We start from the raw sequence: 102575 nt of genomic DNA on the forward strand, positions 1-102575 counted from the left end.
CGCAAGTCCTGACGCAAAGCCGAATCTAGAAAGAATGGCTGACCAATAGAGCCGGGATTGATAATCAGCTGGCCCTTAGTCCCGTAGCGGAGAAACTGCTGGTGAATATGACCATAAACAGCGACAGCGCAGTCGTTTCCCTCGAAAAGTCGGTCGAAATCACTCTGCTCGCCAATATGAATCAGCTCCCGCCCCCAATTCTTATCTGGCAGATGGTGGCTAACCGCAATCTTCAATCCCTCTACTTCTGTCAAGATATGCAGAGGAAGTTCCTGCATGCGGTCAATCTCTTCAGGACGGATTTCCTCTAGGACAAAATGGCAGAGCCGCGTCAGGTAGAGATGGCTGGGACGTGTCAAGTCTAACTTTTGGTGCAGGGCATGCCAGAGACTATCTTCCCAATTCCCTCTGACCTGGAGGCTGATGTGCAGCTGCTCCATCCTATCTAAGATATTTCTGCGACCAGTTCCTGGCAGGAGCAAATCCCCCAAAAACCAATAATCTGTCACCTGCTGGCTTTCCGCATCCGCCAGTACTGCTTCCAAGGCTGTGCTATTTCCATGCACATCAGATAATAAGGCAATTTTTCGTGTCATCGTGTGTCTTTCTCTTTCTTTACAAGGAATATTATACCAAAGTTCAAAAAAACTTCCACCCATCAAGTGAGTGAAAGTTTTGAAGTATTTTTTTATCAATCGACAGACTTAAGTGCTTCCAGCATATCTACTCTTCTGAGACGGTAGTTGACAAAGAAGCCAAGTAAGGTCAAAATAAGAGTCACTGCTGTTAGAGGAAACAGATAGACGGAGAGACTTACTTGAGTATTTAAGCTAATAATGCTAGGCGCAACCTTCTCAATCAAAAAACGATGCAAGAAGAAACCACCTAGAAGCCCAACTGCCATCCCAATCACTGAAAGAATAATGGTCTCTCGATAGATATAGAGAGTCACTTCCTTATTATGGAAGCCCAGAACCTTGATAGTGGACAGCTCGCGAATCCGCTCAGCCACATTGATATTGGTCAGATTGTAGAGAATGACAACTGCTAGAAGAACGGAGATCACCACCAAAATAAGCATCGTATTATTAAGAGAATCAGCTAGAACGTTGAACTGCTTCACCATGCTAGCATTTTGTGAAACACTCTTGACAGACTTGAGGCTCATAAATTTATTGGCCATATTGACAATATTTTTACTGGAAGAATCCTTGAGCTGCACTAGATAAGTATTTTTCTCAGGTTTTTCCCCATAAATCTTCTGATAGTCAGTCGCCTTCATAAAGGCAAAATGCCCAAAATGATTCTCATTGACTGCTGCGAGCTTGACAGGCTTGCCACCCAGCTCTATACTACCACCAGGGCTAACGCCAGCTATGCGAGCCAATTTATCCGAAACCACTGCACCGTCCTTGAGAGTCAGCTTTTGCTGCTTGTCGGGACTTTCTAGGAAGATGAAAGGTTCAAAATTTTCTTTGTCCGTGACCATCAAAGTGACTGTTTCTGTCTCTTTTCTTCCTTTGTATTTCTCTGTCAAGATTTCACTATAGATCTCCTGATAATCAGCAATCGAGCCATCTGACAGCATCTTTTTCAGCTTGTCCTGCTCAGCTTGATTCTCCCCAGGATTGACAGCGATAATCAAGTCGTATCGCAGAATCTCCTCAAACTGACGTTTTGGAATACCACCAATAGAAGATTGGAGCCCTAGACCGGCAAAGAGCAGGGCAACGGAACCCGCTACACCAAAGATGGTCATGAGCATTCGCTGCTTATAGCGAAAGATATTGCGAGCAGTGACCTTCTGAGTAAAGCTAAGACGTCGCCAGATAAGGGACAGTCTTTCCAAAAAGATCTTAGAGCCTTTGACCGGTGGCTTGGGCAAAAGCAAGTGGGCTGCTTCTTCTGTTAGCTCCCGGCTTGCCACTAAATAGGCAGGGAGAACACTGGATAGAAGGGAAAGTCCAAGGGCAAGTAAACTATAGGAAACATAAAAATATGCATGAGGGGCAGAAAGCACCATCCCTCTGGTAATAATAGAAGAAATCACACCTGACAAGAAATAATGCCCCAACAGAATTCCTATGAGGGTACCTAGACTCCCCGCCACCAAGCCGTAAAGAGCAAACTTGCGAATGATATCTCGGCTATGATAGCCTAGAGCCTTAAAGACACCTGCATTTGTTCGCTCCTCGTCGACAAAGCGCGTCATGGTGGTAAAGGTTACCATCGCTGCCACCAGATAGAGCACCACCGGGAAGATATTACCAATCGACGCAATACTATTCATGGAGTTTTTATACATATGATAGCCATTACCACCTGGCAGGGACTTGCGGTCATAGCTATGATAGGCAGGCTCTTTCAAACGACTCAGGTCTGCCTTAGCGTCAGCTAGCTTGTCCTTGCTAGCTGATAAGTCTTTCTCTGCCTGTGCGAGGTCTGCTTTTTTCTGATTGAGCTGGGACTCAGCTTCCTGAATCTGCTGCCGGCTCTGACTGAGCTGATCGGGAGCTAGGATAGAAGCGGATTGAGCTGCCGCTAGCTGGCTTTTTTGCTGGTCTAGCTGATTCTGAGCTTGCTCTAATTGTTTTTTACCTTGGGTCAGTTCACTCTCAGCCTGAGCAATCTTATCTTCACCCTTCTGAATGGTACTTTTGGCATCTGCCTCTAATCGCTTAAACCGGGCCGATCCATTATCCGCTAGGCTCTTGTCCAAAGCTGTCTGGTGCTCCTCCAAACGCTCCTGATAACTTGCAGAGAAGGGAGCCAGCTTTTCTAAATCATGATAGCGCAGGCGGGCAATACTGTAAACATCTGTATCAAAGGTCTTGGGGCTGACTACAGCATAGGCTGATAAAGCCCCGCTGCCACTAGTCGCATTGCCCAGATTTCTATCAGACCAGAGCTCTGCTGAGTTGACAAAACCCACAATCTTATAAGTCTTGTTTTTCAGAACTGACCGACTGCCTGCTTTCTCAGTCAGATCAATCTCCTGACCAAGCTTGTATTTTTTAGACCAAAAGCTAGCCAGGGCAATTTCTTGCGCATTCTTGGGAAGACGGCCAGAGGTCACTTGAAAGTTTGAAATATCCTTGGTATCTGAGAATACTCGGAGAGCCTCTTCGTCTACGGTGACATCTGTCAGATAGCCAAATTCGACATCAGCTCCCTTGATAGCTTCCAGCTCTTTCTGATCCGCCTTATCCAAACCATAGTCCGCCATAACAGCCAAGTCCATGGTTCGTTGCTCTTTCAAATAATCTGTTGCTGTTCTGCGCATATTGGGTGGAGCGACCTTGAGGCCCACGAGAGCTAAAGAGCCCAGCATCATGAGGATTAAAATAGATAGGAAACGTCCTTTAGAGCTAGTGAAGGAGCGCAGAATATCTTTCCAATAAATCTTTCTCTTCATATCAATACTCCAATGTACTTATATCCTGAGGCTCTTCATTGACTGTAACACTCTTAACTCTCGCATCGTGCATGCGGATAACCCGGTCAGCAATGGGAGCTAAGGCAGCATTGTGGGTTACGATAATAACAGTCGCTCCTTGATTGCGAGACATGTCCTGTAAGATTTGCAGCACTTGCTTGCCGGTATTGTAGTCCAGAGCTCCTGTCGGTTCGTCGCAGAGCAAAATTTTGGGATTTTTTGCCACCGCCCGAGCAATAGAGACCCGCTGCTGCTCACCTCCTGATAGCTGAGCTGGAAAGTTATTGAGGCGATTTTCCATACCAACCGCAGTTAGAACGGCCACTGGATCTTGAGCATCCTTGACAATCTCCGAAGCCAATTCGACATTTTCCTTGGCCGTCAGGTTGGGCACCAAATTGTAAAATTGAAAGACGAAGCCCACATCATTGCGACGATAGTCCGTCAGCTGGTGGGAATTGTAGTCAGCAATATTCTGGCCGTCTATCAGGATGTCTCCCTCATCATTGGTATCCATACCGCCGAGGATATTGAGCACCGTAGACTTACCGGCACCAGAAGCACCTAGGATAATAACCAGTTCCCCCTTTTCAATCTCAAAAGAAATATCGTGATTGGCGACTATTTCAGTATCCCCCATCTGATAACGTTTAAAGCTATGTTTCATTTCAATATAAGCCATATCGTTTCTCTCCTTTTCAAAGCTCGTTTCCTTAAATCAACAAACTGTTGATTCCAAATCACAGATATTATATAATGAGCTTAGATAAAAAGCAATAACCAAAATTCAACAAAGTGTTGATTTAAGCAAAAAGGGAAGAAAAAATGATCCAGAAACGAAAAACCAGCACTAAGGAAGACATCAAGGAAGCCCTGATTCAGCTGCTTTCAGAAGAAAAATTCGAGAACATCTCTATCAGTAAGCTCTGCAAGAGGGCTGGGATTAATCGCGGCACCTTCTACCTCCACTACCAAGATAAGTATCAGATGGTTGATAGTCTCAAAAGCGAAATTATTTCCCAACTTTCTAGTTATAGCATGTTTGAAGTGGAGAACGAATATCCCAAAAAGTTAATGATAGCAAAATTTCATATACTGCGCGCTAATGAACGTCTTATCAATGCCCTGACCAGAAGCCATTATATTGACTTTCGAGAGGCTATTCGGGAGTACATAACCACTATCATTCTGAGTGACAAGCAAGAGACTGCTACCCAGCGTTTTTTAGAGGAGAACTTTCAGATTCCTCCGAAATATGCACTGGAAATCTTCCTATCCAGTGTTGAGGGGATTATTTCTCTTTGGATAGCCGGTGGTGCTCAAGAGGAACCCGAAGAAATCACGGATATGATTTTAACTACTTATAACTATGATTATTTGAGATAAGGGCTCTAGCTTGAAGGTTGACCTAGACAAAAGTCGTTTTTTCCACTAAGAAAGGCCGAACATATTGCTCGGCCTTCTTTTTATTTTAGATTAGTTTTTCTTTGTTTTCTTCAAAAGGAAGAAGACTCCTGCTAGGATAATCAAGCCTGCAAGCCCCATGATGGTGACTTGCTCACCTGTTGATGGCAGGTCTTTTTTCTTGGCCTTGACGGACTGCTCATTTCGATACTGCACTTGGTAAACAGAGAAATGATTGGTCGTGAAGCTGATAGTCTGATTTTGATTAACCGTTACATCAAATTTCTCAACCTGCTTGCCATTTTCATCCAGAGCATAGACAGCATCCACTGGCAGATCTTTGCGGACTGGAATCGTCACAAGGGTTGGACTGACCTGATGTACCGGCTGACCATTCGGATCGATCAAGCGAATGTCATAGGTATCTGTCAGCTGATTCTTGCTTTCCAGTTTTTGCACTGACAGCTGAAGACCGGCCTTGACCAAGTCAGCATTTTTCAAGCGAATGCCAGTTGCAACATCCACCAAGCTGTCATCTTCTACATTGACTTCCGTCCGTGTATCAGAACTGCTAGAAGTTGCTGAAGAGGAAGAACTGGATGAGCTTTGAGATGAAGAAGAACTGCTAGAATCTTTGTTGGAGCTGGAAGGAGTAGTTTTTGCTGCTTCCTTGATTTTAGCTTCCATTTCAGCTTCTAGCTCTTTCATTTCCTTAAAGACTTGCGCTGCTCGAGCCTGTGTTTCTTCTGTAACTTTTGCTGAAGAGTCTGGCAGAGCTGCATTGGCTGCATCTAGAGCATTTTGTTCCTCAATAAAGCGAGCTTCCAAAGCCTTCCACTTGTCTTGGACAGAAGTACCAAAGAGGTCCTGATGCTTGGCTGCCATATCGTAGATATGAGATGCTACCCAGTACCAAGAGTCTGGACTGTAGCTAGTTGTGTTGACCTTATAAGCATCGTAAGTATCTGTGATATTACCATTATAAGGCAGGTAAGGTGAGAAGCGAGGGCTGCCTACCGCTAGCCACATAGTGCCTCCGCCCATATTGGCTGGAACGCCGTCTTTGAGCTGGAAGATATGAGCTTCCATGACATTCGGATTGCCCAGCGGATATTTGTAAACAGGGTCTGTCGTACCACGTTGTGGCAGCCCCTTACCATCTAGCTCCATTTGGTCCAGCGGTTTGAACTGAGTGCCCTCAAAGCGATTGCGCTGCATGGCCATGACATCTGCTACACTGATCTTTCTGTCTGTGGAGTGCATGAGATCAAAGTAAGAGTCGTTATAAGACACGGCCGCATTTGGATCCAGACTGGTGATACCTGCCCAGGCACGTGAACGATCTGCCTCTGCCATCGGTGGATTGTAGGACTGAGAAATATGGAATTTGCCGTCAATTTCTTTATAAGAGTTAGCCTGCTTGGCTACATCCTGAACACCCTTTGAGGCAATAACATTTTCTGTATCGTCAAAGTCAACACTGCCCAAGAAGAAAGTATTAGGAAAGACCGCATACTTGTCATCTGGGAATTTAATGGCAACATATTGGTGGCCAGATAGGATTTCCATATACCAGACACCAGTCTTATCAGCAATGGTTATAATATTGCCCTCTGCTGCTCCCTGCTCTCTGACAATCTGCGCCATCAGCTCCACTCCCTGACGGGCTGTCTGAACGTGGGGAAGAACAACAGTTGTCAGGATAGACTCTGCCAAGCCATTTTCTACATAAGGATCCACCTTTTGAATGGCATCATTAGCCTTGGCAGAAACAGTCGCAGAAATCGAAACACCGTACTCATTGAAGCCAACCTCGTCAAAAATACCTTGGGATGGGGTCACATCTGATACCGAGGTATACTTGTAGCTTTCTGCCGGCAGGGTCCATTCAAAGCCGTTGGTTTCATCGATCAGCTTGGCACCACTCGCATTGGTCTTTCTCGGATGAACCAGAAAGACCTTATTGTGATTGGGCTCCAAGTCCTCCGTCCGACCGTAAAGCGTCGTACCATCTGCAGTCAGGTCTTTCCCGACAATAAATCCTGTACAGGCTTCAACCACTTGGAAAGGAAAGAGAAAAATGGTCGAAAGAGCTAGCAAGGAACGAAACAATATTTTTTTCATAAAAATATCTCCTTTGTTTTTTGTAAAAAAATTACAAAATTAAATACTATATTCAGTATAGCCTTTTACTCCAGGTTTTGCAAGCGATTACAAAGCCTTATTTTATAAATATCCTCAAAATTATTTAAATTTCTAAATCTGTCTTTTTCTCCTTCAAAACGAGGCGGTAGACTTCTATAAAGGTAGCAACGAGAAAGGCAAATAAGAAACCGACAACGATGTTAATCCGATGCTCTGTTTCGAAGAAAGGAGAGTTCCAAATAAAGTGATTGGCAACTGTTGACACGACACACCAGAGACCAAAGCGACGGTATTTCTTGTAAGCCGTGGAGAAGAGAAGATAAACCCCAACGGTCACCACTGCTGTATAGAGAGTATGTGAAGCCAGTCCGCCAGCAATTCTGCCAACTGCTTCTAAGGAACCACTATATTGTCCTCCGAAAGTCACTCTGGATACATAGCCAATATCCTCTATGACTTGAAAGCCAAAGCCCGAACTCAGCCCAGCGATTAAGACTGACTGAATATCCTTGCGCCCCAAAATGTAGAGAGCAGCAAAGGCTGTCAGAGACTTGAAAAATTCCTCTGCAAAAGGAGCTGTCAGTGCATTGGTCCAATCATTGAAAACAGCTGGATCCTTGATAAAGTTAGAGTTAATAATATCAATCAAGCTATTGCCTGCAAAGCTGAGCCAACCAGAGATAAAGGCACCTCCAAAGAGGGCTGTTCCTAGAACGATCATCTCAACCGATAACTTTTTGGCGAGTTTTTTAATCAAGAAATAGAAAGGCAGGAAAAAGGCAGCTAAAACAGCTAAGTTCAGAACCAAGTCGCGGCCAGCTTCTAAGGTGACTTCCTTTTCCGCCATGGAGCCTAGCTCAAACTGCAAGCCGATACCGGCTAGGACCAAGTAGATATAGAGAGCAATTCTTCTTGTTTTATTCATGACTGTTTGCTCCTTTTCTATTTTTTCCTTTGACAAGATAAATGGCTATTCCAATGACAGTCAACACAAAGATGCCTCCTGCAATAGCAATATCGTAGTCAAAATCTTCCAGACGAATTGTCTCCTCTGTGTCAGAGTCCTCTGACTCCTCAATCTCTTCTAAAGCACTTGTACCATATTCAGCCACAACCTTATCTTCAGCAATCTTTTGAATTTCCTTAAGACGCTTAAAGACTGAATCCGCTCGCTCCATAGAATATTTTGTTGCTTTCAGACTGGCTTGTTCTGGCTGTTCAGACAGACTAATCTGCTCCTTGTCATGAGCTGGCTGTTCCTCCATCCATTGGCTTTCCATACGCTCAATTTCACTGCGAATAGAGCCATCTTCAAATAGTTCTGGGTATTTTGCAACCAAATCATTGATGCGGCTAACAATCCAATACCAGGAATTCTCATTGTAGGCTGTGCTCATCTCTTGATAAGGCTGAGAGGTATTGCTGATATTGCCATAGTAAGGGAGGTAGGGCGCATTGCGCGGACTTCCCATGGCTAGCCAAAGAATTCCTCCTCCAGTAGAGGCAGGTAAATTATCCTTGAGCTGGAAGATGTGCGCCTCCATGACATTTGGATTGGAGATAGGGTATTTATAAACCGGGTCTGCTTTTGTTTTATCAGGAATCCCTTTTCCGTCTAGCTCCATCTGATCTTGCGGTTTGAAGTCTGTTCCTTCCAAGCGATTGCGCTGCAAGTTCATGGCATCACGCAGACTAAGCTTGTCGCTGGTTGAGTGCATGAGTTCAAAGTATTCATCATCATATTGCACATCTGCATTGGGATCCAGCGCCTTGATACCAGACCAAACCCGAGAGCGGTCAGCTTCAGCCAGCGGCGGATTATAGGACTGAGCTACATGAAAGCTCCCATTGATTTCCTTATAAGTCCCCGCATCACGCGCTGTTTTCTCAAGATCAGCTGAAAGAATCGTGTTTTCACTATCATTTTTATCTACACTGCCTAGGAAAAATGTATTGGGAAAAACAGCGTATTTGTCATCCGGAAACTTGATGGCAGCGTATTGGTGGCCAGAAAGGATTTCCATATACCATACACCGGTCTTGTCAGCAATCGTCACAATATTGCCTTCGGCTGCACCTTTTTCTCTGACAATTTTGGCTAGTAGTTCTACCCCTTCTTTGGCTGTTTTCACATGAGGCAGGACTACAGAAGTTAAAGCAGATTCAGCGATACCGTCCTTAACATAAGGGTCTACTTTTTGAATATCATCATTAGCACTGGCTGAGACTGTCGCAGATATAGAAACGCCTTCCTCATTAAAACCGGCCTCATCGAAAACTCCCTGCTCTGGTGTCACATCCGGTACCGCCGTATACTTGTAGCTAACAGCTGGCAAATCAAAGCTAAAGCCATTGGTTTCATCTACGAATTGATCACCAGCCTTGTTATACTTGCGCTCCCGTACCACAAAATTCTTGTTGTGGTTGGGTTCCAGGTCCTCTGTTCGACCATAGAGAGTCGAACCATCCGTCGTCAAATCCTTCCCAATAATAAAGCCTGTACAGGCTGAGACAGCCTGAAAAGGGAAGAGTGTAAGCAGCATCAAGGCTGGAATAGCCCAACTGAAAAATTTCTTTTTCATCAGTTTCTCCTTTGTATATTAATTGATAAAATATTTATCGCATATTTAGTATACTATTCTCTTACTATGGTTGCAAGCGTTTCCAAGATCTCTTCTACTGCCTAAAATGAATAAATTCCCCTAGGAAAAAATTACTCTAGCTCTATACCTAGCAGCCCCACCAAGTCTCTTGTATAAATTTCCATAGATTTATATCAAGCTGTATAAAAATTTTTTTGTAAAAGAAAAAGCCAGATAAAATCTGACTTTAAAGACACGTGGCTGCGGAGGCACAACCCGCAGCCGCGCAAGTGTCGCAGGAAAGAATGGATAGGAGAAAAAGAACGAACTTCTCTCCTATTACCAAACTGGTTGTGCTTCATAGCTTAGATTATTTTACCGTCTTCTCTAGACAAGCAATCTCACCATACGCTGACCCGCTTATCTGGAGCCAGATACATGGCATCGCCTTCTTTGATTTCTGGATAAGTTTCATAGAAGGCCTCTACATTTTTAAGTTGCTGGTTGACCCGCAGCTCAGCAGGAGCATGGACATCTACCTTCAGGAGAAGTTGGTTAAATTGCAGACTGGCCTTGCTTCTCCAGATATTGGCATAGTTTTCAAAGTAATTCTTCAAGTCTGCATCTGGATATTTCTTTTTAACGACTTCTAGAGTAGCTGAAAGTCCACCCGCATCGGCTACATTTTCTGTTACCGTAAGCTTGCCATTGACCTTGCCGCCGTAGATTTCAATACCATCCCACTGCTTGGTAACAGCTTCAATTTTCTTGTCAAAAGCTTTCTTATCTGCTTCTGTCCACCAATTGTTCAAATTCCCCTCTTCATCAAAGTTTGCACCGTTTGAGTCGAAGGCGTGAGTAATCTCATGACCAATAACCATACCGATACCGCCGTAGTTCTTTTCCATCTCTTGCTTAACATCAAAGAATGGATTCTGCAGGATTGCGGCCGGGAAGTTGATACTGTTATTTTCCTGTGAGTAGTAAGCGTTGATATCATAGGAAGGCATCACCCACTCAGTCTTGTCTACTGGCTCAGAGAAGTGCTCAACATCATATTGATTTTTTGCCTGACTCAAAGCAATTGCATTTTCAAAGAAGGATTTCTTGTCGTCCACTTTCAAGGCCTTAGTCACTTCGCGAACTTTTTCAGGATAGCCGATATAGAGTTTCATGGTATCCAGCTTCTTGACTGCTTTCTGCTTGGTTTCTTCTGACAGCCATTCGTTTTTCAACATACGTTCCCGATAGACTTCCTTGATATCCTTGACCATTTGGGTCACTTCTTGCTTGGCTTCCTCACCGAAATATTTGCGTCCATAGTAAAGACTGAAGACATCTGAAAAAGTTCCTGTTGTCAGATCGTATGCTGCATCTTCTTTTGAAGTTGCTTCCTTAGTACCTTGCAAGGATTTTTGGTACTCTGCAAAAATCAGCCGATAGTCATCAGTTAGAAAACTAGATGCTGATGCTGCCTGCTTCACAAGCATCCAAGATTTGAGCTTGCCAAAGTTCTTGTCGTTGACTACCTTGGCAAAATTTTCATAATACTTAGGATTAGGAACATTGACATCACCCACTTCCTGGCCTAGATAGTCCTTGATAATATCGTGAAACTTAAAGGTATCAGAGTAGGCATTGATGTCTTCTGCCGTCTTAGGATGGTGAAGGTTTTTAATTTCCGAAGCTTCTTCATTGCTTTGGGCATACTTGGCCAATTCTCCATCAAATTCTAAAGCTTCTTTGACGATCTTTTCGCTGTCTTTTTCACTGTAGCCCAGCTTTTGAAAGGCTTCTTTGAATGCTTTTTCCAGCGGATCCATCATCCTTTTCTTAGCACCTTCATCTTCATAGTAGCTCTTATCCGGCAGCATAAGACTTGGACTGGACAAATTCACTTGTTTCTGATTGGTATTTTCCAGGTTAGAACTAATTTCAAGGGTAAACGGCAGTGCTAGACCACGCTTTTCCCAGTCAACAGCCTTGCTAGCCAGGTCCTTCAGGTCGGACAAATCTTCAATTTCCTTGAGATAGGACTTGAGAGGGGCTAGGCCATCCTTTTCCCGCTGCTTGAAGTCAGTAGCCTGCTGGTAGTATTTAATAAACTCGGGCATGCCTTCAATCGTTGACTCTTCTTTACCAGAGACTAGATTTTTGACATCTGCCTTCATCTTATCCTTGACCTGCTCGTTCAGCTCATAAAACACACCATTAGACGGCTGGTCGCTAGGGATCTCTGCCTTTTCCAGCCATTTTTTATTGATGGCTTGATAGTAATTGGTCCTCACTGTGGCATTCTTATCGACCGGTGTCTCTTGAGGGACAAAGGTCTTATAAGCCAAGTAGCCACCGGCAGCCAAGATTAGGCCGGTCACAGTCAAAGTAGAAGTTAGAATGATTTTCGTTCTTTTCTTCATGAGTTCCTCCTTATATATTAAGTAAAATATAATTGACTTTTTTATTTTACTCATTTACTTTAACATATTCTTTTTTCCTCGTCAACAAAAAACTGAAGGTCTGGAAAAATTTGCCGCAAGAGAAGAGAATAAGGTCTTTCAGTCTGCTTTTAAAAGTGATCTGGTCTAGAGTCACACTTAAAAAACTAAAGTTTTCTACCAGCTGTCCTGTTGCTTCCAGCACTTTTCTCTCCCCCTTGCACTTTCTAGTATAACGACCAAACTTCAGATATTTCTCAAGAAATTCTAAAATATTTCTAAAGTTTTTTACCAAAATAAAAAAGACTGGGACAAAAATGCCTCAGTCTAGCTTTATTATGTTCAAAAAATATTGAGGCTGAGACATTTTAAATTGTCTCCCAGACCTTTTAAACCAGAACCTCAAAATAAGTGAGCCAAGCTAAATTTCCAAAAATTAACTTCTATCCTACCACCATCTACTGAATCTTTTTAGCTAGCATAGTCGCAAAGCGCAGCTGAATTCGATTGCCATTTTCATCACGGCGATGGAGGTGCCCAGGATTTTCATTATACTTAACTAGCTCCCAGTCTTTATAATAGTCAGCAAGCTCGCCGTCCTTAAAAGCAAAAGGAAAAGGCACGGTGCAAGGAAAGTCCTCTGTATCCATAGCACAGACGATGAGATTATAGCCGCCAAGCGCTGTGTACTCTTGCATATTGCGGATAATATCCGGAATCCGCTCCGCCTGCAAGAACATCAGGACAACAGTGGAAATGATCAAATCATAAGTCTGAGTCAGATTAGCTGAGTTGATGTCGTAGCTACCCACTGGCAGATCTAAATCCTCCTGCTCCACAATGCCACGTAGGATCTCCAGTGCCAGCTCATTCTGATCTACGGCCGTTACTTCAAAGCCCTGCTTGGCCAGAAAGAGAGCATTACGGCCTTGACCACAGCCTAAATCAAGCGCCCGCCCTGGTCGGACTGTTTGCAGGGCTTCCAAAACCTCTGAGTGAACGGGATTGCTGCCGTATTTCTTAGGGAAATAATCCTCAGGTCGGCAGTAAAACTCCAAATACCACTCCAAATCATTCGTCAGAGCTTCGACCCGATGCCAAGCTTGGGGCTGGGCAAAAGGATTGTCCTGACCAGCTTCAAAGATGTGCTCAGCCAGCTCCTCACCTTCCTTTGACATCTCGATAAACTTAAGTCGTCCCTTAAGAACCGTGATTTTTCCCCAAGTGCCCTCTTTGGTATTGTGCTTTCTCTTTACTGTCTCTGGCATCGTCTCTGCCGTCCACAGCGGCATGCGTTTATAGGCTAGCAATTCTTCTGTCATAAAAAATCCTTTCTCTGAAAGCAAAGCTCCGAATAATCTAACTGTCTTTATCATACTCGAAAAGAACCGACTTGACAAGTGGCAAAGTGGCCAGAACTTTTTTGTTTGGTAATTTCGACAACGAACAATTTAAGATGGCTACTGTAGATGAGAATCACTAATATAAACCTAAAAAAGACCGGTCGCCCAGTCTTTCATCTTGTATTAAAGTTCTTCATTTGTCTTGCAATGTCGCGGTTTTGCTCGCGGCGTTTGATGGACTCGCGCTTGTCATAGTCGTGCTTCCCTTTGGCTAAGCCCAGTAGGAGCTTGGCATAGCCGTCCTTGAGATAGACCTTGAGCGGCACCAGTGTCATCCCAGTTCCCTTGGTCTCCTGCTCCAGCTTTTGGATCTGCTTCTTATGCAGCAGCAGCTTTCTGCGGCGCTCAGGCTCTTGATTCCAGATATTGCCCTCTTCATAAGGCGCGATATGGACATTGCTGAGCCAGGCCTCGCCGTTCTTGATCTGGGCAAAGCCGTCTTTGAGATTGATACGAGCAGCCCGGACGCTCTTGATTTCCGTCCCCGTCAGCACCATGCCCGCCTCGATGGTATCCACGATGGTATAGTCGTGTCTGGCCTTTTTATTTTGCGCGACGACCTTTCCTTCTCCCTTTGCCATGCTTGGCTCCTTTCTTGACTAGTTCCTTGTAAAATGCCTTCTGGCTCTTGCCTTTCTTGGACTTCTCATCTTTCTTATCTCTGTTGCCTTTTTCTTTGGAAGAATGGCTGCGCTTGTCATCTTCACGGCGTCTCTTTCTGCCTGACTTGCCTCTGCCAGTCTTACTGGTCTTTTCTACCAGGTCAAATTCACTAGGCAGGTATTCAAAGTCAATCTCCCCCGTAGCCTTATCCGCTCGGACCAGCTTGATGCGAATTTGCTGACCGACCTTGAAGACCACGCCTGACTTTTCGCCTTGCAGGGTCATCGTCCGCTCATTATAGCTGTAAAACTCTGGCAGGTTGGTGACATGAATCAAGCCTTCAACCGTATTGGGCAGTTCAACAAAGAGTCCGAATTTGACCACGCTTGAAACCACGCCGTCAAACTCTTCCCCGACAAATTCTTCCATGTACTCAGCCTTCTTCATGGCTTCGACTTCACGCTCGACCTCGATAGCCCGACGCTCTCGGCTGGAGGACTGACTAGCAATATCAGGAATCACTTGCTCAAAATGCTCAGCTATTTCTTTAGACTTGCCATAATCCCGCACCATTCGATGAACTAGAAGGTCCGGATAACGGCGAATCGGACTGGTGAAATGCGTATAAAACTCCGCTGCCAGACCATAATGGCCGTGATTGTGCTCAGAGTAGCGAGCCTGCTGCATGGAGCGCAGAAGCATCATGGATAGGACATCTTCGTAAGGTTGGTCTTTGACCGCCTCCATAATATCCTGCAAAGCCTGCTGACTCATAGAGCTAGCCGTTCCGTAAATCCGAATCCCAAAGCTAGAGGCGTAGTCGATAAACTTCTGCACCTTCTCAGCCTTAGGTTCCTCGTGAATCCGATAGATAAAGGGCAGATTTAGCTTAGCAAAATGCTCAGCCACCGTCTCATTGGCCACCAGCATAAAGGACTCAATCATGCGCTCAGCAATCCCACGCTGACGCAAGACAATGTCCACCGGCCGACCTTCTTTATTGACCATGATTTTGGCTTCATTGGTGTCAAAGTTGAGCGCACCTCGCTTGAAGCGCATGCTTTCCAGAATCTCATGCAGCTGGACCATGCAGTCAATGCTAGGTACAATAGCCTTGAACTGCTCAGCTTTTTCCTGATCTCCTGCGATGATGTCATTGACATCGCTGTAGGTCATGCGGAAGGTCGTCTTGATAACAGTCTGGGTGATGGTATGCTTGACCACGCGCCCCTTGGCATCTATCTCCATGATCACCGACTGGGTCAGCCGGTCCACATTGGGATTGAGAGAGCAGATACCGTTGGACAGGCGCTCCGGCAGCATAGGCACCACGCGGTCGGTCACATAGACAGAGGTCGCCCGATTGAGGGCTTCCTTGTCTAGCTCAGAGCCTTCTTTGACATAGTAGGATACATCTGCGATGTGTACGCCCAGCTCAAAGTTGCCATTTTTCAGGCGTTTGATATGGACCGCATCGTCCAAGTCCTTGGCATCTGCTCCATCAATGGTAAATGTAATCTCATCACGCAGGTCCAAACGTCTTTCCAAATCACTCTCTGTCGGTGTATCCGGAACTCGCTCGGCCTCTTCCAAGACCTTTTCTGGAAACTCAGAGACAATATCCATCGACTCCAGCACTTCCAATACATCAATACCAGGGTCGTTGACATGGCCGACCACATCGACCAGACTGGCCACAAAGAAATCGTGTTTCTTGGTAGGATATTTGTCAATAGCAACCTTGAGTACTTCTGTGCCATCTAGAACCAAGGCTGGTTTTTTGACATAAATAGGCTGGCTGATTTTCTGATTTTTCGAGCGGATGTAGCCGGCATACTTGGGCTTTTCCTCATCCAGAACCAGCTGCCCAACTGCCGACGTCAGGCTGTGCTCCAAAATATCGATAATCTTAGCCTCAGCTGATGTTCCCTTTATACGGTCTGCCACCTTGGTAATGACTACTTCCACTGTATCGCCATCAATGGCATGATTGACATCATTACGGCCGACAAAGAGGTCATCCTCTTCCTCATTCAGGGTGACAAAGCCAAAGCCATTCTTGTGGGCATGAAAAAACCCCTTAAGCGTCAGACGCTCCTGCTTTTTCTTCTCATAAAGCTCAATCCGCCCCTTATCATCAAAGCGAATCTGATGCTTCCTTTCCATCTGGGAGATGGTCTTGACCAAGCTACTAAAGTCCTTGGAAGACTCTTTCCCCAAAGCAGCCGCCAGCTCATCTACGCTAGCCTGCTGCCTGTCTTTTAAATATTCAATGATTTCTGATTTCATATTCCTCTTCTCTTGATGAGCATTTTCTTCATCCTTGCTAAATCTCTTTAAAACTTAAAAAATAGGCCAAGACGAAGTCAGAGCCCATTTTATTTACTAGATAATACTGCTAATACCAATGCAATCAGTAGCCAGAAGAAAATCATGATTCCCGTCATACGCTGCATCACAGCTTCAAAACCGCGTGCCTTAGGACGTTCAAACAAGTCGTTGGCACTGGCATCAAAGACGTTGCTGGACTGATTTTTGGTTGGCTGCATGAAAATTGCAATGACAATAATAGCTGATAAAATGACTAAAATGGTTAATAATAGGTTGTACATAAATAAAAACTCCTTAAAATCCTATCTATTTTATCATAAAATCTACTTGGATTCAAGATGTAAAGTAACTTTTCTTTCCTTAGGACAATACTTTAAGACCTCAATTTTTTCCGGATGCGTTTTCGTATTTTTACTGGTCAGATAATTCTGACTGCCGCAGCTGGAACATTTTAAATTTATTTTAACGCGCACTAGATATCCTTCTTTTTAAATAAATTTCGAAAACTAAAGAGATTGGCCAGCATACTGACGGCAACCAGCCCTGCTGTGGCATAGAAGACTGAATGATAGCCATAGGCTGCCGCAATGACCGATCCAGACATAGGGCCGACCACCCCGCCCAGATAAAAGAAAATCTGATTATAGCTGAAAATCCTAGAGATTCCAAACTTGGGTGTTATCTTACTTAGCAGAGCATTGACACCTGGTATCAACGCCCCTGTTCCTAGGCCAAATAAAAAGCGATAAAAGCCCAGCTGCATAGGGGAGCCAGCATTGGCACAGAGCAGATAAATCACGATTGAATAGAACTGAGCCAGCACTAGAAGCCGGTGATTGCCGATACGATCTCCCAAACGCCCCAGAATGCTGGAGCTCATCATGCTGGAAAGTCCCATGCTAGAAACGATGAGACCCGAAACAAAAATCAGATTGTCCTTTTGACCCAGTTCTCTGACATAGAGGGCAAGAATAGGGCTAATAGATTGAGCTGCAAACTGGATAACAAAGCTGGTCAGAAAGAGATTAATCAGCATCTTAGGATAGCTGAGTTGATGCAGCAATTCCCTAAAGCCTACCTCTTCTTGTTGGGTCACTGGCACAAAATCCTCCCGAATCAAATAAAAGGTCATTAAGGCTGATGCTAGAAAAAAGGCGCCAATCAGAAGAAAGACATTGCGAATGCCGAACATCTCCGCAATCAGACCACCAATAAATGGCCCCATAAGATTACCCGCAACGACACCAGTCGAGAGAGTTCCCAAAGCATAACCCGTTTTTTCCTTGGGAGCCTGACTGGCAATCAGAGCTGTACTATTGGGAACATAACCAGCGAAAACACCGTTTAGAAAGCGTAGGAGCAAGAGCCAGAAAATATTGGGTACAAAGGCAATACCTCCCATAGTGAAAACCATGGCAGTAGCTGCACGTATCATCATAGGCTTGCGGCCATACCGATCAGCCAGACTTCCCCAAACAGGAGAGAGCAGCGCCGCTGAGATTGCCGAGAGAGAAATCCCTAGCCCAGCGTAATACTCAACCTCATGACCTCTAGCCCCCAGCTGCTCTACGAAAAGTGGCATAAAAGGCGTCACCAGAGAAATGCTGGCACCTGTTAGGAAGTTCCCAAACCAAGCGACTTTCAGGTTATGTTTCCAATTTACTTGTGACGTGATAAATCATCTTCTTTCTAATTTCTGCAAAGCATCGCGAAGCTGCTGTCGAGTTTCCTCAAGCGAGCCATTATTATCAATCAGCACGTCTGACCTTTTTCGTTTTTCTTGTAAAGATAGCTGAGCTGCTATGCGTTTTTCTGCCTCTTCTTGACTAAGAGCGTTTCGAGTCATAAGGCGACTGAGCTGAGTTTTCTCCGTCACATCCACCAGCCAGATTTGGTCAAACCAGTCTTCATATTGTAACTCAAACAGCAAGGGAAGATCCATAAAAAAGATAGCTTCCGTCTCCGCCAGCAAATCTCGCCTGTGAGCCAGTTCCTCGCGGATAATCTGATTTTGTATTTGACTGGACTGCGCTAAGAGTTCGGGATCCCCAAAAATCATAGCTCCCAGATTGGGCCGGTTCAAGCGACCATCTTCCTGTAAGATAGCTGGACCAAAAGCAGACAAAAGAGCTTGATAAAGACGCCCCCTCGGCTCTTGCAGCTCATGCACTACCTGATCCGCATCAATGACCTGATAGCCCTGCTGCCTCAAAAACTCTGTCACTGTTGACTTACCCGAGGCAATGCCGCCAGTGATACCGATAATTCTTGCCATGACAGCTACCTCGCTTTCTGACAATGAGGACAGAGATGAGTACCGCGTCCACCTAGCTTAATTTTTTCAATCGGGCTGCCGCATCTAGCACAGGGTTGACCAGTCTTTCCATAGACCTGCAGAAAATCCTGCATCGTGCCATCTTCACCCAAAGCATTGCGGTAGGTCCGAATAGTCGATCCTCTCTTTTCAATCCCAAGCTGCAAAACTTCTATAATCTGCTCACGCAGCCGCTTCACTTCAGCAGGCTTTAAACTATCTGCTGGCCTGGCCGGATGAATCCGCGCCCGCCAAAGCGCCTCATCTACATAGATATTTCCTAGTCCAACGACTAAGGTCTGCTCCAGCAAATAGGGTTTGATGGGCTTCTTGGAACGACCCAAAGCTGCAGCAAAAGGCGGTAAAAGAAAGTCCGCCTCTGTCGGCTCTGGACCAAGCTTTCTGGCAGCAAAATAAGCCTCTAGCTGATCCTTTTTCAACAGCTCCATGGTCCCAAACTTGCGGACATCCTCATAAACAAGCGTCCCACCATCTGTCATCTCGAAAAAGACATGGGCATGCTTGCGCTCAGGCACCGCATCAGGATAAAAAAGATACTTACCTTCCATTCGCAGATGGGAAACCAGCACTCCACCCGTCAGGTAAAAGAGCAAATACTTGCCCCGACGGCCAATCCTTTCAATGGTCTGACCTGGCAAGTCATGGACAAAACTATCTACTCCCGTGCCAATCATCTTAGCATAACGGATCCGCACCTGTCCAATCGTCTTGCCAACAACCAGACGCTTCAAACCGCGCCGAACAGTTTCCACTTCAGGTAATTCAGGCATAAAGCTCCTTTCTTAATATTCTCAATATCAAAGCCCCATAGCAAAGCTGTCCGAAAAATACTCATCCAGCATCAGGCGGTGTTTATCCGATACATTTTCCAGCTCTGCTATTTCTTCTTTAGAAAAAAAGCCTAAACGCAGTGTTTCCTCATTGTGAAAATTGGAAATATCAACATTCTCCAATGCCTGCAATTCATACAGGAAGACAACCGTCTGAACTTTGTCACCATTAGGATAAGATTCATCAAAATTAGTATAAACATTCAGCAAGCGCTTGGCTTCAACAGAAATGCCTGTCTCTTCGTGAAATTCACGCACGGCTGCTTGCAGAGAAGTCTCCCCGAGTTCCATAGCTCCTCCAGGAATCGCCCATGTTTTCTTATCGCCTCGCAACTGCAGAAGCACACGACCGCCCTCGTCTGCCAGAATTCCACCAGCAAAATTCAGGATAACCTTATCATGCCCCACCTTGGAGCGAATATAGGAAATATAGTCCATATCAAAATCCTTTCATTTTCTCTGGGAAGGCAGCATTTTGAAAGAAATAGCGCAGCAGCTGAATATGCGTATCCACATCACTAAAAAGCCAAGCATGCCCTTTGTCAGGATAATAGGCGCATTCAGACCTAGCATTTTTCTGCGCCAACATGCGGTGCCAGTCATGAATGGTTTCAGCTTCTTTTCCACCTGAGACAAAGAAAGCAGGATTATCAAACTGCAAGTCAAGTCTCAACAGATTTGCCTGTGACATCGCACGGCGAAACGAACGCCGCGAAGCTCTTTGAAAATCTGCAAAAAAGCGCTGAACGTCTTGGACAGGTGCTCCGTCCTCTTGCATCATCTTTGTCAGGAGATTAGCTACAAATTTAGTATTTTTCAAGAAAGACATCAGATAGACAATGGCAATGATCTTGCGATAGCCCTTAATTGGCTGGGGGCTTGCCCCATCAACAATGACTTTATCTATAAGGCTAGAATGTTTTTCCAACAACTTAAGAATGAGTGAACCGCCTAATGAAAGCCCAACCAAGTGCGGCTTGCCATGTGCTTTGTTTTTAATGACAGCCACAATCATTTCCACGACATCATCAAAGTTTGTCCACTCAATATCACGACTCGCTCCGTGACCAGGTAAATCCACAAGGATGCAATGAAAATCTTGCTCAAGCGCAGCAACATGGTGTCGCCACATCTGACTGCTAGAGCCTGAAGCATGCAAAAAGATAATACTTTTTGGATTTTGCTGCCCTCTTTCGTCAATGAATAATGGCGGCATCTCCATCACCTCACTTACTAGCTTAGAAAACCTCAATACTCCTTCTTATTATACCCAAAATCCGCCAAGTCCAGCTTCTTGTCCCGCCAGTTTTTCTTGACCTTGACCCAGGTTTCTAGGAAGACCTTGTCCCCCAGCATAAGCTCAATATCGCGCCGAGCCATGGATCCGATTTTCTTCAGCATAGAGCCGCCTTTGCCGATGATAATGCCTTTTTGGCTGTCCCTCTCCACCATGATGGTCGCTCGGATATGGACCTTGTCCGTCTCCTCGTCTCGCTTCATACTGTCAACAACCACCGCGACTGAGTGGGGAATTTCCTCCCGTGTCAGCATCAAAACCTTCTCCCTAATCATTTCTGACACCAGAAAGCGCTCTGGATGGTCAGTAATCTGATCTTCTGGGAAATACTGGAAGCCTTCCTCCAAATTCTCGCTGAGGATGTCAACCAGACGGGAAACATTATTACCTTGCAGGGCTGAAATCGGTACGATTTCTTTGAAGTCCATCTGCTGACGGAAATCATCAATTTGCGCTAAAAGCTGATCCGGATGAACTTTATCAATCTTATTAACCACCAAAATAACTGGCACCTTAGCCGCTTTCAAGCGCTCGATAATCATATCGTCGCCCTTGCCACGCGGCTCATCAGCTGGCACCATGAAGAGGACAGTATCCACCTCACGCAGGGTGCTGTATGCTGCTTCCACCATGAAATCACCTAGAGCTGTCTTAGGCTTGTGGATTCCCGGCGTGTCGATAAAGACAATCTGCTCCTTATCCGTCGTGTAAATCCCCATAATTTTATTGCGTGTGGTCTGAGCCTTATCGCTCATGATGGCAATCTTTTGCCCCATAACATGATTCAAAAAGGTTGATTTCCCAACATTAGGACGTCCTAAAATAGCTACAAAACCTGATTTAAAAGTCATTATTTTACCTCTATTATTTCCATTAAAACAGCAGAAAATCGGCAGTCTCCCCCGATTTTCAAATCTTTAAAAAATCCAATCCCAAATCTTGGGAACAAAAATAATCAGTCCTGTCACAACGGCAAAGCCAGACACGACCAGAACAGCTCCCGCTGCCATATCCTTGGCATTCTTGGCCCGCATAGAAAAGTGGTAATCACTAGCCAGATCCACGACATTTTCAATGGCAGAATTGACAATCTCAAAGGCAATGACCAGAAAAATGCTTAAAAAGAGAAAGAGCCATTCTATTGCGGACAAGTCAAAAATCAGTCCCGCAACTATCACTGCCAAAGCCGAAAGGACATGCTTGCGCAGATTGCGCTCCTCTTTAAAGGCTGTAAAAATACCGGTTAAAGCAAATTCCAGACTCGAGACCACATCTCGATTTTTCCATTTGCGTTTGTTATTTCCTTGTGAGTCCATAAGCAGTTAAAATTTCTTCCTGTAATCCAAACATTTCTGCTTCTTCTTCCGGCGTATAGTGATCATAGCCATTGATATGCAGAAAACCATGCACTGCCAAAAAGCCCATCTCCCGCTCAAAGCTGTGGCCGTATTCTTCAGCCTGCTCACGCGCCTTGTCCACTGAAATGAACAGTTCGCCGATATAGGCATCAAAATCCTCCAGCATCTCAGCTAGCTCAGGATGGTCCAGCAAATCCTCCTCGTCAACAGCGATGTCCAGCTCAGGCTTGTACTCCAAGCTAATCACATCCGTCGGCCGATCCGTATCTCTATATTCTAAGTTGAGTTCATGACTGCGATCATTACTAACAAAAGTCACAGCCATTTCCTTCTTTTCCTTGCCCGTTTTCTGGGCCGCAAACTCCAAAATTTCCTGAGTCTGTTTAAGAATCTCTTCCGAAACCTGACCCGTTTCATCTACCATTTCGATATACATATCTTACCCGCTTTGCTAGTATTACCTTATTATATCATATTTTGACTCACTTTAGGGAGCCGAGGGCAGGGTTTTGGAAAATAGCAGAGCAGATTTGTCAACCTCTCACTGCAAAGACAAAAGCAGCTATTTTTATTTTTTTCCCCCTCCTAAAACTTTGCCTTTCACTACCAGCTATCATTGACAAAAAAAGGCTGGGAAAACCCAACCTTGTCCTACAAGATGCTAATTGCCGGGATCGAACCGGCGACCTCATCCTTACCATGGATGCGCTCTGCCAACTGAGCTAAATCAGCGTACCTATCTAATATATCATGTAGATAGGTGCTTGTCAATATCCTTTCTCATTTTTTTGCAAAATAATCTTCCCTAGTCAGATAGTAATGGACCCGCGTCACAATGCGACCTTTCTCATGCTTGTCTAGTGATGCGTAAGGCTCTTCGTGGGAATATTTCATACCAGACTTGACCATAACCCTGCCAGATGCTGGATTGTCCACATCGTACAGCGCCACAAGTTTGTTCATTCCGATTTGCTCAAAAGCCAGCTGGATTACTGCGCGATTGGCCTCTGTCGTGTAGCCCTGATTCCAGTATTTTTTATTGATTACATAGCCGATAGCCGCCGTTTTCAAGTCCAGCCTGATCTTATGCAGATCAATAGTCCCAATGAATTTGCCATTTTCTTTCGCTTCTATCCCCCAGCGCCCCAGAGGATTGGCCAGATAAAAGAGAGCGATATTATTGTGTGTTTCTTCCAGACTTTTATTTGTCTCAAAGGTATAGCGAGTATTTTCCTCATCCGAAGCATACTCAAACATCGCCGGGGCATCGTCCAAGGTCACTGGACGCAGAATCAGCCGTTCAATTTCCAGTCTGGAATGATGAGCCAGTTTGACATAGATATTTTCCATCAGGACCTCCTAGATTTTCTTAACAGAATAGCATAATTCACTGATGAAAGCAAACCGCTCCGATTTTTTCTTGATTTTTAAAGCGTTTTCATATACAATAAAAACATCTTAAAAAAGGAGCATATTTTTTATGTTAATCGGTATTCCAAAAGAAATCAAAAACAATGAAAATCGTGTCGCTCTGACACCAGCTGGTGTTCATAGTCTCGTTGGCAAAGGCCATGAAGTTCTGATTGAGACAAACGCAGGTCTGGGATCTGGCTTTGCCGATGCTGACTATGAAAAGCAAGGTGCAAAAATCGTCCCTACTGCTGCAGAAGCTTGGGCAGCTGAGCTGGTGGTCAAGGTCAAAGAACCTCTGGCAGCTGAATATGGCTTCCTCCGTGATGACCTCTTGCTCTTTACCTACCTGCATATGGCTGCCGCTCCTGAGCTAGCAGATGCTATGACTAGTGCTAAAACAACAGGTCTGGCCTACGAAACTGTTCGCGATCAAGATGGACAACTGCCACTCTTGGTACCTATGAGTGAGGTAGCTGGACGGATGGCGGTCCAAATCGGAGCCCACTTCCTGACTAAGCGTGAAGGTGGATCTGGCGTACTTCTCGGTGGTGTACCGGGTGTTCCGAAAGGGAAAGTTACCATCATCGGTGGCGGTGTCGTAGGAACTCATGCCGCTCGTATCGCTCTAGGATTGGGTGCTCAAGTGACTATTCTGGATATCAGCGCTAAGCGTCTGTCTGTCCTAGAAGATGTTTTCGGTCATCAAATCCAGACCCTCATGTCTAATCCTTTCAATATCGAAGCTAGCGTTCGAGAGGCAGATGTCGTGATTGGCGCTGTCCTCATTCCAGGTGCGAAGGCTCCAAAACTGGTAACAGACGATATGGTTAAGCAAATGCGTCCAGGCTCTGTCATTGTAGACGTAGCCGTTGACCAAGGCGGTGTCATTGAAACAGCCGACCGCGTGACGACCCACACCGAGCCTGTCTATGAAAAACACGGTGTCCTCCACTATGCAGTTGCTAATATCCCTGGTGCCGTAGCCCGCACTTCTACTATCGCCCTGACCAATGTCACCCTTCCTTATGTGGAGGCTTTGGCAGGGAAAGGCTTCAAACAAGCCATTGCAGATGACCAAGGCCTGCGCCAAGGTGTCACAACCTACCAAGGTCACATCACCAGTCAACCAGTTGCAGAAGGTCTCAACAAGGACTACACATCTATCGATGAACTCGTTTAGTTGATTTACTAGGTTATTAGCAAGCAACCGAGACTTGAAATTAATCATACGAAAAGAGCAGATTTCCCTCTGCTCTTTTTGTATGCTATTTTATTTCTTCTGGCTCAGTTGCAGTCTCTTTAACAGGAGCTGGTTCATAAGCCCGGATAATCTCTGCCACCACCGGATGACGGACTACATCCTTAGCTGAGAAATGCACAAAGTCGATCTGGGAGATGTTCTTCAATTTCTCTTGAGCGTCAATGAGCCCAGATTTGACATTGCGAGGCAGATCGACCTGACTGATGTCTCCATTGACAATCATCTTGGACTGGAAGCCCAGCCGCGTCAGAAACATCTTCATCTGCATGATGGTAGTATTCTGTGCCTCGTCCAGAATTACAAAGGCATCATCCAGCGTCCGCCCCCGCATATAGGCTAGGGGAGCAATCTCAATGATTTCTCGCTCCATAAGGCGCGTCGTCTGGTCCTTGCCCAAAATCTGATACAAGGCATCATAGACCGGACGCAGATATGGATCCACCTTTTCCTTAAGGTCACCAGGCAGAAAGCCCAGACTCTCACCAGCTTCCACAGCCGGCCTTGTCAGGATGATTCGCTTGACCTGCCCACGCTTAAGAGCAGTCACCGCCATGGTCACCGCCAGAAAGGTCTTCCCTGTTCCAGCTGGCCCGATACCAAAGACAATATCATGATTTTTAACACTGTCCACATAGATTTTTTGACCAAGTGTCTTGACGCGAATCGGCTTGCCATAGCTGTCTTTGATGATTTCTTCTTCGTAAAGAGCTACAAACTTATCAATTTCATCATTTTTGACCATGGTAATGGCTGTCACTACATCGGGCGTGCCAATGGTCATGCCACGATTGACCAAGACCAAGAGAGCTTGAATGACCTGGCGAGCCTCCTCACAGGAAGCCTCCGTACCTAAAATCTGCACAATCTCGGTCCGAGCATGGATGGTGACTTTCAATTCCTGCTCCATCAGACGCAGATGTCGTTCATTAGATCCAAAAAGGTGGAATGAGTCATCTGGATGGCTCAGTTTAATTTCTACTGAATGTTCCTGCAAACAAAGAACCTCTCTATTTTAATTTATTGAATGAATTAGCTTTATTATATCAAAGCAAGCAGAAAATGACTATCCCTAGCCACTATCCACTTAATGGGCTTGATACTCTTCCCAAATAGCATCGAACTCGCCCAAGTTAAAGGAAAAATTTGCGTGCTCCTCCAGAAAACGACTAACCTCATCAAAATCATCCGTATGCTTGGGAAAGGCCGTATCCTGAAAAGCCAAGTCCGCCAAAATAGCCTTTGGCTCCTTGCTCTTAGGATTGCGCTCTGTCATCAGCCAGCTGTAAAAAGATTTTCTCATCGGTTCCTTCCATTTTTTAAAAATCGCTTTATTTCAAGCATAAACTGTTGGGCAACACCACGTCATCCTCACACCAACTCCGTTCCAGTCGGGTCCTGCTTGATTTTACCAGCTTTCATCAGCCCACCCAGAGCTTTTTTAAACTGACCTTTGGAAATACCAAAAGTGGCCTTGATGTCGTCTGGTGAAGACTTATCGTTCAAGGTCATAAAGCCGCCATTGCTCTCCAGATAGGTCAGAATCATCTGGGCATCATTTTCCAACATTTCAAAGGAGCGAGGCTTGAGAGAGAGGTTAAGGGTCCGGTCTACTTCACGGAAGCCAATCACCCGTGCGTCCAAGACCTGTCCCAGACGAGGCTCTGCATAGCGCTCACTTGGGTGGATGAAGCCCAGCATGTTATTCTCCGGCAGGTAGACAAAAGTGCCAGAAAGCTTGAGCCGATAAACGATGGCTGGCCAGTTTTGGTTCTGCATATTATTGTAGGCAGGACGAGCCAAGCGTTGGAAATCCTCCTGATAGGCCAACTGACCCCAGATGCGGTCTTTCTTGTCCACATCTAGACGGATATAAAGGCGGTCGCCCTTCTTAGGCCAGAGTTCCTTGATCTCTGGCAAGATGTCTAGCGATACCACGATTTGCTTATCCGGCAGACCGGTATCGACAAAGACTCCCAGATCCTTGCGGACTTCCGTTACGGTTCCCCAGCCAAACTGCTCTTGAGTAGCCGTGACTTCAAGAGTTGTCAGGCGAAGCTTCTGCTTCATATCGCTGTAGGCAAAGCCTTTGACAGACTGCCCCAGCTCATGCACCCCCTCTTCCTTAGATAGAGCGTAAACCTGACCGTCCTTTTGAACAAAGTAAAAGCGATCATTTTCATCCGTGATGATACCCACGATGAAGCTGGCAAGATTTGTATTCATATAGACCTATTTTCTACCTTGCTTCTTCAAACCGGGCAAGGATTTTTGATGTTAAAACAACTCAGTCAGCCAAAGCCAACTGAGTTTTGATTCTGATAAAAATGTTAGACTTCTAAAAGTTCTTTTTCTTTATTTGCTGTCATTTCATCGATATGTTTGACAGCATCGTCCGTTACTTTTTGAATATCCTTTTCCAAGGTCTTCAATTCATCCTCGGTGATTTCTTTGGCTTTTTCCTGCTTCTTAGCTTCGTCCATAGCATCGCGGCGGATGTTACGGATGGCAACTTTAGCATTTTCACCAACCTTTTTCACTTCTTTAGCCAAATCACGGCGAGTTTCCTCTGTCAGGGCTGGAATGACCAGACGAATCACAGATCCATCGCTGGCTGGCGTAATGCCAAGATCAGAAGCATTAAGCGCACGCTCAATGTCCTTGATAGAAGACTTGTCAAAAGGTGTCACCAAAAGAACACGCGCTTCTGGAATCGTAATTGAAGCGATTTGGTTGAGCGGAGTTTCTACTCCATAGTACTCCACATGGATGCGGTCCAAAAGGCTGGCATTGGCGCGGCCTGCACGGATGCTACCAAATTCACGAGCCAAACTTTGGTGCGAGTGGGTCATTCTTTCTTTTGCTTTTTCTACAATTGCATTTGCCATGAATTTCTAATCTCCATTCTTATAAATTATTTGATACTGTTGTTCCGATTTGCTCACCGATAACAACGCGTTTGATATTGCCCGGCTCATTCATATTAAAGACAACCAAGTCAATGTCATTGTCCATAGACAGGGTTGAAGCCGTTGAGTCCATAATCCGCAGTCCCTTACTGATGACATCTCGGTGGGTCAGTTCATCAAACTTAACAGCGGTCTTGTCCTTCTTAGGATCGGCATTATAGACACCGTCCACGCCATTTTTGGCCATGAGAATCGCATCTGCTTCAATCTCTGCTGATCGCAAGGCAGCGGTTGTATCGGTTGAAAAATAAGGAGATCCAATACCTGCACCGAAAATTACGATACGGCCTTTTTCCAAATGACGAAGGGCTCGACCTCGGATGTAAGGCTCAGCCACCTGCTGCATAGCAATCGCTGTCTGCACGCGCGTATCTACACCTACCTGCTGCAACGAATCCGCCATGACCAGCGCATTCATGACAGTGCCCAACATACCAGTATAGTCGGCCTGCACGCGGTCCATGCCCGCTTCTGCTGCCGGCTCACCCCGCCAAAGGTTTCCACCTCCGATAACCAGAGCAATCTGAACTCCCAAATCGTGAACTTCTTTGATTTCTTCCGCCATCTTCTGAACGGTTTGAATATCAATACCAACGCCTTTTTCACCAGCAAGAGCTTCACCTGACAACTTAATCAAAATACGCTTATACTTAGGTTCTACCATTTTTTTACTCCTTATTTTATCTGTACTATTTTACCACATTTTGTGATTTTTATATAGTTAAATCACCGAAATTTTTCTTTTTTCCTTTTTGCAAAATAGCAGAGCAGACTAGCTCATTTCACAAAAAAACCAGCCCCATCATCAGATAGGACTGGGAATGAATATTTCAATCATCTTTTGCTAGGTCCACTCACTGCTTGAGCGACTGTTTCTTTTCCCGCTTAGCCAAGATTGGCAGGATAACACCCAGACTGATTAAGACGATTGGGGTCAAAATATTGGTCAAGAGAGAGAATTGCCAGCCAGCTGGATCTTTGGCAAAGTCTACTTTCGGAACCATCCCTAAAATGCAGGCAAAGGCTGTAAAGAGGAAGCACCAAGCTCCGATAGCAAAGCCAACTTTGGGATTTTTGGTAAACTTGTACTCGGCATCCTTGTACTTCTTCCAAGCCTTGTTCAACATCATGTAGGCCAGGAATACCCAGAGATACCGCATTGGCATAACAATGGAGTTGAGATTGGTCATCCATTTGACCAGACCGTCAATTTCTTTGATTCCAAAGATAGGCAGAATAATCAAGAAGCTAACTAAAATCCCTGTCAAGATGTAACCGTTAATGAGGATTCCTTTTGATGTCCGCTTGCGCAGCCAGCTTGGGACAAACTCTTCATCAGCATTATTGAGCATGATTTGCAGAGGCGCGTCAATAGAGAAAGCCAGTGCAGCAATCTGTCCAACCATATTGGTCAGGGCATAAATAACTACTAGTACATTGCCCACGCCCCAGTAGTTGCCTAGCTTTTGGAAGGCTTGGTAAGCGCCGTTTCGCATCAGATCCTCAGGAATATTGCTGCCATCAAAAAGCATGCCCATAGCTAGAGAGCCTAGGATAGCAGAGGCACCAACCATGACAGCCATGACAATCATTCCCTTTGGAAATTCCTTGGCTGGATTGCGTGTTTGATTAACGTAAGGCGAGATTTTCTCAGCCCCGCCGACCGCAAAGACTAAGAGGGAGATAGTCGTGAAATAAGAAAAATCAAAGTTTGGAATATAAGTGCTGAGCTTATCCATATTGGCCGTTGCAAACTGCATATCCGGCTTGATAAAAGGCGCCCCGACTGCTAAGAGGACGAAGAGGAAAGACATAATCAGCATGGCACTGCCTGCCAGCCCCCCAATCACCTTGAGCGTGGACAGGCCTTTGGTGGACAAATAGAGAAAAGCACCGAAAATCAGCAAGCTAAGAATAACGATCCAGTGAATATCAAGACTGCTCAAAAAGTCTCCATTTCCCTGAATAGCCCAGCCCAGCGGAATCAAAACTCCCTGTGGCTTTTGAGCCAGATAAGGAATATGCACCACCCAGTAAGTCCAGGCCGCAAAATAAGCAAGCCGCTTGGTAGAGGTCTTCTCCACCCAGTCACTAACACCGCCTCCACTCTCCTTGAAAGTCGATCCAAGCTGCCCCACGATGAGGGCATAGGGAATAAAGTAAATCGCTAGGATAAGAATCCAAGAAACAATTACCGAGATTCCTTGCTGGGAGTAGTTATTAACCACATTGCCCAGACCCCAGACCATATTAAAAGCAATCAGAGATACCATCAGCCAGGTTAGCTGGTTCTGATCTTTTTTCATGACACCATCTCCTTTTATTATAAAATAAATTGATTCGATATTATTATAACATGTTTCTATGAGTTTGTAATCGCTATCATGAGTTTTATTTCAAAAAAAGAACCACCCGAAGGCAGTTCAATTAATTCTTAAAGTGAGTTTACGTCAACCTTGATACCAACACCTTGTGTAGTAGTGATAGTCAGGTTAGTTACGTAAGTACCTTTAGCAGTAGCTGGTTTCGCTTTTTGGATTGTGTCATTAAAAGCTTTGAAGTTTTCAACCAACTTGTCAGCTTCAAATGAAACTTTACCAATGATAGCTTGTACGTTACCTGCACGGTCTGCACGGTAAGTAATCTTACCACCTTTAGACTCTTCAACTGCTTTTGCAACGTCCATTGTTACAGTACCAGTCTTAGGGTTTGGCATCAAGTTACGAGGTCCAAGGACACGTCCAAGGCGACCTACAAGTGCCATCATGTCAGGTGTAGCGATTACTACGTCAAAGTCCAACCAACCGTCGTTGATTTTTGCAACGAGGTCATCTTCACCAACGAAGTCTGCACCAGCAGCTTTCGCCTCTTCTGCTTTCGCACCACGTGCGAAAACAAGAACGCGTGAAGTTTTACCAGTTCCGTTTGGCAATACCATTGCGCCACGGATTTGTTGGTCAGCTTTTTTAACGTCAATGTTCAAGTTGTAAGCAACTTCTACAGTTGCGTCGAATTTTGCAAAGTTAGTTTCTTTTGCAAGTGCTACAGCTTCTTCTACGCTGTATGCTTTTGTGCTGTCGATTTTTTCAAGAGCAGCACGAAGTTGTTTGCTTTTTTTAGCCATTTTATCTTTCTCCTTGTAAGTGGTTCAATCGATTTTCATCTCCCACGTCACTCGTCAATCTGATCAAGTGTAGTGCGGGCAAATGGGACGAGCGTTATTGATTAGTCAACAACAGTGAATCCCATAGAACGAGCAGTACCTTCAATCATACGCATTGCAGACTCGATGTTTGCAGCGTTCAAATCTGGCATCTTAGTTTCAGCAATTTCTTGTACTTGCGCACGAGTAACTGTTGCAACTTTCGTTTTGTTTGGCTCACCTGAACCTTTTTCAACACCTGCAGCTTTCTTCAAAAGAACAGCAGCTGGCGGAGTCTTAGTCACGAAAGTGAATGATTTGTCTTCGTATACTGAGATAACAACTGGAATAATCATACCAGCTTGGTCAGCTGTACGAGCGTTGAACTCCTTAGTGAATCCCATGATGTTGATACCGGCTTGACCAAGCGCAGGACCAACTGGTGGAGCTGGAGTAGCTTTACCAGCAGGGATTTGCAATTTTACAAGTTTTTCGACTTTTTTAGCCATTTTTAAATCCTCCTTTGTGGTTTTGGCGGTAAATAAAGATTTTTACCTCCCACAAGTATGCTTTTCGCATACCTTTCTATTATACACTAAACTTTCTTAAATGCAAGGAATTTTATCTTCTTTTTTGAATTTTTTGTGGTAAAATAATCTTATGACACTATTAAAGATTGCTTCGATTTTATTTATCTTTTTAACTTTGATTTTAACCACTATTACAGTGCGAGTTTTTCAATTAAGAAAATACGGTTTAAACTTTGCGGACTTGGCTTTTCCGCTTTTTGTTGTGGAATTTTATATCATTTCAGACAAGGCCTACTATCATAGCTTACTACCCCAGCTTACCCTAGCTCTCTCAGTTCTCGCTATCGCCATCACCATCTATTTTCTCAAGAAAAAACGAAGCTTCTACTATCCTAAGTTCTTTAAGTTCTTCTGGCGGGCTGGATTTCTTTTGACCTTCTTCATGTACCTAGCCATGGTCATTGGACTCTTTTTGTAACAATGTAAAACAAAATCCATCGGTTATCAGATAGCCGATGGGTTTTTCGTATGCGGGACCTACAAGTCGTTCTTTTACCGAGAAAAAAGGACTTTTCTATGCTCCTAGTCTTATTCGTGAATCTCCAGAGGCAGGCCATCCGGATCAAAGAAGAAAGCCATCTTACGGCCGTCGAAGTCGTCATAGCGCAGCTCAGTATGGGGAATCTCTAAACGATCAAATTCCTCCAACATTTTTTCGACATTTGTCACTCGGAAGGCAAGATGCCGCAGACCTGTATGCTCTGGATGCGGCAAGGCTGGCCTCTTGGGAGCTTCTTCCTTGATAAAAATTTCCAGAGTCAGATTTCCCTTGCGGACATTAAAGAGAATATCATGCTTGTCCGGCCGGTGGTGCTCATCCAGCTGCTCAAAGCCTAGCTTTTCCACATAAAACTCCCTAGTTTTGGCATAATCATGACCGATGATAGCTATATGGTGAATGGTGTCTAGTTTCATACCTTATTTTCCTTTCCTTGGCAATGTGTAAGTAGAGAAAATCTGCCGGCTGACTGCTGGCAGATTTGTTTTTATTGAATAATTATCTTACTAGCAGACAAGTGAAATTAGAATCAATTCGTCTGCAAAACCTTTCTCGGCTTGGTTCCTTCGGCAGGACCGATAACCCCAGCTGCTTCTAACTCTTCCATGAGACGAGTAGCCCGGTTAAAGCCGACCGAGAGTCGCCGCTGAATCATAGAAGCACTGGCCTTCTGGGTCTCGATAACCAAGGCCTTGGCTTCTTCAAATAGGGGATCTCCTCCATCATCTCCACTGCCAGACTCCATCTCGCTTTCAGATACTTCACCCGGATCAAAGCTATCGTCATAATCAGCTTCAGCTTGGTTCTTGACAAAGGCTACGATTCGCTCCACATCTTCATCTGAGATAAAGGAGCCCTGCAGACGAACCGGGTGGTTTTCATCAATAGGCTTAAAGAGCATATCCCCACGTCCCAAAAGTTTTTCCGCTCCATTTTCATCCAGAATGGTCCGACTGTCTGTCCCGCTGGACACAGCAAAGGCAATCCGAGAGGGCACATTGGCCTTGATTAGACCCGAGATAACATCTACAGATGGCCGCTGGGTAGCCAGAATCATGTGAATCCCAGCTGCACGCGCTTTTTGTCCCAGACGGATAATGGCGTCTTCCACTTCCTTGCTGGCCACCATCATAAGGTCAGCCAGCTCGTCCACGATGACGACGATTAAAGGCAGGGGAACCTGCTTGTATTCTGACTGAGCATTGTACTCAGCTACTTTAGCATTGTAGCCGGCAATGTTACGGGCACCGACCTTAGAGAAGAGTTCATAGCGGTTTTCCATCTCGTCTACAACCTTCTGCAGGGCACGGCTGGCCTTGCGAGGATTGGTTACGACTGGGATAAGCAAGTGGGGAATGTCATTATAAACGGACAGCTCCACCATCTTAGGATCCACCATCATAAACTTGACTTCATCCGGTCTGGCTTTCATGAGAATGCTGGCGATAATGCCGTTGACAGCCACAGATTTACCAGAGCCAGTAGAGCCCGCTACCAAGAGATGGGGCATCTTAGCCAAGTCAAAGGAGCGGACAGAGCCGTTGACAGCCTTACCGAGTGGGATTTCTAGGAGCTTACTAGCATCCGTCTTGGACTGATCCCAGAGTTCTCGGAAAGTCACGGTCGCAACTTCAGAGTTGGGCACTTCAATCCCGACCAGGGATTTCCCAGGAATCGGCGCCTCAATCCGCACATCCTTAGCAGCTAGGGCAAGAGCCAAGTCATCAGCCAGATTGGAAATCCGATTAACCCGAACACCGACAGCTGGCTTGACCTCGTACTTAGTGACGGAAGGTCCGATTTCAGCCCGCTCAACAGCAGCCTTTATCCCAAAACTAGCAAAGGTCTCTTCCAAAATCTTAATATTGTCTCGGACAATGCGTTTTTCCTTGGACTGGTTTTTAGGCTTATCAGGCGCAAAGAGATTGATGGTCGGCAGCTTGTAGTCCAAACTTTCCTTGGCCGTAAAATCCACCTCAACATCTGCGTCTACGTCTGCTTCCTCCGCCTCTTCTTCGCGACCAAAGTCCAGAGGTTCATGAGGATCATACTCTCCCAGTTCCTCATAGTCTGCCTCATCAAAGTCCACAGCTGTATCTGACAAGTCCTCGTCATCTAAAATCTCTCCTGTTTCAGGATCGACTTCAGCTTCTTCTTGCTCTACTTCAATGGCTTGCATCGCTGCCTGTGCAGCTTTCTCTTCCTGCTCCAGGAAACGAAGCTGTCGCTTTTCTTCCTGCTTCTCTCTCCAATTTTGAAAAGCAGCCATAGCCTTTTCTGAAATGTCATAGATAGACCAAGGGCTCATAAGCAGACCGCCCAAAAGAATGAGGAGCAGGCCGAAGAAATAAGAACCGATATTTGAAAAAAGGAAAGAGATAGGTGCGTATAAGAGAGAGCCCAGCAGGCCGCCTCCCGCGAAGGAGCTAACCTTAAAGGCTGTCAGATCAGTCAAGACCCTGCCTAGAGTTGTGGATAAGACAGCTGCCCCTTCTAGCTTCAACACACTGACAAAATAAGCTTGGAAAATTAACTCCAATCCCAAAAAGAGGCTGATAAATCCTGAAACTGTCCCTTCGTGCTTGTGCAGCCACTTGAAAAAAAAGAGATAGCCAAAGCTGGCCAGAATAGCCAGATAGGCTAAGCTTCCTACCAAGAGGCGAATCATATTATAAATGGTGACCCCAAAGGCGCCTAGCTTAATTGCTGCAAACAAAAGAATAAGAGCCAATACAAAGGTGGCAATCATTCTCTTTATTGCTTTTTGTCTTTCTAATTCTGCTTTTGTCGGCCGACGAGTTGTCCGGCCTTTTTTCGTGTTTTTCTTAGTTGCCATAACCCTTATTATACCATATTTGAGCCTTAGATGAGAAATCTTTTATCTAAATCATAAGCAAAAAACTTATTTATCCACGCAAAAAGAACTGGACTAGCCAGTTCTCATTTCACTATCACGTAATTTCTTATTATGCCTCTGGCATAACCGCCCAGGCAATCAAGTAAGCCAAGACACCTGTACCTGCCACACAGACCAAAAGAATCCAAATAACACGAACCAAGGTTGGATCTAAATCAAAGTAGTTTGCGATACCAGCACATACACCAGCGATTTTTTTGTTCTTGACATCTCTTGTCAGTCTTTTCTCCATGGAAAACACCCCTTATTATTTTTAATCTATTCATTTTACCATATTCTTTCATCATGCACAAGTCTGCCTACTACTACTAAACTTCTTCTGTATTTAAAACTTCATCTTATCAAGATAAACGTAATCGCCCTACCTTTCTTTTAACAAGTCCCAGCAAAACTCTTGTTCTTGTGTTAGAATAGAGGAAATTCTAATTAACAGTAAAAACATTTCAGGAGGAAGATAATGCGAGCTGGAGTCATTCTTTACAATCCCCAAACCAAGCAGATACTGCTCATCCACCGCTGGAAAAATGGAGAAGAGTATTTTGTGATACCGGGAGGCGGAGCCGAGTCAGGTGAGACTGCAGTCCAAGCAGCTCAGAGAGAAATTCAGGAAGAGCTGGGTTGGAGCTTGTCTGAAAAGCAGCTGCAGCCAGCCTTTACTTTCAGAAATGGCCACCGCCTAGAAATCTATTTCCATGCCACTATCAGCCATACATCAACGCCAATGATTCAGGGCGAGGAATCCCTTCGCAGTCATACCCAGAATATCTATCAACCTGAATGGTTAGACATAGAAGCAATTTGCGGCCTAAACTTACGGCCATCAGGACTTAAAAATCTGCTTCTGGATTGTCTGACACAGGAGGGTTTGAAAAACTAGCTTAATTGTAGTAAAATATCAGTAGTTTACAATCTAATGCGAGAAAGGTTTTATATGAAAAAAATTCTTCTTATCAGCCTCTTATCAGGACTTGTCTTGGCTGGCTGCTCTGGTAAAGGTAAGAAAGAGGAGACTACTAGCTCCTCCAACTCATCCAGCAGTTCTTCGCTAGTGAGCTCTAGCTCTGACCCAGAGGAAACCAGCAAACTCCGTGAGCAATTCAAGGATGCCATGACCAACGAAAATGCCAATTTTCCGCAGCTATCTACAGAAGTTGCTGAAGATGAAGCGGAAGTCAAGTTGATAACGACTGAAGGCGATATCCGCATCAAGCTCTTTCCAAAACAAGCCCCACTAGCCGTTGAAAACTTCCTGACCCATGCTAAGGAAGGCTACTATGACGGCGTTTTATTCCACCGCGTTATCAATGAATTTATGATTCAGACCGGAGATCCTAAAGGCAACGGCACTGGAGGCGAGTCTATCTGGAAGGGCAAAGACAAGTCTAAAGACTCTGGAAACGGCTTTAAAAATGAGTATTCTCCATATCTCTATAATATTCGTGGTGCCCTATCCATGGCTAATGCAGGCCCTGGTACCAATGGCAGTCAGTTCTTCATCAATCAAAGCAAGAAAGATTTGACTAGCCAAATGTCTACGGATTCCTTCCCCGCTAAAATCATCGAAGCCTATAAAAACGGTGGAAATCCTACTTTAGATGGCGGTGCTTATACCGTATTTGGCCAAGTGTTGGAAGGTATGGATGTGGTGGACAAAATCGCTGCCGCAGAAACAGACGATAATGACAAGCCTAAAAAAGATATCAAGATTGAAAAAATCGAGATTATCAAGGACTATGACTTCAGCAAATAAGCTTGCTGCCCAACCAATAAAGGAGGGAAATCAATATGATTATCTGGGGATATAAAGGTTATCAGAAAAACGTAGGACAGACCCAAAGCAATATCGAGTGTGCCAACTGCCACAACGTCGCACCTTGGGAAATTATTGAAACCGGCCGAAAGTTTACACTCTATTGGATTCCAACCTTTCCTTACGGTAGAAAACATTACCTCATCTGCCCTGTCTGTCAGCATGGCAAACAGATTGAAAAGCAGGAAATCGAGCAGTTTTTGAATTATTAGTAATAAAAAGCGACTGAGACAAATCTTGTACCAGTCGTTTTTTGTAAGAGTAAAATATCAAGACTAAGTGTCTTATCCTGTGAGGATTTTTAAGAATAAAGCACCGTTACCTTGATAAAAAAGGAATTGTCTTCTTCATTAACTCTCACATAACTGTTCCTATTTCCATAAATCATTTAGCATGACACCCCTTTTTGTTCCGTTTGCGATAAACAGCTGAGCGTAAACCTGTTTTACGGCGTAGCTCAGCTCTTTTTTTCTTTCTCTTGCTGTAAAGGAGAATCAAAATAAAGATCAGCACAAGAAGGATGATAGCTATATAAATCCAAGGAATCACGTTCGTCTTCTTCTTGCTTGATTTGGAAATCTTCTCCTCATTCGGAACTCGGTGACCTCTAACCAACAAGCGGTGACTATTTATTCCGTAAGGGGTACAGGTAACTAGTGTGCAATAATCCTGTTCTGGGTCAACGCTCAAGGAAGAAATATCATCAGGCTCAACTGTCAAGGTCTGATCCACTTGATAGGTGATAGTCTTTCCCAAGACATGGATCATAAATCGATCGCCGTTTTTTAATTTGTCAATGTCAGTAAACAGCTTAGCTGAAGGCAAACCTCGGTGGCCTGATATGACTGAGTGGGTCCCTTGGCCACCAACCGGCAGTGAACTTCCTGGAATATGTCCAATTGCTACTTGCAAAATAGCATCATCCGTCCCATGGTAAATGGGAAGGTTGGTTCCTAGCGTGGGAATTTCCACATAAGCCATAATGCCAGTCCCTGTAACATCTAATAGGCTATTGTAAGTCTTTTTTTCTTCCTCTGAAAGACGATAGTTAGGGACAACTCCTTTTTCAAGGGTTTGGTTATAGAATTCTGCAGCCGCTCTCATCTCATCTGTTTTACTCGTGTCAAGCTTTTCTACTTTATTCTCATAGTTTGAAATAGCTTGCGACTGATGATAAGAGTTCCAAAGTTCACTTACAGTAGGGTAGAGCAACAATCCTATCCCACTGACTAAAAATAAAATTAGTAAAAAATTAATAAGGTGTTTTTTCATAACATTTATTCAGTCGCACAAGAAAGGAAAAGAGATAGTATACTTCATCTACCTCTTCCTTTCTCCCTAAGATTACTTGGAGTCTGCGCGTTTCTTGATAATAAATAGAACTCCAGCACCAAGTACAAGGCTAGTTCCGACTAGGTAAAGAATGGTCGTTCCAATTCCCCCTGTATTTGGCAGAAGAGCACCTTGCTTATTGACCACTTTCAGGGTGATAATACCAGTATTGACATCAGTCTCAAAGCTTGCGGTTGCTGAAGTTGCTGTCAGATTTGTCAAATCTCCTGTGGAGTCAATCGTTCCTGAAATGTTAAACTCAATATCCTTCATAGCATTGTAGCCTGATGGAATTGTACTTTCTACAAGCTTGTAGTCACCCGAATCCAGCCCCTTAAAATCAAAGGTGCTATCTGAACCAGCTTCAAACTTTTTAATCTCAGTGTATTGGCCACCAACTTTTTTATAAAGGGTGAAACCCGCACCAGCTAAGGCTTGTTGATTTTCTTTGACCTTATTTAATTTAAGCTGGTATGTATAGACATTTGCCTTGGTATCAGGAGTTTCAGCAGTTGAAGAATTATTTCCATTTGGATTATTTGAATAGGTCAGGTTAGCTATATTAGGATTTCCTAGAGCACCCATAACAGCATCATCGTTTAATCTTGCCGTATAGCGAATGACAATCTTACTAGATACTTTTACTCCTTGAACATATTTAAGATCACCTGGAGTTATCGTAATGACATTGCCTGTATAGGAAATTGGGAAAAATGTTGAAATGTCTTTTTCCGTTCCCCCTTCTTGTAGATAAACTCGAACATCATTATTATAGGTCATTCCAACAGGAATCGTATCCTTGATTGTAAATTTATATAGCGGAAAATCTGCATAGTTGCTTGGAAGAGTTGCGGTAATTTGGAAAGGAATGCTTTGTCCGATTCTATATTCAGTCGCTGCAGTATAATTTTGAGAGCCATTAGCTTGAACTTGTTTTGTAAGAGTTGGAACATCAGCTTTCACAGCTACAGTTGTATCCTTAGCTACTTGCAACATAAAGCTAGTATAGGCATGACCTTTTTTATTTTCTAAAGTATCACTCCTATCCTTTATAAGATAGTAACCAGGTTTTAGTCCTGAAATGGTTGTCGTACCTTGCTGGGATTGAAAGGTTTCTCCACCTGATAAATATTGATCCAAGTCTTGGGCAAAGGCTTTGGCCTCCGCAGAGTCATTTTGCTTACCACTTAAAGAAGCGGCTTTTTCAGAAGCATTTCCAAAATGAGTTCTGCCTGATTCTGAAACTCCTTCTCCCCACTCGATATTGGTCAAGGTGTTGCTAGCATCTAAAGTCCCTGAAAAGATATGGTAGACTTCGTATAGATGTCCCTCTGAAGTTCCACTTAGCTGGATGGTGTAAGTTGTATCAGCCGATACGACCGGTATCCCTGCAAAAGTCAGGATAAAGACCAAGATGGTCATCAATAGTTGTTTTACTTTTTTCATTATAATCTCCTTTGAGGAAGGAGATGAATGAAACATTCATCACTTCCTCTAGTTCTCCTTTTATTTTGTTTAAACACGTTTTTTGACTACAAAGAGCACTCCAGCTCCGAGAACCAGACTTGTGCCGACTAGGTAAAGAATGGTTGTTCCGATGCCACCTGTGTTTGGCAGAAGAGCACCTTGCTTATTGACCACTTTCAGGGTAATAATACCCGTATTGACATCGGTCTCAAATGTCGCGTTTGCTGAAGTTGCTGTCAGGTTTGTCAAGGCTCCTGTGGAGTCGATTGTTCCTGAAATAGTAAACTCGATATCTTTCATAGCATTGTATCCTGCAGGAACTGTACTTTCAACCAGCTTGTAGTCACCAGAATCAAGCCCCTTAAAATCAAAAGTGGTCTCAGAGCCAGCTTCAAACTTCTTGATTTCAGTGTATTGGTTATTGACCTTCTTATAAAGAGTAAATCCTGCGCCAGCTAAAGCTTGTTGATTTTCTTTTACCTTATTTACTTTCAGCTGGTAGGTGTAGACTTTTGTGACAGCCCACGGTGTTTGGCTTCTAAGGCCCTCTGTACTATACGGATGATTGGAATACACCACTGTTGCTCTGTTGGTATTTCCATTAGAGCCAAAAATAGCTTCTTCACCTAAAGTAACACTATAGCGTAAAATAAACTTACTTGAGGCGGAAATGTTCGGAATGCTTTTTATATCATATTTTCCAACTTCCAGATTGTTTTCCTGTGCATTTGGATAAAACATACTCTTATAGAATTCGTTTGTAATATCAGTCACTTCCGAACCATTTTGAAGCAAAACTTGAGCGTCATGATTATAGGTCATTGCTCTTGACATAAAGTTACTAAATATAAGCGTGTAATCTGAGTAATCAGCATAGTTACTTGGAAGAGTTGCTACAAGTTCAAAATATACCTTGTCACCAATGGTATATTCCGCTGCAGAAGAATAGGTGTTGGACTTACTTGACTTGACTTTTTTTGTAAGAGTAGGGACGCTTGATTTGATAGTGATATTTATGTTTTTGGCAACTTGTAAAATTAAGCTTGTATAACTTTCTCCGTGTTTATTACTCAAAGAATTTTCTCTATCTTTGATCAAGTAGTAGCCAGGTTCTAGACCTGAGATTATTGTTGTTCCCGCTTCACTGGTGACGGTCTTAGTTGGTTCAGATTTTAAACGTGGGATAAGTTCTTTAGCAAAAGCCTTTGCTTCTTCAGAATCATTACTTTTACCACTGAGACTAGCTGCCTTCTCACTCGCCTGTCCCATGTAAAATTCAATGCTACCTTTTTCAATTCCTGAGCCCCACTCGATATTGGTTAAGGTGTTACTAGCATCTAAAGTCCCTGAAAAAATCTGATAGATATCATAAGTGTGACCTGCAGTCGTTCCATTTAGTTGGATGGTGTAAGTCGTTGTATCAGCCGATACGACAGGAAGCCCGGCGAAGGCCAGGATAAAAACCAAGATGGTCATCAATAGTTGTTTTATTTTTTTCATCATAATCTCCTAATTGAGGAAGGAACTGGAATCCTACCTCCAGCCCTTCTTATTTTGTTGAAACACGTTTTTTGACTACATAAAGCAGGCCTGCTCCGAGTACAAGACTTGTGCCGACTAGGTAAAGAATGGTCGTTCCGATTCCACCTGTGTTTGGCAGAAGGGCACCTTGCTTATTGACCACTTTCAGGGTGATAACACCAGTATTGACGTTAGACTCAAAGTTGGCGGATGTCGAAGTGGCTGTCAGATTTGTCAAAGCTCCTGTGGAGTCAATCGTTGAAGTAACCGTAAATTCAATATCCTTCATGGTATTGTAGCCTGCTGGTGTCGAACTTTCAACTAACTTGTAGTCCCCAGCATCAATTCCCTTGAATTCAAAGGTGCTGTCTGATCCAGCTTCAAACTTCTTAATCTCAGTGTATTGGTTATTAACCTTCTTATAAAGAGTAAATCCTGCACCAGCTAGAGCTTCTTGGTTTTCTTTGACCTTATTTACTGTCAGCTGGTAGGTGTAGACTTTAGCTTGATCCCCAGGTGTAATACTTCTATTACTACCATCGGTTACATTCGGATTGGCTGTATAAATAACATGTCCGGTATTGATATTTCCCGTCGAACCTGTTTCTGCACTATCATTCACTGTCGCACTATAACGCAGAATAATCTTACTTGAATCAAAAACATCATTCATGCTCTTTAAATTCCGGTTACTAAAGCTAAGCTCATCTGAAGTTATACTCTTGAAAAAACTACCCGTAATATCAACGATTTCCCAATCATTTACCAAGGTAATCTCAGCATCATTATTATAGGTCAACCCTTTTGGAAGTAAATCAAAAAAAAGAAATTCATATACCGAGAAGTCTTCATAGTTTCTTGGAAGAGTTGCAGTTAATTCAAAGTAGACTGTATCTCCAATCGCGTAGTCAGTCGCTACGGAGTAATTATCAGAATCTCTCACTTTGACTTTTTTTGTCAAAGTTGGTGCACCTGATTTAATGGCTATGTTTGTATCCTTTGAAACTTGTAAAATAAAGCGAGTATAGCCTTGACTATATATATATTCTAAGGACGAATCCTGATCTTTAATTAAGTAGTATCCAGGTGCCAAGTCAGAAATGGTTGTTGTACCTTCCTCACTTGCCACTGTTTTTGTTGGACTAGAACTCAAATAAGGATATAACTCTTGAGCAAAGGCTTTTGCTTCTGCAGAGTCATTGCTCTTGCCACTGATGGTTTGCGCTTTTGCACCGGCATCACCAAGTTCACTCTGAGCTTTATCAACCTGAATCCCAGTCCCCCATCCAATATTACTAAGGGTATTGTCGTTACTTATGTCGCCGGAAAATATCTGATAGACTTCATAAGTATGCCCTGGAACTGTCCCAGTCAGACGAATAGTATAAGTCGTGTCTGCTGATACGACCGGTAGGCCGGAAAAAGTCAGGACAAAGACCAAGACCGTCATGACCAGCTGTTTTATCTTTTTCATCATAATCTCCCTAATTGAGGAAGAGACTGATCTCCCGTTCAGTACTTCCTACTTTAATCCTATTTTTTATTTACTCTTTTCTTTACTATCCACAAAACTCCCGCACCTAGCACAAATCCTGTACCTACTAAGTAAAGAATGGTCGTTCCGATTCCACCTGTATTTGGTAAGAGGGCACCTTTTTTATTGACAATTTTCGTAGTAAAAATTCCATTTGTCAATTCATAAGTAAAAGTTGCTCTGTCTGAGGTTGCTTGAATAGCAGTCCAAGTAGTTGGCAATGTTGGATCATAAGTCGCTCGTAGGCTAAACTCAATATCCTTCATAGTGTTGTAGCCTTTTGGAGTAATCGTTTCTACTAGCTTATAATCTCCAGACCCCAGTCCTTTAAAGCCTGAAAAATTACTTCTTTTGTATTCTTGTGTAGTTCCAACCTTTATATACTGGTCGTTTACTTTTTTATAAAGAGTAAATTCTGCTCCTACAAGAGCTCCCCTGCTTTCATTCACCTTATAGACATTGAGTTGATAGGTATGGATCTGAACTTTACTTTGGGGGGTTGTTCCGATTGATTTTGCCAAAGCCGTATTGGGGTTGTTCGAAAAGCTCAGACTAGCCACATTCATGTTAGTATTGGCACTGGTATGTGTTGTTGCGTATTGATTCAGTTGAGCAGTGTAACGAACCACAATCTTACTAGAAGCATCTATATTTGGTACCTGCCTCAAATTACTAGCAGCTATGGTTAGATTACGGGACGATTCTATGGAAATATTAAAATGGTCGGTTATCAAGCTTTCTTCATCACCACGTTTTAGATAAACTTGCGCATCGTTATTATAAGTCAAACCTGGCATTAAACTATCATTAAAAGATAGCTCATACTCAGAATAATCATCCAAGTTTCTTGGTAGTGTCGCCGTCAGCTGGAATGGAACCATATCACCGATGGAGTAATCCGTTATAGTCGTTTCCTCTCCCGTCGTACTTGACTTGGTTACCTTAGTTAGACTAGGAACATCAGACTTAATTGCTACTGTCGTATCTCTTGCCACCTGTAGCATAAAGCGAGTGTATGCTTCATTTTTTTGTATAAGCTATTATTTATTTCCTTAATCAAATAGTAGCCTGGAGCCAAACCAGAAATAGTCGTTGTTCCATTTTGTCCCGATACTGTTTTTCGTCCACCGCCGGATAGGTACTTGGAAATTTCCTGAGCAAACTCTCTTGCTTCTTGCGAATCATCCCCTTTGCCACTTAAAGAGGCTGCTTTGTCGGCCGCATCTCCAAATCTACTTTTACCAGAATCCCAAATCCCCGGAGCCCATCTGATATTGGTAAGAGTATTGGTGGCTGGATCGAGGTCTCCCAGAAAAATCGGGTGAGCTTCGTAAGTATGGCCCGTTGATGTCCCAGTCAGCTGAATGGTATAGGTCGTGTCTGCGGATACGACCGGTAAGTCGGCAAAGGTCAAGACAAAGGCCAAGACCGCCATGACCAGCTGTTTTATCTTTTTCATCATAATCTCCTAATTTTATCTTCACTCAAGCTTGGTCTTCGAGGTATCCCATTCCTCTTCAAAACTTTCGTGATTTCCTATCTTTTTCTTTATTGAAATTTCCTATATAGTTTATTTCGGACAATCAGCCAAATCGCTGATCCCACTGTGACGATAGAGCCACCCAAGAGGTATAAGAGAGTTCCATTCCCGCCTGTTTCTGGAAGGACATACTTTTTTAATGCCGTTGGATTACTGGTCCTATTTGTTTCTAAAGAGAAGAGGTCAGTTGATACCCTAGCTGAGCTTTGAAGAATGTGCCCATCTACATCCTGATCCACTCGGACTTTAAAGGACACTTCTACTGTCTCCTCTGGTGCCAGCCTTCTTCTCCAAGTTAATCTCCTATTAGCAAAGTCATCATATACAGTTGAACCATTGACATAGTCCATATGTTCAGGTAGTTCATCTGTAATGGTGACATCCAACTCCCTATCGCTGGTATTCTTGTAGATAATTTTATAGATTAGAACGTCATTGGCCTTGACTTCTTGGTTATCAATATTTTCATTATTTTTATTGAAGACTTCTTTTCTTGGCTTTTCGTATTCTTGAAAATTCCATATTCCAGTGAAAAGTACATCTTGATTTTGAATAGTGTCAGATTCTTTATTATAGTTTTTGAAAACCCAATTTCCTTCTGAAGTACTGACTAGTCTTTTATTCCCTTTTGGAGAATCCGGTGTAACCGTCGAACCATTTTCTAGGTCATGTTGATCTTGCGGTAGCAGATTCAAAAACTTCTTGAGGAAGAGATTTATCCTGCGTTCCACTTTCAAATTGGTAACTTTTTTTGTAGAGAACATTAGTTGTAACGATTTCTGATGAAACAGGAATATTATCAATTTCTTGTATGACCTTATTTTCAATAGGTGCCCTATTTTGTAAAATGTTATCGTTGGTTTTTGTCTTGTATACGATCGTAAATTCTTTTCCAGCATTACTACTAGTCAGGTGCTTGGCATGGATTTCTACAATCACCTTTTGCCCATCTCTGGCTAGTGTATAGTCAGTACCTTGGGTCAACGTCCGACCTTCCAATTGAAGGGCCAAACTCTGAAAATCTAAACGATCGTCCAAAGTCTCAATCATCTGCATTGAAGATAGAGAGCCAATGACATCCTTACCAGGGGTCGGTATAGTAAATTTGGCCGTATAATTTAGAGACTCTCCGGCAAGTGCAGGGATCTTATCTTTTTAAACCTGTTTCTCTGGTGCCTTTGGCGTCTCTGTATAAAAGCCAAACAAACCGCCGCTGACTGCCGTTGTTGTAAAATCAAATCGAATGGCATTGGTTTCAGAACGAACCGCAAATCCTGAAACATTGTGTTCGTCACTGCCTCCCTGCGTACTCCTTGTAGGGTGCCATGTCGTTTTATTGCCCGCTAGAGTTTCATTAAGGGCATAGGAAGTGTTTTTTACGATTTTATTTAGTGCCGTATCTTTATCATAGATTGAAAAGTTTTCTTCTCGACCGAGTGCATTGTAGACCACATCAATATCGGAGGGCAACATGACCATTTTTAGATCTGTGGGCGTTCCGTCCTGATATCTCAATTCTGCAGTAACATCCGTATCCAGAGCAAAGCTTCCATGCATATCATGAGTAAGAGTCGGATGCGGTGGCCAAATATAGTCCATAATCTGGATGGATTTGCTTCCCCAGTTTTCATCCACTGTCAGAAAGGGAACAAGCGTCTTGTTTGGATCCTGGTAATCTGCATTTCTCTGAACCAGATGAGCATCGATACTGTGAAAGGTCACATAAACATCAACGACCTTGCCATTGACTATCCCTGCATTGTTAAAGCGCAATTTAATGGGGTTATCAAAGGTCTGTTTACTTTGATTTTTATCCACTCTTAGCGAGAAGATTGTGCTTTCTTTCCATCCTCCATCAGCTGGGATATAATCTCTTTCGACCGAGCTATTCTGACTCAAGATTTCCATATTATCTTGGGTCAAGGTAAACTGATAGATGTCAAGAGTTGATAGATTGGTACTTTCTCTAAGCTCTGTAACAGCATAGACGGTTGAAGAAAAGAGCACAAAAATAAAAGTCAAACCAAGGAGAAATGACTCAATGTATTTTTTCATAAAGTGTTTCATAATAATTTCCGTTTAATCTTCAAAAAAACTGCTTAAGGATATACTAGCAGTTCTTTACATATTTGTCAAGGTGTACAAATAAATTTGAGCATCTTTTATGTTGGTAGTTTACACTCTATTGGATTCCTACCTTTCCTTACGGTAGAAAACATTACCTCACCTGCCCTGTCTGCCAGCATGGCAAACAGATTGAGAAGCAGGAAATCGAGCAGTTTTTGAATTATTAGCAACAGAAAGAGACGATTCTCAATGAACCGTCTCTTTTCCTTTATTAAATTTTATCAAGTCAACTGATTAAAATCCCAGATTTGATCCATCCAGCCTTCATAGAAATCAGGCTCATGGCAGACCATGAGAATGCTGCCCTTGTATTCTTTCAGAGCTCGTTTGAGCTCTTCCTTGGCATCGACATCCAGGTGGTTGGTCGGCTCGTCCAGCACCAGAACATTATTTTCTCGGTTCATGAGGAGGCAAAGGCGGACCTTGGCCTGCTCTCCACCTGAAAGAACCTGGATCTGGCTCTCGATGTGCTTGGAAGTCAGACCACATCTGGCCAGAGCTGCTCGGACTTCTGCCTGATTAAGCGCCGGAAAGGCGTTCCAGACTGCTTCCAGCGGTGTCTGACGATTGCCGCCTTCGACTTCCTGCTCGAAATAGCCCAGCTCCAGATAGTCCCCACGCTCGACTTGACCGGCAATAGGCGGGATAATCCCCAGCAAACTCTTGAGCAGGGTTGTTTTTCCAATCCCATTTGCCCCGATGATAGCCACCTTCTGATTGCGCTCAAAGGTCAGATTAAGAGGCTGGGTCAGCGGTCGGTCGTAACCAATCTGCAAATCCTTGGCTTGGAAGATAAAGCGGCCAGGTGTGAGGGCAGGCTTGAAATCAAAGGTAGGCTTTGGCTTCTCACTCTGCAGCTCAATAATATCCATCTTGTCCAGCTTTTTCTGGCGGGACATAGCCATATTACGGGTCGCCACACGGGCTTTATTGCGAGCCACAAAGTCCTTAAGGTCCGCAATTTCTTTCTGCTGGCGCTCATAAGCTGCTTCCAGCTGAGATTTTTTCATCTCATAGACTTCCTGGAACTGATAGTAGTCGCCAGAATAACGAGTCAAGTGCTGATTTTCCACATGGTAGACGATATTGATGACGTCATTCAGGAAAGGAATATCATGCGAGATCAGAACAAAGGCATTTTCATAGTTCTGAAGGTAACGCTTGAGCCAGTCAATATGTTCCGCATCCAGATAGTTGGTTGGCTCGTCCAAGAGCAGGATATCCGGTTTTTCAAGAAGCAGCTTAGCTAAGAGAACCTTAGTCCGCTGCCCACCAGATAGCTCCGTCACATCACTCTCCATACCGTAGTCCATCACACCTAGTGCCCGTGCAACCTCATCAATCTTGGCATCTAGCGTATAGAAATCTCGGCTCTCCAAGCGGTCCTGCAGCTCCCCCACTTCTTCCATCAGGGCATCAACATCGGCTCCTTCCTCAGCCATGCTCATATAGATTTCATTGATACGAGCCTCTGTCTTGAAAAGCTCGTCAAAGGCCGTGCGCAAAACATCGCGGACAGACTGGCCTTGCTCCAAAACAGCATGCTGATCCAGATAGCCAGCCGTCACATATTTGGACCACTCGACCTTACCTTCGTCTGGCAGCATTTTACCAGTCACAATGCTCATAAAGGTTGACTTTCCCTCACCATTGGCACCGACCAGGCCGATATGCTCACCCTTGAGCAGACGGAAGGATACATCCTCAAAAATAGCCCGGTCTCCGAAACCGTGGCTGAGATTTTTTACTTCTAAGATACTCATTTTTTCTCCTCTATCATTGATTGCAGTTCCTTGATTATACCATCAAAAGGGATTTTTTGGCAAGACAGAAGAAAAGGAAAAGCGAGCCACTTAAGTCTCGCTTGCTTATTCTCAATTCGCATGATGCGTATGCTTGGTAATCCACTGGGTCAGTTTGATTTTCAGCCAAAAGCCATAAATACCAAAAGTAACAATGGTCAGGAACCACCACTTGATCCAATTTCCAAAAAGCTGCATAGCAGTACCGTCAAAGTAAAGACGGTGCCCGTCAATAACTGTATGTTTTATCTTCCAATTATATAGAATGCACATGCCCCAAGGTGCACAAATTCCCAGCGTAAATACTGTAATCAAGGTAGCTAAAATCACATGACCGATGTAAGAAAAGAGACCACCATCAAAATAAGACTCTTTGTACATACTATCTCCCCCTTTAAACCAACTCTTTCAGAAATTGAATCAGGGTTTCTGCCGAGCGTTTACCAGCTTCAAGAATAAATTCATCAAAAGTGACATTTGCATCATGGCTAGCTGTGTCGCTGATGGCTCGAATAACCATAAAAGGCAGACCGATCGAATGTGTAGCTTGAGCAATAGCTGCGCCTTCCATCTCAACAGCCAGGACATCTGGAAAATGCTCCTTGATGCGGTCAATCTTGTCTTGACCAGCAACAAAGCTGTCACCTGTCGCAACCAAACCTACTCTGGCCTTTTGATGGGTCTTTTCCAAAATTTTCTTCATTTCAGCAACCAGATAGCGGCTCGCTTCAAAATAAAGCGGCTGCCGCGCCATCTGACCGTAGTCATAGCCAAAGGCCGTCACGTCCACATCATGGTAGACCAGACGATCTGCGACCACCACATCGCCGATAGCCAAACCTTCTGCCACTGCTCCAGCTGAGCCTGTATTAATCACGGCTGTAACCTTGAAGTCATTGACCAAAACAGCCACACTCATAGCGGACATAACCTTGCCAATCCCGCTTTCGACCAACACCACTTCATGGTAGCCAATAGAGCCCGTATGATAGACATGGCCCAAACGCAGGTGCTTCTGCGGGTTTTCTAAATGCTCCAGCAGAATCTTCAACTCCTCAGGCATGGCTGCGATAATTCCAATTTTCATATAATACCTCAAATCATCTGATGAAAAAGAAGCTTAGACAGACTAGGCTTCATTTTAAGTGCAATAGAGCAGTTTTTTAAGGCCACCAAATAATAGCAGCAATCAAACCAATCAGCAGGATAACTACCCAAAGGAGAATCTTATTGAGTTTGGCTTGAAAGAGGCTTCGCTTCTGATTTTCAATCCGACGGCTCTTAGTCACGGTCGGATCTACCTCAATGTGCAGAGTCTCATCCGTAAACTCCTCTTGGTTTTGAGCAGTCTGATAACCAAAACGACTCTGATTCTGCTGAGACCGAGCTTCTTCATAACCAAAGCGGTTTTGAGGGCTTTGATAACCAAACTGAGTATCCTGTCGGCTGGACTGCTGCGAGCTAAAGGAGCTTCTGCCAGTTGAAAGAATCTTGGTTTCCTCGTCATCCATGAGAGGCGGCCCCGAAATATCCTCACCGCGGTTAGCCCGCTCAATGATTTCATCTGTTAATAAAGCTTTTCCCATTGATCTACGTTCCTATTTATTCAGATTTTTTTGTTCCCAGTACTGAAGGGCCATGATGGTCTTGGCATCACAGATATCACCGTTTTGCAGCAACTGATGTGCCTCCTCCAGACTGACTTCAAAAAGTTCCAATGTTTCATCCTCGTCTTGGGGACGAGGGTTTTCGACCTTTGTCAAATGACTGGCGCTGTAGAGCTTGATTTTCTCATTGCAAAAACCGATGGCAGAGTAGAAATCATAGACCAACTCCAACTGTCCTGTGTAGCCGGTCTCTTCTTCTAATTCTCGGAGGGCAGCCGCTTGGGGATTTGCATTCTCTCCTAGCTCAAGCTTGCCAGCTGGAATCTCGTAAGAAGTCGCTTCAATCGCCTTGCGGTACTGCTTGACTAGAATCATCTTGTTTTCCGGTGTAATAGCAATCACAGCCACCGCACCATTATGAAAAATCAAATCCCGTTGAGCTTGCCCCTTACCCTCTGGCAGCTCTACCTGGTCCTGAACCACTTTAAAAATCGGTCCCTGATAAATTTCCGTCCGTTGGACGGTTTTTTCTTCAAATTCCATGACTGAACCTACTTATTTTGAGGATGATGAGGAAGACGCTTAGCGTAATCTTCCTTGTTAATCTGACGGCCACGTCCCAGAGCAATGGCATCTGCTGGTACGTCCTTCGTAATGGTAGAACCCGCACCGACCAGTGAGTTGTCACCTAGCTCAACTGGAGCAATAATAGTCGAGTTAGAACCAACAAAGACATTGTCGCCAATGATAGTCTTGTACTTCTTCTGACCATCGTAATTAACCGTAATGGTGCCTGCACCAAAGTTGACATTGGCTCCCACCTCAGAGTTGCCAATGTAGGTCAAATGACCAGCCTTGGTATTTTCGCCAATTGACGATCCTTTAACTTCTACAAAGTTTCCGACATGGACATCCTTGGCCAGACTAGAACCTGGACGAATGTGAGCGTAAGGTCCAACTGTTACTCCATCTGCTACACTAGACTCCTCAATCATGGAGTTGGTGATAACGGTCCGCTCTCCAATGACAGAGTCTACGATGTAGGTACCATTGGTCAGGATAGTCTCTGCCCCAATCTTAGTCTGACCTTTCAGAGTCACATTCGCTTCAACTTGAACCTCTGGCGCGATTTCTACATCCACATCGATATAGGTCGCATGAGGATTGACAAAGCTGACACCATTGACCATATGCTGCTGGTTAATTCGGCGGCGCATAACACTCTCAGCTGTAGCCAAAGCCACGCGGTCATTAACTCCCAGACTCTCATCAAAGTCTTTCAGCGTATAAGCACCGACTTTTTCACCATTCTCGCGGAAAATACCAATCACATCTGTGATATAGTATTCGCCTTGTGCATTATTGGTATTGATGTTTTTGAGGGCTTCAAAGAGACGGGCATTGTCAAAGACATAAGTCCCCGTATTGATTTCCTTGATTTGCTGCTCAAAGTCAGAAGCGTCTTTCTGCTCAACAATTTTCAAAACTTCGTCGTGCTGATTGCGAACGATACGGCCGTAGCCGAAAGGATTATCTGCTTCTGCTGTCAGAATGGTCGCAACATTCTTGTGGTTGATATGGAAGTCAATCAGATTTTTCAGGCTTTCTCCTGTAATTAGGGGAGTATCGCCAGCAATAACCAGCGTCTGACCTGTCAGATTTTCCAAAACAGGCTCTGCCATCATCACCGCATGGCCAGTTCCCAGCTGCTCGGTCTGACGGACGAACTCAGTCTGACCTGCCAAGACTTGCTCGACCAGCTCTGCCTTGTGGCCAACAACTGTCACGGTTTTCTCTGGGTCAATGGCACTAACACTACGGAAAACATGTTCCAGCATGGAAATCCCTGCAACCTTGTGCAGAACCTTTGGTAAATCTGACTTCATGCGAGTACCCTTACCCGCAGCCAAAATAATCGCGTAATTTGTCATCAATTATCTCTTTTCTGTAGGATATCACCTTTATTATATCACTAAAAGGTAATTTTTAAAAATTAAAATCAAGATACCAGAGAAAATGCTACAATAAAAGCCTTTCGCACAAAAAAATCAGCCTTTAAACAGCTGATTTTGCTTCTTTTTCTTTGATTTTCTTTGGAAGATGAACTTTAGCCTTGCCATAGTCCTTGAAGACAGCACGCTGCTTGAAGTAAATCAATTCTCCATCTAAAGCTGTATCTTCGTCCAAATCCATAGTCATATCAATAGAGCGGATGGTCCGTGTCTTAGGGTCAACCACAAAGGCAACCTTACACTTCTCTATATCGATAGTCGTATCATAATGCTCATCATTATAAGCATAGTAGAAGGCATCGATAAGGTCATAGGCCAAATCACCTTCTGCTGTCACTGAAAACTCATAGCCGCCTTCCACTTTTTTCTTAGTCAGTTCTGACTCATTATCTACCATGACCTTCAGCAAAGCCTTAAAGGAGGACATGCCCGAATAACCATTTATATGTTTCCGGGAGTCGGTGTCATCAATGGTCTCAAAGCCGTCTTTTTCTTCCAAGTACATCCGATCTTCGCTGAAATAATGGGTCAGTTCTTGATCATCATAGGTTTCGTAAAGCTTGGCTAAATAAGGTGAATCTGAAACAGTCAGCTGTTTAACGGTCTCAGCTTTTCTTTTTTTGTAGCCTTCTAGATAGGTCGACTCAGACAGTCGATCCATGTAGAAACTATCATGATCGAATTTTTTCAAGGATGCATCCACTACAGCAGACAGCTTAAAGCGGGACTCGATTGCTTCCGCTATGCCTCCAGGTTTAAAGTAAGTATAGAGAAAGGTTCCGCCAATCAGTACAAAGCAGACACAGCCGTAAATGATAAAAAAATGAACCTTCTTCAAAATCAATCCTCCTAGAAGCCTTCTGTCATTTTATAGCTTATATTATAAGCTTTTTTAGACCTATTTTCAATCTTTTTCAGAAACGGTCTTTGAAAGACTGTAGAGGAGAAATGCTAATTGGTTTTTCAAACTCTCAATGTCATTGCCAAATGTATCAACAAGGCATGTATCCGCTGCTTTTTGAATACTTAGTATCTCAGCCCTCTTTCTCATTTTCAGCCAACTGCTGGCGAAGCTTGCTAAACCAGTTCAACTGAAAGCGAGCCGAATCCAGCCCAAATTCCAGCGTCTTCATCTCAAAATAGCCAATCTGGGAAATACTTTCAGCTAAATCAGCCGCCTGACTGGTCTCTATAAGCTCTGTAGCCAGGTGGCTGTTCTGCTCTAGATAGGCTTTTACCTTTTCCTGCTCCTCTGTATAACGAATCGCGTCTTTGACAGCTTCAAACTCTTGGACTTCAACTTCCAGCCCCTCAATGGTCAAATCCAGCATGTGAAGCTGCTCTTTCTTAGGAATATAACCCATAAAAAGGAATTTCCCCAAGTCCATATTCTTGTTCTTGCTCATGTCGATAGGCGTTTTAAGCCACTCCAAAAACAAGATTCGTCCCGAAGCGGTAATGGCATATTCCTTCTTCATTTTTCCTTTTTCTACATACTCCGAATAAGTCACCGCCCCTTGCTGGGACAGTTTTTTTAAGGCTGCTTGGATACTTCCTAGACTGTCGCTGCACATAGAGCTGAAATTTTGCCGCATCACCTGACGAATTTCATAAACTGTAAAATACTTTATCATGAGTAAGCCTAAAATTAATTTGTCCATTTCTCCTCCATATCACGATTTCTTTATATACCTAATAGTAACATTTCTGCTTCGATTTATCAAGGGCAAACAAAAAGCCTATTCAAAAATAGACTTAAGCTTGATCCAGCGGATAGACCTTGCGAAATTCTTCTAGGACGACACCCGTTTCTTGGGAAAATTCCAAACCGGCTTCCGCCAGACACTCCGTGAAAAATTCCTGATGGACTTGCTGCCAGTAGGCCAAGGATTTGTCTCCTTCTCCTTCCTTAAAGGCGTGTTCGGCTGAAACCTCATTAAAAGGCAGCACAGAGACTTTGGTGATTTCAATGATACAGACTGCCCTATCTTGACTGTCTAAAATGACATCAAAACTTCCTGCCTGCGGCAAGGGCTCATTTTCAAGCTTATAGAGCTCATAGGCCGAAGCAGTCGCTGTCTTTTCACCACGAAGCACTAAGTCAGCCAGTTGGTCTGCTTGAACACCGAAGACCCAAGCGTCAATTTCGTCGCCAATCGCTGGATTGATTTTCTTGTAGGCCTGCCACATTTCTTTTGGGGTCATCATTTCTCCTGTCTTTCTCATTATAAAAATTTCTATACTAGTCCGTATCTTTATCAAAGCCAATAAAGAAAGCCGCCTCTAAAAAACTCTTGATGAATTATCTCTATTCAAAATCCATAAAGTCATCATCCCCTTACATAGAAAGCAGACACCATTTTATAGCCTCTAGGCATTTCGAGACTTGCTTCCGTAACAAACCTTTGGTAAAATGTTAGCAACACAAGTCTAAAGGAGGCGCTTATGACTCAAAAAACGATCCGTCGCTGGGCTCCCTGGTCTATTTTAGGAAGCTGGCTGATTTATGTTGCAGATATATTGATTGCTATCTCTGACGGTTTTGGAAAGGGATTTTGGCAGCACATGCCTGATTTAGCAGCTTGGAAAGTTGATTTTGCAGGCTATGCCTTACTTCTTTTCCCGCTTTTAGGAATGGGCGTCTATATCCTCTCTATCGGGCTGAGACAAAAATGGCTAGGAATAGTAGGAGCTTGGATTCTCATGACTGTCTGTGTTTTCCTCCACACCAGCTATTTCTATTTTGCCGCCACTTCGCGGCTGTATGCCCATAATCCCTCTGCCGATATTGCAAAATTACTAGAAAGCTTTTCAATAGTGAAAAATAACTTTCTGCTTATTTATTTCGTACTTATGGCTGTACTTCTCCTATTTATTGTTATCCTCGTTTTGAGTAAGAAAACGGCTTACCCGCGCTGGTTTGCCCTAACAACTCCCTTAACAGGAATTCTCCTTAGTCGGCTACTCAGCGCTATTGCACCAGCCCTTCGTGAAATGCTTTCTCCTATTCTCATTCCCGCCTTTTGGTTTGCTTCAATGATAACAATAGCCATGATTTTTGCCCTAAAGGACAAAAACTTTACCAACAAGGAAGCAAGTAGCTGTCCTGAAAATTCAGTTCTCCATTTTCCTTAGCATACAAACAGAAATCATCATCTAGCTCTTCCGATTTTACAGCCTCAATGATGTCTTTTAAGAAATAGGTTTGGTTTTTCTTCATTGGTCAAAAGTCCCTTTCCATTCATAAGCCGGATAAGCTCCTAGGTACTGATAGCCCAAGCTTTCTGCGACCTTCTTGGAGGCTTCATTGTGCGCATCCCATAGAGGAAAGAGTGAGCGTTTTTGAGCTTCTAAAATCATCTGGGCACCCAAGATTTTGGCCAAGCCCTGTCTTTGGTAGGCTGGCTTGGTAGCAATTTCAATCTCAAGAGCTCCATGATAGACTAATCCTGTTGATACGCCAGCGATGATTTCCTCTCCTGAATAGAATAAAAAACCAAAGCCACCCGCCGCTTGAAAATGGTCAAAATCGGAAAAATCACCCTGCAAATCCTGAGACCAGGCTTCCTCAGCCAAACGCTCATAACTCTCCCTATCAATCGGACAAAGGTAGTAGTTTGCAGGTAGCCTACGCTGCCATTTCTCCAAAGCCTCTGTGTCAAAGGCAACCTTGTCCGCAAAAGCATAGCGAGTAAACTGCTGCAGCTCACTCTGACTATCCAGAAACTCTTGCCAACTGCGCTCCTCGGAGATAATGACCTTGTCAGCTAAACTATATTTTTTGCTAAATTCCTGCCACAAATCCGGATCCACCTGACCAGCCGGAAAGATGAAATTTCCTAGTTGGTAAAGGCAGGATGTCTCAGGCGCATTCATGAAGTACTGCCCTAGGCCAACATCCAAACCGTAAAGTACCATATTTTTGGTCCAGGATTGGAAAAAAGTATCCTTTGCTTTCATTCTTTACCTTCTTTCAGATGCAGTTCATTGATTTTATTCGTCCAGATATAGCCGTCAAAGCCCTCTGGGATATCTTTTAGACTATGGATATGATCGAAACCTTCTGATAAATCGCTGCCGCCAGCTGTTAGCTCAACCCGTGTATTGACAGCTTCCATTCTTTCCATAAATTTGTTTGGCCAACCCCATAAGAATTTGGCATATTTCAAAGGAATGCGCAGCTCTGCATTTTTCATTTCCTCAGGGATATAGCCCGTAAAGCCCAATAATTCATATTGGATAAGAGCATTAAGCATGCGATTTTTGGACAAGAGCTTGAGGCTGCTGCTTTGACTGCGCAACCACTGAACGCCTTCCTCGCTTGCCCCGCAAACACTGAGTTTATTTAGCCTTTCGGGCGAGAGCGTTTTTAGTTTCTCCCACAAGACTTTATAGGTTTCTAATTTCCCGTCTTTGACCTCAATCACAAACTCCTTGTCGGGAAAGGACTCAAAAACCTCATCTATTGTGGGCATCTGACCGACTCCTTTTCCTCTAAAAGGATAGGTTTTTCCGCCATCAGCCGTATAACCGTAGCCAATATCCATCTTTTTGAGTTCAGCCATCGTGTAGTCCTGAATTTCTCCCTCAATGCCAGTTTTGAATTCCAAAGTTGCATCATGAAAAACTGCCAGTTGCTTGTCTTTGGACAATTTTACATCAAACTCCACTGCATCTGCTCCTAGGTCAAAAGCCGCCTGCATTGAAGAAATGGTGTTCTCAAGATAGGGATGTGTAGGAGGGTCAATCATGGCTGCCGTATTGCTGTCCCAGTCCGCTTTAGACTCATCAAAGGTCTGCGCAAGCCCTCGATGGGCTAGGATTTTATATTCCTTCCCATCTTTATTAGAAAAGAGGCTTGTATTGTTTAACCAGATAAGAAATAGCAGGGCTAGACAAAACAGATAAATCTTCTTGCGTTTTTGCCATTTAAACATTTTATTTCCTTACTTCAAACTCCAGCCGCCGTCGATTTTGATAATTTCACCCTGCATAGCAGCTGCCTTACCACTAGCTAGAAAGAGGCTGACGTCTGCCACTTCCTGAGGATCCAGCCAACGCCTGATCGGCGTTTCCTCAGCAACCCAGTCTGCCAGTCCGCCTGGCTCAAAGTCGGTGGCAGTCATGGCTGTCTTGACTGCGCCTGGCGCCAGGCCAAATACTTGGATATTTTTATCCGCATAGTCTAAGGCTATCTGCTTGGTCAGGCCAGCCAGAGCATGCTTAGAGGCTGTATAGGCAGCACCGCCACCGCCAGCCAGAAAGCTAGCAATCGAGCACATATTAATGATGATACCGGACTTTTTCTCCAGCATTTTCTGCAGGTAAAAGCGAGTGATTTTCATGGTAGCGGTCAGATTGAGCGCAAAAATCTGCTCCCAGTCCTCGTCGCTGGTCTCGTGCAGGGGACGATAGTCATCCAAGATACCTGCTGTATTGCAGAGAATGTCCACCTCAGGTAAGCTAGTAAAGAGCGGTGTCAAATCCCCTGTCAAATCCATCTTGACAAAACGAAGTTCATTGAGAAAGCCAGGATTTTCATCCTTGTCCACCCCATAAACCCGGTAGCCATTTTCCAAAAAGGTCAGAGCCTGAGCTCGGCCGATGCCAGAGCTAGCTCCCGTCACCAGTACTGTCTTAGTCATTCACTTCCACCCAATCTGTCGCGAGGACATCACAAGGAGTCGGACTCCACATGGAGAAGCCCTCACCTTCGCCTGAAACATTGATGAGGAAATAAGGTGTCACTTCAAGAGCCACCCCATTCTGCTCAATCGTATCAAAGAGCTGGACGTAGTTTTCTGCCCCACCCCAGCCTGTACGCACATATTTTTTCTTGGCCTTAAGGCCTGGTAAAATTTCTTCAAATGTCATGGTTTTCTCCTTTATCGTCTATAAACCTTGATTTGATAAGGTTTGTAAACCTCTGAAATGAGGTGGTTTTTAAATTTGTTCACCTTTTTGTGGACTCATAGACCATTTATAGCTTTTTCGTAGTACGAAACGGCCTCTTTTCATTTAACCTTCTACATCTACGATTGTACGGATATTGTCGCTATCTTAAATGATTTTTTCACACTCATAGTAGCCAAACTTTGCGAACATTGTTTTTTTGTTTTAAACTCCACCAGCGAATTTCAGCTACTCATCTTGTATCATGACTCCATTGATGATTGCTTTTAAAATTTTTTATAGCAAAAATAGTTCATTACTAAAACTGGCTCATCCTCTCCTTTTCGTCATCTAGTGACTGCTGCAATAAGTTAGCCAGTCCTTGGATGTTTTGAGCAGCTAAAAGCTCCATATACTCCGCCCTATCATCCTTGCTGATGATGATTGGAGCATCTAGGTACTTCATAGCTAAGTACATAAGAACCAAGCGGCCAGTGCGTCCATTCCCATCACTAAACGGATGAATACGCTCGAACTGGATATGAGTATCAGCCAGTATCTCTACTATCTCATGCTCACTCTTTGCCGCATCTAGTCTATAAGCTGTATTGTCAGCCCATTGAGACATTAAGAAAGGCGTTTCGTCTGGCGATGCCGTCTTAAACTCAGCTCCTATGATGGCATTTTGAACAGTTTTAAACTGCCCTCTATCGTGCTGCAGGCGGTCTGTCAATAGCGCATGGAAATCTTGCACCAGCCCCACAGTCAAGGGGGCGTTATTAGCTAAGCTATCCAGCAACAAAGAAAAAGCCTGTTTGTGGTTCTCTATCTCATAGAACTCTCTGATACTCTTGTGCTTTCCTGGCAAGGTGCTTTCCAAGATGATACTGACGGTTTCAGGAAGAGATATAGTGTTGCCCTCAATCCCGCTAGAATGGTAGGCAATACGGATCAGAATATCATCCAGATAATCTTGTTTATAGGTCATTTTGTTTCCTTTCACTACTCTTTAGTGTATTTGATATTTAGAGATGTGTATGGCTTGCTTATGATTGAGAAATAACGCGCTTCAGGAGAAACCATTTCTTCATAATCTTCCAAGTCATTTTTCATATCATAAAAATCATAAGGTGCATCGTAATGCCAGTCATTAGCAATTTCCAAAGCATGCTGCTGGGTTAGTGGTTCAATCATCATCTACTCCTCCTTTCTCTAAAATTCCCAATAAAAGCGTTTTTGGTCTGATTTTTCGCTGCAACCAAGACTGCGATAAAATTCATGGGCTGCGGAGCGGGAAATACCTGAATTAATCCGAATCCCTGTGTAGCCTGCGGCTTTTGCCTCTTCGCGCAAAGCTTGCATCAGCGCTCTGCCATGTCCCTGCCCTTGAAAATCCTGAGCGACGGCCAAAGCCAAGAGATTGAGCAAGGACGGGAAATAGAGACAGTCGTAACTAGCCGCATGGGCATAACCTATGACCTGACCGCCTTCTTCAGCTACCAAAATCAAATGCTGGTCATTCTCTAGCAGCCTCTTCAGTTGAGCCTCCGTCGCTTCCCTATCGAAGTCATAGCCCAAGCACTCAGCATTAAGCCGCTGAATGGCTGCGGCATCTCTTAGTTTTACTTTACGAATCATCTGTCACCTCGTTCTTCTCTTTATTATAGCAGAAAAGCAGTCTTTTTGACTGCTTTCAATGAACTATTCTCCCATCTGTCCCTTCAACCAAGACTCCGCCTCTTCTAAAGGCTGGTCTGTTAGGACATCGGGCTGAATGGCCTCATTCTCATAAAGCTTGCCCGTGCGATCTAGGATACTCGAGGTAGTCAAGAGCAAAACCGCTCCATCATATAGTTGATAATAATTATTTCCCGTAGTATAGCTTGCCGTTGGCTGACCAAATATTTTAACATTTTCCAGTCCCTTAAAAGCTAAAACAGTCATCTCTCCTGAGCTACCTGTCTTCCCATTGGTAAGGACAGCTATTGGCACTTTCTTTGCTTTCTCATCAGTCTGCTCCAGACCAAGCTGCTTAAGAATATCTGACCGAGAAATCGCGCTCTTGCTTCCATTTTTATAAACAAATTGGAAGAGGTCTTCATCAGGCAAAAGAGAGGACAGGCCCGCAATCATCGGATACATATTCCCGCCGGTATTGTCTCTCAAATCCACAAGAACCGCCTGATAGTCATCCTTTTTAAGAGCTGCTGAAAGTTTCTTGGCATAAGCTTTCGCTGCCTGTGCATCACCTGTGAAAGCAGGAACTTTTAAATAGAGAACTCCCTCTCGATTCTGCACTTCAGGGTGGTTTTTGCTTTCCGACCAATTTTCGGGATTATCCTGTGGACTTAAAAAATAAGAATGCTTCCCGCCAGCCTTTTTGGTTAATTCTTCCAAAACAGGATAGGTATCTTGATAAGTCTTAGCTGATTCAAGCTTCTCCAAGGCTTTCTTCTTCTCATTCTCCCAGTCTTTGTCAGTATAAAGACCGAAATCAAGTTTTTTCACAACCGAGCGAGCGTAGTCCTGCGGACTAGGTGGGAAAAGAAAAATGCCATAGTCTGGACCAAAGTAGGCCAGAAAACCCATTAAAAGAGCAAGCAAAACCAATACTGTTCCCAAGCAACCTAAAAGGACTTTTTTCATAATTGCACAACCTTTCTTGTGAGGATTTCTGAGCTGATTATAGCAAAATAGAGACACGTTTTCCATGTCTCTACCTTACATTTATCATCGTCAATCTTACATTTTTGTAAGATTATTTTAATCTACAGAAGCTTATTTCCATTTCTCACTCTTAGAGAATGCAATCATCAAACCAGACCCAGCTAGAACTGCCAGAATAACAAGACAGATATTTTTCAGTGGATAGAGCCAGTCTTTATTTTTCTCATGCCAAGTTGTCTTCCAAAGCCGAACATACTCAGCATGCATATCTTCGGGCTGGTTCAGCTGAATATTAATCACAATCGCCAGTAAAATTAGGGCTATAAAAGCAAGGGCAAAGAGGCAGATTTTCTTCTTTTGGGTTAGGTTAAGGTTCTTCATTCTTTTCTCCTTCTACTTTCTTTTTAATAGCAATACTCTATCCCTACTTCTCTTTTACAGATATTTCTGAGTTCCTATAGCCATAGAAGGCGTAAATGAGACTTCCCAGCGCTAGGGCAATTCCAAAGGCCTGCCAGGTTTCCTTGGTGTACTGAGTCATAAAGGATAGACAGATGACAATGGACAAGATTGGCGTCAGAGGCACCAGAGGTGTTTTGAATTCTCCAGCTTTGGGCATTCCTTTGTCTTTCCGCAATTTCAAGACAGCGAGTGCCAATAAAATCAGATAGGCCAAGGTGCAGATATTGAGGAAAGAGGCGATGCTAGCCAAGGGGAAGATACCAGCACAGACAGCTGAGGCGATCCCTACTAAAATCGTTGCATTCTTTGGCACCCGACTAGTCTCTGTCAATTTCTTGAAAGAGCGAGGCAAAAGACCATCACGCGCAATACTGTAAATCATCCGCGACAGGGCGTAGGTCATGGAGATGCAGACTGTAATCAGTGTCAAAATAGCGACGACAGAGATATAGTTAGCTGCCCAGCCAAGTCCGACGCTGCGCAGGGCAAAGGCCACCGCATCTGAGACATCTAGCTTGCTATAGTGGACAATCCCAGTCAAGACCAAGGTCACCAAAATATAGAGAATAGTCACAATGCTCAAGGATAAGACAATCCCACGCGGAACGTTCTTTTGGGGCTCCTTGATTTCATCAACCGCCATGGAAATGGACTCAAAGCCCAGAAAGGCAAAGAACATGAGTGAGGCCCCGGCCATGATACCGACCTTGCCGCCATAAATTTCTCCAAAGCCAAAAGGTGCAAAGTTAGACCAATTTTCTGGTTTGATGAAGAAAAATCCTGCAATGATAAAGAGTGCCAAGGCTGAGAATTTCAAGACCACCAAGGCTGAGTTGAAGCGCAGGGCTGCCTTTGAGTTCAAAAGGACAACCCCTGTAACAAAGACCAAGACCAGAATAGGCAGCAAATCCACATAAGTACCTTCTTTAGGATTGAAGGTGCCATTCAGAGCTGCCGGCAGCTGGATACCAAAGCCGCTCAGCAAGCCCTTCAGATAAGAGCCCCAGCCAGAGGCAACACCTGAGATAGCTGTCATGAACTCCATGATGGTCAGCCAACCAGCCAGCCAAGCGGGAAATTCTCCCAGAACCGCATAAATATAACTATAGGCTCCGCCATTGGCCGGAATCCGTGAAGCAAACTCAGCATAAAAAAGAGCTGAAATACTCACACAAAGAGCTGAAATGACAATCGAAACGGTCAGAGCAGGCCCAGCATATTTGGCTGCTCCGGTCCCAGTGATGGTAAAAATCCCAGTTCCTACCATTGCTCCAATACCAAGCAAAATTAAATCAGGAATTTTCAAATGACGGCGCATGCCCGTTCTATCCTTGCTGGCATCTTTTTTTCTAAAAATATTCATCTATTTTTACTCTCCTAATTGCATTAACGCCCTATTTTATCATATTTCCTCCCTTTTAGGAATCCTTCTCAGAAAAATACCGAAAAGAAAGGCTGAGAAAAATCTCAGCCTAGGTCTTTAAAATAGATGAAAGATATATAGAGCCTGTCTCTGCTATCACATAGCCACAATTTTGCGATAGCTGCGAGATGTGATGAGAAAGACACCGACATATACTGCAATAAACAGAGCGCAGACACCCAGAGTCACCACTAACATAAGTGTGGCATTCAGCACCCCTAAAGCAGATAAAATCAAGCTCAGCATGTGATAGGCAAAAGCCAAATGAAGAAAGGCAAAGATTAGGGGTAGGAAGAAGACTATCAGAATCTGCCTACGAATCGTTTTCTTAATTTGTTTTTCGTCCAATCCAACCTTTTGTAAAATAACAAAGCCTTCTCGATCTTCATAGCCTTCAGAAATCTGCTTGTAGTAGATGATAAGAACAGTTCCAAGCATAAAAACGATTGATAGGAAAATTCCAATAAAGAACATACCACCTAGCATTCCTTTTATTTCTTGCTTATCAAAGGCAGTCACCGAACCATAAATAGCTTGATTTTCAGGTAAGGTGGTATTAAAACTGCTTAGCTTTTCTTGGTATACTTCTTTGAGTTTTCTCTGTTCTTCTTTTGGAAGCTTAAGATTTAATCCTCCATAATAGTTAACATTGACAGCGTAATCGTTCATCAATGAAGAAAAGATTTGACTCGGATTTTTAGCTACCATATAGATTTTTTCAGGCACTATCATATTCATCGGATCGGGTATATTACCGAAAACGAAATCTTCTTTTAATTTTTTCTTGATTTTTAAATTTTTATCAGCTAGCTGTAAATCTTTTTTGCTGTCTAATTCCAGTCCTTGCTCAAATATGGCTATTTCATCATCTTTAAGCTGAAGACTTTGACCCGTCATTCCTTGATAATCACTCTCAGAAATGGCCAAAATATAAAGATTTGGAGTGAATGATTTCTGTCCCTTAGAATAAATATCTAGCTGATTACCAGTTCGACCGCTAACTCCTATTGTATAATACTGGTAAATAACTTTTTTACTAATCTGAAGCTGCTGCTCTTGAACAAACTCTGTCAAAGCTTGGTCCAGCACCTCACCTGTTACTTCTTTTCCTTGGATACTGAAATCATGCGGGAACATGGCATTCTGCATATAATCACCACCAGCATAAATGTTGGCTCCACCAGATAAGGTAACCAGAACCATTGTCGACAAAATAGAAATCGTCGCTAAACCAATTGCATTTTTCTTCATTCGAAAAATTAGATTAGATACCGAAATCATGTTATCTGGCTGATAATAAAACGTCTTTCTCTTTTTCAAAAATTGTAAGAAAACAGTCGTTCCTGCATTGAAAAGTAGATAAGTCCCTAGAATAACAAAAAGTACGGCCACGAAGAAAATGATAATGGCTGCCATCGGATTAGATACACCTAAAGCAAGATAATAGCCAAAAGCGAGAGAAGACATACCAATAATAGTTTGCAAGAGTAAAAAGCGACTCTTTTTCTCCCCGCTATTTTTTTCTTTGACTAATTGCAGAGCATCAAACTTTCTTAAGTAAAAGCCGTTTTTAATCAGCAAGCAGAAAAATACAAAAGCATAGAAAATGATAATCAATACCATTACAAAAGGTTGAAATGTTGAAACCAAAACCACCTTGGTACCCATGAGCTTGAGCAGAAAGGCATAAATCAGCTGGTCAAAGAGAACACCAATAGTCAGCCCCAAGCTTACAGCCACTAGCCCGAAGATTAGTAGCTCAATAAAGGTCATAACAAAGAGATGACGCTTATTGAGCCCCAACATACCGTAAAGTCCTAGCTCCTTGGAGCGATTCTTCATGACAAATTGATTGGCATAAAAGACAATAATTCCAGCTGTGATGTTCACAATAACAACCCCTAGGACCAAAACAAGGATAACAGAGCTGGCCCCTGTCATTTTGGATAGATTGGGATTAAAAGCCAAGGAGTTGAAAATATAAGAAATGGCTACAGCCACACAGGTAGCCAGTGCAAAAGGATAATAGAGACGGCGGTTCTTAATCAGATTGGATACCGCCAATTTTGCTGCTAATCGAAACACTAGTCCTTCACCTCACTTGCCATAACTGTCAGAGTATCGGAAATCTCTTGGAACATCTGCCGCTCGGTCTTGTCACCGCGGAAGATTTGATTGTAGAGAATCCCATCCTTGATAAAGAGCACACGCTTGGCCCGGCTAGCCGCTGCTGTTGAGTGGGTTACCATGAGAATAGTTTGACCGCGGGCATTGATGTCGTCAAAGACATCCAGCAACGCCGCCGAAGACTTGGAATCCAAGGCTCCCGTCGGCTCATCCGCTAGCAAAATCTCAGGGTCTGTGATGATGGCCCGAGCCACTGCTACCCGTTGCTTTTGACCCCCGGAAATCTCATAAGGAAACTTCTCTTGGAGTTTGTTAATTCCCAGCTCGTTGCAGGTCGTAACCAGCTTTTGCATCATCTCGGTAATGGGGCGGCGAGAGAGGACCAGAGGCAGGAGAATATTATCCTTGACCGACAGGGTATCCAGCAGATTGAAATCCTGAAAGACAAATCCTAATTTCTCTCGTCGGAAGCTAGAAGCTTGGCTGTTTTTGATGGTTGCTGTGTCAGTTCCGTTGAGAAAGACGCGGCCCTCAGTCGGCTTGTCCAACATGGCTAGGATGTTGAGCAGAGTGGATTTACCGGAGCCTGACTCCCCCATGATGGCGACATATTCGCCCTTTTCTACCGTAAAGTGAATGTCCTTCAGTGCCTCCACTTGGCTGCCCTGAAAGCGGGTTTTATAAATTTTTTTCACATGCTGTACGTCTAATAATGTCATACTCGAACCTCTTCTTTATTTAACTTGATACTACTATCATACCGGAAAGACAGACAAGTTTCCATAACCTAATCTTTCATTTTGCCTGCCAATCTTACATTTTTGTCATCTTGTGCTCCAAGTCGGATAAAGAGAAAAGTCAACTGACCTTTCTCTTATCCTTGAATAATGGAATCTCTCAGTGACTGTACTGTAGCCAGAAATAATATTGACTGGAAGCGCAGCCTAGGCGAGTCTTCTCGATTTCTTCCTTGGAAATCTTTTGAGCTTTAGGTTTACTTTGACGATGGTTAAAAAGATTGATTTTCATAGCGGGCCTCCTTCTTGAAATCTGATTTTTAGTTTGGAAGATAGTTATCTTCTTTTTCTTTACACTTATAGGATACCGAATTCCCAGGCTAGCTGCCATAAGATAACCTTTCATTTTAGCCTGTAAACTTACATTTTTGTCACTTAGAAAAAATAGTTTTCGATTCTCCTTAAACTGCGTCAATAGTCCTAAATTCAACGATGTATATCGGCTTCTTTCATCAAGCGAATAAAAAAACCGGAATTTGTTTCCGGTTTTCATGATATATTTCCTAAATTTAAAGATATAGAAGTTTTCTTTCCAGAGGAGGTTCAGACTTCTGTCAATACTATCTTGAGCAGGCTATTCTTATTGCCCCTCATCCCCAAATTTACCAGTATGAAGGTGGATAATACTGTCATGACCAGGTAGAGGAGGCAGCCCGCCAGAATCCTTACGGCTGAACACTTCAAGCAAGCCCGGTGTCAATTGAGAGTTTTTCAACTGCTCAGGGCTAATCTCATGGACAATTTCTGCTCCTCGTCCCGTCTGTACTTTATAGCCAAACAGCGGGTCAATCAGGGTACCACGCCCGATTGCAACTAAATCCGTAGCCGTATCCTCAATAGCAGCTTCTGCATCTTCCTGACTAAAGACACCACCGATTGTAATCAGTTTGGTTTGCTCATCCATCACTTCCTTAAAATGATCTGCATAGCTCTTGTCTGATCCCGCAGGTTTTGAATTATAGCCAGCCAAAAGCGACAAATGGATGTAGTCTAGTTCGTGCTTGACCAACTCCTTGACCAAAAGCTTGGCTTCTTCATAAGTATAGCCCACTTGATCTTCATGGATTTCATCTGGGCTAATCCGATAGCCAATAATAAAATCTTCTGGTGCATACTTGGCTGCAGCACGCTTCACTTCCTCGACTACCGCCAAAGGAAAGGCCATACGTTTTTCCAAAGTTCCGCCCCATCTGTCCTGACGAACATTGGAAGTGCTAGAAAAGAATTGCTGCAGCAGATAGTGGTTGGCACCATGGATTTCCACTCCTGAAAAACCAGCTTGAACTGCACGTTTGACTGCCCGACCAAAATCCTTGATAATTTCAAGGATTTCTTCATCGGTCAATTCTCTCACCGGATATGGCAAGAAAGAAAAATCTAAGGCGCTTGGAGCCAATACTTCCTCACCCTTCAAAGCACGGCCGGAAGCTGCTATCCCACCATGATGAAGCTGCAAAATCGCTTTATTGCCATCTTTTTGAAGGGCAGCAGCTAATTTCCTCTCCCCTTCGATGTGGTCATCAGAGTAAATACCTAATTGAACTGGGTAACCTGTCTGGTAACAAGGCCCTCCTGATGGACTAACATAATGAAATTCAGTAATCAAAAGACTTGCTGCCTGAGAGCGTGCTCCATAGTATCGCAAAGTATCATCAGACACAAATCCTCCTTCTAAGCCACTGAAAGTATACATAGGGGACAGCACCAAACGGTTGGTTAATTTGGCACCGTGACGCAATTGAATCGAGTCTATAATTTGTTTAGACATAGTAAAAATCTCCTTTCTTCTTTGACAACTATTATAGAAGATTCAGAGGCAAAAACAAGGTTTTTTCAGTAAGTGGTATTAACCATCAGGTATCCGGTAAGAAAAGGATGGTCACTTACACAAAAAAACAAGCGTCAAATTTTATTGACACTTGCTTTCTGTTTTATTTTTTGAAACGGATTCCGAAATAAACCCCACAACCAACTATAATAATCAAGCCTATAGCAAGTAGCGTAAAGCTGATTTCTGTACCTGTGAAAGGCAGAACTTTCTTCGAGTTCCCCTTATCTCCAGGTTTATCTTGATTTGATTTTTTCGGATCTGGATCACCTGTTTCTTTAGACGGATCTTTGTCTGGACCAGTCGGTTTTGTTTGGTCAGTTACGACTAACTTCCCATCCTTGTATTCAACTGTATTTCCATTGGCATTAACAACTGTTACTGTGCCATCGAGATTCACTTGGAACACAATGTCAGTAACAGCTAGGTAACCGGTTGGGGCTGCAGCTTCATGGAAGGTATATACTCCAGGAGCTAATCCAAGCTCATGCGATGTATTTGCTTCTGAAGTCCATTTCGCTACAGGATTACCAGTTGCCTCTTTGCCTTGGAAAATTTGAATCTCTGCACCGGCAATCTCAGTACCGCCGAGGTTGACCTTACTGAAGGTCACCTTACGCGGGAGATCATCATCCTTATCGGTTACTGTAACAGTTGAGCCATTAGTTACGACCTTGTTCTCTTCGCCCTTAGCATCTTTCTCGCCAACGTTTGTCACTTCCACTGTGCCATCATGTTTGACTTGGAGTGTGATGTCGGTTACTTTGAGGTAACCCGTTGGGGCTGCTTCCTCATGGAAAGTATAAGTGCCCGATGCTAAGTTGATGTCCTTAGACTGGTTAGCTTCGGATGTCCAGCTTTCGACTGCTTGGCCTTCAGCTTTCTCGCCCTTGTAGATTTTAATCTGAGCACCGGCGATTTCAGTACCGCCGAGGTTGACCTTACTGAAGGTCACCTTACGTGGAAGATCATCGTCTTTGTCGGTTACAGTCACTTTGGAACCAGAGGTTACGACCTTGTTCTCTTCACCCTTAGCGTCCTTCTCGCCAACATTGATCACTTCCACTGTGCCGTCATGTTTGACTTGAAAAGTAATGTCAGTAACTTTAAGATAGCCGGTTGGAGCGGCTTCCTCATGGAAGGTATAAGTGCCTGGTGCCAAGTTCAAGTCTTTAGACTTACCAGCTTCGGATGTCCAGATTTCGACTGCATCTCCTTCTGCCTTATCGCCTTTGAAGATCTTGATCTGAGCTCCCGCGATTTCTTCTCCACCAAGGCTGACCTTACTGAAGGTCACCTTACGTGGAAGATCATCGTCTTTGTCCGTTACTGTAACAGTTGAACCATTTGTTACGACCTTGTTTTCTTCACCCTTAGAGTCTTTTTCGCCAACATTTGTCACTTCCACTGTGCCGTCATGTTTGACTTGGAATGTGATGTCAGTCACTTTGAGGTAACCGGTTGGGGCGGCTTCCTCATGGAAGGTATAAGTACCAGGTGCTAAGTTGATGTCCTTAGACTTACCAGCTTCAGATGTCCAGCTTTCGACTGCTTGGCCTTCAGCTTTCTCGCCCTTGTAGATTTTAATCTCTGCACCGGCAATCTCAGTACCGCCGAGGTTGACCTTACTGAAGGTAATCTTACGCGGGAGGTCATCATCTTTGTCAGTAATAGTCAGAGTTCCACCATTGGTCGCAACGGTGTTAGCTTCGCCCTTAGCGTCCTTCTCGCCAACATTTGTCACTTCTACTGTGCCGTCATGCTTGACTTGGAATGTGATGTCGGTCACTTTGAGGTAACCGGTTGGAGCTGCTTCCTCATGGAAAGTATAAGTGCCAGGTGCCAAGTTGATGTCCTTAGACTTGCCAGCTTCGGATGTCCAGCTTTCGACTGCTTGACCTTCTGCTTTATCGCCCTTGTAGATCTTGATCTCTGCACCTGCGATTTCAGTTCCACCTAGGTTGACTTTACTGAAGGTAATCTTATGTGGAAGATCGTCATCCTTATCAGTAATAGCCAGAGTTCCACCATTGGTCGCAACGGTGTTAGATTCACCCTTAGCGTCTTTCTCACCAACGTTTGTCACTTCCACTGTACCGTCATGCTTGACTTGGAATGTGATGTCCGTTACTTTGAGGTAACCGGTTGGAGCTGCTTCTTCATGGAAAGTATAAGTGCCAGGTGCTAAGTTAATGTCCTTAGACTTGTTAGCTTCAGATGTCCAGCTTTCTACTGCATTTCCTTCTGCCTTATCGCCTTTGTAGATTTTAATCTCTGCACCGGCAATCTCAGTACCGCCAAGGTTTACCTTACTGAAGGTCACCTTACGTGGAAGATCATCATCCTTATCGGTTACTGTAACAGTTGAGCCGTTAGTTATGACCTTGTTCTCTTCACCCTTAGCGTCTTTCTCGCCAACGTTTGTCACTTCCACTGTGCCGTCATGCTTGACTTGGAATATGATGTCGGTCACTTTGAGGTAACCCGTTGGAGCCGCTTCTTCATGGAAAGTGTAAGTACCAGGTGCTAAGTTGATGTCCTTAGACTTACCAGCTTCGGATGTCCAGCTTTCGACTGGAGTGCCTTCTGCCTTGTCGCCCTTGTAGATCTTGATCTGAGCTCCTGCGATTTCTGTACCGCCAAGGTTGACCTTACTGAAAGTCACCTTACGCGGGAGGTCGTCATCTTTGTCAGTCACCGTAACAGTTGAACCATTGGTCGCAACGGTGTTAGCTTCGCCCTTAGCGTCCTTCTCGCCAACATTTGTCACTTCTACTGTGCCGTCATGCTTGACTTGGAATGTGATGTCCGTTACTTTGAGGTAACCGGTTGGGGCTGCTTCCTCATGGAAAGTATAAGTGCCCGGTGCTAAGTTAATGTCCTTAGACTTGTTAGCTTCAGATGTCCAGCTTTCAACTGCTTGGCCTTCTGCCTTGTCGCCCTTGTAAATCTTGATTTCTGCACCAGCAATTTCCTCGCCACCAAGGCTGACCTTACTGAAAGTCACCTTACGCGGGAGATCATCATCTTTATCCGTTACGGTCACTTTAGAACCATCGGTCACGATTTTGTTCTCTTCACCCTTAGAGTCTTTCTCACCGGCGCTTGTCACTTCCACTGTACCGTCTGTTTTGACTTGGAAAGTGATATCGGTCACTTTGAGGTAACCGGTTGGGGCTGATTCCTCATGGAAGGTATAGGTACCTGGAGTCAAGTTGATTTCCTTAGACTTACCAGCTTCGGATGTCCAGCTTTCAACTGCTTGGCCTTTTGCCTTGTCGCCCTTGTAGATCTTGATTTCCGCACCTGCGATTTCAGTTCCGCCAAGGTTGACCTTACTGAAAGTAATGGCTTTCAGACTATTGTCCACTTTATCGGTTACAGTAAGAACCAAGCCATTTGCTTCAACAGAATCTGTTGCTCCTTTAGCATCAACTGTAATGGTACCATCGGAATGAACTGTGAATTTAATATCTTCTACAGCTACAAAACCAGCTGGAGCAAGGCCTTCTTTCAGAGAATAAGTTCCTGGAGCTAATTTTACGACCTTAGATACGTTGGCTTCGGATGTCCACTCTGCAAGAGGCTTAGCTTCAGGACGAACCCGACTGCCTTTGTAGAGTTTCAGTTCCGCACCAGGAATCTCCTTCCCGTTTGGATCTACTTTTTTGATAGTCACATCACGTTCTGAGTCGTCATCCTTGTCTGTTACCTTCAAAGTTGCTCCGTCAGTCACAACCTTGTTGTTTTCACCTTTGGAGTCTTTTTCTCCGACATTAGTCACTTCCACCGTACCGTCATGTTTGACTTGGAAAGTGATGTCAGTTACTTTGAGATAACCAGTTGGCGCGGCTTCCTCATGGAAGGTGTAAGTACCAGGCTCCAAATTGATTTCTTTAGACTGATTAGTTTCGGATGTCCAGCTTTCAAGAGCTTGACCTTGAGCATTGTTGCCTTTGAAAATCTTAATTTGAGCACCAGCAATTTCAGTACCGCCTAGGTTAACCTTGCTGAAGGTAATGGCTTTAGGACTATTGTCCTCCTTGTCGGTAATCGTCAGAATTGAACCCGCCGCTTGAACGGTATCTTCTGCTCCTTTCTTCACAAGAGTAACAGTACCATTAGCACCGACAGTAAATGTGATATCTTCTACATATTGATAACCAGTAGGAGCGTTAGCTTCAGTCAGTGTATAGGTTCCTGGAGACAATTTTATTACTTTAGAAGTGTCAGCCTCAGAAGTCCAGTCTGCAACAGGAGCTTCTTCCTGATCAACATGATCACCTTTATAGATTTTCAGTTGCGCACCAGGAATTTCTTTCCCATTTGGATCTACTTTTTTGAAAGTCACATCCTGCTCGGTTACCGTCTTCTTATTGACGATCTCGCGCGATACAGATTTGTCTGTTCCAAAATCCTGGGAACCAATCTTAATTTCCTCAGTTAATTTATCATATCCTGTAGGAGGAGTCACTTCACGGATGGTATAATCATCACGCAACAAGTCACCCAAGTTGGCATTCCCGTTAGAATCTGTGGTTAATTTTCCGACAACTGCACCGCTCCGATCACGAACAACTTCAAATTCAGCACCTTGCAGATTCTCACCATTTTCATTCACCTTATGGAGCTTAATGGTGAAAACATAGCCTTCTCCAACACCGCCAGCAATCTGATAAGAGCGATTTTCAGCTGATGTCGTTGTTTGACCACCATTATAGGTCATGGTAGCACTATTGGAAACACGCTCACCATCAACAAGATCGTAATCTGCTTTTGTCTTATAGTCCAGCAAATACCCGAAACCATCCATGTCGCCAAGGTCAATCGTGAATCCATCACCAGCAGCATTTTCCGTGATCTTTGATTGGAAATTAGCTGTCACGTCTTCTGTTGAATCCCGCACCCAATCTCCATTATTCCAGCGCCAAGCAATTTTATAGACCCGAATTGAGTCCCTCATGATTTTAAAATTAGGCGAGGTAATCTTGTCAGTTATCGTTACATCGGTATAATGCTCCATATTGCGGTTAATCGCAATATTATAATGAACTTCATTCTTACCGTCTTCTGCTGCCTGATAAGAGCTCTTTTCAATTTTTGAGTCATATCTTTTGGGCGGTCCATTATAATGGACGATTCCCGGATACAACATCCGACCTCCTACGGTAAATCCACCATTCAAGTCACCTTCTTGTCTCACAACATCATGGTCAACTCGTGCATAGAAGAAGAATTCTCCTTGGACACCAGACTTTTGCTCAACATAATTTGTATAGGTCAAAGTAATGGTCTTGTTGGTTGAATCCAAAAATCCATTTGCCACAACGTTATCCGAGCTGTCCTTAAGTTCAATAGCTGAAGAGTTCCCAAAAGCATACTCAGAAGGCAAGGCGATTGTTGTCGTATCACCTTGATGTACTTGGTTATCCGGCAAGACAAACTTTGCGTAAACTCGAAAAGTTTCCCAAATATCAACCCCCTGCGTCAAATCACCACCTGAAGAATTCTTCAGACTCATCTCCGTGATAGCATTACCAATCTCAGCTGCTTGCACCTGAGTCAGTGGCGCCAAAGATGGCAGAATTACTCCTAAAAAAAGAATAATAAGGTGGAGCAATGCTCTAATCCTTTTGTTCATGCAATTTTCCTTTCTCACAATATTCAGTTTTAAATGTACAATGTAATTGTATACTAACTGAGCTTCCCCATCTTGTCAGTGCCCACTTTTTAAAAAGCGAACATTTATAGATACATTACATCTACATTTTATCATACTATCAATAAAATGGCTATATACAAAAGTAGATTTTTTTAACATTTATTAACCTTTTTGTCATTTAGAAAAGGTGGACGATTTGTACAGTTTATTCACAAATCAGACCACTATTGCTAGGGTAATTGCACCTGACAATCAATGTCCTCAATAACGTAGAAAAACCGGAAACAAAGTCCGGTTTTAATCATTTATTTCCTAAACGTCAGGGCATAAAATTTCCCATCCCAGAGGAATTTCATCTCCTTCTCCTTAACCCCTGCCGGTATAACGGCCTCTAAAAAGATGAGAATTTTTCAATCGTAATTCACCTGACTGCCTATCTATATCTTTTGCTAAACCATAGGCTTTATTGTAAGATTGCAAACATAAGCAATTCTAATATAATCTGTCATTTCATTTCCGGTGTCAATTTATTGTAAAAAGTTTAAACTTTCTTTAATCCCTCATATTAAATATTCTAGAATACAAACATCAATTATTTTTCAAATAATTTGCAGTTATTTTTTTCATACAATATTCCTTTCTAAAAAGTATGATATTAGCCCTAAAATCATTTCTCTATTTGAAGAAAATCAAAAGGACATCCTCTATTATGCAAAAAGGAAGATAGGCTTTCCATAACCTAACCTTTCATTTCAGCTTTTAAACTTACATTTTTGTCACTTAGCATAAAGGAATATTTTTCTAACAATTAAACTGTGCCGAATGCTTCTTTCTATTCAGAATCAAAAAAACCGGAAACAAAGTCCAGTTCTTCTGATTTATTTCCTAAACGTCAGGACATAAAATTTCCCGTCCCAGAGGAGTTTCAACTCCTTCTCTTTGACTCCAGCCGGTATAGCAGCCTCAATTTCTCCTAGATCAACAGTAGCGTCCTTAAAATAGTCCTTGCTGAGGTGGTTCTTCTTATATTGCTGGTCCACATAGTCTGCCGTCTCGTCTGAAATCATAATCTTAGTCCCTGGCTTAGCTACCCGCAGCATTTCCTGCATGGCCTTGGCCTTATCGCTAAAGAAATTAATCCCGCCGATATGATAGACGATGTCAAAGCTATTATCTGCAAAGGGCAGGTCCTCCGCACAAGCATGAAAGAGCTTCAGATTGGTCCTCTTGGCGCAAGATTTCTGACATTTTTTCAGCATGCCTATAGAAATATCTGCCCCGAAAAAGTCTAGGCTTTTCAGGTCAATATTCTCAGGAATGTAGCGCAGGTCTTGACCAGTCCCGATAGAGACATAAAGGACGGATAGATGATCTTTCCATTCTATTTCTGCCATCTGGTCCTTTCTCAGCTTGTCAATTGCCTTGCCATGGAGAAGTGGCCCTATCCATTTTTCACCAAAATCATACCAGCGAGCCAAGCGATTGTACATGGTCATATACTTGGCATTGTCCCCTGAGACATAGTCCGGATTCAGCGCCAGATAGATGTCTCCGTCTTTTTGAAAATCCGCTAACTTCAAACCTGGCTTCAGCTTCTCTTGTATTTTTGTATCTGTCATATCTTCTGTCTCCTTTTTCTATTTGCCATTTATTATAGAGGATTCTGAGACAAAAAACAAGAGTTTTTCCGTAAGTGGCTGCCCAGCATGAGTAACTGGAAGAAATTGCTCAGTAAGCTGCAAAAAAGCTAGTCCAAAATAAGCAAACAAAAAGAAGATAAAGCATTCTGCTCTATCCTCTTTTTCTTTATTTGCTCAGTCGAATCTTTCGGTAAAGTCCTAAAAGGGTTAGAACTACTAGACCGCCAAGAACCAATTCAATATTTTCGGCAGAGCCAGTCGCAGGAAGAACTTTTTTAGATTTTCCTTGACCGTCTGCTGCTTTATCAGAATCAGATGATTGATTTGGCTTAATACCGCCTTGAACTGCTTTATCAGGGGTACCAGGTTCAGCAGGTGCCGCTTGGTCAGTAATGAACAACTTACCATCTGTATATTCTACAGCATTGCTATTAGCGTCTAGAACTGTTACAGTGCCATCATCATTGACTTGGAAGATAATATCTGTCACAGCCAAGTAACCTGTCGGAGCCGCTTCTTCATGGAAGGTGTAAACACCTGGCTCTAGGTTAATTTCCTTAGATTGGTCAGCTTCTGAAGTCCAAGATGCGACAGGACTGCCCTTGCTTTCCCGTCCCTTGAAAATCTGAATCTGCGCACCAGCAATTTCCTCACCAGCTAGATTGACCTTGCTGAAGGTTACCTGTTTGTCTGTTGGACTTTGAGTTTGCTTATTGACTACATTGACTGCAACCAATCTGCTGTCCCCAGAATCTCCAGATGCTGGACTGCCTACGTTCAAAGTCTTACCAAAATCCGTCGGGCTGATAGTAATATCCTCTGTCAGGCGGTCATAACCAGCCGGAGCAGTCGTTTCACGCAGGATATAAGTGTCGCGTAGAAGATTACCAACTTCCGCATTCCCATCCGCATCTGTCGTGATTGTGCCAACCACCTTATTGGTCGCTTTCCGCACCACTTCAAAGACTGCACCGCTCAGAGAAGCATTAGACTCATCTGTTTTGTGAACCTTCACCTTGAAGTTATAGCCTTCTGACTTTCCACCAGCAATTTGATAAGAGTATTCATTAGTTACAGACACTGTCTCGGTATTGTTGTAGTTCATGGTAGCCTTATTTCCTACAACCTCTCCATCAGCCAAATCATAGTCGGCCAGCGTCTTGTACTCAACTAGGTAGCCGAAACCTTCTACATCTCCGAAGTTGATTGTCAAGCTATCGCCTTCAGCGCCAAAGGTCATCTTAGACTGGAAGTCTGCTGTTACATCTTCAGTCGAATCGCGCGCCCAATCTCCATTATTCCAGCGCCAAGAGACCTTATAAACTCGTACAGAGTCTTGAACAATCTTAGCGTTTGTGTCACCCAGCTTGTCCGTCACAGAGACATTTTTGTAGTTGCCCATGTTACGGTTAATGGCCACATTGTAGCGGATTTCATTCTTAGCATCGGCATCCCATTGAAAAGCACTCTTTTCTAACAGAGACTCATACTTTTTCGGCGGTCCATTATAGTGAATGCTGCCGGCAGGAATCCTATTATTGCCTACAGTGAAAGTAGCTGGAATATCTCTTTCCTCAGTGACAACTTCGTGGTCAATCCGCGAATAGAAGAAAAACTCGCCTCTGACACTGGACTTCTGCTCCACATAGTCTGTGTATGTCAATGTGATGGTCTTGGCATCGCTATCTAGGACTCCATTAGCCACCAGAGCTCCGTTTTCATCCTTGAGCTCAATAGCTGAGGAATTCCCAAAGGTAAATTCATTCGGCAAATGAATCACTGTCGTATCACCCGCATGGGCTTGGTTGTCCGGCAGGGCAAACTTAGCATAGACACGGAAGGTCTGCCAGATATCTACACCATTGGTCAGCTGCTCACCAGAGTTAGTGGTGAGATGCATTTCAGTGATGACATCATTCAATTCCGCCGCATGAGCCTTAAGGGTTCCAGCTAGGAAAGGCAGGAACACGCCTAGACAGAGAATGATTAACTGAAACCATACTCTCAGTTTTTTATTCATGCAATTTTCCTTTCTCACAAGTAAAATTTGTTTAAAAGCACAGCGTATTGGCAAGCCAGTCGAACACGCCCTTTTTATGTTCTTCTGCCTTTTTGACAAACACTGGAAAGACAATACTAATTCATTGTACCATATTGACTATTAAAAAACTATAGGAATGCTCACAGGGTTTTATCATAAAAAGGAGAAAGAAGATGCTAAGCCTTCTCTCTCCTATTGATACACAAAACAGGTCAAAAGATGACCTAAAAATCATTGAACAAATTAAGATCTTCTATTTTGACAAAAAGTCAATCTTTCTGTGACGCACTGGAAGTTGCGTCTACCTGATTCTGATCTGCTTCTTCTTGTTTTGAAGAATTTCTTTCCGTCTTATCTGAAGTGTCAGGATCTTTCTGTACATGTCCGCAGGCCGTTAGGATAAAGACAGAAATCAGAGCCAGAAACAAGCTCCCAATTTTCTTGAACCCAGACATACGAGTCCTCCCTTTATGCGAAACTTGATGAGACTAGTACCCCGCCAAAAATGCCTGCACAGTCTTGACATCTTCTGGACTACCGCCTTGGTCAATATCGCAGATATGCTGTAGCCCATACTTTTCAATAATCAAGGCAGTCGCTCCGCAGAAGGTCCGGCCGTGTTTAACAGAGTCACCATTGTTAACAAAACCTTTAATCAGCCCAGGATGTTTCTTGATAAAGCGTTTGGTAGACCAGGGAATTTCCCCAGCACCAGCATTTCGAGTAATGAGAATGCAAGGCTCTTCCAGTTTCTCCTTGATGCTCTGGGTCGGATAGCCCAGTGATTCTGCAAATCGTTTTCCAATACCAGTATTTGAATCATAAACTACAATCATCTTCATCACCTACTTTCTTAAAAAAAGGATAGCAAACCAAGTCGCAAAGCCTAAAACCACAACATCAGAGATGAGCATAAGCATAAACTCTAAATCTGGCATCATGTGAATGTAAATCAGCAATGACAAAGTTGTCAAAGCCAGTACCGCCAGCTTAGCAACTGCCGGCAAGCCCGGAATCAAAGCTGCTCCGATTAGAACAATGATGAGACCTCCGACTAAAAATGACTGAAAATCCACACTTAAACTAAAACCAACTGTCACACCGCCGTAGCCAATGGTCAAAAGACCAATCGCGACCAGACAGATACCCAAAATAGCCATTCCACTCATAGCAAATCCTCCTTGCTTGTTCATTCTATTTCCTCACTTTCTATTTTTGAATGAACGCTTCCAAATATTCATTCAAAGCTTTCTAACCATTCCTATTCGCACTACATAAGACATCACCTCCTTTGTTTGTGAATGAATAGTTTTAGAAATTCATTCACAAATGCTTTTAAGAAAAGGAATTTCCTCTATTTGGAAAAAATCCCCTTAACAAAATATTTAACTAAAGTCTCAATGCTATTGAAGTAGCCTGAAAATTCCTGCTCTGTGACATGCATGTCTATGTAGTAAATCAAGTCATAAACCTTCATAATCTCAGCTATTTTCTCCTTCGAAAAGCCCTCTTCCTGCAAGCGCTGGCTGAAGGTCTGAATCAGAAACTGATGAAAGGCATTGGACGCTCGGCCGGAATCCTGATTATAGTAATCGTGCAGAATCTGAGAAATGCCCGGCTTGTTCCACTCAGCTAGAATTTTATTGGGCGAAATCAACTCAAAAGTAACTGCAAAAAGCTGTTCAACGATTGCCTCGGGCTCGCCCTGCCAGTCCACACGCCGCATGGTTTCCTCACGTATACGGCTATTTTCAGCTATATAAACCTCCAAGAAGATAGCTTCCTTAGACTCATAATACTTGTAAAAAGATCCGACAGCCATCTGGCTTCTCTTAGCAATATCAGAAATTCCAGCTGCCTTATAGCCTTTTTCTGCAAAGACTTCTCTAGCCGCAGCCAGGAGCTCATTTTTTTTATCCATTTCCACGCCTCTTTTGTGAATGAATTTTATTTTATGTTCATTCATATTTTAACACAATCTTGCCACTTGTCAAGCATTTATGTTATACTATACAAAAAAAGATAGTTTGCTAATCAAATTATTTTTTAGATTATATTTTGGAGGTTGAGCTATGCTCAAGGAAAGACGAAACCAAGGTACCATCGCCCTACTGGTAATTTCTCTTATTTTTCTAGTTGTTGCTGCAGTGATGGGCTTTATCCAATACCAAAAAGTCAACACCAAGACTGCCTATGACCGAAATAGCGAGCCTGGAGCAGATTCAGCAGTCTATGCTGAAGTGTCATATATTTTTCCAGAGGCTCTGATTGAAGTAGAAGATAATACTCAAGTTTGGCTGGTTGCTTACCAAGACGAATATGTTGGTCTGCAGGCTAAAAAAGGGGACAAGCAGGTTGCCCAGCTCTTGGAAAAAGAGAAAAAGGGCGAGCTGGAAAAAAATCCTGTCCGAATCGTTGGCTCCTACGTTAATGCTAACTCCCCTAAAAAAAATCAGGGCTATATCTCTAATTATGGCAGCCTCGTTCGCGGTCTCTTAGCAGACAATCCCGAAGTCATCACAGTAATGTCAAGCAGCTCCTATATCTCTATCACTGAATTTGAATCTGACAATCTTGCATTCATGTTCTACATTCTGTTTTTGATTGGACTCAGTGTTTTCTTTGTCGTTATGGGAATTATCGGCCGCAAGAAAAATATCGCTGCCTACGAAGAAATCTATGCAGCCTATCCAGAGGCCAAGAACAATCTCAATATCCTGCTTGAGCAAGCTTCTTTCCACGACGATGTGCTGAAAATTGCTGTTTATAAAGACCATCTCATTACCTACTATCGAGGTTTCAAAGCAATTGATCTCAAACAGGTCGTCCATCTCTACCACCACATTCTCACCATGCATCGCGGCTTCGTTGCTTCAAACAGAAACTCAACCTTAGTTGCTATTCGAAACAATCAAAAGAAATACCAAATGCCTATTAAGAACATTGGTAAAACAACAGACACCAAACTCCAGTCAACCTTTGACTATCTCTACAACCACTTCCCTCATATCAGATTGGGTGTGTAATAGCACATAAAACTCAAGCTAGAAAATCTAGCTTGAGTTTTTTAGATACAAAAAGACAGGAGCAGAATACGATCCAGCTCCATTTATTTTTATGATAGGCTTGTCAGAACGTTTTTCAGCAAATTACTTGCCTTCTTTTTCCTTTCTGCGCTTGGCCAAAGCGCTGTTAATCTTCTTGGTCTTAAGATTTGTATCCAAGTAAAGAAAGAGCCATACAAAGAGATAAATCAGAATAAAATCTAGCCAGAAATGCCAGTTGGCAATTAAAAATCCCCAGTTATTGTAGACCATGAAGCAGCATACCAAGACTGCGACCGCAGCAAAATGCAGCAAAACTGAGACTGAAAAAGAGAATCGGTCTTCAAGAGTTTTTAACATTGAACTGATGAGTCCGATCAAGCCGCTCATCACCATGACACTGATGATATTACTTGTTGTGGGCGGATTTTTTTGAATAGAGAGAGCAAGGACAATCAGATAGACTGCACTCCCCCTCTGGATGCCCATTAATATAGCGTGTAGACATTTTTTTATACTCATCACTTACCTCCTAGATTCCCAGATATTCCATTAAGAGTTTAACATAGCGACGGCTGACTTCGGTCTTGATTTGATTGGTCAGCTTGGCCGTCATATTGCCAGAAAAGCTGTCAGATAAGGACTCCAGATGGTCAATATTGATGACAGCATGCCGGGAAACCTGGATAAAGTTCGAGCTGCTAATCCGCTGCTGAAAGCGAGTCAAGGTCTCTGTCGTCTGGTAAATGCTTTCTCTACTGTAAATCATCAGAGTTGTCTGGTTGATGTCTGCTAGGATAATATCTTCAGTCTTCAGCATGACCAGTTTATCGTCTGACTTGATCGGCAGGACGCCACTTGGCCCTGCCTTGTACTGCTCTAAATAATCTAAGATGGCCTTGGCTTCTGCCGCTAGCTGGTCTGCCTTGACCACAACCAGCGGATCCTTAGATGAAATGGTTGGATCTGTTTCAAATTTTGCTTGCAAGAGGAAGCTCCCTATTCACATTCTATTGTAGTTTCAGCCGGCGGATGGCAATCATATTTTGCACCATCCAAATAAGCGCTATTGCAACTAAAACTATTCCAACTATATAGAAAGTTTCTGTCCTTGTCAAGAGCTCCTGCCATTCAATGCGAATTCCCATTGTTTTTTCGAAAGCTGCTTGCGGCTGGCTGTTATTGGCAAAAGTATCTGCTAGACTTTCCTTCATGAGAACCTGTCTGAAAAGAGAGGCCATATAGTTAGAAGGCGTAAGCTTCATTAGATTTTGTGCCATATTCGGCAAGGTTCCAATGGGGATATAGGTTCCCACTAGAAAACCAGATGTAGCTCCGACTACTGTCGCCAATTTCCCCAGACTATCCACTGATTTGAAACATTGAACAATCAGAGCATTTATCAGTGTGGCTAAGAGACTGTTCAAGAGCATCAGAAACATCAGGTAAGGAAGACTCCCCCATTCAAAGGAAACTTTATCCTCCAGCGTAAAATAGCTGAGCATAAAGGCAAACATAATGACCTGCATCAAAAAGCCGATAATAACAGAGCTGACAAGATAACTAAGCTGCAATCCCCATGGTCCCAAGTCTGTGATAAAGAGGTCGTCTGTCACCTTCCGCTCCCGGTCTTCGACCTGCCGAGAGAAAGCTGCCAATGTGGTCGTTAATCCTGTAACTGCCAATACACCGCCAATCAGCCACAAGTCCATCAGCTGGCTGGAATGAGCTTTGTAATTATTTTTCAAAAAAACGATATAAAGCACAAAGGGAATAATCGCTCCGAAGAGGGACAAAATTACCCCACTGCGGTTTCGGAAATAAAGTAAAAAATTACGTTTTATCAAAGCGAGCATATTAGCGTACCTCTCTTCCTGTCAGTGCCATAAAGGCATCGTCCATGGTTCCGGGTTGAAATTCAAATTGTTCGATATAGGGACCAGCCTGAGCCAATAAGGTCAGTGCTTCTTGAGTCGTTTTAGGGTGGAGGATAAATTCTCCCACCTTGACTTGCTCCCAAGCGCAGCCTCTTGGCAAACTTTTCTCTAAACCTACTGAGTCTTGACTCAAAATCCGTAAGGCATTACGGGCATAGTTTCCCTTAATCTGGTCTGCAGAGCCTTGGGCAATGACCTGACCATGGTCTACGATATAGATCTTATCCGCATCATCAGCTTCATTGAGATAGTGGGTTGTCAAGACAATGGTCATCTGCTCTTCTTTCTGAATTTGCTTGAGCAAACTCCAAATACTCTCCCGAGTCTGAATGTCCAAGCCTGTGGTCGGCTCATCCAGAAAGAGCAGGTCGGGACTATTGAGTAGGGCTCGCGCAATGTCCACCCGACGCTTTTGACCACCGGACAGTGTCCCATAAGGCTGCTTGGCAAAGGCTGATAATCCCAGCTGAGAGACCAAGCGATCGATTCTACCTGCCGGCATCTCCTTGTACTGCTTGGCTCTGATGGTCAGATTTTCCAAAACTGTCAGCCGGGCGTCCAACACACTGTTTTGGAAAACCACACCCAACTTAAGCTTTTCAGCATAGCAAATCTGCCCGGATGTCGGCCGCAAGAGACCTATCAGCATCTGAATAGTTGTCGATTTTCCTGCACCATTAGGGCCTAGAATAGCTGTAAAACTGCCTCTCTCAATCTGAATATTCAGATCATTAACTGCCACCTTATCGCCATAAACCTTGCTAAGATTTTTCGTTTCTACTAACATGATCTTTTCTCCTTTTCTTTACTTCTGAGACTATGATAGCAAGTTGTTTTTGAAAAATCTCAGCTTTTTGGACAAGCGGTAAAATGAGGGAGATGAGAGGTGAAAATCCAGACATCAAAAAATCCCCGATCTCTGGTCAGGGATTTGCTCTTAGCGGGCGACAATCTTGCGGTAGCTACGTGAAGTAAGAAGAAAGACCAGAATATAGGTCAAGAGGAAGACTCCGCAAGTTGCAAGTGTCGTCTGAATCAAAAGAGGAAGATTGGTCACACCCAGTAGGGCAACTATCAAGCGCAACATGTGAAAGACTGCTGCTACATGTAGAAAAGCAAAGATGAGAGGTAGGAAGAAAACAGTCAAGATTTGCTTGCGAATGGTACTTCTAGTCTGCTTTTCATCTAAGCCAACCTTTTGCAAAATGATAAAGCCATCGCGGTCTTCATATCCTTCAGAGATTTGCTTGTAGTAAATCACGAGAACAGCTCCTAGAAGGAAGATAACTGATAGGAAGACACCGATGAAGAGCAAGGTTCCAGTAAGTTCTTGATAGCTCTTTTCTGCACTATAACGGTCACTAGCCATTGCGAAGCTACCATCTTGAGCTTGTTCCTGATCCAAAGTGTCCCTCAACCCCAGCTGGACTTGCTCGACAAACTTTTTACTGTCCTTAGTCTCTGAAGCAACTCCAATGTAGTAGTAATGATCCACATCGAGATTAACCTCTTTGCTATCATTGACCACCATATAGAGGCCCTGCTCCATGGTCACATCGTTTGGATTAGGAATTTCCCCATGAGTGAAATTCGATGATAAAAGCTGCTTAATCTTCCAGTCCTTGCCATTCACTCGGAGAGGCTTGTCCTTATTTAAGGAAATATTTTTTCCATAGACAAGAGTTTCATCGTCTGCCAAGTCTATCTTTTCCCCTGTCATTTTTTCATAATCCTGACGATTGATGATCGTAATCGTGCCTGCAGACTTGGTCAAGATACTTGTATCCGACTCCAGCTCGCTTTGCATTGGAACTGTCACATCATTACCAGCCAGTTTCATGATGAAGGCTGATTGGTAGAGATAGCTAGTATAGCTTGGCTTCTTCAGACCAGTTTCCTGAGCGACTTGCTGGACCTTGTCCAACAGAGCCTCCTTCTGATCAGTCAATTTCGGCAAGACGATGCTGACATTATAATCCTTTGGATGCAAGGTTGTAATATAATCCTGACCCCCAACATAGATATTGATTGTGCCAACCAGAGTCACTAATAGCATGGTAGATAGAATGGAGATAGTTGCCAATCCTGCTGCATTTTTGCGCATCCGCGAGATGAGATTGGAAACAGAAATGAAATTCTGCGTTTTGTAGTAGTAGCCTTTGCGCTTTTTGAGAAATTGCAATAGTGTAATCGAGCCTGCATTAAAAAGCAGATAGGTTGCTAGGATAACCATGATCACAGCTATAAAGAAATTGCCAATAGCAGCGACAGGTTTGGTAACGGTCAAAGCCATATAATAAGCCACACCCATGAGCAGGAGCCCCAGCAAGGTTTGCAGAAAAAGGAAGCGTCCTTTCTTCTCGCCTGCTTTCTTTTCTTTCATTAGTTTAAGAGAGCTATAGCGTAGAAGTCGGGTAGAGTTGAGCAACAAAATCACCGCAAAAGCAATACCCAGACTGATTAGAGTCATCCAGACGTTCTGCCATTGGAAGGTCGAGGCAAGAACTGCCGGCATTCCCATCAATTTCAAAAGGACTGCGTAGAGCATCTTATCTAAAGCTAGGCCAGACAAGATACCCAGACCAACTGTAAGTAGATAAAAGACACAGAGTTCAAAGAAGGTCATGACTAGCAGATGCTTTTTCTCCATGCCCAGTAGACTATAGACTCCCAACTCTCGGGAGCGGTTTTTCATGACGAAGCTATTAGCATAGGTGATAAGGATAAGGACGGCAATCTGAATGACATGGATACCAAACTGCAAGGTCATGCGAGCAGCTGCACCGCCATAAGAGGTCTCCATGTTGGGGCTATGAGCCAGTGAGATAAAACTATACAAAATCGCTGTTGCAAGTACCGTCGCCAAAGCAAATGGATAATACAAACTGCGATTTTTAACCAGATTGGACAAAGCCAGTTTACTCGTTAGTTTGAACATAATCGCCCACCTCACTTGCCATAACTGTCAGAGTATCGGAAATCTCTTGGAACATCTGCCGCTCGGTCTTGTCGCCACGGAAGATTTGATTATAGAGAATCCCATCCTTGATAAAGAGCACCCGCTTGGCCCGGCTAGCCGCTGCCGTTGAGTGGGTCACCATGAGAATAGTTTGACCGCGGGCATTGATGTCGTCAAAGACATCCAGCAACGCCGCCGAAGACTTGGAATCCAAGGCTCCCGTCGGCTCGTCCGCCAGCAGAATCTCAGGATCTGTGATAATAGCCCGAGCCACTGCGACCCGCTGCTTCTGGCCACCGGAAATCTCATATGGAAACTTCTCTTGCAGCTTGTTAATCCCCAGCTCATTGCAGGTTGTGACCAGCTTCTGCATCATCTCGGTAATGGGACGACGAGAGAGGACCAGAGGCAGGAGGATATTATCCTTGACCGACAAGGTGTCCAGCAGGTTGAAATCCTGAAAGACAAAGCCTAACTTCTCCCGGCGGAAGCTGGAAGCCTGACTGTTTTTGATGGTTGCTGTGTCAGTTCCGTTGAGAAAGACACGGCCCTCAGTCGGCTTGTCCAGCATGGCTAGGATGTTGAGCAGGGTGGATTTACCAGAGCCTGACTCCCCCATGATGGCGACATATTCGCCCTTTTCTACCGTAAAGTGAATGTCCTTCAGTGCCTCTACTTGACTACCCTGAAAGCGGGTTTTATAAATCTTTTTCACATGCTGTACGTCTAATAATGTCATCTTGTTTCCTTTCTGTTTAGCAGGCGCCTATCAAAGCCCTGCTTTTAGCAGCTTTTATAAACTGCCTCTTAATTGATAAGTCTATTTTATCTCAATACCAAGCGCCCTGCCATAACCTAAGCTTACATTTTAAAGTGCAATCTTACACTTTTGTAAGATGAGATGAGCTTTATTTTACCCAAAAGGCAATCAAGGCAATTAGCCAAAGGTGGGCTGGATAGAATATATAGAAGAAATATTTGCTCCACTTGCTGCTGGATCCTCGCTCACCATTGTAGAAGTGCAAGAGAGGAAGAACACTGATAAAGAGCCAGTCTGAATTATAGAGCAGCATTGATAGCGTGTCCTGCAGGGTTGGATAAATTTGAATACTCATGGCAAAGAGAACTCCTGCCCAAACTACATAGGACAAGTTTCTGAAAAAGACTTGATTTCTAAAAAGATAGGTCAGGAGCATGAAAGGAAGCAGAGCCATGCCGCCTTCGCTAAAGAGAAGCCCCGCCAGCAAGACTAATACTCCTGCTGTCAGCCGCAAACCACGCTTCTGCTCCTTAGCAGCTCCGCCATTGTCAGAAAAGCCAAAGAAAAGACTCAGCATGAGAACCCCGCAGGCCAAGGTCAGGAAGATATTGTGAGTGAGGTAGATGCCCTTCTCCTGAAAGAGGAGCGTCAGGATACAGTTTCCTGTCTGCATCAGGGCCGCCCAAAAGAAGAGCCTCATATTGTAAGCTAGGCGGTTGCGAGTGTGGATAAAACCTTCCACTGCCATGAAGGCAAATGCTGCTCCGACACAGCGGGTTAGGGCATGCAAAACGCCATCCCAGCCCTCCGGCACCAGCCCCGGTATCTGGCTGATATGGTCAAAAACCATAAGAAATGCCATGAAGAGCTTCAACTGAAAAGCATTCAAACCTTTTGATTTCATTTTTCTGTCTCCTTCTTATTTCTTGCCTCTATGATAATAAAAAAGAAAGGCCGGTACCATAACCTAACCTTTCATTTGCTAGTTTTATTCTTACAATTTTGTCACTTTTAAAAATCTTGCAAAGCATCTACCTAAAATAGCACAAAACCTAGTGGCTTTTATGAAAACTTTCTTCCGTCTGCAACTGTTCTAGAAAGCCTTTGACTGCTTGTCGGTCTGCTTCCGTTCCAGAGCCCTCTATGTTACGAATATGGCGAAGACCATACTGCTCCACTATCTTATCCGTTGCCCCGCAAAAGGTTCGCGGATAACGCTTCTGATTGCCATTGATGACAAAGCCTTTGATTAGATGTCTGTACTTTCTGATGAAGCGCTTGGTCGTCCACGGAATCTGCCCTGCTCCGCTATTTCTGCTGACTAAAATACAGGGTTCCTCCAGCTTTTTCCAGACTGACTGGCTAGGCATTTCCAGACTTTTAGCAAACTTTTTGCCCAAACCAGTCAGACTATCATAAAACACTACTAGCAACTTTCTTCCTCCTACTCAAAGACTAATTTCTTCTCAGGAAAGGCGATGGAAACCGTCGTTCCCTGACCAACTTGAGAGTCTATAGCAATCTTGTGTCCCAGCTGGTCAGCAATTTTCTTGGACAGATAAAGACCTAAGCCTGATGACTGCTGGGTCAGACGACCATTGTAGCCTGAGAAACCGCGCTCAAAAACCCGCAGCAAATCAGCATTTTGAATGCCCAGACCCGTGTCCTTGATGTAGAGGCTGCCCTCTTGAAAATAAATCTCTATGCTGCCCTCTTTGGTGTATTTAAGACTATTGGACAGGACCTGCTCCAAAATCACTAGAAACCACTTTTTATCAGTGACAATCGTGTGGTCTAGGTCATGAAGATTGAGGCTGAGTCCTTGCTGAATAAAGAAAAGAGCGTATTTCTTGACAACTTCCCTAACCAAATCAGCCAAATTTTCCTGCTTCAGAACTAGATCGTCATGGAAGCTTTCCAGACGGAGGTACTGGAGCACCAGGTGAACGTAGGATTCGATCTTGAAGAGTTCCTGCTCCAACTGAGACTTGGCTTCCTTATCCTTCAAATCTCCAATCAAAAGTGAACTGGCAGCAATAGGAGTCTTGACTTGATGAACCCAAAGAGTGTAGTAGTCCAGCAAATCATTGTATTTTTCCTGCTCAACCAAGAGCTGATTCTTCTGTTCGTACTCCAGCTCCTCCACCCTTTCCTGCAAGAGCTTTTCTAGAGGAGTCTGAGCCTGAGCAGCGACCTGCAGCTTCTGGCTGCGATAGCCCTTAAAGGCCGTCCAAGCATCTGCTCCGATAAACAAGAAAGACAGAAAAGTCAGCAAGAGCGCGACATATTCCAGCAGACTACGGTAAGTATCAAAGACAAAGGCAAAGAGCAGAATAAAGCCTAGCAGCAGAATCAGCAGAGCTAGAAAAAATCGCCGTGAATAAAGGTAAGACTTAAAAAAGAAAAATTTATCCTGTGTGTCCATTGATGAGACCGTATCCTATTCCTTTTTTGGTTTCGATGAAATTCTTCAGTCCGTGCTCCTCAAGCTTTTTACGCAGGCGAGCGACATTGACCGATAGGGTATTGTCATCTATGAAAAAGTCGCTGTTCCAGAGTTCCTTCATCAAATCATCACGCGCCACAATACCATCCGAATGCTCGAAGAGGACCCGCAAAATCTGAAATTCGTTCTTGGTCAAGGTCACCACTTTCCCATCAAAAACCAGATCTGTCGACTTGAGATTGAGAATGACACCTTGGTGCTCCAAGAGACTCTGGTCGTTTCCAAACTCATAGGAACGGCGCAGCAAGCCCTGAACCTTAGCCAGAAAGACATTATTGTCAAAAGGCTTGGTCACATAGTCATCTGCCCCCATATTGATAGCCATGACAATGTCCATGGACTGATCGCGGGAAGACAAAAACATGATGGGCACTGTTGAAATCTTGCGGATTTCCTGGCACCAGTGATAACCATTAAATAAGGGCAGGCCGATATCCATCAACACCAGATGCGGCTCTTCTCGGACAAAGATAGTCAGCACATCCATAAAGTCCTCGACTGCCACTACCTGAAAGCCCCATTGTTCTAGCATTTTTTTTATCATTTGGCGGATGACTGGATCATCTTCTACTAGTAAAATCTTGTGCATCTTTCCCTCCCGATTTCTTGCTAGTAACATTATACCAAAAAATACGATTGCTTGTTTTATCATCCTCAGTCTAAGGTAGGATTTTTCTGGAAAAGAGAAATTCTATCAGAAAAATATGCTATACTAACTAGTAGAAATTGGAGATGAAACATGAGCAATATTTTTACTTACCTTGAAGAAGTTCAGCATGATAGCATTTATGATAGACCATTTAATGAGTTGGACCTGCTAATTCTGACCGAGCTAACCTACTTGCCTTTTGACCAACTAGTGCACGAGGACATGTCCCACTACTGCGACTGCCGGCTGCTGGATTTGGCCGACCAAGTGCCGCGTGACCTCTCCATGATGGTCAGCAAAAACCGTCTGAAACTCTTAGATTTGGCCGCAGCCTCTACCCGCTTTAAAAATCTAAAACTGATGGGCTATGTCAATGACGTTGACCAAGATATCCAGAAGCAATTCGCTGCCTTGATTTTCAAAATCAATCCTGATACCTATGTCCTGGTCTTTCGCGGTACGGACGACTCCATTGTCGGCTGGAAGGAAGACTTCCACATGACCTATATGGATCAAATCCCTGCTCAAAAAATGGCCGCCCGCTACCTGCAGAAAGCCTTAGAAAATCTGCCCGGTAGCTTTATCCTAACCGGCCATTCCAAAGGAGGAAATCTAGCTTCTTATGCAGCCAGTCAGATGGAAGAATCGCTCCAAGACCGTATTGAAGCCATCTACAGCTATGACTCTCCTGGTCTCAATCACTCTGTTATCAAAAGCGATGGCTATCAGGCCATGGTTGAAAGGATGAAACGCTACCTGCCTCAGAACTCCATCGTCGGCATGATGCTGGAAACACCTAAGGAAGCTAGGATTGTCAAAAGCAGTGCCATCGGCGGCTTTGCCCAGCACGATACCTTTTCATGGAAAATCAAGGGAGACTCTTTCCTATTGCTGGATACACTAGATGCAGAGAGCCTGCAGATAGACAAAACGTTTAAAAATTGGGTGAGCACTGTTTCAGATGAAGAACTTAAAGACTTTTTCGACCTCTTTTTCGGACTGATTTTGGATGCTGGCATCCAGTCTGTCGACGAACTGTCCAATGTTGAAAACTTTAACAAAGTTCTCGATATCCTGAAAAATGCTCAATCTCTAACAGACCAAGAACGTGACATGCTGCTGCGCTTGTCCAAGCTCTTGCTGGATATGCGTGTCCAAAGCTGGAAAGACTCCATTAGCTTTCCTAAGCCTACTACCATTGGCAAGGATATCCGAGAAAACCTATCACGCTGGAGTAAGCAGTTGCCTTTCGGCCTGTCTGAGACTGACAAAAAGGAAGACACTGCCGCAGAGATTCAAGAGTAAAATCACAAATCTCTTCTATAGTTTGGCTAACGGAAGATTTGACCTATCCATACCAAAAATAAAACAAGCGCTTATCTTGACAGCTTGTTTTTTCTTTGTTAGAATGTAACAAACCCATTTACAACTAAATAGTGATAAAAATCAGAAAGGAATCCATCATGAAATCTATCAAAGGAATCGCCCTTATCGCTGTCAGCATAATCCTGACCATCTATGCTTGGGCTTCAGCTGGAATGACCAACTTTATTGTACCCGGTCTGGCCTTGACCACCCTTTCGCTGACCTTTTTACTTGCGACTCGGAACGCCCTATTGGAAAAATGGTTCCATGGCATCGAAAAGATGTATGCTTATCATAAGTTTACAGCTATCTTTTCCGTCGTCCTGCTTGCTCTACACAATGTCGCCATGGGTGGCAGTCTCTGGGGCTCTCATCTGGCAGCCCAGCTTGGGAACGTCGGCATCTATCTATTTGTCAGCATTGTTCTGGTGGCCTATCTTGGCAAGCACATCAAATATGAGGCTTGGCGCTGGATTCACCGCTTTGTTTATTTGGCCTATATCTTTGGTCTCTTCCACGCCTATATGCTGATGGGCGATCGACTCCTAACACCGACCTTACTAGGTTTCGTAGTCGGATTCTACGCTATCATAGGTTTAGCTTCTGGCTTTTACATCATCTTCCTCTATCAAAGTTTGGCCTTTCGCCATCTGGGAAAAATCATGCAGGTCAAACGCCTCAACCACGATACCGTGGAGTTGAAGATCCAACTCAGTCAAAAGCTAGACTACCAGTACGGTCAGTTTGCCTTCGTCAAGATTTTCCAAGAAGGATTTGAAAAAGCGCCGCATCCCTTCTCTATCTCTGGCGGCCATGACAATATTGTCTATTTTACTATCAAGAACTCTGGTGATCACACTAAGAAACTTTATGACAAGATCCAAGAGGGAACCAAGGTCACCATTGACCGAGCTTATGGTCACATGATTCTTGACCAAGGGCAGGAAAAACAAATCTGGATTGCTGGTGGGATTGGCATTACGCCCTTCATTTCCTATATCCGTGAAAATCCTAATCTGAATCGTCCAGTCAGCTTCTACAACGCTTATACTGGAACAGAAAATGCTGTTTACCTAGACCTTCTCAAAGACTACGCAGCTAAGAATCCGCAGTTTGACCTTCATTTGGTCGATAGCAAGGTCTCCGGCTATTTGGACTTCAAAAATTATCCTCTGGACAACCAAACCACCGTCTTCATGTGCGGACCTGTCAAGATGATGGATAAACTAGCCAACGAATTTAAAAAGACCAATCCTAAAGCAGATTTGGTCTATGAAGGTTTTAAGTTTAAATAAAGAGTATAAAATATCAGGAGCAGCAATAAGGCTGATCCTGATGTTTTATTATCTAGTAATGGATAGTGCTGAATCAAGATACAGATTGGGAGGTCTGCCTGATTCGTAAAAATCTTCTCCAAAGAATAAGTACTAATTTCAATCATCAATCTTACTGTTTTTTAGGCATGTTTGAAACAAACAGATAAGACATTTTCAAAACATTTACCAGTTTATCACGTTTTTCTTTTACGCTTTGCAGGAACGGATCCCGTACCTCTGCTGGAACTTCTAGATCATCTGGACCAAACTGAGATAATTGATCACTAAGAGTCTGTTTTGATTCTTCAAAAGCTTTCAATGCTGTTTCCGCTTCTTTGTCAAAATCAGTTCTTTCAGACTCAGGGAGTTTTTCTCTAATTTCTCCACTATATTTGATGTAATTATCCGCAAGCTTATTGTACACGGTTTTTAAATCACCAATTGTTGTTGCGTTAGCGATTTCTTCGTCTGTAACCAAGACAAAGTCAGGTGTTTCTAGATTGGCACTTGACGAAGTACTTGAGCTGCTTGAGTTACTTTCTTTACTGCTTGATTTTGAAGACTTTTTAACTGAGCTAGAAGCAACCTTGCTTTCTGAAGATTTAGAAGTAACGGATGAATGATTATTTGAACATGCTGCTAAGGTAACTGCTGCTAAAAGAACCACGCTGGCTGAAAAAATCTTTTTCATTTTTATCTCCTTAAATAATAAGTAATTTCATTATAGAATAAAACTAATGAGCTGTCAAAAAGTTGCTGAAAACTCGTCATCCAACAAGCGACTGCCGACCATAGTCTGTTAGATCACTCCCCAAGCGAGCGTAGAGGCCTTGGGCAGTCTCTTCTTCATTGAGGATTTGCTGTAATTCTGCATCTGTCACTCCAACCAACTCAATAAAATCTACCCGACCATGGACTGTCTCCAAAGGCTGGGCTTCTACATCCGGAACCGTGATAAAACCTGTCAAAGCAGATTCCTGTTCACGGTCAAAGCCAAGAAGCTGTCCAGTATAAATGTATTCAAAAGGCTGATAAACCTCTCCGGTCTCAAAGGTCCGGCGCGCCAACTCCTGAAAAATCGTGACGATATTGATAAATTCATCATTAGCTTGGTAATTTCCTTTTTTCAGTCGCATGGTAAATTCAAAACCATAGCCACTATAGTTTGGATCTTCACTGAGTTTTTCATACAGTTCAGACAAGCCATAACTAACCAAATGCCAAGAGTCACCAGCATCATAGACATCTACACCATCCAGCGGATCCGGCCCGCCAAAACGCCATTTTACAATGGCCTCAATGTGATCTACCGGCTCTTGATTATTATATATCCGAGCAAATTCTGTTGAGATGGCTTCCCATCCCGGAGCATCCACATAATCTTCTACCGGCTCGACATCTTCTACTACTTCTTCGTACTCTTCATCGAAAACTTCCTCAGCTTCCTGATTTTCCGACTGTTTTTTAAAGAAATCAAAAATTCCCATTTTTTCCTCCTTGAATTAATTTGAAAACAGTATAGCATAAAAAACGAGGAATTACTTTTATGATAGAAGGAAATTTATTTTTGTTTTTATCGTTTTTCGATATATTTTTCTTGAAATACAATAAAAAATAGATTATAATAAGAATAAAAGGAAAAGAAAATCTACTGCCGGCTGATTTTCGATAGAGGTAAGCATCATGAAAAAGATTGAATTAAAAAATAACTCTTTGCTCAAAGATATCGTTACTCTACTGAATCTTATCATAGTGGGTTATGCTGCTATTCTAGTGTTTCTTACTATCCTAAGTGTGATTTCTTACACTGGTCTTTCCGACAGGTTGGGAATAAAGCTCAATGTTCAATTTCTGCCCTCAGCTGATTTTTCAAATTGGTGGAGTATTCTAGCCTTTGTTATAAATCTTCTCACAGCTTCTTTGACTATTTATCTCATCTATCTTGCTCGTAATTTCATCAAAAATTTGATTGGTGGAAAGATTTTTGATTCATCAAACACGCAACTAGCTGATAAGGCATGGAAAGTCTTTTTGGCTCTGACCTTTCTTTCCGTCAAGGTTGCTGCATCAGGCAATCCCATCACCCTCCCCTTCTCTTTTAACGCCAGTATGAGCTTTACACCTCTCTTGGGTGCTCTGATTATTTGGCTGATGATGAAAATTCTGGAAAAGGGGATTGATATAGCTGAAGAGAATGAATTTACCATCTAAGAGGCTGCTATCATGATTATCGTTAATCTTGATGTCCAGCTGGCCAAGAAAAAGATGAAACTGGGTGAACTGGCCGATATCATCGGTATCACCAACGCCAACCTTTCCATTCTCAAAACGGGCAAGGCCAAGGCTATCCGATTTAGCACCCTCAATGCTATCTGTCAGGCCCTTGATTGCCAGCCCGGAGACATCCTAGAATTTACAGATGATGAATAGTCATAACCACCCGTTAAACAGGTGGTTATGACTATTTGTTTGTTTTAAACAAAAATGCGGGTTTGCAATATAGTATAGGACATAAAAAAGCACCTCGCAATGATGTGCAAGATGCTTTCGCCAGTAGATAGAACGATACATTTCACTATCAGCTAAACGGTAACAATACTCATAAAGTTATGATTCTTATTTATTCATATTTTTAAATGTCACTTTTGCCTCGAGATCAATACTAGTCACGATATTTGTATAATAGTGTTCTGCCGATTCCGTAATGAGATTTTTATATTGTTTAATGTACTCTTCTTGTTCTTTATTGCTAAGAGATTTAGCGACATGCTCTCCAGTATCAATATTTTCTGTTGAACCGCTCAACAGCTGTCCACTCATATCGTAGAGTTTGTATCGATCTTTGGGATTATCCGAGACCTCTACACCTATAACTTCATATTTAGGTATAGTTAACTCGTACTCATGTTCAGCAATTTTCTTAATCTTAATTCTTTCTTTAATTCCAAATTTAGCCGTATAATTAAGAATGATGATTGCTTTCTTAACAGAGAGTGGAATACTGATATTGGTACCAGGTATTTTTTTATCTTTCTCAATCGTTTCAACCTTTTGAATCCCTACATCCAAAAAAACACTTTCGTTGACTTTCTCTAAGCGAGTGATTTGCGTATAGATTTGGCTTCGCTCATCTGAAGCGTTTTTACCTTGGAAAAACCCAATGATATTATAAGTTTTCGCAACAACAAAAAAGATAGCAAGAACGGCTACCACAATCCAAACATAAATCTTAGCCCCCAAAACTTTTTTTATGAAATCCTTAACTATTTTCATTATATTACTTCCTCCGAATCAAAAATGCTGTTCCAAGGCTAATAATAGCTAGAAAAGCTGCTAAATAAGGATTCAGCGGAAAGAGAATGACAATTAAAAGCAACAACAAAACAAGTGATGCAATTTTTACTATTTTCATAATATACTCCTAAAACTTTTTCAATAAAAATTATATAAATATATATACCTTTTGTCAAGCGTTTTCATATCGTCTTATACAGAAAATTCCCCGGCAGCCTCCTGCTGGGGGATTGTCATTAGATCAAAGATTGTTATCCAATCAAACTTCCATTTGGGACTTTTTCGTCCACAGTAAGGAGAGTCAGTTGGTCGCCGTGCTCAGCTGATAGAATCATACCTTGGCTGATACGGCCCATCATTTTACGCGGTTTGAGATTGGCTACGATTTGGACTTTCTTACCAACCAGCTCTTGCTCGTTTGGATAGTACTTAGCAATACCAGAGAGGATTTGGCGGTCTTCACCGTCTCCTGCATCCAAGCGGAACTGAAGAAGCTTATCAGAACCTTCAACTTTAGAAACTTCTTTAACTTCTGCGACACGGATTTCTACCTTATCAAAGTCGTCAAATTTGATTTCCTTGCGGTTAAGTTTGAGCTCGACTTCTTCTGGATTCCATTCCTTTTCAACCGCAGGTTTGTTGCCTTCCATTTGTCCCTTGATATAGGCAATTTCTTCTTCCATATCGAGACGCGGGAAGATTGGTGTTCCTTTTTCTACAACTGTCAGACCTGCTGGAAGCTGGTCAATTGCTAGATTTTCCAGTGAAACCGCTTGAGGCAAGCCTAGTTGGCCGAGGACAGCCTTGCTGGTTTCCATCATGAAAGGCTCAATCATGTGGGCAACAACACGGAGGCTCGCTGCTAAGTGGCTCATGACTGCTGCCAGTTCTTTGACCTTGGCTTCATCCTTAGCCAGAACCCAAGGTGCTGTTTCATCGATATATTTATTGGTGCGGGAGATGAGCGTCCAGACTGCTTCCAGCGCGCGTGGGTAATCTACTGCATCCATGTGTTTGTAGTAGTCAGAGATGGATTCAGATGCCACCTGAGCCAGAGCTCCATCAAAGTCTGTCACATTTTCTTCATAGGCTGGCACCTGACCGTTAAAGTACTTGTTAATCATAGAAACAGTACGGTTGAGCAAGTTTCCAAGGTCATTAGCTAACTCATAGTTGATACGACCGACATAGTCCTCAGGTGTGAATGTTCCATCAGATCCCACCGGAAGACTGCGCATGAGGTAATAACGCAGGGCATCCAAACCATAACGTTCTACCAGCATTTCCGGATAGACTACATTGCCCTTAGATTTGGACATCTTGCCATCCTTCATGACAAACCAGCCGTGAGCAATCAAGCGGTCGGGTAGCTTAATATCCAGCATCATGAGCAGAATTGGCCAGTAGATAGAGTGGAAACGCAAAATGTCCTTGCCCACCATGTGGAAGACTGTTCCATTCCAGAATTTATCATAGTTAGCATGATCATCCTGACCGTAGCCAAGTGCTGTCGCATAGTTGAGTAGGGCATCAATCCAGACATAAATTACGTGTTTAGGATTAGATGGTACCGGCACGCCCCAAGTAAAGGTTGTCCGAGATACCGCTAAATCTTCCAGGCCCGGCTCAATGAAGTTTTTCAGCATTTCATTGAGACGTCCGTCCGGCGTGATAAAGTCAGGATGTGATTTGAAAAATTCTACCAAGCGGTCTTGGTACTTGCTGAGGCGCAGGAAGTAAGACTCTTCTGATACCCACTCCACTTCATGTCCAGATGGGGCAATTCCACCAGTTACTTTTCCATTTTCATCACGGAAGACTTCTGCCAGCTGGCTTTCAGTAAAGAATTCCTCATCAGATACAGAATACCAGCCTGAATATTCACCCAAGTAAATATCATCTTGGGCTAAGAGACGCTCAAAGACATCGGCTACAACCTTTTCATGGTAGTCATCGGTAGTCCGGATAAATTTATCATAAGAAATATCCAGCAGTTTCCAGAGTTCCTTGACCCCAACTGCCATGCCATCGACATAAGCTTGTGGGCTGATACCAGCTTCTTCTGCCTTAGCCTGAATCTTCTGTCCATGCTCGTCAAGGCCAGTCAGATAGAAAACATCGTAGCCCATGAGACGCTTGTAGCGAGCCAGAACATCACAAGCAATGGTCGTATAGGCAGACCCGATATGGAGTTTACCGCTCGGATAATAGATAGGGGTTGTAATATAAAACGATTGTTTTTCAGTCATTTTTTAATCCTTTCAAGGCTAATGAAACCTTTTTTAATAGCACTTCATTATATCATATTTTGTTAAGTTTGCGAAAAGACATTCATTAACAGTCAAATCAATTAAAAAACCTAGAAAATATTCTAGGTTTAATAGGTCACAACATTCAAGTTGCCGCTTTCGTACTCTGCGATGAAGATATTCGAAATATCGGTGTATCCGTCTTTAGCCAGTCTCTCCACCAGCCACTCTTCTGTTTTATCAATAGACTCCAGAATATCAATCTGGACAACACCATCTGTGATAAGAGGATATTTAGGATTCTCTTCACCAGCCTGTACAATAATCAGCTGGCCGTTTTGTTCTATAACCGCCCGTTTGACCTGCTTGAGCTGGAAAATACCTTGGCTGCGCAGCTTCAAAGCCACATCTGCTGCTGAAAGACCAACAGAACGGCAGGCTTCGGGAATCAATTTCCCATGCTGAATCAACGTTGTCGGCTTGCCATCAATCAAATGCTTGACCGCACGGACATTGTTATTGAGCCATTTCAGGGTCAAGACCAAGATGGTCCACATAATGAGAATGACCGCATACTGAAGAATATTAATGGAGCTATTATAAATCACCCCACCGATAATGCCACCAAGGACATAGTTTTGAATCTGGTCGATCGCTGAATTGGGCGCCAGATTGCCTTTTCCCGTCACGTTGATGACAAAAACCAGTGAAAAAAGCCCCAATGCTAGTTTAATTAGGATTTCAAGAAAATTCAATGTCATTTTTCAACCTCCACTATTTCGATATCTGTCGTCTTATGCAAGTCAATTTTTTCAAGCAGATATTTATCCGGCTCACTACCGCTCATAGCCCGATAAAAGTTCTTTCCGACTTTCAAAATCGCTCCATCTGTCGCAGCTGAAGTATTGACATAGACCTCCGACTTATCCACACCCAAGTCTTCTGAAATGACCTCAATAAAATGCAGAGAGGTTTGAAACTGGTTGTTAGAATCCTGGTCAGTCTGAAAATTGCTAATGCCAATCAAGACCATAGCCACCAAGGCCAAAACAGAGATGATGGCTAGTTCTCGAAATTTTGAATCACGCTTATTGCGATAGGCCTTAAAAGCAAAAAATCCTGTCACAAGGAGCAGCAAGACAGAAAGCGCAACTGTCACCCAGTTTTGCTGACTAATCTGACTCAAAACATAATCATAAGAATAGAATTTCATGGTTTCTTCCCTCTATTTTTCTAGAAACATTATAGAAAAATTTTCATCTTTTTTCAAGCATTCTTACAATCACTTTGCTATAAATCAGTTCTAAATTTTGTTATAATAAACTCAGTAAATTTTACTAGAAAAGGAAATTTTATGAAACTCATCTCTTGGAACATTGATTCTCTCAACGCCGCATTAACCAGTGATTCTGCCCGCGCTAAGCTCTCTCAGGCCGTCCTTCAAACCTTGCAAGCTGAAAATGCAGATATTATCGCCATTCAGGAAACAAAACTGTCTGCGACAGGTCCGACCAAAAAACACGTGGAAATTTTGACAAAGCTTTTCCCAGAATATGAAAACACTTGGCGCTCCTCCCAAGAGCCGGCCCGCAAAGGCTATGCAGGAACCATGTTCCTCTACAAAAAAGAACTGAAGCCAACCATAACCTTCCCAGAAATCGGCGCTCCATCAACCATGGATGTTGAAGGCCGCATCATTACGCTGGAATTTGACGGTTTCTTTGTCACTCAGGTCTATACGCCTAATGCTGGCGATGGCCTCAAACGCTTGGATGACCGTCAAGTCTGGGATGCCAAATACGCTGAATACTTGGCAACACTAGATGAACAAAAACCAGTCCTCGCTACTGGCGACTACAATGTGGCCCACAAGGAAATCGACTTGGCTAATCCAGCCAGCAACCGTCGTTCACCAGGCTTTACCGACGAAGAACGTGCTGGCTTCACCAACCTGCTAGCTAAAGGCTTCACCGATACCTTCCGCCACTTACACGGCGATATCCCTAACCAATACACTTGGTGGGCGCAACGCAGTAAGACTTCTAAAATCAACAATACAGGCTGGAGAATTGACTACTGGCTGACCAGTAACCGTGTAGCTGACAAGGTGACCAAGTCTGATATGATTGACTCCGGTGCGCGCCAAGACCACACACCTATTGTCATGGAGATTGAGCTCTAAGGAGAAAATGAATGGACTATCAAGCTATCATTCCTGAATTTGTGGTATCCGACATCGAAAAATCACGCCACTTCTACTGCAACTTGCTGGGATTCTCTGTCCAATACGAACGCCCCGAGGAAAAATTTCTCTTCCTCTCGCTTGAAGACTGCCAACTTATGCTAGAAGAAGGCAGCGCAGAAGAATTAGCCCAACTAACCTATCCTTTCGGACGCGGTGTCAATATTTCCTTTGGCATTGAGGATGTCCCTCAGCTCCACCAAAAACTGCTGGAAGCTGACTATCCCATCCATCGTCCCCTGATAAAAAGAGAATTTCGAGTGGGAGATAGCTTTATTTACCCTCATGAGTTTGCAATTTTGGATCCAGATGGTTATTTTTTAAGATTTAGTGAATAAGAAAGCGAAGTCATCAGACCTCGCTTTTTAAATGTCTTTAAAGTTATAGAGTTGCGGATAGTGATCGCACTCTGGATTTTTAGGATGGCAGATAGCCCGTCCAAAGTAAATCATGGCCTGATGAGCTGGCAACCAACGTTCCGGTGGAAGGACATCCATAACACGCTTTTCTACTTCAATTGGCGTTGCTGACTTTTTGACAATATCATGGTGCTTGCAGATACGTTCCACGTGAGTATCGACAGCAAAGGCTGGAATACCAAAGCCCACACTCATGACTACATTAGCCGTCTTACGGCCAACACCGGCCAGGCTTTCCAATTCTGCCCGTGTTTGCGGGACTTGGCCATCAAAATCGTCCAAAAGTTGCTGGGCACATTTCTTCAAAAACTTGGCCTTATTGCGATAGAGCCCTAGGCGAGAGATGTATTTAGCAATGTCTGCTTCACCAGCCGCAGCCATGTCTTGAGGACTTGGATAGGCTTCAAATAAAGCCGGCGTTGCCTTATTGACCGCAGCATCTGTCGTCTGCGCCGACAGCATGACCGCTACCAAAAGCTCAAAGTGATTGCGAAAATCCAGACTGGGCTTGGCATCAGGAAAGAGGGCAATAATCTCTTCAATGACATGTCGAGCTCGTTTTTTTGATAAAACCATGATTCTTCTTTCTAAGATTGAGATAGATTTATTATATCATGAAAAGAAGAATCATCCAAAAAACATGATTGAGAAAGCAACTGTTCTTAATACTTTACAAACCTAACTCTTCATACGCCTTTCGGTAGCCAATCTGCAAGATTTGGTTATCTCGAACCAGAAGCGGTCGTTTAATCAGCATGCCGTCTGTTGACAGCAAGTCTACAGCTTCTTGGGCTGTCAAATGTGGCACCTTTTCTTTGAGACCCAGCTCACGGTATTTGAGACCACTGGTATTGAAAAAGGCCTTGAGCTCAAAGTCCGAGTTCTGGATCCAGTCTAGGAGCTGGTCCCGGCTAGGTGTATTTTGGACAATATCCACCACTTCAAAGTCCACTCCTAATTGATTGAGCTCAGCCTTGGCCTTGCGGCAGGTAGAGCATTTTGGGTATTCGATAAATTGTAACATTGTTTTTCCTCCGTCCCTATGATAGCCCAGCTAGCTCCTTCTTGTCAAGCCGAGACTCATTAGAAAAAGCCGACAAGCGAAAGGCTCATCGGCTGATACAGACTTATCCACTAGGGAAGTGTAGTCTGTTTTTTTGTTATTTCTTAATCAAACGCACGCGCACAATATTATCGCTATTCTCAAATTTATCAACCAGCTCCTGAATCTTGCTTTCATCCGACTCATCCAAATCCAGCAAAGTATAGGCATAATCACCTTTGGAACGATTGATGATATTGTCAATATTGATATTCAAATCACTAACAGCTGTTGAAATCCGAGCCACAATATTCGGTACATTTTTGTTAATCAGAGTAATCCGATAAGGCGCTGAGAGAGCCTGACGGACATTAGGGAAATTCACAGAGTTGATAATCTCCCCCGTTTCCATGAAGCGGCGGATAGTTTTCCCAGCCATAATAGCACAGTTTAGCTCAGCTTCCTCTGTCGAGCCACCCAGATGCTGAAAGACAGTAATCTGCGGATGGCGGAGCAGTTCTTCTACACCAAAGTCTGTGATATAACGCTTGACTACACCAGCTTCTAAGGCATCAAAGAGGGCAGCATTGTCCACCAGCTCGCCACGGGCAAAGTTGATAAGGGTTGTTCCTTTTTGCATAAGACCAAAAGCAGCCTGATCAAAAGTAGCACGTGTATCCTCAGTCAGGGGCACATGGATAGTAATATAATCACTCTTCTCAAAGATTTCGTTAATGTCTGCTACCCGCTTGACATGACTAGAGATATTCCAAGCTGTTTCAATGGATACATAAGGATCATAGCCAAGGACGTTCATCCCCAGACGATAGGCATCGTTGGCAATACGGCCGCCGATAGCTCCCAGCCCAATGACTCCTAGAGTCTTCTCTGAAATCTCTGTCCCAGCAAACTGTTTCTTACCAGCTTCTACTTGCTTGGGAACATCATCTCCAGAAAGGCCGTTAGCCCAACTGTTAGCTGCGATATAGTCACGGGCAGACAGGAGAATGGAAGCCAAGACCGCTTCTTTCACCGCATTGGCATTAGCTCCTGGCGTGTTGAAGACCACAATTCCCTGAGCTGTTGCCTGTTCGACCGGAATATTATTGGTTCCTGCACCTGCCCGCGCAATGGCTTTGAGCTTGCTCGGAAATTCCTGTCCATGCAGATTTTGACTGCGCAGGATATAAGCATCCGGATTGTCAGACTTATCTCCGTCAATCTGAAAAGCATTGCCCAGCTCCTTGAGCCCGATTTGATTGATATTGTTAAAGGTTTTGACACTAAAGACCATAGATTCCCTCCCTTAAGAATTCTCTTCTTCAAATTTCTGCATAAAGGCAATCAAGTCCTTGACTCCTTGGAGCGGAAAGGCATTGTAGAGACTAGCTCTCATACCGCCTACACTGCGGTGCCCTTTGATATTCTTGAATCCCTCTGCTGCGGCCTCTTTGTTAAACTTGGCATCCAGCTCTGGAGTTGGTGATACAAAGGGAATATTGGCGACTGAGCGCTGCTCCTTATAACGGACAGGACTGCGGTAAAAGTCAGACTGCTCAATGAAGTCGTACAAAAGGCCCGATTTTTCACGGTTGAGCTTTTCCATTTCTGCTACGCCACCCAGCTCCTTGACCCACTCAAAGACCAGCTTGGCCATATAGATGGCGAAGGTCGGTGGTGTATTGTAAAGAGAGCCATTGTCCGCCTGAATGCGGTAATCCAACATGCTAGATAGAACTGGCTCATCATCCAGCAAGTCTTCTCGGATGATGACAACTGTCACGCCGGCAGGTCCGATATTCTTCTGAGCCCCAGCATAAATCAAACCAAAATCCTCTACTCGGTACTGAGCAGCAAGGATATTAGAAGACATGTCCGCCACAATCGGTACGCCATTTGTTGCAGGCAGATCATAAATAGCCGTTCCTTCGATAGTATTATTGGTTGTCAGATGCACATAAGCCGCCTGCGGATCAATCTCCTTTTCATCAAAAGAAGGAATTTCTGTGTAATTTAAATCCTCTGACGAAGCCAAGAGAATAGGCTCAAAAGGAATAAACTTAGACAGCTTGACTGCCTCAGTGTAAGCTTTCTTTCCCCAAGATCCAGCCACTAGGTAATAGGCCTTGCCACCTTGAGCTAGATTAAGGGGAATCATGCTAAACTGGGTAGAAGCCCCACCCTGCAGAAATAGCACGCGGTAATTGTCCGGAATATCCATGAGCTCACGCAACAAGCTCTCAGCCTCTTTTATAATATCGTCAAATTCCTTGGATCGGTGGGACAGCTCCATCACACTCATGCCACTTTGGGCATAGTCTAAAAACTCAGCCCGAGCTTTTTTCAAGACTTCCTTGGGCAATACTGCCGGTCCAGCAGAAAAATTGTAAATCGTCATATCCTACCTCCAAAATTTATTTTGTATATCATATCACAAAGTTTAGAAAATATCTATTTTATTTCAGAAAATCAGCTCTTTTTTAGGTAATTCCCGAACATTATTGACTTATAGACAAGCAAAACCAACTGTCTAATCCAGATAATCATAACCAGCC

103 protein-coding genes, 1 tRNA gene and 4 pseudogenes (1 of these 108 cut by a window edge) are annotated in these 102575 nt (G+C 43.5%); 15 read left to right on the plus strand and 93 right to left on the minus strand.

Features of this window, described 5'->3' with window-relative positions:
- The 3 genes from HMPREF9389_RS01075 to HMPREF9389_RS01065 form a co-directional block, all read right to left on the minus strand.
- Positions 1–596, minus strand: partial view of a metallophosphoesterase family protein gene (locus tag HMPREF9389_RS01075; RefSeq protein WP_002931113.1) — the 5' portion only. Its footprint begins 253 nt before the window's first position; the window shows 596 of its 849 coding nt (coding positions 1–596); its start codon is at positions 594–596; its stop codon lies off the left edge, out of view.
- 95 nt (positions 597–691) lie between these two features.
- Entirely contained in the window at positions 692–3415 is a 2724-nt protein-coding gene (locus tag HMPREF9389_RS01070; RefSeq protein ID WP_002931114.1) for an FtsX-like permease family protein, read from the minus strand.
- Between the two features lies 1 nt (position 3416).
- Positions 3417–4118, minus strand: a complete 702-nt coding sequence (locus tag HMPREF9389_RS01065) for an ABC transporter ATP-binding protein (protein WP_002931118.1) — start codon at positions 4116–4118, stop codon at positions 3417–3419.
- 143 nt (positions 4119–4261) lie between these two features.
- Here HMPREF9389_RS01065 and HMPREF9389_RS01060 point away from each other — a divergent pair, with 143 nt between their 5' ends.
- On the plus strand, positions 4262–4822 hold the full coding sequence (locus tag HMPREF9389_RS01060) for a TetR/AcrR family transcriptional regulator (protein ID WP_002931119.1): 561 nt from the start codon (positions 4262–4264) through the stop codon (positions 4820–4822).
- A 90-nt stretch (positions 4823–4912) separates the two neighbouring features.
- Here the strand turns inward: HMPREF9389_RS01060 and HMPREF9389_RS01055 are convergent, their stop codons facing one another.
- From HMPREF9389_RS01055 to HMPREF9389_RS00970, 19 genes are all read right to left on the minus strand, one after another.
- A complete protein-coding gene (locus HMPREF9389_RS01055; protein ID WP_002931120.1) occupies positions 4913–6964 on the minus strand; it encodes a C69 family dipeptidase in 2052 nt (683 codons plus the stop codon).
- Positions 6965–7088: 124 nt separating this feature from the next.
- Positions 7089–7910, minus strand: a complete 822-nt coding sequence (locus HMPREF9389_RS01050; protein WP_002931121.1) for a PrsW family glutamic-type intramembrane protease — start codon at positions 7908–7910, stop codon at positions 7089–7091.
- On the minus strand, positions 7903–9567 hold the full coding sequence (locus HMPREF9389_RS01045) for a C69 family dipeptidase (protein ID WP_002931122.1): 1665 nt from the start codon (positions 9565–9567) through the stop codon (positions 7903–7905). Before HMPREF9389_RS01045 ends, HMPREF9389_RS01050 begins: the two co-directional genes overlap by 8 nt.
- Positions 9568–9968: 401 nt before the next feature.
- Complete coding sequence (locus HMPREF9389_RS01040) at positions 9969–12038, minus strand: M13-type metalloendopeptidase (RefSeq protein ID WP_002931123.1); 2070 nt, start codon at positions 12036–12038, stop codon at positions 9969–9971.
- A gap of 422 nt (positions 12039–12460) precedes the next feature.
- Entirely contained in the window at positions 12461–13324 is an 864-nt protein-coding gene (tehB, locus tag HMPREF9389_RS01035; RefSeq protein WP_032906627.1) for an SAM-dependent methyltransferase TehB, read from the minus strand.
- A gap of 194 nt (positions 13325–13518) precedes the next feature.
- Entirely contained in the window at positions 13519–13986 is a 468-nt protein-coding gene (gene smpB, locus HMPREF9389_RS01030) for an SsrA-binding protein SmpB (RefSeq protein WP_002894882.1), read from the minus strand.
- Complete coding sequence (rnr, locus tag HMPREF9389_RS01025) at positions 13949–16297, minus strand: ribonuclease R (protein ID WP_002931127.1); 2349 nt, start codon at positions 16295–16297, stop codon at positions 13949–13951. Before rnr ends, smpB begins: the two co-directional genes overlap by 38 nt.
- A gap of 89 nt (positions 16298–16386) precedes the next feature.
- Positions 16387–16620, minus strand: a complete 234-nt coding sequence (gene secG, locus HMPREF9389_RS01020) for a preprotein translocase subunit SecG (RefSeq protein WP_002894878.1) — start codon at positions 16618–16620, stop codon at positions 16387–16389.
- 42 nt (positions 16621–16662) lie between these two features.
- Positions 16663–16812 carry a 50S ribosomal protein L33 gene (gene rpmG, locus HMPREF9389_RS11880; protein WP_072074309.1) on the minus strand — a complete coding sequence of 50 codons (150 nt, stop codon included), beginning with the start codon at positions 16810–16812 and terminating at the stop codon, positions 16663–16665.
- Positions 16812–18014, minus strand: a complete 1203-nt coding sequence (locus tag HMPREF9389_RS12255; protein ID WP_080560796.1) for a multidrug efflux MFS transporter — start codon at positions 18012–18014, stop codon at positions 16812–16814. The genes rpmG and HMPREF9389_RS12255 overlap by 1 nt, the downstream gene beginning before the upstream one ends.
- Before the next feature lie 3 nt (positions 18015–18017).
- A complete protein-coding gene (gene coaE / locus HMPREF9389_RS12260; protein ID WP_002931132.1) occupies positions 18018–18614 on the minus strand; it encodes a dephospho-CoA kinase in 597 nt (198 codons plus the stop codon).
- A gap of 5 nt (positions 18615–18619) precedes the next feature.
- Positions 18620–19444: a DNA-formamidopyrimidine glycosylase gene (mutM, locus tag HMPREF9389_RS01005; protein WP_002931134.1), complete on the minus strand. Its 825-nt coding sequence runs from the start codon at positions 19442–19444 to the stop codon at positions 18620–18622.
- Between the two features lie 27 nt (positions 19445–19471).
- Positions 19472–19942, minus strand: coding sequence for an NUDIX hydrolase (locus HMPREF9389_RS01000; RefSeq protein ID WP_002931137.1), 471 nt, complete (start codon positions 19940–19942; stop codon positions 19472–19474).
- A 1-nt stretch (position 19943) separates the two neighbouring features.
- Positions 19944–20726, minus strand: coding sequence for an alpha/beta fold hydrolase (locus tag HMPREF9389_RS00995; protein ID WP_002931139.1), 783 nt, complete (start codon positions 20724–20726; stop codon positions 19944–19946).
- 26 nt (positions 20727–20752) lie between these two features.
- Positions 20753–21652, minus strand: a complete 900-nt coding sequence (gene era, locus HMPREF9389_RS00990) for a GTPase Era (protein ID WP_002931140.1) — start codon at positions 21650–21652, stop codon at positions 20753–20755.
- A 66-nt stretch (positions 21653–21718) separates the two neighbouring features.
- The gene (locus HMPREF9389_RS12265; protein ID WP_002894866.1) at positions 21719–22117 is read right to left on the minus strand and encodes a diacylglycerol kinase family protein; all 399 of its coding nucleotides are present in this window, start codon (positions 22115–22117) and stop codon (positions 21719–21721) included.
- The gene (ybeY, locus tag HMPREF9389_RS00980) at positions 22098–22595 is read right to left on the minus strand and encodes an rRNA maturation RNase YbeY (protein WP_002931143.1); all 498 of its coding nucleotides are present in this window, start codon (positions 22593–22595) and stop codon (positions 22098–22100) included. Before ybeY ends, HMPREF9389_RS12265 begins: the two co-directional genes overlap by 20 nt.
- A 223-nt stretch (positions 22596–22818) precedes the next feature.
- Positions 22819–22891, minus strand: a tRNA-Thr gene (locus HMPREF9389_RS00975).
- 48 nt (positions 22892–22939) lie between these two features.
- Complete coding sequence (locus HMPREF9389_RS00970) at positions 22940–23509, minus strand: GNAT family N-acetyltransferase (protein ID WP_002931146.1); 570 nt, start codon at positions 23507–23509, stop codon at positions 22940–22942.
- Between the two features lie 130 nt (positions 23510–23639).
- On the opposite strand from HMPREF9389_RS00970, the gene ald reads away from it, so the two are divergent.
- Positions 23640–24752, plus strand: coding sequence for an alanine dehydrogenase (gene ald / locus HMPREF9389_RS00965; protein WP_002931148.1), 1113 nt, complete (start codon positions 23640–23642; stop codon positions 24750–24752).
- 85 nt (positions 24753–24837) lie between these two features.
- On the opposite strand, the gene HMPREF9389_RS00960 is transcribed toward ald, so the two are convergent.
- The 8 genes from HMPREF9389_RS00960 to rplK form a co-directional block, all read right to left on the minus strand.
- Positions 24838–25827, minus strand: a complete 990-nt coding sequence (locus HMPREF9389_RS00960; RefSeq protein ID WP_032906629.1) for a PhoH family protein — start codon at positions 25825–25827, stop codon at positions 24838–24840.
- Positions 25828–25917: 90 nt separating this feature from the next.
- Positions 25918–26133: a YozE family protein gene (locus HMPREF9389_RS00955; RefSeq protein ID WP_002894860.1), complete on the minus strand. Its 216-nt coding sequence runs from the start codon at positions 26131–26133 to the stop codon at positions 25918–25920.
- Between the two features lie 68 nt (positions 26134–26201).
- Positions 26202–27056 (minus strand): RNA-binding virulence regulatory protein CvfB, encoded by an 855-nt coding sequence (gene cvfB / locus HMPREF9389_RS00950; protein ID WP_002931157.1) that lies wholly within the window; start codon positions 27054–27056, stop codon positions 26202–26204.
- A gap of 104 nt (positions 27057–27160) precedes the next feature.
- Entirely contained in the window at positions 27161–27718 is a 558-nt protein-coding gene (frr, locus tag HMPREF9389_RS00945; RefSeq protein WP_002894858.1) for a ribosome recycling factor, read from the minus strand.
- Between the two features lie 19 nt (positions 27719–27737).
- Entirely contained in the window at positions 27738–28463 is a 726-nt protein-coding gene (pyrH, locus tag HMPREF9389_RS00940; protein ID WP_002894857.1) for a UMP kinase, read from the minus strand.
- A 190-nt stretch (positions 28464–28653) separates the two neighbouring features.
- Entirely contained in the window at positions 28654–30105 is a 1452-nt protein-coding gene (locus tag HMPREF9389_RS00935; protein ID WP_002931158.1) for an APC family permease, read from the minus strand.
- A gap of 128 nt (positions 30106–30233) precedes the next feature.
- Positions 30234–30923, minus strand: a complete 690-nt coding sequence (rplA, locus tag HMPREF9389_RS00930; RefSeq protein ID WP_002894855.1) for a 50S ribosomal protein L1 — start codon at positions 30921–30923, stop codon at positions 30234–30236.
- Between the two features lie 101 nt (positions 30924–31024).
- On the minus strand, positions 31025–31450 hold the full coding sequence (gene rplK / locus HMPREF9389_RS00925) for a 50S ribosomal protein L11 (RefSeq protein ID WP_002894851.1): 426 nt from the start codon (positions 31448–31450) through the stop codon (positions 31025–31027).
- A 151-nt stretch (positions 31451–31601) separates the two neighbouring features.
- On the opposite strand from rplK, the gene HMPREF9389_RS00920 reads away from it, so the two are divergent.
- Entirely contained in the window at positions 31602–31949 is a 348-nt protein-coding gene (locus HMPREF9389_RS00920) for a DUF3397 domain-containing protein (protein WP_002897148.1), read from the plus strand.
- Between the two features lie 110 nt (positions 31950–32059).
- Here HMPREF9389_RS00920 and HMPREF9389_RS00915 read toward each other — a convergent pair whose 3' ends face one another.
- The 3 genes from HMPREF9389_RS00915 to HMPREF9389_RS00905 form a co-directional block, all read right to left on the minus strand.
- Positions 32060–32446 (minus strand): VOC family protein, encoded by a 387-nt coding sequence (locus HMPREF9389_RS00915; protein WP_002931159.1) that lies wholly within the window; start codon positions 32444–32446, stop codon positions 32060–32062.
- Positions 32447–32559: 113 nt separating this feature from the next.
- Positions 32560–34866 (minus strand): DNA translocase FtsK, encoded by a 2307-nt coding sequence (locus HMPREF9389_RS00910; protein WP_002931160.1) that lies wholly within the window; start codon positions 34864–34866, stop codon positions 32560–32562.
- Positions 34867–34996: 130 nt separating this feature from the next.
- A complete protein-coding gene (locus HMPREF9389_RS00905; protein WP_002894843.1) occupies positions 34997–35179 on the minus strand; it encodes a PspC domain-containing protein in 183 nt (60 codons plus the stop codon).
- A gap of 225 nt (positions 35180–35404) precedes the next feature.
- Between HMPREF9389_RS00905 and HMPREF9389_RS00900 the strand changes: the two genes are divergently transcribed.
- Genes HMPREF9389_RS00900 through HMPREF9389_RS00890 form a run of 3 tightly spaced genes read left to right on the plus strand, consistent with a single transcriptional unit; the run spans position 35405 to position 36969 of the window.
- The gene (locus HMPREF9389_RS00900; RefSeq protein WP_002931162.1) at positions 35405–35824 is read left to right on the plus strand and encodes an NUDIX hydrolase; all 420 of its coding nucleotides are present in this window, start codon (positions 35405–35407) and stop codon (positions 35822–35824) included.
- A 54-nt stretch (positions 35825–35878) separates the two neighbouring features.
- Entirely contained in the window at positions 35879–36697 is an 819-nt protein-coding gene (locus HMPREF9389_RS00895; RefSeq protein WP_002931164.1) for a peptidylprolyl isomerase, read from the plus strand.
- Between the two features lie 35 nt (positions 36698–36732).
- Complete coding sequence (locus HMPREF9389_RS00890; RefSeq protein WP_002931166.1) at positions 36733–36969, plus strand: zinc-ribbon domain-containing protein; 237 nt, start codon at positions 36733–36735, stop codon at positions 36967–36969.
- 172 nt (positions 36970–37141) lie between these two features.
- Here the strand turns inward: HMPREF9389_RS00890 and HMPREF9389_RS00885 are convergent, their stop codons facing one another.
- The 8 genes and pseudogenes from HMPREF9389_RS00885 to HMPREF9389_RS12280 form a co-directional block, all read right to left on the minus strand.
- Positions 37142–38029: a class C sortase gene (locus HMPREF9389_RS00885; protein WP_002931167.1), complete on the minus strand. Its 888-nt coding sequence runs from the start codon at positions 38027–38029 to the stop codon at positions 37142–37144.
- Between the two features lie 72 nt (positions 38030–38101).
- Positions 38102–39535 carry an isopeptide-forming domain-containing fimbrial protein gene (locus tag HMPREF9389_RS00880; protein ID WP_002931168.1) on the minus strand — a complete coding sequence of 478 codons (1434 nt, stop codon included), beginning with the start codon at positions 39533–39535 and terminating at the stop codon, positions 38102–38104.
- Positions 39536–39604: 69 nt separating this feature from the next.
- Positions 39605–41056: a SpaA isopeptide-forming pilin-related protein gene (locus HMPREF9389_RS00875; RefSeq protein WP_032906633.1), complete on the minus strand. Its 1452-nt coding sequence runs from the start codon at positions 41054–41056 to the stop codon at positions 39605–39607.
- A gap of 49 nt (positions 41057–41105) precedes the next feature.
- Positions 41106–42551, minus strand: a complete 1446-nt coding sequence (locus HMPREF9389_RS00870; protein WP_032906635.1) for a SpaA isopeptide-forming pilin-related protein — start codon at positions 42549–42551, stop codon at positions 41106–41108.
- 59 nt (positions 42552–42610) lie between these two features.
- A pseudogene (locus tag HMPREF9389_RS0111385) lies at positions 42611–44070 on the minus strand (isopeptide-forming domain-containing fimbrial protein).
- 89 nt (positions 44071–44159) lie between these two features.
- The gene (locus tag HMPREF9389_RS12270) at positions 44160–44846 is read right to left on the minus strand and encodes an SHIRT domain-containing protein (protein WP_002931179.1); all 687 of its coding nucleotides are present in this window, start codon (positions 44844–44846) and stop codon (positions 44160–44162) included.
- The gene (locus HMPREF9389_RS12275; protein ID WP_328262184.1) at positions 44818–45297 is read right to left on the minus strand and encodes an isopeptide-forming domain-containing fimbrial protein; all 480 of its coding nucleotides are present in this window, start codon (positions 45295–45297) and stop codon (positions 44818–44820) included. Before HMPREF9389_RS12275 ends, HMPREF9389_RS12270 begins: the two co-directional genes overlap by 29 nt.
- Before the next feature lie 9 nt (positions 45298–45306).
- Positions 45307–46206, minus strand: coding sequence for a hypothetical protein (locus tag HMPREF9389_RS12280; protein WP_235787859.1), 900 nt, complete (start codon positions 46204–46206; stop codon positions 45307–45309).
- A gap of 119 nt (positions 46207–46325) precedes the next feature.
- On the opposite strand from HMPREF9389_RS12280, the pseudogene HMPREF9389_RS11885 reads away from it, so the two are divergent.
- A pseudogene (locus tag HMPREF9389_RS11885) lies at positions 46326–46445 on the plus strand (zinc-ribbon domain-containing protein); the annotation flags it as partial.
- Positions 46446–46499: 54 nt separating this feature from the next.
- Here the strand turns inward: HMPREF9389_RS11885 and HMPREF9389_RS00865 are convergent.
- The 9 genes from HMPREF9389_RS00865 to HMPREF9389_RS00825 all read right to left on the minus strand — a co-directional run bounded on the left by HMPREF9389_RS00865 (position 46500) and on the right by HMPREF9389_RS00825 (position 53904).
- Positions 46500–48041: an ABC-F family ATP-binding cassette domain-containing protein gene (locus HMPREF9389_RS00865; RefSeq protein ID WP_002931189.1), complete on the minus strand. Its 1542-nt coding sequence runs from the start codon at positions 48039–48041 to the stop codon at positions 46500–46502.
- 111 nt (positions 48042–48152) lie between these two features.
- On the minus strand, positions 48153–48461 hold the full coding sequence (locus HMPREF9389_RS00860; protein ID WP_002931193.1) for a DUF898 family protein: 309 nt from the start codon (positions 48459–48461) through the stop codon (positions 48153–48155).
- A gap of 13 nt (positions 48462–48474) precedes the next feature.
- A complete protein-coding gene (locus HMPREF9389_RS00855) occupies positions 48475–49167 on the minus strand; it encodes a 5'-methylthioadenosine/adenosylhomocysteine nucleosidase (RefSeq protein WP_002931194.1) in 693 nt (230 codons plus the stop codon).
- A 76-nt stretch (positions 49168–49243) separates the two neighbouring features.
- Positions 49244–49666 (minus strand): cell wall synthase accessory phosphoprotein MacP, encoded by a 423-nt coding sequence (macP, locus tag HMPREF9389_RS00850; RefSeq protein WP_002905026.1) that lies wholly within the window; start codon positions 49664–49666, stop codon positions 49244–49246.
- 12 nt (positions 49667–49678) lie between these two features.
- Positions 49679–50230 carry an NUDIX hydrolase gene (locus tag HMPREF9389_RS00845; RefSeq protein WP_002931195.1) on the minus strand — a complete coding sequence of 184 codons (552 nt, stop codon included), beginning with the start codon at positions 50228–50230 and terminating at the stop codon, positions 49679–49681.
- An 8-nt stretch (positions 50231–50238) separates the two neighbouring features.
- Entirely contained in the window at positions 50239–51618 is a 1380-nt protein-coding gene (glmU, locus tag HMPREF9389_RS00840) for a bifunctional UDP-N-acetylglucosamine diphosphorylase/glucosamine-1-phosphate N-acetyltransferase GlmU (RefSeq protein ID WP_002905028.1), read from the minus strand.
- A gap of 124 nt (positions 51619–51742) precedes the next feature.
- Positions 51743–52537, minus strand: a complete 795-nt coding sequence (locus HMPREF9389_RS00835; RefSeq protein ID WP_032906636.1) for a hypothetical protein — start codon at positions 52535–52537, stop codon at positions 51743–51745.
- A 196-nt stretch (positions 52538–52733) separates the two neighbouring features.
- Entirely contained in the window at positions 52734–53360 is a 627-nt protein-coding gene (locus HMPREF9389_RS00830) for a PadR family transcriptional regulator (protein ID WP_002931214.1), read from the minus strand.
- Positions 53361–53454: 94 nt separating this feature from the next.
- On the minus strand, positions 53455–53904 hold the full coding sequence (locus HMPREF9389_RS00825; RefSeq protein WP_032906638.1) for an ASCH domain-containing protein: 450 nt from the start codon (positions 53902–53904) through the stop codon (positions 53455–53457).
- A gap of 240 nt (positions 53905–54144) precedes the next feature.
- Here HMPREF9389_RS00825 and HMPREF9389_RS0111395 point away from each other — a divergent pair, with 240 nt between their 5' ends.
- On the plus strand, positions 54145–54834 hold the full coding sequence (locus HMPREF9389_RS0111395; RefSeq protein ID WP_032906640.1) for a DUF6796 family protein: 690 nt from the start codon (positions 54145–54147) through the stop codon (positions 54832–54834).
- 81 nt (positions 54835–54915) lie between these two features.
- On the opposite strand, the gene HMPREF9389_RS00820 is transcribed toward HMPREF9389_RS0111395, so the two are convergent.
- From HMPREF9389_RS00820 to HMPREF9389_RS00720, 22 genes and pseudogenes are all read right to left on the minus strand, one after another.
- Entirely contained in the window at positions 54916–55659 is a 744-nt protein-coding gene (locus HMPREF9389_RS00820) for a GNAT family N-acetyltransferase (RefSeq protein WP_002931217.1), read from the minus strand.
- Positions 55656–56636 (minus strand): glycerophosphodiester phosphodiesterase family protein, encoded by a 981-nt coding sequence (locus tag HMPREF9389_RS00815; RefSeq protein ID WP_002931228.1) that lies wholly within the window; start codon positions 56634–56636, stop codon positions 55656–55658. Before HMPREF9389_RS00815 ends, HMPREF9389_RS00820 begins: the two co-directional genes overlap by 4 nt.
- Positions 56637–56645: 9 nt before the next feature.
- Complete coding sequence (locus HMPREF9389_RS00810; protein WP_002931229.1) at positions 56646–57344, minus strand: 3-oxoacyl-ACP reductase; 699 nt, start codon at positions 57342–57344, stop codon at positions 56646–56648.
- Positions 57337–57573, minus strand: coding sequence for a DUF2829 domain-containing protein (locus HMPREF9389_RS00805; protein WP_000141914.1), 237 nt, complete (start codon positions 57571–57573; stop codon positions 57337–57339). Before HMPREF9389_RS00805 ends, HMPREF9389_RS00810 begins: the two co-directional genes overlap by 8 nt.
- Positions 57574–57910: 337 nt before the next feature.
- Positions 57911–58579 (minus strand): Fic family protein, encoded by a 669-nt coding sequence (locus tag HMPREF9389_RS00800; protein WP_032906641.1) that lies wholly within the window; start codon positions 58577–58579, stop codon positions 57911–57913.
- A 59-nt stretch (positions 58580–58638) separates the two neighbouring features.
- Positions 58639–58788: pseudogene (locus HMPREF9389_RS00795) on the minus strand (N-acetyltransferase); the annotation flags it as partial.
- Positions 58789–58803: 15 nt separating this feature from the next.
- On the minus strand, positions 58804–59229 hold the full coding sequence (locus HMPREF9389_RS00790) for a GNAT family N-acetyltransferase (RefSeq protein ID WP_002931232.1): 426 nt from the start codon (positions 59227–59229) through the stop codon (positions 58804–58806).
- A 63-nt stretch (positions 59230–59292) separates the two neighbouring features.
- Entirely contained in the window at positions 59293–60303 is a 1011-nt protein-coding gene (locus HMPREF9389_RS00785; RefSeq protein ID WP_002931233.1) for a S41 family peptidase, read from the minus strand.
- Between the two features lie 66 nt (positions 60304–60369).
- On the minus strand, positions 60370–60639 hold the full coding sequence (locus HMPREF9389_RS00780) for a hypothetical protein (RefSeq protein WP_002931234.1): 270 nt from the start codon (positions 60637–60639) through the stop codon (positions 60370–60372).
- Positions 60640–60682: 43 nt separating this feature from the next.
- The gene (locus tag HMPREF9389_RS00775) at positions 60683–62083 is read right to left on the minus strand and encodes an amino acid permease (protein ID WP_002931235.1); all 1401 of its coding nucleotides are present in this window, start codon (positions 62081–62083) and stop codon (positions 60683–60685) included.
- 156 nt (positions 62084–62239) lie between these two features.
- Entirely contained in the window at positions 62240–64228 is a 1989-nt protein-coding gene (locus tag HMPREF9389_RS00770; RefSeq protein ID WP_002931238.1) for an ABC transporter permease, read from the minus strand.
- The gene (locus HMPREF9389_RS00765; protein WP_002894797.1) at positions 64228–64989 is read right to left on the minus strand and encodes an ABC transporter ATP-binding protein; all 762 of its coding nucleotides are present in this window, start codon (positions 64987–64989) and stop codon (positions 64228–64230) included. The genes HMPREF9389_RS00770 and HMPREF9389_RS00765 overlap by 1 nt, the downstream gene beginning before the upstream one ends.
- A gap of 178 nt (positions 64990–65167) precedes the next feature.
- The gene (locus HMPREF9389_RS12320; RefSeq protein WP_009659231.1) at positions 65168–65299 is read right to left on the minus strand and encodes a hypothetical protein; all 132 of its coding nucleotides are present in this window, start codon (positions 65297–65299) and stop codon (positions 65168–65170) included.
- Positions 65300–65647: 348 nt separating this feature from the next.
- Positions 65648–66835: an NADH-dependent flavin oxidoreductase gene (locus tag HMPREF9389_RS00755; RefSeq protein WP_002931240.1), complete on the minus strand. Its 1188-nt coding sequence runs from the start codon at positions 66833–66835 to the stop codon at positions 65648–65650.
- Between the two features lie 163 nt (positions 66836–66998).
- Positions 66999–72536, minus strand: a complete 5538-nt coding sequence (locus HMPREF9389_RS00750; RefSeq protein WP_002931241.1) for a SpaA isopeptide-forming pilin-related protein — start codon at positions 72534–72536, stop codon at positions 66999–67001.
- A 326-nt stretch (positions 72537–72862) separates the two neighbouring features.
- Positions 72863–72952, minus strand: a pseudogene (locus HMPREF9389_RS12040) (SAM-dependent methyltransferase); the annotation flags it as partial.
- 483 nt (positions 72953–73435) lie between these two features.
- Positions 73436–74176 (minus strand): class I SAM-dependent methyltransferase, encoded by a 741-nt coding sequence (locus HMPREF9389_RS00745; protein WP_002931242.1) that lies wholly within the window; start codon positions 74174–74176, stop codon positions 73436–73438.
- Positions 74177–74363: 187 nt separating this feature from the next.
- Entirely contained in the window at positions 74364–76217 is a 1854-nt protein-coding gene (locus tag HMPREF9389_RS00740) for a SpaA isopeptide-forming pilin-related protein (RefSeq protein WP_002931244.1), read from the minus strand.
- 290 nt (positions 76218–76507) lie between these two features.
- Positions 76508–76693, minus strand: coding sequence for a hypothetical protein (locus tag HMPREF9389_RS00735; RefSeq protein WP_002931245.1), 186 nt, complete (start codon positions 76691–76693; stop codon positions 76508–76510).
- Between the two features lie 33 nt (positions 76694–76726).
- Positions 76727–77083: a class Ib ribonucleoside-diphosphate reductase assembly flavoprotein NrdI gene (locus HMPREF9389_RS00730; protein WP_002931246.1), complete on the minus strand. Its 357-nt coding sequence runs from the start codon at positions 77081–77083 to the stop codon at positions 76727–76729.
- Positions 77084–77431 (minus strand): hypothetical protein, encoded by a 348-nt coding sequence (locus tag HMPREF9389_RS00725; RefSeq protein WP_002931247.1) that lies wholly within the window; start codon positions 77429–77431, stop codon positions 77084–77086.
- Between the two features lie 161 nt (positions 77432–77592).
- On the minus strand, positions 77593–78204 hold the full coding sequence (locus tag HMPREF9389_RS00720; RefSeq protein ID WP_002931248.1) for a TetR/AcrR family transcriptional regulator: 612 nt from the start codon (positions 78202–78204) through the stop codon (positions 77593–77595).
- Between the two features lie 106 nt (positions 78205–78310).
- On the opposite strand from HMPREF9389_RS00720, the gene HMPREF9389_RS00715 reads away from it, so the two are divergent.
- The gene (locus tag HMPREF9389_RS00715; protein ID WP_002931249.1) at positions 78311–79264 is read left to right on the plus strand and encodes a hypothetical protein; all 954 of its coding nucleotides are present in this window, start codon (positions 78311–78313) and stop codon (positions 79262–79264) included.
- A 123-nt stretch (positions 79265–79387) separates the two neighbouring features.
- Here the strand turns inward: HMPREF9389_RS00715 and HMPREF9389_RS00710 are convergent, their stop codons facing one another.
- The 10 genes from HMPREF9389_RS00710 to HMPREF9389_RS00665 all read right to left on the minus strand — a co-directional run bounded on the left by HMPREF9389_RS00710 (position 79388) and on the right by HMPREF9389_RS00665 (position 88033).
- The gene (locus tag HMPREF9389_RS00710; RefSeq protein WP_002931250.1) at positions 79388–79804 is read right to left on the minus strand and encodes a DUF3021 domain-containing protein; all 417 of its coding nucleotides are present in this window, start codon (positions 79802–79804) and stop codon (positions 79388–79390) included.
- 10 nt (positions 79805–79814) lie between these two features.
- Positions 79815–80270 carry a LytTR family DNA-binding domain-containing protein gene (locus tag HMPREF9389_RS00705; protein WP_002931251.1) on the minus strand — a complete coding sequence of 152 codons (456 nt, stop codon included), beginning with the start codon at positions 80268–80270 and terminating at the stop codon, positions 79815–79817.
- 22 nt (positions 80271–80292) lie between these two features.
- The gene (locus HMPREF9389_RS00700) at positions 80293–81138 is read right to left on the minus strand and encodes an ABC transporter permease (RefSeq protein ID WP_002931252.1); all 846 of its coding nucleotides are present in this window, start codon (positions 81136–81138) and stop codon (positions 80293–80295) included.
- A gap of 1 nt (position 81139) precedes the next feature.
- Entirely contained in the window at positions 81140–82006 is an 867-nt protein-coding gene (locus HMPREF9389_RS00695) for an ABC transporter ATP-binding protein (protein ID WP_002931253.1), read from the minus strand.
- 150 nt (positions 82007–82156) lie between these two features.
- A complete protein-coding gene (locus HMPREF9389_RS00690; protein ID WP_002931256.1) occupies positions 82157–84157 on the minus strand; it encodes an ABC transporter permease in 2001 nt (666 codons plus the stop codon).
- Entirely contained in the window at positions 84138–84917 is a 780-nt protein-coding gene (locus HMPREF9389_RS00685; RefSeq protein WP_002931257.1) for an ABC transporter ATP-binding protein, read from the minus strand. Before HMPREF9389_RS00685 ends, HMPREF9389_RS00690 begins: the two co-directional genes overlap by 20 nt.
- A 169-nt stretch (positions 84918–85086) precedes the next feature.
- Positions 85087–85842: a TraX family protein gene (locus HMPREF9389_RS00680; protein ID WP_002931259.1), complete on the minus strand. Its 756-nt coding sequence runs from the start codon at positions 85840–85842 to the stop codon at positions 85087–85089.
- Between the two features lie 148 nt (positions 85843–85990).
- Positions 85991–86371: a class Ib ribonucleoside-diphosphate reductase assembly flavoprotein NrdI gene (locus HMPREF9389_RS00675; protein WP_002931261.1), complete on the minus strand. Its 381-nt coding sequence runs from the start codon at positions 86369–86371 to the stop codon at positions 85991–85993.
- An 11-nt stretch (positions 86372–86382) separates the two neighbouring features.
- Positions 86383–87363 carry a sensor histidine kinase gene (locus HMPREF9389_RS00670; RefSeq protein ID WP_002931263.1) on the minus strand — a complete coding sequence of 327 codons (981 nt, stop codon included), beginning with the start codon at positions 87361–87363 and terminating at the stop codon, positions 86383–86385.
- Positions 87347–88033, minus strand: a complete 687-nt coding sequence (locus tag HMPREF9389_RS00665; RefSeq protein ID WP_032906647.1) for a response regulator transcription factor — start codon at positions 88031–88033, stop codon at positions 87347–87349. The genes HMPREF9389_RS00670 and HMPREF9389_RS00665 overlap by 17 nt, the downstream gene beginning before the upstream one ends.
- Before the next feature lie 150 nt (positions 88034–88183).
- Between HMPREF9389_RS00665 and HMPREF9389_RS00660 the strand changes: the two genes are divergently transcribed.
- On the plus strand, positions 88184–89398 hold the full coding sequence (locus tag HMPREF9389_RS00660; protein WP_002931267.1) for a DUF2974 domain-containing protein: 1215 nt from the start codon (positions 88184–88186) through the stop codon (positions 89396–89398).
- A 158-nt stretch (positions 89399–89556) separates the two neighbouring features.
- On the plus strand, positions 89557–90753 hold the full coding sequence (locus tag HMPREF9389_RS00655) for a ferric reductase-like transmembrane domain-containing protein (protein WP_002931269.1): 1197 nt from the start codon (positions 89557–89559) through the stop codon (positions 90751–90753).
- A gap of 151 nt (positions 90754–90904) precedes the next feature.
- Here the strand turns inward: HMPREF9389_RS00655 and HMPREF9389_RS00650 are convergent, their stop codons facing one another.
- Positions 90905–91465, minus strand: coding sequence for a hypothetical protein (locus HMPREF9389_RS00650; RefSeq protein WP_002931274.1), 561 nt, complete (start codon positions 91463–91465; stop codon positions 90905–90907).
- Between the two features lie 76 nt (positions 91466–91541).
- Positions 91542–92261: a suppressor of fused domain protein gene (locus HMPREF9389_RS00645; protein WP_002931276.1), complete on the minus strand. Its 720-nt coding sequence runs from the start codon at positions 92259–92261 to the stop codon at positions 91542–91544.
- 196 nt (positions 92262–92457) lie between these two features.
- On the opposite strand from HMPREF9389_RS00645, the gene HMPREF9389_RS00640 reads away from it, so the two are divergent.
- Both HMPREF9389_RS00640 and HMPREF9389_RS00635 read left to right on the plus strand, forming a co-directional pair.
- Positions 92458–92985 carry a DUF2975 domain-containing protein gene (locus HMPREF9389_RS00640; RefSeq protein ID WP_002931278.1) on the plus strand — a complete coding sequence of 176 codons (528 nt, stop codon included), beginning with the start codon at positions 92458–92460 and terminating at the stop codon, positions 92983–92985.
- Positions 92986–92997: 12 nt separating this feature from the next.
- Positions 92998–93204, plus strand: a complete 207-nt coding sequence (locus HMPREF9389_RS00635; RefSeq protein ID WP_002897095.1) for a helix-turn-helix domain-containing protein — start codon at positions 92998–93000, stop codon at positions 93202–93204.
- A 186-nt stretch (positions 93205–93390) separates the two neighbouring features.
- On the opposite strand, the gene HMPREF9389_RS00630 is transcribed toward HMPREF9389_RS00635, so the two are convergent.
- The 5 genes from HMPREF9389_RS00630 to HMPREF9389_RS00615 form a co-directional block, all read right to left on the minus strand.
- Positions 93391–94047 carry a hypothetical protein gene (locus HMPREF9389_RS00630; protein WP_002931279.1) on the minus strand — a complete coding sequence of 219 codons (657 nt, stop codon included), beginning with the start codon at positions 94045–94047 and terminating at the stop codon, positions 93391–93393.
- 4 nt (positions 94048–94051) lie between these two features.
- The gene (locus HMPREF9389_RS12325; RefSeq protein WP_002903218.1) at positions 94052–94186 is read right to left on the minus strand and encodes a hypothetical protein; all 135 of its coding nucleotides are present in this window, start codon (positions 94184–94186) and stop codon (positions 94052–94054) included.
- A 133-nt stretch (positions 94187–94319) separates the two neighbouring features.
- A complete protein-coding gene (metG, locus tag HMPREF9389_RS00625) occupies positions 94320–96317 on the minus strand; it encodes a methionine--tRNA ligase (protein WP_002931280.1) in 1998 nt (665 codons plus the stop codon).
- 128 nt (positions 96318–96445) lie between these two features.
- Positions 96446–97078, minus strand: a complete 633-nt coding sequence (locus HMPREF9389_RS00620) for a DUF421 domain-containing protein (RefSeq protein ID WP_002931281.1) — start codon at positions 97076–97078, stop codon at positions 96446–96448.
- On the minus strand, positions 97075–97530 hold the full coding sequence (locus tag HMPREF9389_RS00615) for a DUF3290 family protein (RefSeq protein ID WP_002897090.1): 456 nt from the start codon (positions 97528–97530) through the stop codon (positions 97075–97077). Before HMPREF9389_RS00615 ends, HMPREF9389_RS00620 begins: the two co-directional genes overlap by 4 nt.
- Before the next feature lie 141 nt (positions 97531–97671).
- On the opposite strand from HMPREF9389_RS00615, the gene HMPREF9389_RS00610 reads away from it, so the two are divergent.
- A complete protein-coding gene (locus tag HMPREF9389_RS00610) occupies positions 97672–98499 on the plus strand; it encodes an exodeoxyribonuclease III (RefSeq protein ID WP_002931282.1) in 828 nt (275 codons plus the stop codon).
- A gap of 11 nt (positions 98500–98510) precedes the next feature.
- Positions 98511–98897, plus strand: a complete 387-nt coding sequence (locus HMPREF9389_RS00605; protein WP_002931284.1) for a bleomycin resistance protein — start codon at positions 98511–98513, stop codon at positions 98895–98897.
- Between the two features lie 27 nt (positions 98898–98924).
- Here the strand turns inward: HMPREF9389_RS00605 and nth are convergent, their stop codons facing one another.
- The 4 genes from nth to serC form a co-directional block, all read right to left on the minus strand.
- Entirely contained in the window at positions 98925–99554 is a 630-nt protein-coding gene (nth, locus tag HMPREF9389_RS00600; RefSeq protein WP_002931286.1) for an endonuclease III, read from the minus strand.
- Positions 99555–99648: 94 nt separating this feature from the next.
- Positions 99649–100002 carry an arsenate reductase family protein gene (locus HMPREF9389_RS00595; protein WP_002931288.1) on the minus strand — a complete coding sequence of 118 codons (354 nt, stop codon included), beginning with the start codon at positions 100000–100002 and terminating at the stop codon, positions 99649–99651.
- Positions 100003–100138: 136 nt separating this feature from the next.
- Positions 100139–101314 carry a 3-phosphoglycerate dehydrogenase family protein gene (locus HMPREF9389_RS00590; RefSeq protein WP_002931290.1) on the minus strand — a complete coding sequence of 392 codons (1176 nt, stop codon included), beginning with the start codon at positions 101312–101314 and terminating at the stop codon, positions 100139–100141.
- Between the two features lie 12 nt (positions 101315–101326).
- Positions 101327–102418 (minus strand): 3-phosphoserine/phosphohydroxythreonine transaminase, encoded by a 1092-nt coding sequence (serC, locus tag HMPREF9389_RS00585; RefSeq protein ID WP_002931293.1) that lies wholly within the window; start codon positions 102416–102418, stop codon positions 101327–101329.
- Positions 102419–102575: the final 157 nt, after the last annotated feature.

The organism is Streptococcus sanguinis SK355 (assembly GCF_000212855.1).
GTDB lineage: Bacteria > Bacillota > Bacilli > Lactobacillales > Streptococcaceae > Streptococcus > Streptococcus sanguinis_A.

Bases quoted from the DNA above. Each gene is read 5' to 3' on its own strand.
- coaE (WP_002931132.1), bottom strand. From the start codon at position 18,614: ATGGCAAGAATTATCGGTATCACTGGCGGCATTGCCTCGGGTAAGTCA.
- HMPREF9389_RS00865 (WP_002931189.1), bottom strand. From the start codon at position 48,041: ATGAGTATCTTAGAAGTAAAAAATCTCAGCCACGGTTTCGGAGACCGG.
- serC (WP_002931293.1), bottom strand. From the start codon at position 102,418: ATGACGATTTACAATTTTTCTGCTGGACCGGCAGTATTGCCCAAGGAA.
- HMPREF9389_RS01050 (WP_002931121.1), bottom strand. From the start codon at position 7,910: ATGAATAAAACAAGAAGAATTGCTCTCTATATCTACTTGGTCCTAGCC.
- HMPREF9389_RS01070 (WP_002931114.1), bottom strand. From the start codon at position 3,415: ATGAAGAGAAAGATTTATTGGAAAGATATTCTGCGCTCCTTCACTAGC.
- HMPREF9389_RS00880 (WP_002931168.1), bottom strand. From the start codon at position 39,535: ATGAAAAAAGTAAAACAACTATTGATGACCATCTTGGTCTTTATCCTG.
- HMPREF9389_RS00900 (WP_002931162.1), top strand. From the start codon at position 35,405: ATGCGAGCTGGAGTCATTCTTTACAATCCCCAAACCAAGCAGATACTG.
- HMPREF9389_RS01055 (WP_002931120.1), bottom strand. From the start codon at position 6,964: ATGAAAAAAATATTGTTTCGTTCCTTGCTAGCTCTTTCGACCATTTTT.
- frr (WP_002894858.1), bottom strand. From the start codon at position 27,718: ATGGCAAATGCAATTGTAGAAAAAGCAAAAGAAAGAATGACCCACTCG.
- HMPREF9389_RS00700 (WP_002931252.1), bottom strand. From the start codon at position 81,138: ATGCTCGCTTTGATAAAACGTAATTTTTTACTTTATTTCCGAAACCGC.
- nth (WP_002931286.1), bottom strand. From the start codon at position 99,554: ATGGTTTTATCAAAAAAACGAGCTCGACATGTCATTGAAGAGATTATT.
- HMPREF9389_RS00620 (WP_002931281.1), bottom strand. From the start codon at position 97,078: ATGACATTGAATTTTCTTGAAATCCTAATTAAACTAGCATTGGGGCTT.
- macP (WP_002905026.1), bottom strand. From the start codon at position 49,666: ATGGGAAAAGCTTTATTAACAGATGAAATCATTGAGCGGGCTAACCGC.
- HMPREF9389_RS12320 (WP_009659231.1), bottom strand. From the start codon at position 65,299: ATGAAAATCAATCTTTTTAACCATCGTCAAAGTAAACCTAAAGCTCAA.
- HMPREF9389_RS00755 (WP_002931240.1), bottom strand. From the start codon at position 66,835: ATGTCTAAACAAATTATAGACTCGATTCAATTGCGTCACGGTGCCAAA.
- HMPREF9389_RS00870 (WP_032906635.1), bottom strand. From the start codon at position 42,551: ATGAAAAAGATAAAACAGCTGGTCATGACGGTCTTGGTCTTTGTCCTG.
- HMPREF9389_RS00855 (WP_002931194.1), bottom strand. From the start codon at position 49,167: ATGAAAATTGGAATTATCGCAGCCATGCCTGAGGAGTTGAAGATTCTG.
- HMPREF9389_RS00995 (WP_002931139.1), bottom strand. From the start codon at position 20,726: ATGGAGATGCCGCCATTATTCATTGACGAAAGAGGGCAGCAAAATCCA.
- HMPREF9389_RS00665 (WP_032906647.1), bottom strand. From the start codon at position 88,033: ATGCACAAGATTTTACTAGTAGAAGATGATCCAGTCATCCGCCAAATG.
- HMPREF9389_RS00780 (WP_002931234.1), bottom strand. From the start codon at position 60,639: ATGAAGAACCTTAACCTAACCCAAAAGAAGAAAATCTGCCTCTTTGCC.
- HMPREF9389_RS00690 (WP_002931256.1), bottom strand. From the start codon at position 84,157: ATGTTCAAACTAACGAGTAAACTGGCTTTGTCCAATCTGGTTAAAAAT.
- HMPREF9389_RS00905 (WP_002894843.1), bottom strand. From the start codon at position 35,179: ATGGAGAAAAGACTGACAAGAGATGTCAAGAACAAAAAAATCGCTGGT.
- HMPREF9389_RS00750 (WP_002931241.1), bottom strand. From the start codon at position 72,536: ATGAACAAAAGGATTAGAGCATTGCTCCACCTTATTATTCTTTTTTTA.
- smpB (WP_002894882.1), bottom strand. From the start codon at position 13,986: ATGGCAAAGGGAGAAGGAAAGGTCGTCGCGCAAAATAAAAAGGCCAGA.
- pyrH (WP_002894857.1), bottom strand. From the start codon at position 28,463: ATGGTAGAACCTAAGTATAAGCGTATTTTGATTAAGTTGTCAGGTGAA.
- HMPREF9389_RS00740 (WP_002931244.1), bottom strand. From the start codon at position 76,217: ATGAATAAAAAACTGAGAGTATGGTTTCAGTTAATCATTCTCTGTCTA.
- HMPREF9389_RS00920 (WP_002897148.1), top strand. From the start codon at position 31,602: ATGACACTATTAAAGATTGCTTCGATTTTATTTATCTTTTTAACTTTG.
- HMPREF9389_RS00655 (WP_002931269.1), top strand. From the start codon at position 89,557: ATGAAATCTATCAAAGGAATCGCCCTTATCGCTGTCAGCATAATCCTG.
- metG (WP_002931280.1), bottom strand. From the start codon at position 96,317: ATGACTGAAAAACAATCGTTTTATATTACAACCCCTATCTATTATCCG.
- HMPREF9389_RS00650 (WP_002931274.1), bottom strand. From the start codon at position 91,465: ATGAAAAAGATTTTTTCAGCCAGCGTGGTTCTTTTAGCAGCAGTTACC.
- HMPREF9389_RS00680 (WP_002931259.1), bottom strand. From the start codon at position 85,842: ATGAAATCAAAAGGTTTGAATGCTTTTCAGTTGAAGCTCTTCATGGCA.
- HMPREF9389_RS00895 (WP_002931164.1), top strand. From the start codon at position 35,879: ATGAAAAAAATTCTTCTTATCAGCCTCTTATCAGGACTTGTCTTGGCT.
- HMPREF9389_RS12280 (WP_235787859.1), bottom strand. From the start codon at position 46,206: ATGAAAAAATACATTGAGTCATTTCTCCTTGGTTTGACTTTTATTTTT.
- HMPREF9389_RS00790 (WP_002931232.1), bottom strand. From the start codon at position 59,229: ATGATTCGTAAAGTAAAACTAAGAGATGCCGCAGCCATTCAGCGGCTT.
- HMPREF9389_RS00630 (WP_002931279.1), bottom strand. From the start codon at position 94,047: ATGAAAATAGTTAAGGATTTCATAAAAAAAGTTTTGGGGGCTAAGATT.
- ybeY (WP_002931143.1), bottom strand. From the start codon at position 22,595: ATGTATATCGAAATGGTAGATGAAACGGGTCAGGTTTCGGAAGAGATT.
- HMPREF9389_RS00595 (WP_002931288.1), bottom strand. From the start codon at position 100,002: ATGTTACAATTTATCGAATACCCAAAATGCTCTACCTGCCGCAAGGCC.
- rplK (WP_002894851.1), bottom strand. From the start codon at position 31,450: ATGGCTAAAAAAGTCGAAAAACTTGTAAAATTGCAAATCCCTGCTGGT.
- HMPREF9389_RS00765 (WP_002894797.1), bottom strand. From the start codon at position 64,989: ATGACATTATTAGACGTACAGCATGTGAAAAAAATTTATAAAACCCGC.
- HMPREF9389_RS01040 (WP_002931123.1), bottom strand. From the start codon at position 12,038: ATGAGTAAAATAAAAAAGTCAATTATATTTTACTTAATATATAAGGAG.
- HMPREF9389_RS00805 (WP_000141914.1), bottom strand. From the start codon at position 57,573: ATGACATTTGAAGAAATTTTACCAGGCCTTAAGGCCAAGAAAAAATAT.
- ald (WP_002931148.1), top strand. From the start codon at position 23,640: ATGTTAATCGGTATTCCAAAAGAAATCAAAAACAATGAAAATCGTGTC.
- HMPREF9389_RS00785 (WP_002931233.1), bottom strand. From the start codon at position 60,303: ATGGAAAACGTGTCTCTATTTTGCTATAATCAGCTCAGAAATCCTCAC.
- HMPREF9389_RS00885 (WP_002931167.1), bottom strand. From the start codon at position 38,029: ATGAAAAAACACCTTATTAATTTTTTACTAATTTTATTTTTAGTCAGT.
- HMPREF9389_RS01065 (WP_002931118.1), bottom strand. From the start codon at position 4,118: ATGGCTTATATTGAAATGAAACATAGCTTTAAACGTTATCAGATGGGG.
- HMPREF9389_RS00800 (WP_032906641.1), bottom strand. From the start codon at position 58,579: ATGACCTATAAACAAGATTATCTGGATGATATTCTGATCCGTATTGCC.
- HMPREF9389_RS00845 (WP_002931195.1), bottom strand. From the start codon at position 50,230: ATGGAATTTGAAGAAAAAACCGTCCAACGGACGGAAATTTATCAGGGA.
- HMPREF9389_RS00590 (WP_002931290.1), bottom strand. From the start codon at position 101,314: ATGGTCTTTAGTGTCAAAACCTTTAACAATATCAATCAAATCGGGCTC.
- HMPREF9389_RS00775 (WP_002931235.1), bottom strand. From the start codon at position 62,083: ATGAATATTTTTAGAAAAAAAGATGCCAGCAAGGATAGAACGGGCATG.
- HMPREF9389_RS00830 (WP_002931214.1), bottom strand. From the start codon at position 53,360: ATGGACAAATTAATTTTAGGCTTACTCATGATAAAGTATTTTACAGTT.
- HMPREF9389_RS00825 (WP_032906638.1), bottom strand. From the start codon at position 53,904: ATGACCCCAAAAGAAATGTGGCAGGCCTACAAGAAAATCAATCCAGCG.
- HMPREF9389_RS00935 (WP_002931158.1), bottom strand. From the start codon at position 30,105: ATGAAAAAAGATCAGAACCAGCTAACCTGGCTGATGGTATCTCTGATT.
- mutM (WP_002931134.1), bottom strand. From the start codon at position 19,444: ATGCCTGAATTACCTGAAGTGGAAACTGTTCGGCGCGGTTTGAAGCGT.
- HMPREF9389_RS00875 (WP_032906633.1), bottom strand. From the start codon at position 41,056: ATGAAAAAAATAAAACAACTATTGATGACCATCTTGGTTTTTATCCTG.
- HMPREF9389_RS00715 (WP_002931249.1), top strand. From the start codon at position 78,311: ATGCTCAAGGAAAGACGAAACCAAGGTACCATCGCCCTACTGGTAATT.
- HMPREF9389_RS00860 (WP_002931193.1), bottom strand. From the start codon at position 48,461: ATGTACAAAGAGTCTTATTTTGATGGTGGTCTCTTTTCTTACATCGGT.
- HMPREF9389_RS00610 (WP_002931282.1), top strand. From the start codon at position 97,672: ATGAAACTCATCTCTTGGAACATTGATTCTCTCAACGCCGCATTAACC.
- HMPREF9389_RS00685 (WP_002931257.1), bottom strand. From the start codon at position 84,917: ATGACATTATTAGACGTACAGCATGTGAAAAAGATTTATAAAACCCGC.
- HMPREF9389_RS00615 (WP_002897090.1), bottom strand. From the start codon at position 97,530: ATGAAATTCTATTCTTATGATTATGTTTTGAGTCAGATTAGTCAGCAA.
- HMPREF9389_RS00660 (WP_002931267.1), top strand. From the start codon at position 88,184: ATGAGCAATATTTTTACTTACCTTGAAGAAGTTCAGCATGATAGCATT.
- rplA (WP_002894855.1), bottom strand. From the start codon at position 30,923: ATGGCTAAAAAAAGCAAACAACTTCGTGCTGCTCTTGAAAAAATCGAC.
- HMPREF9389_RS00710 (WP_002931250.1), bottom strand. From the start codon at position 79,804: ATGAGTATAAAAAAATGTCTACACGCTATATTAATGGGCATCCAGAGG.
- HMPREF9389_RS00955 (WP_002894860.1), bottom strand. From the start codon at position 26,133: ATGAGAAAATCTTTTTACAGCTGGCTGATGACAGAGCGCAATCCTAAG.
- HMPREF9389_RS00695 (WP_002931253.1), bottom strand. From the start codon at position 82,006: ATGTTAGTAGAAACGAAAAATCTTAGCAAGGTTTATGGCGATAAGGTG.
- HMPREF9389_RS01060 (WP_002931119.1), top strand. From the start codon at position 4,262: ATGATCCAGAAACGAAAAACCAGCACTAAGGAAGACATCAAGGAAGCC.
- HMPREF9389_RS00670 (WP_002931263.1), bottom strand. From the start codon at position 87,363: ATGGACACACAGGATAAATTTTTCTTTTTTAAGTCTTACCTTTATTCA.
- HMPREF9389_RS00720 (WP_002931248.1), bottom strand. From the start codon at position 78,204: ATGAATGAACATAAAATAAAATTCATTCACAAAAGAGGCGTGGAAATG.
- HMPREF9389_RS12265 (WP_002894866.1), bottom strand. From the start codon at position 22,117: ATGGACTCACAAGGAAATAACAAACGCAAATGGAAAAATCGAGATGTG.
- HMPREF9389_RS00640 (WP_002931278.1), top strand. From the start codon at position 92,458: ATGAAAAAGATTGAATTAAAAAATAACTCTTTGCTCAAAGATATCGTT.
- HMPREF9389_RS00635 (WP_002897095.1), top strand. From the start codon at position 92,998: ATGATTATCGTTAATCTTGATGTCCAGCTGGCCAAGAAAAAGATGAAA.
- HMPREF9389_RS00645 (WP_002931276.1), bottom strand. From the start codon at position 92,261: ATGGGAATTTTTGATTTCTTTAAAAAACAGTCGGAAAATCAGGAAGCT.
- HMPREF9389_RS00915 (WP_002931159.1), bottom strand. From the start codon at position 32,446: ATGAAACTAGACACCATTCACCATATAGCTATCATCGGTCATGATTAT.
- HMPREF9389_RS12325 (WP_002903218.1), bottom strand. From the start codon at position 94,186: ATGAAAATAGTAAAAATTGCATCACTTGTTTTGTTGTTGCTTTTAATT.
- glmU (WP_002905028.1), bottom strand. From the start codon at position 51,618: ATGACAAATTACGCGATTATTTTGGCTGCGGGTAAGGGTACTCGCATG.
- cvfB (WP_002931157.1), bottom strand. From the start codon at position 27,056: ATGAATACAAATCTTGCCAGCTTCATCGTGGGTATCATCACGGATGAA.
- tehB (WP_032906627.1), bottom strand. From the start codon at position 13,324: ATGACAGAAGAATTGCTAGCCTATAAACGCATGCCGCTGTGGACGGCA.
- HMPREF9389_RS00815 (WP_002931228.1), bottom strand. From the start codon at position 56,636: ATGTTTAAATGGCAAAAACGCAAGAAGATTTATCTGTTTTGTCTAGCC.
- HMPREF9389_RS00605 (WP_002931284.1), top strand. From the start codon at position 98,511: ATGGACTATCAAGCTATCATTCCTGAATTTGTGGTATCCGACATCGAA.
- HMPREF9389_RS00735 (WP_002931245.1), bottom strand. From the start codon at position 76,693: ATGTCTGGGTTCAAGAAAATTGGGAGCTTGTTTCTGGCTCTGATTTCT.
- HMPREF9389_RS00820 (WP_002931217.1), bottom strand. From the start codon at position 55,659: ATGAAAGCAAAGGATACTTTTTTCCAATCCTGGACCAAAAATATGGTA.
- rnr (WP_002931127.1), bottom strand. From the start codon at position 16,297: ATGAAATCAGAAATCATTGAATATTTAAAAGACAGGCAGCAGGCTAGC.
- era (WP_002931140.1), bottom strand. From the start codon at position 21,652: ATGACTTTTAAATCAGGTTTTGTAGCTATTTTAGGACGTCCTAATGTT.
- HMPREF9389_RS00745 (WP_002931242.1), bottom strand. From the start codon at position 74,176: ATGACAGATACAAAAATACAAGAGAAGCTGAAGCCAGGTTTGAAGTTA.
- HMPREF9389_RS00910 (WP_002931160.1), bottom strand. From the start codon at position 34,866: ATGGCAACTAAGAAAAACACGAAAAAAGGCCGGACAACTCGTCGGCCG.
- HMPREF9389_RS00970 (WP_002931146.1), bottom strand. From the start codon at position 23,509: ATGGAAAATATCTATGTCAAACTGGCTCATCATTCCAGACTGGAAATT.
- HMPREF9389_RS00725 (WP_002931247.1), bottom strand. From the start codon at position 77,431: ATGAACAAGCAAGGAGGATTTGCTATGAGTGGAATGGCTATTTTGGGT.
- secG (WP_002894878.1), bottom strand. From the start codon at position 16,620: ATGTACAACCTATTATTAACCATTTTAGTCATTTTATCAGCTATTATT.
- HMPREF9389_RS01000 (WP_002931137.1), bottom strand. From the start codon at position 19,942: ATGGACTATATTTCCTATATTCGCTCCAAGGTGGGGCATGATAAGGTT.
- HMPREF9389_RS01045 (WP_002931122.1), bottom strand. From the start codon at position 9,567: ATGAAAAAGAAATTTTTCAGTTGGGCTATTCCAGCCTTGATGCTGCTT.
- HMPREF9389_RS00810 (WP_002931229.1), bottom strand. From the start codon at position 57,344: ATGACTAAGACAGTACTGGTGACGGGAGCTAGCTCTGGCATCGGCCGA.
- HMPREF9389_RS0111395 (WP_032906640.1), top strand. From the start codon at position 54,145: ATGACTCAAAAAACGATCCGTCGCTGGGCTCCCTGGTCTATTTTAGGA.
- HMPREF9389_RS00890 (WP_002931166.1), top strand. From the start codon at position 36,733: ATGATTATCTGGGGATATAAAGGTTATCAGAAAAACGTAGGACAGACC.